The following is a 115,343-nucleotide window of genomic DNA, read 5'->3' on the forward strand; positions in this document are numbered from 1 at the left end:
GCATAACCAAGGAACTTTTTTAATCGGAACTCTGGACCAAATGCAGGATTATTGGATAAGATGGAATTACTGGATATTAAATTTGTGATTATTTCACTTATCGCTATTATCCATAACATTCAGTAATTTTATTTGAATAATTGAAAGCTTATGGAAAGAAAGGAGTGCTTTCAATTAACCTTTTAAAATTAGAAGTATTTGTGTCATAATAAGACTCTAAAAATATGTACAGTATTGTTATGATATGTAGTGGTCTTGTCTAAATGCATTCCGTTGGTTAGGGCTACCTTTTGAGATGGAATATTATCTACTTGAATTATAGAAATCAAGGAATCGGCTAATTGTGAGTGCTTAGCGTACTTTTTACATGCTAGAGCAGCTTCACTAGCATAACCCTGTCGCCAATATTTTGGTAGGATGGAATAGCCTATTTCCAATTCTTCAATACTGTCTACGGTTTGTTTAAGTAGGCCGCATAAACCAATAAATTCTCCAGTTGATTTTGAAATTAAGGCATTCATGCCGCCTAAATTGTTTTCATACCGCTCAAATATGCGATCAAATTGTTGCTGGCAGGCTATTTTTGGGTCCTTGGGTAATCCTTCCCAAAATTGGTTGGACCGCTTATCTTCATGAAAAGGTAGCCATAAGTCAAAATCAGATGGAATTACTTTTCGGAATAGCAGTCGCTGGGTTTCTTTTCCTTCTAAAAGCAAATCCATTTGAGATTATAATTTGGTGAACGCGACACTATCACCCGGTTGTAAACCAAAGTTTTGAACGAGCCCGGCATTTAGCTCCAAAACATATTGCACCGGACCGGCAGAAGGTAAGCTAGACTCATTTAAAGGTTGTGCATTCTCATGAAAATTGGCAATTGTCATATCTTCCTTAATGAAAATAAGGTCTAAAGGAAATTCAGTATTCTTCATATAAAAAGAATGTGCAGCCACATCAGGAAAAATGAATAGCATGCCGCGGTTGGTCTTCATACTTTTACGGTACATAAGTCCAGTTTGGGTTTCGTACTCGCTATCGGCAATTTCAATATCAAAAGAAGTGATTAAACTATCAGTTTTCTGTTTGAAAATAGAAAGTTCCCCCTCTTTTTTAAAGACTACAGGTTCCGCTTTAATTACTTTTTTAGGCTCATCTTTGCATGCAATGAACAAGAGTGCAGCAAGGCTCAGATATAAATATGTTTTGAAGTATTTCATTTTAATATCGCTTATGCTTAAAAGCCGATGATAAATGAGGTGCTTTGCTCATAGACAAAACACTGATTTTAGTTTCTAGTCTTAAAAGAAATCAATGTAAATTATGATTTAGTAGCTTTTGGCCTGAACATAAAATAAAGACCAATTAGAATGAACGGAATACTCAACCACTGTCCGGTTGAAAGTAAACCTAAACTTTCTTCAAAGCCACCTTGACTTTTCTTAACGAACTCCACAAAGAAACGAATTGTCCAAAGTAGGACCAGAAACAACCCAAAAAGGTATCCCGTACTATTCTTTTTGTCCGTGTTCCAGTAGAGGTAATACAGAAGTATAAAAACAAAGATATAGGCTATTCCTTCATACAACTGCGCTGGATGACGAAACGGAATCTGTGCCAATTGGTCAGCAAATTGTGGGTTGTTCTCTATGGCACTATAGGCCGCATTCACAGTTTTTTCCTGCGTTATGGCCAATGCTTTTGATGGATGAAGATCATCTGAATCCCTAAGGAACTTAGTAGCAAAAATAAACGATTCGTCGGTTACCTTTCCATTGATTTCCGAATTGAAAAAATTACCTAATCGTACGCAAAAGGCACCTATGGCAAATGGTATGACCATACGGTCTAACAACCAAAGGGTTTTCATATCTGGGTATTTCTTTTGATATAGGTAGGTGCCAATAAGAACACCTATAATTGCACCGTGACTGGCAAGCCCCGTAAAACCGGTAAACTCGTAGCCGTTGATAAAACCAAAGAGTTGGCCGGAATCACTCTCCCGTATTGGAAGTAATATTTCTAATAGGTGGTTTTTGTAATAGGGCCAGTCGTAAAAGAACACGTGCCCCAGACGCGCGCCCAACATAGTGGCAAGAACGGTGTGGATAAAAAGAGAGTCTAATTGCTCAACCGTTTTATTTTCGTTAGTGAAAATACGCTTCATAATGTACCAACCAAGGGCAAAAGCGGTAATCCAAAGTAAGTTGTAATATTTAATCTGTAACGGGCCGAGTGTGAAAAGTGTTTCGTTCGGATTCCAGATGATACCTAAAAAGTACATGTTAAGGTGTTTTAAGGGCACTAAGATAATAAAATAGATAGCCGTTGGGCTTTACTGAATCTTAAATCGACGTTATAAATTTTAAGGTACCGGGTCGTAGCCTTTTCCTCCCCAAGGATTGCAACTAAAAATTCGTTTTACGGACAACCAGCCTCCTTTAAAAAGACCGTGTTTTTTTAGGGCTTCCAAAGTGTATTGTGAGCAAGTAGGGGAGTAGCGACACGTTGCCGGTGTATACGGTGAGATGGCAAGTTGATAGAACCTGACCAAAAATACAAAAGGGGCTATCATTATTTTTTTTAGGGATAGGGCCAAGACATTGTGTTTAGAGCAGTAAAAGTACGATAAATTGATTAATCCTTTTAGAAAGTATCAGTATGTCCCAAATAAAAAAATCCGCATTTTAATATGCGGATTTTTAGCTATGATTACAGATTTTAATCGGTTTTATGCATGGTGTACCGGTTCCAAATCAAGTGTTTCTTCTTCGGTAAACAACCTTGATTTTATAACAAACCGAACTCCTAATGGAATTTCCAAGGAAAAGCTGGCCCCTCTTCCTTGAGTAACATCAATAGTTAATTGGGTATGTTTCCAATATTCAAACTGATCTTTGGACATGTAAAAGTCACAGTCCGTAATATTGCCTAACCAAATATCTGTCTCGTTCAGCATGAGTTCCCCTTCGTTAAAACACATAGGTGAGGAGCCATCGCAGCATCCACCGCTCTGGTGGAACATGAGCTTACCATGTGTTTCTTTCAAATGTTGGATAATCTCCTTTGCTTCATCTGAAACTAAAACTCTTTGCGTTTTCATCTTAAAAGAAGCCCATGGCCTTTTTATCGTATGAAATCAACATGTTTTTGGTCTGTCTGTAGTGCGCCAACATCATTTTATGATTTTCACGGCCTATTCCAGACTTTTTATAGCCGCCAAACGGAGCGTGGGCAGGGTATAGGTGATAGCAGTTTACCCAAACTCTACCCGCTTGTACTGCTCTTGATATTTGATAGGCCTGATGCGTATCTCTAGTCCAAACCCCGGCGCCTAGTCCATATAAAGTGTCATTGGCAATTTCAATAGCCTCGGCTTCATCTTTAAAGGTGGTAACACAGACTACAGGTCCAAAAATTTCTTCTTGAAAAACTCTCATTTTATTGTTGCCTTTAAGTATGGTAGGCTGAATGTAGTAGCCGCCTTCAAGGCCTTCGTTGTATGCGGCTTCACCTCCCGTTAAAACTTCACAACCTTCATCTTTTCCAATGTTGATATAGTTTAAAATTTTCTCGTATTGGTCGTTGGAGGCCTGTGCACCCATCATGGTAGTAGGATCTAGCGGATGACCTAGTTTAATTGCCTTTGTACGTTCAATTACCCTTTCCATGAAACGGTCATAGATACTTTCTTGTACTAACATTCTAGAAGGGCAAGTACAGACTTCTCCTTGGTTAAGGGCGAACATAACGGCACCTTCCAGACACTTGTCAAAAAAGTCGTCATCGGCATCAATAATACTTTCAAAGAAAATGTTGGGAGATTTTCCGCCCAATTCTAAAGTTACCGGGGTAATGTTTTTAGAAGCATATTGCATGATAAGCTGACCTGTAGTGGTTTCTCCGGTAAAGGCAACTTTGTTTATTCTAGGGCTTGAAGCTAGTGGTTTTCCCGCTTCTGCACCAAAACCGTTTACAACGTTCAGTACACCATCTGGCAGTATACCTTCAATAAGTTCCATAAGTACCATGATACCAACGGGTGTTTGTTCAGCAGGTTTTAGCACAACACAGTTACCTGCCGCCAACGCTGGCGCCAATTTCCAAGTGGCCATTAGTATGGGGAAGTTCCAAGGAATGATTTGCCCTACAACGCCCAAAGGTTCCGTTACGTTCAAGGCTACGGTATTGGAGTCCAGTTCACTTACGGAGCCTTCTTCCGCTCTTATAACGCCCGCAAAATATCTGAAATGGTCTATAGCCAATGGAATATCCGCAGCCATAGTTTCACGAATGGCTTTGCCATTATCCCAAGTTTCGGCCCTTGCCAATGTTTCTAAGTTGCGTTCCATAACATCTGCAATTTTTAAGAGCATATTACTTCTTGTAGTGGCAGAAGAGGAATTCCATTCCGGAGCGGCTTTCCAAGCGGCATCAATGGCCAATTCAATATCTTCCGATGTGGAGCGCGCTATTTTTGTAAAAGCATTCCCGTCTACGGGTGATAAATTTTCAAAATATTCTCCTTTTTTAGGAGCGGTCCATTTTCCTCCAATATAATTTTCATACTGGCTCTTAAACTTAGGTTTTTGTAGAACGTCTTTTTCAACTGTTTGTGTGCTCATAACTAAGGGTGTTAAATTAATAGAATGTTCTTGATTATATATCTGTATATCAGTTATATATAAATGGTTTTCTAAATGTAGTGGAGTTAGAATCAAATTATCTGACCATTTCTACCATTAGTATGACCAATACTATCATTCTTTGTTAAATTGGTATTTTACTGATGCTTATTTTGTATATTTCTTAGTAATTATTGAGTTGAATTGATACTTGTTCTGTTATGATTGGATTATCGGATAAATTTCTTTCGAACCGAAAGTTGGAAACATTAGTTGAGAATCAAACCTCCTATACCTTAAATAATGCGGCGTTGCATGTTTTTGAAACGCACCAACAGGCGGAAAGGGTATTGCTAAAGTTTGACCAGCCAGTTTTGGCGAGTATGATAGAGGGAAAGAAAATTATGCACCTTAGGGATTACGAGTCCTTTGATTTTTTGCCGGGAGAGTCTTTAGTGCTGCCTTCTAATGAAACTATGTGCATAGATTTTCCGGAGGCCATGAAAAAGAACCCTACCCGATGTTTGGCACTGGCTATTTCCGAGGATAAAATTGATCGGGTGCTACAACTCATGAACGAAAATATGCCAAAGCACGACAATAGGGAATGGGGCTTAATGGATTACAATTTTCATTTTGTAAACGATGCGGGTATTTTTCAAATTTTACAACGACTCTTGTTTTTATTCAGTGAAAATCACCCTTCCAAAGATTTTTTTGTGGACAATATGCTACGGGAACTGATTATTCGCATTTTACAGACCAATGAACGTAAAATTTATTCAAATTCAACATTACAATTAGATGCTAGCAGTAGGCTGGCTACAGTAATACGATATATTCGGGAACATTTACATGAGCCTTTAAACGTTGAGGAGCTAAGTAACAAAGCTTGTATGAGTCCTTCACATTTTCATAGGGTCTTTAAGACCGAACTGGGAATTTCTCCAATTGAGTTCATTAATAATGAAAGAATCAAGCTTGCTGTGGGTTTACTTCAAGACCCCAAACGAAGTATAAAAGATGTGTACCTGCAATGTGGTTTTGAAAGCCGCTCGTATTTTAACCGGGTGTTTAAGGCGCACCAGCAACTTTCACCAAGTGATTATCAAGCAAAAACATTGAATTTTAGAAATCAGATGTAAATTTAGATGCTAAAAGTGGTGCCTTCCTTACCGTCTTTTAGTTGAATACCAAGTTCTGCCAACTGGTCGCGAATCTTATCGGAGGTCGCAAAATCCTTGTTTTCACGAGCTTCCTTTCTGAGTTTTATTAATAGTTCTATAACTCCTGAAAGTTTTCCTGCATCCTCAGAAGTACCTCCCTTTTGTTCCAAGCCCAAAATATCAAATATAAAAGCATTTAAGGTATGGGTGAGTGTATCCTTATCGGCTGCAGTAATCTTTTCTTTGCCTTCTTTAATAAGATTTATATGCTTGACTCCTTCAAAAAGATGCGCAATTAAAATAGGTGTATTGAAATCGTCGTTCATGGCATCATAGCATTGCTGCTTCCATGCCTCAACATCAAAATTACTATTGGAGCCAGTTTCTAATCCATCTAAAATGGAAAGGGAATCCATTAGGCGGCTAAACCCTTTTTCAGAAGCTAGAAGTGCATCGTTGCTCAAATCTAGGATACTTGTATAATGCGCTTGCATCATAAAAAACCGAACCACTGAAGGTGAAAAGGCTTTACTCAGAATATCATTCTCTCCGGTAAAAATTTCGCCGGGAAGTATATTATTTCCTGTAGATTTGGCCATCTTCTTGCCATTCATGGTCAGCATATTGGCATGCATCCAGTATCTTACGGGAGAATGCCCGTAGCACGCTTCGGCTTGGGCTATTTCGCATTCGTGGTGCGGGAATTTAAGGTCCATACCGCCACCATGAATATCAAAAGTTTCGCCCAGATATTTGGTACTCATTGCCGTACATTCCAAGTGCCAACCGGGAAAACCATCGCCCCAGGGCGAAGGCCAGCGCATAATGTGTTGTGGCTCCGCTTTTTTCCAAAGAGCAAAATCCTGCGGACTATTTTTCTCGTCCTGAGCGGCCAATTCTCGGGTATTGGCAATCATGTCCTCTAATTTTCTTCCACTTAACTTACCGTACTCATGGCTGTCGTTAAATTTTGAAACATCAAAGTATACCGATCCGTTTACTTCGTAGGCAAAACCTTTGTTAAGAATTTCCTTTATGATTTCAATCTGCTCAATAATATGGCCCGTAGCGGTTGGCTCAATACTTGGGGGCAGAAAATTGAACTGCTCTAGAATGTTGTGAAAATCTATAGTGTAACGCTGTACCACTTCCATAGGTTCTAGCTGTTCCAACCTTGCTTTTTTTGCAATTTTGTCTTCGCCGTCCTCCGCATCATCTACCAAGTGTCCGGCATCCGTAATGTTACGCACATAACGCACTTTGTAACCTAAATGCTTAAGGTACCTAAAAATCATGTCAAAGGACATAAAAGTACGGCAGTTGCCCAAATGGACGTTGCTGTAAACCGTAGGTCCGCAGACGTACATGCCTATATGGCCTTCGTTTAAAGGTTCAAATATTTCTTTTTTACCGGAAAGGGAATTGTAAATCTTTAACTTCTGGTTCAGGTACAATTGCATGTTATGCTAGAGCTATTAAAAAGTAGTATCTAAATTAATGTAATCTAAAAATTCGCGGCGCACGGCTTCTTCTTTGAACTTACCTCCGTATTCTGCTGTAACAGTGCTGCTTTCTATGTCGCGTATACCTCTTGAATTTACGCAAAGGTGCTTAGCGTCAATAACACAGGCAACATCATCTGTGCCCAAAACTTTCTGAAGTTCGCGTACAATCTGGATGTTCAAGCGCTCTTGTACTTGAGGTCTTCTAGCAAAATAATCTACTACACGGTTCATTTTGGAAAGACCAACAACCGTTCCGTTAGAGATGTAGGCAATGTGGGCACGGCCTACGATGGGTAGAAGATGGTGCTCACAAGTAGAATAAAGCGTAATGTTCTTTTCAACTAACATTTCGCCATATTTATATTTATTGCTAAACGTAGAGGCTTTTGGTTTTCTGTCCGGGTGAAGCCCTCCAAAAATCTCTTTTACGAACATTTTAGCAACTCTATTGGGTGTGCCTTTTAGGCTGTCATCATCAAGATCAAGACCTAAAGTGAGCAATACCTCCCTTATGTTACCCTGTATTCTTTCAATCTTTTCATCATCGCTCAACACGAATGCATCTTTACGTAAAGGGGTGTCCTCTGATGTGGAAACGTGATCGTCTCCTAAATCTTCAAATTGCTTTTCCAAAGTACTATCAATTTTCATCTGCTTATATCTATTGGCATTTCTAATGCCCAATTCGTCTTAAAAAGTTTCAATACATTACACTTCGTGCCGAGTAAAACGAACTGCAAAGATATACATAATATGGCACTTTATGTCCTATATGTCCTGATACACAACATAAATTGCTGTTAAGAAAAGGAACAAATTACTTTTATGGTATACCAAGGTGCAATTTGTTAAATGAATCGTTTTACGATCTTATGGGCCATGTTGCTCTTTCTGGGAATAGGTGCTGTGCAAGCACAGGTTTCCCCAGATTGTAGCAATGCTATACCCATTTGTAACAATACCCCGGTTAACGGAGGTACAACAGGTTTTGGTATAGATGATTTTAACGGTGCGTCTGTTAGTGGTTGTTTAGAACAAACCTTGACCGGTGCTATTGAGTCTAATTCTGCTTGGTACCGATTTAGAACAGGGGCTTCGGGGCAATTGGGTTTTAATATTGGAATAGATACTCTGGAAGATTGGGATTTTGCACTTTACCGATCTAATGACTGCAGTAATTTAGGGGAGCCTGTACGATGCAACTTTTTTGATAATCAGGATGAGAATACATTTATTGGAGTGGGAGAGGACCCTACCGGAAATGCGGAGAATGTTCAATATGAAGCTTGGTTGGATGTAGAACCTGGAGAAGACTATTATTTACTCATTAACAATTTCAGTAATAACAACTCTGGATTTTCCATACAGTTCTCAGGTCATATTTTTGTGACCAATCCTTTTGATGCTTTGGATTGCTCCATAATCAATAACCTTCTTGGGCCACCAATAGCTGCCTGTGAAAATGAGACGGTTGTTTTGGACGGTACTACCTCGGGAGCATCCTTATATAGGTGGTTTGCAGATACTGGTAGTGGATTTGCGGAAATAGTTGGCGAAAATGGCCCTACTTATGAAGTAAGTACTTCGGCAAATTATAGGCTAGAAGTTATTCGTCCTTCGGAAACTATTATTAGTGATGTTCAGGTGTTTTTTACGGATATGCCAGTGGCTCAGACCGTCACGGACGATGCTTCGTGTGGAGGTTTGGCCATGTATGACCTTTCTCAGAAAGATTCGGAAGTTTTGGGAGTTCAAAGCCCTAATGAATTTTTAGTAACCTACCATGCTACTATGGCCGATGCGGTTGGTGGAGCAAATGCTTTGCCTAAACAGTATCAAACTCAATCTGGTTCTCAAACCATTTTTGTACGGGTTACTTCCATAGGTAATTCAAGATGTTATGATGCTTCACAGCAATTTCAAATGACCAATATAGAAGCACCTGTTTTGGATTTTCCATCGGAAGTGTTTTTATGTGAAGCGGATGCCGGGGTACGTATCGGTTTGGGAAATACCAACCCTAACTATAGTTATCAATGGAGTTCTGGTGAAACGAGCCCCAATATATTGGTGTCCGCAGAAGGTAATTATGAACTAACGGTTACCCACTCACAGTCTGGTTTGAGTTGTAGTGATTCCAGAACGGTAACGGTTTTAACATCCAGACCGCCTGAGATCATAGATATTGAAATTGAAGATTTACAGAATAATAATACGGTAACCGTGTTAACGGATGCTTCTGTGGAATATGAATACCGCTTGGACAACGGAGCATATCAAACCGGAAATAAATTTTATCAAGTTGAACCGGGAATGCATACGGTTACGGTAAAAAATCCGCAGGGATGCGGAGATGTGTCCGAACAAATTGTGGTGATAGGCTTTCCTAAATTTTTTACTCCTAACGGAGATGGTTCCAATGAGTTCTGGAGCATTACCGGAGCGGATTTATTGGATTCTCCTATACTTACCATTTATAACCGTTTTGGAAAACTATTGGCTCAATTGGATCCTAGCAATTCGCAATGGGACGGTTCTTTTGACGGGAAACCGTTACCGGAAACGGATTATTGGTTCAAGCTTACCTATACGGCTGCCGATGGCCAGACCGTGACGGCCAAATACATCAATAATCATTTTTCTTTGAAGCGATAGGTCTCTGGAATCTACTTTTAGATTGGGTATTTTATCGATAAACCGTCTATTATTTCTGCTTAAGCATACTAAAATTACTGTCTTTGAGTTATTTAATAGTATTGTTTTAGCCCCATACCTATGCGCTTTTTACTATCTGTTACTTGTGCGGTTTTTTTTCTTTGTATAGAAATTCAAGCCCAAAACTCAGCTGATTGTCGGACGGCCATTCCCGTATGTGCCGATGCTCCCATTATGGGATATGCAGACGGTACGGGCGTGATAGATGATTTTGATCCGGAAGTAATTACGGAAACCGGTTGTCTTGAGAAGGGTAGCGTTAGTAATGCTAATATTGAGAACAATACATCTTGGTTTGTTTTTAGGGCGGGCACCGAAGGCCAAGTTGGGTTTGATTTGGAAGCATTGCCCGTGAGTGGTTCTGGTACGCCAACGGCGGAATGGGATTTTGCCGTTTACGGTCCTGATGTAGATTGCACGGCTATAGGTACCGGAGCAGTGCAGCCCATACGGTGTAATTACGAAGTGAACAATACTAGGTTTACTGGCTTAGGGGTGAATCCTGAAAATGGTCAAGCGGGATCACCTTCCGTTACTCAGAATTTGAACACCTATGATGAGTATTTAGATGTATTGCCAGGAGAGGTGTATTACATTTTAATCAATAATTTTAATACGAATTTTGATGACGAGCGAGAGCCATTTATGCTCACCTTTACAGGAAGTTCTGTAGCGGCCGATCAGAATACGGCCTTGGACTGTACCCTAAGAGATGAATTTTTAGGCTTGGATATAGCAGCTTGCGAAGGCGACCCGGATATTACATTGAGTGCTTTGAATTCACCGGCGGGACCGGATATTTCCAATATAGCATGGTCTGTTGATTATGATGATGATGGTACCATAGATGCGCCGTTAGGGTCGGGTCCATCTGCCACCCAAATCTCTGTTTCCAGTCCGGATACGGGAAGGTATTTTGTGGATATAACTACGGATGCCGGTGGACATATTTTAGACGATATTCTTATCACTTATTATGGAATACCCGTTCTTGATCGTGTTGAGACCCTAAATTCTAACTTGTCCTTAGACCCGAATTTGAACAATATTGAAATTTTTGTTGATGGCGATGGTGATTATGAATACGCTATTAACGAAGGAGAATTTCAGGATGAGGCCGTTTTTAACGATGTTCCTCCCGGTATAAACACTTTGGTAATCAATGATAAAAATGGGTGCGGAACAACAGAACCTATTGAATTTTTAGTAGTAGGCTATCCTAAATTTTTCACCCCTAATAATGATGGAGCCAATGATACATGGAACATTAAAGGAATAGAGACGTTAACTGATCCTATAGTCTTTGTTTTTGATCGTTATGGAAAATTACTGGCACAACTAGGGGTAAATTCAAGTTGGGACGGAACTCTAAACGGTAACCCTTTGCCTTCCTCTACCTATTGGTTTAAATTGGAGTACGGGGAGCAAGAAAATAACGTTCAAGTAGCAAAAACTACAAAGGCACACTTTGCCCTAAAAAGATAAAAGTCCGGCGGTTGCCAGACTTTTAAGAACATATATAGTTTTATTCTTCTAGAAATTTAAAGTGTAGCCAATAGTAACATTGGTATTAACTCTGTTTAAAAGAGCGGGAGTATTTATTCCTGTATCAAAGAAGTATTGGAGTACGTCTTGCTCGGTACGGTTTACCCCTAAATCCAATCGGCTTCTACCAAAATTATACCCAAGTCCACCGGAAACCCCATTTAGGTCTCCAATAATATTTCCACTTTCATAAGGGCTCTGCTCATAACGGTATCCAGCTCTTAAGCTAACTCGTTGTATACGATATTCGCCTCCAATCCGGATAGATGATACCGCCCCTAGGCTTTCGGAGATAAATTCATTTTCATCTGCAAAACCTGAATCGCTTGTAGGTCTTAACTCTGCGTTAGACATGTCTTGATAGCCGTAATCAACACTTAAAAGTCCGCTTTTACCAAAAATAGCAGAAATACTTCCTGTTACTTTTCCGGGTGTTTTAATTTGATAATCGAAAATGTTAATATAGTTCAGGTCAAAAAAATTGAAATTACTTTCTTTATTAGGGTAGTTAGAGTCTATTCCTTGGGAAAAATTATCGGTCAAACGATACCAAGTTGGTGACTGGTAGCTAGCGCCCAATCTAATAACGTCATTTACTTTTGCAATTGCACCAAGGCTGAGCGAAAAGCCTGTACCTTCCGTAACCAACAAATTGTCAAAAGCTACGGTCCTTATTTCTTGGGTGTCGGTATCCGTAAGAGATTCGTCATATCTGTCCAAACGATCATATTGAATAGTGTGAAAGTTAAGGGAGGCTCCAAAATAGAAATTCTCACCATACTGCGTGGCTGCATTAACCGTAAACTTGCTGTTATATCCTGATATCGTTTGTCTAAAATCTTGGTTAACGTTCTGATAATTTGCGTTGGAAAAGTAACTTGTATTATCGTCGTCATCAACAGTTGGTTCAATAATACCCGCTTGAAACCCTAAAAAGGCTTGTTGTCCAAAAAAACCAAGACCATTGGTTGCGCCTATATCCAGGTAAGCTTCACCAATAGTTTCGTTCTGCTGTAATTTTAAGGGTTGAAGGCGTATGCCATCCGCATAGTCAAGAAAGTAATTGTCTATAGCTTCGTTACTACTGCCCAAAGTTGTAATTCGGTCGTCAAAATTTTGGACAACGTCATAATTCACCGCAAGGGATAATTTCCTCCATTTGCTATCTGGATCGGTAGATTTAAATACAAATGCACCACCCACTTGGTTAATGTCAAAATTGTTGTTTCGGGTGCTGTTTAAAGTTCCGTTATAATCGGAATCCGTATTTCTGGAATAGTTAGTTCCGGATATAGAAAATAGTCCGTTGTTAAAAACTGCACTACCGGCAGGGTTAATGTTCAGGGCCGATAAATCTCCGCCTAGAGAACCAAAAGCTCCTCCCATAGCTTGAAAACGTGCCGAACCTTGAAGGTTTTCGGTACTGTAGCGCAAAACATCATTTATAGTCTGGGCACTTGTAATGGCACATGCAAATAGCCCTATGAATGTTATATATTTTCTCATTCCTAGCAATTTTAAAGTAAGTTACTTCTTGATTTTGGACTTAGTTTCTTCTACTTGATGATGACCTTGATCCAGAAGATCTAGAGCTTGACCCCGATGAAGATCTGCTTGAACTTCCTGAGCTTCTGTAGGAGCCCGAGCTACTTGAAGAGCGGCCAGAACTTCTATAGGTGCTTCCGCTGGAACTGCTTCTGCTTGTTCCCGAAGATCTGTAGGAGCTGCTTCTAGGAGAAGTGCTTCTATATGTACTGTTACCGCTAGTTCTAGTTCCTGAACTTCTGTATGTAGAGGTTCTTCGCGGTGTAGTTGCGCTGCTTCTAGAAGTGCTGGTTCTTGATGAACTGTTGTATTTGGGAGTAGCTCTTGTGCTTCTGCTTGTTCTATAAGAGTTATTCCTGTCAACGCCTACAGTTCTTCTAGATGCGGACGAGCGGTTGCTGCTGTAGCTTCTTGAAGTTCCAGAAGCGGAACTTCTGTTGGTACTGGTCCTTCTTGAGTTAGTAGCAGAGTATCTTGGTGTTGACCTACTGCTGCGATTTACGTTGGAACTACGTGAAACATATCTTGAGTTGCCTCCAACAATAGCATTGGTGTTATGTTGGTAACCCCTTCTGCTGCGATTGTAGGCGTAGTTTCGGTTTCGGTAGGAGTAGTTGTTGAAACCATTGTAATAGCCATATGGAGGGCACCAAGTTCCGTAACCGCCCCAGCCATAATATCCGCCATAGAAACCACCGTATCCGTAGCCTCCCCATCCCCAAGGGCTGTATCTGTATCTCCAAGGATTATAGAAACCACCATATCCGTAACCTCCCCAACCATAGCCGTTATATAGCCAAGGTGAAGCCCAGCCAAAACCGCCAAAATTGTTCCATCCGTTATCGTAAATATTGATGTTTACACCAGTTGCATTATCACCCCATCCTGCATATCCGGCGTAATCATTGTTGTTATTATAATAATCTGTAAGTTGCCCGTCTGAAATGCTGTCTTGGGCAGTGTCACTGGAGTATGAATCTATATCCGTAAATATTTCACCTTCCAGCATTTGGTCATATTGACCCGCTTGTTGTCCAAAATAATCGGAATAGGGTTCTTCGTTATCCAGCTTTTTTGTCTGCTGAGGTCTAGTCTGGCGCTCTACGCTAACTTGGTTGTCGCTAGAATAAATTCCATCATTATCATAATATGAGGCAGACTGGTACGAGCCGCAAGACACTGCAACAATGCCGGTTAAGGTACAAAGTGCAAGAAGCCGAATTTTACTGCTGGGTGGTAAATGTGTCATGGGTGCAATTTTTATTGTTGAACATAGTAAAAATAAGTAGTTTTACCCAATTATTTTGCTAACATAAGCACAAGTTTTGTGCCAAACTAAATATAATGGGTAAGAATTTGACAAAGCGCAGCGAGGACTATTCCAAATGGTATAATGAACTCGTGGTAAAAGCCGATTTAGCCGAAAATTCAGCTGTAAGAGGTTGTATGGTGATCAAACCATACGGTTTTGCTATCTGGGAGAAAATGCAAGCAGAGCTAGATAAGAGGTTTAAGGAAACAGGACATGAAAATGCGTATTTCCCACTTTTTGTACCTAAAAGTTTGTTTGAGGCGGAAGAAAAAAATGCAGAAGGTTTTGCCAAGGAATGTGCCGTAGTTACTCATTATAGGCTCCAAAATGACCCTGATGCACCTGGAAAATTGAGAGTTGACCCTAATGCAAAATTAGAAGAAGAGTTAGTGGTGCGCCCCACAAGTGAGGCTATCATATGGAATACCTATAAAGGATGGATCCAGTCATATAGAGATTTACCTTTGTTGATCAACCAATGGGCCAATGTAGTTCGTTGGGAAATGCGTACACGCCTATTTCTTAGAACCGCGGAGTTTCTTTGGCAAGAGGGGCATACGGCCCATGCTACTGAAGCGGAAGCTATACAAGAGGCGGAAACAATGAACGGAGTGTATGCGGCATTTGCTGAAGAACACATGGCAATGCCCGTTATACAGGGACTAAAGACAGAAAGTGAGCGTTTTGCCGGTGCGGTAGAAACGTATTGTATTGAAGCGCTTATGCAAGATGGTAAGGCTTTACAGGCAGGAACATCACACTTTTTAGGTCAGAACTTTGCTAAAGCTTTTGACGTGAAGTTTGCTACAAAAGAAGGTAAGCAAGAATACGTTTGGGCTACTTCATGGGGAGTGTCTACACGCCTTATGGGAGCTTTGATTATGACTCATAGTGATGATAATGGATTGGTTTTGCCACCAAAATTAGCGCCAATACAAGTGGTAATCGTGCCAATTTATAAAGGAACCGATCAGTTGGATGCTATCTCAGATAGGGTTGCACCTTTGGTAAAAGAATTAAGGGCCAAAGGTATTTCTGTTAAGTTTGATAATAGAGATACCCATAAACCAGGTTTCAAGTTTAACGAATATGAGTTAAAGGGTGTTCCCGTTCGTTTGGCAATTGGTCAGAGAGATTTAGAAAATGGTACGTATGAAGTTGCTCGAAGGGATACTTTGGAAAAAGATACCGTGCCAGCGGAAGATGTAGTTGCTAAAATTGAATTTCTTTTGGACGATATTCAAAAAAATATTTATCAAAAAGCGCATTCATTTAGAGAAGAGCATATTACCGAAGTTGCTACGTACGAGGAATTTAAGAAAGTTTTGGAAGAAAAAGGAGGGTTTATATCTGCCCATTGGGACGGAACTAATGAAACCGAAGAAAAAATAAAGGAAGAGACCAAAGCAACTATTAGATGTATCCCGTTAGATGCCGAAAACACTGATGGTAAGTGCATGGTAACAGGAGAACCTTCCGCAAAAAGAGTACTTTTTGCAAAAGCTTATTAAAAAAATTAAGTTAACTATTGCGTTAGTAAAAAATAATTGTATTTTTGCATCCGCAATTGCGCAAAGTATGGTCCGTTCGTCTAGGGGTTAGGACGCCAGGTTTTCATCCTGGTAACAGGGGTTCGATTCCCCTACGGACTACAAAAGTAAATTGGGTGTTATCCCTAAATTAGATTAATGGTCCGTTCGTCTAGGGGTTAGGACGCCAGGTTTTCATCCTGGTAACAGGGGTTCGATTCCCCTACGGACTACAAAAGGTTCTAGAAGGAATTTTTAAAAAAATTATAACAAGTTAGAAGAAGATGGCAAATCACAAGTCAGCATTAAAAAGAATCAGAAGAAACGAAGCGGTACGTCTTCGTAACAGATATCAGCATAAAACTACGCGTAATGCTATCAAAAAGTTGCGTGGTGAAGAGAACAAGAAAGATGCTGAAGCTTTGTTGCCTAGCATTGTTAGTATGATCGATAAATTGGCTAAGCGTAATATTATCCATAATAACAAAGCGGCTAACTTAAAAAGTAAATTAGCAAAGCACGTTGCTGCATTGTAAGATTTATATGATTTATTCAAAAAAGCCCTGATGCAATGCATCGGGGCTTTTTTTTTGTGCTCTATTTGTTTGGTTTTAGCTGCGCAGTCTTCGTTTCATTCTTATGAAGCCTATAACAAAACAGAGGTAGCTTACGATAATTAGCGTTAGATGAATTCTTTTTACTATCGGTGGAGTTGGTGTTTCTTGAATTGAATGAATGTATCTAATGACTTTGATTGGCAGGTAGCCTGCATAAAAAATAATTAAGCCGGTACTTAACCAGAACAAAAGGTTTTCTTTGGTTGGGAAAAATTTGTCTATTGCAAAGAATTTTTTTAAGTACAATGTACAGGTGTAAATAAGAACTATGCCGCCAGCTAGATAGGAATATACCTGAGGGAGTCTACTAAAGTCATCAATAAAGGCGTTTATTAAACAGATGAACAAGAAGAAAATGGCCCCATATAGTATATTCTGCTTTTGTTTTGAATCGTCAATATAAAATCTAAAAATATAATAGAAGTAGAGATAAAATATCAGCATATAGATATTGTAAATCACCATGTTGTTGTTACGATAAGTGTTTGCAGAAATTAAACTGAATTCTTCATAGTTGTTTATAAGGTAGCCAAGGAACTCATTTAACAAGGTGTAAAAGAATATTATAGGCAGGTATTTAAGTTTTGAATCAAAATACTTTGGGTACCTAAATAAAGCCAATCCCAATGTAATTGCATACATTGGGATTAGCGAATTTTTCAAAAAGTAATCTAGATCTATCAAAAGATAAATATTAATTTAAAATACTGGCTATTAATCGCTTGAGTGCCCTTCGTTCTTTGTAGTGCTTTTAGGGGCAAAGTATGGCTTGGGAGCAGAGAACAGGTTAGGTAAAAATGAAGCTTCATTTTTGCTGTTCGGAGTCATTTGGTCTCCTTTGCCGTGCATGTCATTGAAGTTGTCCTTTAAGAGAACAATTCTGTCTCTTCCTTTTTTAGAATCGTCAATATAAAATATATGGTTGCCACCATCTCTTTTTACTGTAGGAGACATCATAACCGTATTTTGTCTTGGATGCTTTACCGGTTTGCCATCTTCAAATTTCTTTTCGTTGGCATAATTGGCAAAGTAAAAGCGTAAGGTGGTTAATTTTTCTCCAGAGAGTTCGGCTTCCTTTTCAATATAGGCCATGTATTTTTTAAGGTCTTCATATTCATAGGAGACATAGCGCGCTACTTTAAATTTTCCCGGGTTAGCGGTGTCATCATTGCCACTTTCGGTACTTTGTGATTTTTTGTCGTACTGCTGTTTAGGATCTTTGTTATTGCGGTCTATGGCATCTTCATAATCTTGAATAAGGTCTACGCGTCTATCTTTATAGTTCACGTATAGTTTGTGGGCCTTTTCAGGCATGATAATACCGTTGCTGTAAGCAGTGTCCACGGCAGTTTCACCGGGGCATTCCGGACAAGGTTTGCTATTTTTTTCAACACAACCGGTAACCATTAAAAAAAGAAATAATGTTGCGCAAGCCAGCGCTGGTTTTAACGAATTTTTCATGACATAAGTTTTTAAAGTTCTACTTGTTATACATGCAAAATTCGGGGGAAGAAAAATTTTTGCTCCATAAAGATATCCGAAAAAACGGATATTTCGGGTTTAGGCTACAGAATTCCGTAATTTTTGGGTGATTATATAGATGGAAAAATGTAGGGTTTTGGTTCTTCTTTGAAGATAGGTGTTAAGAATTTTGTCCATAAAAAAATCCTGAATTCCCATTTTTTAATTGGGAACCCAGGATTCTATTGTTTGATATTTCAGTAAATGAATCTGTGTTTATTGATTCATTGTAAGCAAAAATTCTTCGTTGTTTTTGGTCTGTTTAATACGTTGTTCAATAAATTCCATAGCTTCTACAGGATTCATATCTGCCAAGTATTTTCTTAAGATCCACATGCGCTGTATTGTACTTTCGTCCAACAGCAAATCATCACGTCTGGTACTTGAAGAAGTAAGGTCTATCGCGGGGAAAATTCTTCTGTTAGAAATCTTACGGTCTAACTGAAGTTCCATGTTACCTGTTCCTTTGAATTCTTCAAAAATAACCTCGTCCATTTTTGAACCGGTCTCTGTTAGTGCGGTTGCTATGATAGAAAGTGATCCACCGCCTTCTATATTTCTTGCAGCACCAAAGAATCTTTTAGGCTTATGAAGTGCATTGGCATCTACACCACCACTCAATACCTTACCGGATGCCGGTTGTACCGTGTTATAGGCTCTGGCCAAACGGGTTATGGAATCTAAAAGGATAACAACATCATGGCCACATTCTACCAAACGTTTTGCTTTTTCCAAAACAATATTGGCTACACGTACATGTTCCGTAGCTTCTTTATCAAAAGTAGAGGCTACAACTTCGCCACGTACGTTACGTTGCATGTCCGTTACCTCTTCAGGACGTTCGTCAATAAGTAAAATTATTTGGTAAACCTCAGGGTGATTAGCAGCAATTGCATTGGCAACAGCTTTTAATAACATGGTTTTACCCGTTTTTGGTTGGGATACGATCATACCTCTTTGTCCTTTTCCTATAGGAGAGAACAAATCAATAATTCTAGTAGAGATATTACTTTGCCTGTCGGCCAAGTTAAATTTTTCTTGTGGGAAAAGAGGGGTCAAATGCTCAAAGGACACACGGTCTCTAACGATTTGAGGGTCTATCCCGTTTATTTTGTTCACCTTGATCAGCGGAAAATACTTTTCGCCTTCCTTTGGAGGTCTTACGTTACCTAAAACGGTATCTCCTGTTTTAAGACCAAAAAGTCTAATCTGTGATTGTGATACATAAATATCATCTGGAGACGAAAGATAATTGTAATCAGAAGAGCGTAAGAAGCCATAACCATCTTGCATGATGTCCAAAACACCTTCACTTTCTATGATACTGTCAAACTCAAATTCTGGTTCTTTGTATCGGTTTTTCAAGTCCTTATCAAAGTTACTCTTGTCATAAGTAGACTTTTGGTGACGTTGATTTTTATTGTTGGAATTGTTGTTGCCGTTGGAAGTGTTCTGGTTTTTGTGTTGAGGGTTGTTCTTAGGTTCCCTTTTAACAGGTCTTGGGCGAGGTTTTTTTACTTCTGCTTGTGCTGGTGTAGATTCTTTGGTTTCCGGATTTTCCTTTGGAGCGGGAGTAGCGGTTTTAGTTTCGGGTTTCTTGGTTTCAGGAGCTATCCTAGGCTTACGTGCTCTTGGTTTTGGCTTAGGTTTAGGTTTTTCCTCAGTTTTAGGGGCGGTTACCTCTGCTACAACTTTGGGGTTGGCTGCTTGTACATCCAAGATTTGATAAACAAGGTCCAGCTTTTTTAAGGTTTTGAACTTTGGCACATTTAAGCCTTTGGCAATTTCCTGCAATTCAGGCAGTTTTTTTGCTTTTAAATCTGAAATTTCAAACATTAAGTATGATATAAATTATACGTCTCTAGTATTGATAAGAAGTGAATTGTTATCCGAGTATTACGAGGGAAAGATTTCCCAATAGGTAAGTGTAATAACTAATAATCTCACAATATTACGAATTATTTTGCTTGTGACACCGTTTTTTTTCAAAAAGACGTGTATTTTTGTGGGGCAAAATTGCGTTTAGAGAATGATTCAAAGAATACAGACGGTTTTTTTATTAGTAGTAGTTCTTATTGCAGGGGTATTGCCGTTCTGGGTAAATTTGTGGTCAGATGCGGAGGGAAATGAAATTTTTGCAAAAAATGACGTTTTTATATCGGGAGCGTTTTATGTTTCCGCTTTACTGGCGCTTATTGCCATTGTGCTGTTTAAAAATAGAAAAAATCAATTTGTGATGAACAGATTGAATATGATATTGAATCTTTTTTTACTAGGATTTTTCGTTTATAGGTCGCTAAATTTATCCGGAGAGATTTCGGTCTCGGAGAAGGGTATTGGGATGCTCATTCCTATTATTTCTATCGTTTTCTTGGTTCTTGCCAATAGAGCCATTAAGAAGGATGAGGATCTTGTAAAATCTGTTGATCGTTTGCGATAAACCTTACATCTTAGTAGTATTAGTGCGTAAAACCCGGAGTAGTTACCGGGTTTTTTTTATGCTTTCCATTTAGTTGAAAAACCGTTCCGGTTTGTAAAGTATCACAAAAGTATCGCAGAATGCGAATTTAATGTGATAGACTTTTCATCTTTTCTTGAATTCTTCGTGATACCACCTTTCTATGTTTGTCCCAAGAAACAACGGAGCTATCGATAGTCGGTATCGAAACTGTTTCAAAAAACAATTAAACAATTTTAAAATTTTACGATTATGAAAAACAGAAAATTTTCTTTCGCACTAGTAGCTTTTGCCATGACAGCTTTTGTAGTTAGTTGTTCGGATGACGATGTAGAAACAGTAACAGTAACAGAAACGGTTACCGAAACAGAAACCGTTGAAGTAGATTCATCTATGCCAATTGGTGATTTAACAGTAACTAGAAGCGGAAACTTAACAGCAGAGAGTGGTACGCCTACCCAAGGTCTTGTAGAATTGGGAGCAGATACGGAAAGCACCAATTTTGTGCATTTTGATGATGACTTTATGACAGAATTGGGAACAGGTACAGTAGGTATCTTTTTCTCTACTTCAGAAACTTTTACTGCTGATCCTGCCAATGGAAACCCAGATTTAATGTTGATCGGCAACGTACAGGGTAATGGTGAAATGTACATTAAGTTAGATGCAGCTCCTGAGGATAAATATACTCACATTATTTTATGGTGTGCTACTGCAAACATTCCTTTTGGAAATGTACAATTGCAGTAATTAGAATTTTATGGCCTTTGGGAATAGAGACACATGATTCTGTTTTTCTATGTCTCCCAAAGGCTTTTTCTTTTTTGGGTGAAGCGAACAAATAGGTTAGCTCGCCCAAACAAATAAAACAGAGTTATGAAAAATAATAAATATATAGTTCTCTTGGTATTCTCCTTTTGTGCAGCTTATGTACAGGCGCAGAGTGGGTGGACAAGAGAAGCAAAGGGATTTTATGTTCAGGCTACTGCATCATATTTTTCCTCTAATGATTACTATACTACAGAAGGTAGACTGGCCGATCAGGGCAGTACGTTCAACAGTGGCGGACTTTTGATTTACGGTGAGTACGGTATTTCCGATAGGTTTACCGCTATATTGGATGTGCCATTGGTAAGATTGAATAGTTTTAGTACCACCGAAACCGTTGCTGGGGTAGGTAACATTCAATTGGCAATAAAATATAGACTGTTAAAGAGCTTTCCGTTATCGCTTCAAGTTGGGTTGGATATACCTAGTAATGATGGTGAGAATTTTGCGCGATCCAACACTGCGGATGACTTTGGCCAGTTTAACGAAATTAACCTTCCGCTTTCGGACGGGGAATTTAATGTATGGACCACCTTAGCGGCATCTCATGGTTTTGCTAACGGAAAAACGTATGCTTCCGCCTTTACAAGCATCAATTTCAGAACGGAGTCTTTTAGCAATCAACTTCAGGTTGGAGCAGAGGTAGGGCACTTGTTTTTTGATAAGCTGTATCTAATAGGGAAGTTAAAAATTCAAGAACGGTTATCGTCCGAGAACAATGTTCAAAGCGGTTCTTTTCTATATGGTGAAGGAACTACGTTTACCAATTTTGGTTTAACGTCTATGTACAAGTTAACGAACCATTTGAATTTGGTAGCCAACTATTCCGATTATTCCGGTTTTTTGGTAGAGCGAAAGAATATATATGACGGGGGCACTTTTTCATTGGGCCTTTCTTTGGAATATTAGCTAGGGTAAAAAATTGGGGCGCCCAATGGTTTTGGTGCCCTATATTTTTACCTTTTTCCAATTTCTATTACTTCTAGATCCTTTATGTCATTTCCATCAATTACAAAACGAAGCATTGTTCTCATTTGGTGAAAACCGTGCTTTCCGCAGGCACCGGGATTCATATGTAGCACACCCAATTTTTTGTCCATCATTACTTTTAGGATATGTGAATGTCCGCAAATGAACAGTTTAGGTGGGTTTGCTTTAATAACATCGCGGGTTCTAATATTGTATTTGGGTGGGTATCCGCCAATGTGCGTCATATAAACTTCTACACCTTCACAGAAAAAACGACTATCTAATGGAAATTCTTTTTGAATAACATGGTCGTCTATGTTTCCGTAAACCGCTCTTAGGGGTTTAATTTTTTTTAAGGTATCGGTTACTTCCAAAGTGCCTATATCGCCTGCATGCCATATTTCATCCGCTTGACGGGCAAATTTTAAAATAGTATCATCCATATGCGAATGGGTGTCGGATAGCAATAGAATCTTGGTCATAAACGGATTTGAAATTAAATGATGGGTTGTGGCTCGGCTACTATTTTATAGTGCCTTGTTTCGTTTGTTCAAAGAAAAGTATCTTTGCTGCTCACAAAATTAAAGGTTTCGGTTGAGATATTTCGTTGAATTTTCATACTTGGGCAAGGATTACCATGGTTGGCAAAACCAGCCCAACGCAATTTCTGTACAGGAAGTTCTGGAAAAGGCATTTTCTACTTTGTTACGGACTCCTCTGGCTTTGACCGGTGCGGGAAGGACAGATGCGGGTGTGCATGCCAAACAAATGTTCGCTCATTTTGAGGTTGACGAGATTCAAAACTTGGAGCAATTGGTTTATAGGTTGAATTCGCTTTTGCCCGAAGCTATTGCCGTTCATGATATTTTTGCTGTTCATGAAGATGCCCACGCCCGTTTTGATGCCCAAGAGCGTACCTATGAATATTGGGTGCTACAAAATAAAAATCCGTTTTATATTGATTTTGCCCATTACGTAAAACACCCCTTGGATATAGGAGCTATGAACGATGCTGCTCAATTCCTTTTACAATTCAGTGATTTTGAATGTTTTTCCAAGACACACACAGACGTAAAGACCTATTTGTGCGATGTTAAAAAGGCAGTTTGGGAAATAAAAGACGATAAATTGGTGTTTACTATAACAGCAGATCGCTTTTTAAGAAATATGGTACGCGCCGTGGTTGGTACGTTACTGGATGTAGGCACGGGAAAAATAAAACCGGCCCATGTTAAATCAATCATAAATAGCAAGAACAGGGGTAATGCCGGCCCATCGGTACCGGCAAAAGGGCTATATTTGACCTCTGTTTTATACCCCAAAAAGATTACTGAAAAAAATGGATAAAGATTCGGGAAAAGCATTTGACATGAGGCTGTTCAAACGGCTGTTAGCGCATACACGTCCGTATCGAGTTACTTTTTACGGGGTAGCCCTTGCGGCTATTCTGTTATCCGGATTTGCCGTGATGACCCCAATAATTGTTCAGAGAATTATTGATGATGCCATTAAATTGGGAGACGAAGACAAGCTGTTGTTTCTTACTATGGCCATGGCAGGTGTTCTTTTGGGGCAGGTTATTTGTCAGCTTTTGTTTAATTACTACGCCAACTGGTTAGGGGAATCTGTTATAAAGGATATCCGTATCAACCTATTTAAGCATATGCTGGGTTTCAGAATGAAATATTTTGATAATTCCTCATTGGGCGTGCTGGTAACACGGGCCGTTGCAGATATGCAGCGGATCGGTGAAATTTTTAGCCAAGGCTTTTTTGTGATTGTTGCGGATTTATTGAAAATGTTCGTGGCGGCCGTGGTAATGTTGATAATGAACTGGCGGCTGGCCCTCATCGTTTTTGCCATTTTACCATTAATTCTTTATGCAACACGTTTGTTTCAAAAGGCAATGAAAGTGGCGTTTGCCGAAGTTAGGGCCCAGGTGTCCAATCTCAATTCTTTTGTGCAGGAAAGAATAACGGGCATGAAAATCGTGCAGTTGTTCACGCGTGAAAAAATTGAAAGCGAGAAATTTAGGGTCATTAATGAAAAACACCAAAACGCTTGGTTAAAAACGGTTTGGTACAATTCCATCTTTTTCCCGATTGCAGAAATCGTTTCGTCAATTGCTGTGGGTTTAATTGTTTGGTACGGCGGACTCCAAAATGTATCCGACCTTTCTAAGGAAGAGCTGGGTACGTTATTTGCATTTATACTGTTGATCGATATGCTTTTTAGGCCCTTGCGCCAAATTGCGGATAAGTTCAATACGTTGCAAATGGGTATGGTAGCGGCTAACCGGGTCTTTAAAATTTTAGATACCCAAAGTAATATACAGGATGTGGGTACTGTGGTCAAAGAGAATGTAAAAGGAGATATAACCTTTAAGAACGTACGTTTTGGATATTTGGAAGATGAGGAAGTCTTGCATGGTATTTCATTTGAGGTAAAAGCAGGGGAGACGGTAGCAATTGTAGGAGCTACCGGTGCCGGAAAATCCACAATAATTAATTTATTGAATCGCTTCTATGAAATTAATTCAGGCTCTATTTTAGTTGATGGAGTGGATATTAAAGATTTCAGTTTGGCATCGCTTAGGTCTCAAATAGCAGTTGTTCTTCAAGATGTGTTCCTTTTTGCGGATACTATAGAGAACAATATATCCTTAAAGGACTCAAATGTTACTTTAGAGCTTATTGAAGAAGCGGCCAAACAGATTGGGGTAGATGAATTTATTACCAGTCTTCCGGATGGCTATAAGTATAATGTAAAGGAAAGGGGAACAATGCTTTCCAGTGGGCAACGCCAACTTATTGCATTTTTACGGGCCTATGTAAGTAACCCCAGTATTTTGGTTTTGGATGAGGCAACGTCTTCCGTAGACACCTATTCTGAACAACTTATACAGAGGGCTACGGAGAAAATAACAGAAGGCAGAACCTCTATAATAATTGCGCATCGTTTAGCTACGATTAAAAAAGCCGATACTATTATTGTAATGGATGCCGGTAAAATTGTTGAAACTGGAACCCACAAGCAGCTGTTGAAAAAAGGAGGGTATTACAGTAACCTTTACGAGGCACAGTTTCTTTCGGAAGAAGTAGCTTAGTCTATTAAGTCTTCTTTTATTATTGCGGTCAGCTCGTCCATGCTGCCAAAATCAATAAATCTTCCGTTTTTTATATAAGATATATTTCCGGTCTCTTCACTTACAACAAGTGCCAAGGCATCTGTTTTTTCAGTAACCCCAACGGCGGCCCTATGCCTAAGTCCGTAGCGCAATGGAATATTACGTTCATTGGAAACCGGTAAAATTGCACGTGTAGCTACAATGTGGTTGTTTTCTATTATTGCGGCACCATCATGTAGCGTGCTGTTCTTGTAAAAGATACTCTCAAGAATTGGTTTGTTCACTTCAATGAACATTTTATCGCCTGAAGATTTAATGAAATCCAAAGAGTTGTTTCGCTCCAGTACGATCAAAGCACCGGTTTTGGTAGAGCTCATTTTTTTGCAGGCAGCAACAATGGCGTCTACATCCATACTCACGGTTACGCCATCTTGCCTTAAAAATTTAAAATGCTTTATAAAGTTTCGTTTATTGGCAAAATTGGTAGAACCGATCATTAACAGGAACTTCCTTATCTCTTGCTGAAAAACGATGATTAGGGCAATAAGTCCCACTTGCATAAAGGCACCAACCAGACTGCTGATCATTTCCATGCCCAAGAGTTCGGTCAATTTCCAGAATCCCCAGACAATTACAATTCCAATAAAGATATTAATGGCAACAGAACCCCGTACCAACTTGTAAACATAGTACAAGAGTATGGCTACTAGAATAATGTCTAGTATATCGGTAATCTTAAATTCTAGAAAATTCAGAAAGTCCAATCCGGAGGTGTTTTTGTAAAATTAGTGAAATCCATACACTTTTAACAAGGCATTAATTCTTCTGCAAGTTTAACACATTCATACGCTTCTTTAACGTCATGAACCCTTAAAATATTGGCGCCGTTCATAATTGCGGCCATATTAAGGGCAGTGGTTCCGTTTAAAGCATTTTTTGCATCGGTTTTAAGCACTTTGTAAATCATGGATTTTCGGCTTAGGCCTATAAGCAATGGATGCTCAAGATTTTTGAAAAGCCCAAGTTTTTGTAAAACTTCATAATTCTGCTCCAAGGTTTTTGCAAACCCAAACCCAGGGTCTATAACAATGTCTACAATTCCCAAGGCCTTGGCGGCATTAATCCGTTCGGAGAAATAGGAAATTATATCAACTAGAAGGTCATTGTACGTTGTTTGCTGTTGCATGGTTTGGGGTGTGCCTTTCATGTGCATCATTATGTAGGGCACACGATGTTTGGCCACGGTCAGTAGCATTTGGTCGTCCAGCTTTCCGGCGGAAATATCATTTATCATGGCAGCTCCGGCATCAAGACAGGCAGCGGCCACTTTGCTTCTAAAGGTGTCAATGGACAGAATAATATCCGGGAAGTGCTTCAGTAATAGTTCGGTTAGGGGAAGCATGCGTTTTAACTCCTCTTCTTCCGTAACATGTTCGGCACCCGGTCTGGAACTGTAACCACCCACATCTATAAAGGTGGCGCCATCGTTCAGCATTTTCTCGGTCTGCTTTAAAATGGAGTCGTTGTCCCTGTATTTTCCGCCATCGTAAAATGAGTCTGGAGTACAGTTTAATATGCCCATCACTTTTGGGGTGGATAATTGGATGAGGCGACCTTTGCAATTTAGTGTCATATATGATAAAGTTGAAGCGGTATTCCCTTGATTAACCAAGTTTAAAACACGAACTTTGAAAAATTCAGAATTTTGAGTGAAATTTACGCAAATTAGAAAGGATAGCCATGCAGAAGACTTCCGAACAATATGATGAGGTGATCAAAACCTGTAGAGACCTCTTTGAAAAGAAAATGAAGGATTACGGTAGTGCTTGGCGTATACTAAGACTTCCTTCGTTAACCGACCAGATTTTTATTAAGGCCCAGCGCATTAGGGGTCTTCAGGAAAATGAAGTTCATAAGGTGGATGAGGGCGAGCGTTCTGAATTTATTGGGATTATCAACTATTCCATAATGGCACTTGTTCAGCTGGAGAAAGGCGTGGCCGATCAACCGGACCTATCCGTAGAAGAGGCAGTGGCACTTTTTGATAAGCATGCTTTGGTTACTAAAACCCTAATGGAAAATAAGAACCATGACTACGGAGAGGCATGGCGAGACATGAGGGTAAGTTCCTTAACAGATCTTATTTTGCAGAAACTTTTACGTGTAAAACAGATTGAGGATAATAAGGGTAAGACCTTAGTGAGCGAAGGTATAGATGCCAATTATCAGGATATGGTTAACTACGCAATTTTTGCAATGATTCATCTTGGTGTAAACTCTAAATCATAATATGAAATATCTTGTTGGCATTAGCCGAGTAATCGTAGGTATACTTTTTATTATCAGTGGTTTTATAAAATTGAACGATCCGGTTGGTTTTTCGTTCAAGCTAGAAGAATATTTTAGCCCGGGAGTTCTTGATCTTACATTTTTTGAACCTCATGCACTTGCCATTTCTATTTTTGTCGTGATTTTTGAAGTGCTTTTGGGTGTGATGCTCTTAGTGGGTTTTAGGGTAAAATTTACCGTTTGGAGTCTGCTGCTCATGATTATAGGTTTTACATTTCTAACCTTTTACTCTGCTTATTTCAATAAGGTTACGGATTGCGGTTGTTTTGGAGATGCAATTAAACTAACGCCTTGGGAATCGTTTACGAAAGACATTATTCTTCTTGTGTTCATCATAATCCTTTTTAAGGGTAAGCAATATATAACACCAATAATTGGTGCCAATGCTAAAAGAATTGCTACACTTGCCTCTTTGGTTTTGTGTATTGGATATTGTGTCTATGTGTTAAACCATCTACCGGTTATAGACTTTAGACCCTATAAGATTGGGGCGAATATTAACGAAGGAATGATTGTTCCGGATGATGCTCCAAAGCCTATTTATGATTATGCTTGGCGGTTTAAGGTGAATGGAGAGGATAAAATTATAGTAACCCAAGGAGATTATCCGCAGGTAGATGGAGAATTCATTGATGTTGAAACTACAGAAGTGCAAAAGGGATACGAGCCTCCTATTCATGATTTTACCATAGAGCAGGAAGGTGTGAACCTTGCGGATACCTTGCTGCAAGAACCCAAGTTGGTCATGATTATAGCTTATGACCTTAGAAAAACCAATAAGGATGTATATTCCGAGGTGAAAAAAGTTACGGACAAGGCTATAAAGAAAGGGTATAAGGTCATTGGTATGTCCGCCTCAAATAATGAGTTGACAGGCGCATTAAGAAAAGAATATAAATTGAATTTTGAATTCTATTTCACAGATGAAACCGCATTAAAAACAATAGTACGTTCCAACCCAGGGGCTTTGGTCTTGGAGAAAGGAACAATCAAACAAAAAGTACATTATAACGATTTGGATGAGTTGGTTTTTGAATAATTTCAGAAGTCGATGAAAATGAATCAACCCCATACAATAACACTAAACACTTAAAAAATGAGAAGCAAAATTGTTGCAGGAAACTGGAAAATGAATAAAAACTTGGCTGAAACTGAAGCATTGTTGACCGAATTGGCGGCTAAGTTACCGGATACGCAGGCCGAGGTTATGGTTGCGCCAACTTATGTAAACTTGGCATCTGCCGTAAGAACTTTAGAATCTTCGGCCATAGAGGTTATTGCCCAGAATATGCACTTTGCGGAAAGTGGTGCGTATACCGGAGAAATATCTGCAGACATGTTGTTGAGTATTGGTATTGATACCGCGATAATTGGACATTCGGAAAGAAGGGCTTACTTTGGAGAGACCGATGAAATATTGGCAAAAAAAGTAAAGGCTGCCTTGGCTAAGAACATTCGTGTAATGTTCTGTTTTGGAGAGGAGCTTGAAGATAGAAAATCGGATAACCACTTTAAAGTTGTTGAAAGCCAGTTGAAAAATGCGCTTTTCTCTTTGGACGCATCGGATTGGAGTAAAATAGTTTTGGCCTATGAGCCGGTTTGGGCTATTGGAACAGGTGAAACGGCTTCACCGGAACAAGCACAGGAAATGCATGCCTTTATCCGCAAGGCCATTACGGAAGCTTATGATGCTTCAATAGCCAATAATGTTTCTATCCTTTACGGAGGTAGTGTAAAACCGGCTAATGCAGAAGAGATTTTTGGCAAGCCAGATGTAGACGGTGGTCTTATTGGTGGTGCGTCATTGGTGGCAGATGATTTTGTAGCCATTATAAAAGCAATCTAAATTTAGATTGGAACGTTACTTTAATAGCCCTTTCCCAGTTTGTGGAAAGGGTTGTTTATTTAACAAAGAAATGACCATATACTAAATAGCAAAGCCAAGGGAGTTTTGTAAGTTAACGAACGAAAAACCGACCAAACGTCGGTTAAAAAACACTAGGATGTCCAACACTATATATATTGAGTATAATTTCTCCGTAACCCCAATGCAGCCTGGTTCGGATATTTTAATTGCCGAGTTAGGCGAGGTTGGTTTTGAGAGTTTTGTGGAAAATGAAGATGGAGTGTTGGCCTATATTCAGAAAGACGACTGGAACGAGAGTATTCTTGAAACGGTTGAAATTCTGGATAATGAGCTGTTTACCGTAAACTTTGCTGTAAAAGAGATTGAACAGGAAAACTGGAATGCCACTTGGGAAGAGAATTTTGAGGCAATTCAAGTAGCGGACCAATGTGTTGTTCGTGCTCCGTTTCATGAAAAGCCCAATGTGCAGTATGATATTGTTATTGAACCTAAAATGAGCTTTGGTACCGGACATCATGAAACCACTCATATGATGCTTCAGTTTATTTTGGAAAATTATTTTGAAGGAAAGGACGTTTTGGATATGGGTAGTGGTACCGGAGTTTTGGCCATACTGGCGGCAATGAAAAATGCCGGTCATGTAGATGCTATCGATATTGATAATTGGTGCTATTTGAACGCCAAGGAAAACGTAGAACGTAATAATTGTGGACATATTTCCGTTTTTGAAGGTGATTCTTCGCTTTTAGGTAAACAGAAATATGATATCATTCTAGCGAATATCAATAGAAATATTTTGCTGGCGGATATACCGGTGTACGCTGAAAACTTAAGGGAAAACGGAATCCTATTCTTAAGCGGTTTCTATGAAGAAGATATTCCCTTAATTTCGGAACAGTGCCTGAAGTCAGGGTTAAAGTTTGAAAAAAATCTGAAAAAAAATAATTGGGTTGCAGTAAAATACGTATTTTAGAAGGGTATACTATTTTAAATTGATTGTATGAGTTTCAAAGAAAAAGTATCGGAAGAGCTACTATTAGAGGAAGAAGTAGTAAAACAAAATGAAATTGTTGTTTTTAATGATGATGTAAATACTTTTGACCATGTTATAGAAACTTTGGTTGATGTATGTGATCATACACCTGTGCAAGCGGAGCAATGCTCCCTTATTGTACATTACAATGGTAAGTGTACCGTAAAGACAGGTGAGTACAAAGATTTAGAACCTAGATGTAGCAAATTGCTACAGGCGGGTCTAAGTGCGGAAATCGTCTAGGATTTCTATAGGTTTTAGTGTGGAAGTTTGTTTCTAAGCACGCCATAGGCAAATGTGCCAAGCGTGGCGGCCGCTATAACAATGAGCATACTAAAGAACCCAGCTCCTAAGAGTATATACATAGGGCCCGGGCATGCACCCGCTAGCGCCCATCCTAATCCAAATATGGTACCGCCCAATATATAACGGATAAAACTTTTATCTTTAGGGGGAAGATTTATTTCTTTCCCCTCTATACTTTTTACACGGAATTTTTTAATTGCCCACACGGAAATAGCTCCTAGTACCACGGCCGAGCCGATGATTCCATACATATGAAATGATTGAAACTTGAACATTTCAAATATTCGGTACCAAGAAACAGCTTCTGATTTAACCAATACAATGCCAAAAAATATACCAACAAGTAAGAATTTTAGAAACTTCATGCCTTAAAAAATTAGGGGTAATAGAAAGTGTGTCATAATAAGTCCTCCTGCAAAAAAGCCGATAACGGCAATTAAAGAAGGTAGTTGAAGGTTGCTTAAGCCGGTAATGGCGTGCCCAGAAGTACAGCCACCGGCATAACGGGTCCCAAAACCAACTAGAAAGCCACCTACTATTAAAACAGCCAGGCCTTTTAAAGTCAATACGTGGTTCCAATCATAGATTTCGGCCGGTAGCAAGGAAGTGCCGGCATTTTCAAAACCCAGTTCTTTTAGGTCCAATACGGTTTGTGGGTTAAGTTCTATAGCAGAACCATCCGATAGAAAGTTAACGGCAATAAAACCACCTATAATAGCACCAAGTACTACAGTAAGGTTCCATCGTTGCGCTTTCCAATCAAACTTGAAAAAATCGGAATATTTTCCAGCCCCTCCAATACTACAAAAAGTTCTTAGGTTAGAAGACATGCCAAAAGTCTTTCCAAAATAGATGAGAAAAACCATCACCAAGGTGATTAATGGACCAGAAATGTACCATGGCCAGGGTTGAAGTATGCTATCCATATTAAAAATTTGTACAAATGTAAAGCTAAAGCGTTTAGGGTAGTGTAATAGATGTTACATTGACAAGTTGTTTGTACTTTTACTTGGCTAAATCGGATTTTCTAATTTTCTTTTGTAGCCCATATTTACTGCATATATCTTTTATTAAATCTATATACCAATCTGCGGATAGAGGACTTATGACTATTTCTGATATTAAATCATTTAGATTTACGATTAAATTTTTTCCATATTTAAATTTTTCTGTGTTCCAGTCATAGGAAAATCCATGTCCGTATTTGACAACATGAATTAGTCTAATTTCATTTTCGTATTTATAAGCTTCATGTTTATGTGTTATAGGGTGCATTCTATTGCCATGAGGCATACTGTCTGTATCATAATTTATATAGTTAACTTCACTCAAGCTTAAATTTTCTGGGGTGTGTTCAAAGGCATTTTCGATTTTGTGTATATTCGATTTAATCATTATACCTTTATTGAAATCTGAATAAATTTTCCATAATGCTGAGGATTCAGAATCATATTTATTCCAACAACAAACACAACTTACAGATTTAAATTTTCTATCAGCGTCAATGCTTATTTTTACTTTTTCATCTAGTTCTTCTTCTGATAACTTAGGTAAATTAGCACTCAATGAACGCTGTTTCTTAAAATTTCGCTTTCTACGTTCTATATTAAATTTTGACGTAGTTCCTTCAAAATGGTCTTCTAGTTTATCCAGACGACAAAAAAATAAAGAGTTTAAAGAAAGTAGAGATATGAATTTGGTAAGGTCTAAGTATTTAGCAATGGTATAATTGGTTTTTGGGTAATATACCAGGCTGGAATCTACTACGGATTTGATTATAGGCATTGCGGTGAATTATTTAAGGGTTAGTAGACTATAGTCTTTGTCTAAAAGTTTTATTGTTTACTTAATAACTGGTCCAGTTTAGATTCTATTCTATCCAGTTGATCTGGAATATCCAATATTCTCTTTATTTTAGAGATATCAGTATCAGTCTGAATAGGAATATTTAATTTATTCGCCTGAGATATGATACTGTTGTCATCAAGTAATACAGGAAGTTCGCCTTCTATTAGATAATCATTGTTAATATTTGGGAATGTGTTTACTATTTTCCTAACCATATTGGTGTTAAGTTTTGATTTTCTCCTTGGGTCTAGCACGTGATATACGGAAGAATGGCTTTTGTACCCAAGTTTTTGGCTAAAAGCATTGGCGGTTAAATTGAGTGCATTTAAAACTGTTTGAAGTTTTTCTGAGTCAGATTTTTTGTTCATAATACAGGTTTTTAAATAATTGTTTACACAAGTAAAATTATAATATTATTGTGTAAACACAATAAAAATACAATATTATTTGTGTTAATGATGTTTTGGTGTGATTTATAGTAAAGTCGGGAAGGTTTCGGACAAATGGACGGTTTTAAAAGTAAAAAACCCCTAGAAACGGGTGTTTCAAGGGGTTTTGAAGTGATCCTGACAAGATTCGAACTTGTAACCTTCTGATTCGTAGTCAGATGCGCTATCCAGTTGCGCCACAGGACCAATAAAAAGTATTCAGTTAGATTTTCCAAAAGGGAAATAAAAAGGAACTTATTACAGCCAGCTTTTTATCTAACGGGGTGCAAATATATTTCTTTTTACATTTACGGCAAAATATAAGTTACATATTAAATGGATTTAAAAACCTTTATTAGAGATATAGACAATTTTCCGAAGGAAGGAGTCGTCTTTAAAGATATAACACCGCTGTTGGCAAATGCCCAGGCCATGCAATATACATTAGATAAACTTCTTGAAATGGTGGGTGATGTTCCTATAGATAAAGTAGTAGGAATGGAAAGCCGCGGATTTTTTTTCGCACCTCTTTTGGCGCAAAAACTAAATGCCGGATTTGTTCCTGTACGTAAGCCAAACAAATTACCTGCAGCAAAAACCAGTCAGACTTATGATTTGGAATATGGTACCGATACCTTAGAGATTCATAGCGATGCAATTCTCGCCGGCGAAAAGGTACTGGTTCATGATGATGTGCTGGCTACAGGTGGCACAGCAAAAGCTACATGCGATTTAATAAAGCGTCTGGGCGGTGAAATAGTTCAATGTAACTTTTTAATTGAACTCGACTTTTTAAACGGAAGGCATAAATTAGGTGATATTCCTATGAGGGCTCTTTTGAATTATTAGTCCAATGCCCGGGTGGTAACAAAATAGCGCCAGCCAATTAAAGCCATCTGAAGTTTTGAAGCTTTAGAAAGGTCTAGACCTTTTTTAGAAAAGGAGGGGAGTAGTAATTGGTTTACTTTGGCAAGAAATTTAAAAAATGCTTTTTTCATCTGCTAGTTTATCTCATCTACTAACTTATTGAAAATAAAGTAAAAGACCGTCATATGACGGTCTTTTTATTATATAGGCCTATATGATTTAACTTACGCTACTATCGTGATCAGCGATACTAGAATTAATAATAGAAGTTTAGCAAGTGTAATCATAATTAGGGGTTTTTAGGGTTAATAGATAGCTGGTAATAATCGATTATCCAATCAAGATAATTAAAAGAAATGTGCATTTCCTAATGAATTGATACGAATTATTCAATTTGAATGCGGTTTTATAAGCGTATAAATGAATTAAGTTTATAATTTGAAAATTTACTCTTCAGTAAAGTTTTAAATTGAAATTTAAATGAGCTTAAAGTGTTCTAGAGTGTAATGTGTGAAGGGGTGTTTTTAGAGCTGTTTTATTTTTTAAGCATAGTTTTGGTTAAGAATTGATGTTTTTTGGGTAAAACCATTTTGGGCAGTAAGTTGTTTTACAGTAAATGATGCTTGGCTGGCCTGGAAAGAAAGCTATCAATAAGTTAAAATGTTATATATCTTTGTTCCATAATACCCTGAAACCAGTACATGCAAAATCTTCTTTTTATTGTTCTAGGCCTAGCACTTTTAATTTCCGGCGGTAACTGGCTTTTAAAATCGGCTGTGGCACTTTCATTACGATTGAATATTCCAAAAATTGTTATAGGTATGACGGTGGTGTCCTTTGCTACCTCCGCTCCTGAGCTTATTGTTAGTATTAAAGCTGCTCTTGATGGTTTCCCGGATTTGGCATTGGGCAATGTAGTAGGGTCCAATATAGCCAATTTAGGACTGGTATTGGCGGTAACCGTACTTATGGGAAGTATAGATGTGCGTAAGACATTTTACACAACAGATTGGCCTGTTATGATGGTTGCGTCATTGCTTTTTTTCGGGTTTATATTTTTTGATGGAGAATTACAGCAGTATGAGGGAATAATTATGGTTGTAGGTTTATTTCTGTTCTTGGTGTATTTACTCCGTTTTCAAAAGCAGGCCGTTGAGGATGAAGCGCCCGAAGATGATGAACCTTTGCCTTTATATAAATTGGTATTGTTTTTAGGACTTGGGGGTACAGCGCTTTGGGGCGGCTCGGAACTGCTTATTAACGGGGCTGTAGGTTTGGCTACACTATACGGTGTTAGTGAGCGTGTAATTGCAGTAACGGTTGTTTCTGTTGGTACAAGTATACCGGAATTGGCCGCATCTGTAATCGCAGTTATTAAAAAAGAAAAAGCAATCTCCTTAGGTAACCTTCTTGGGTCCAATATTTTTAATCTTCTAGCGGTATTGGGAATCACTTCTATAATCACCCCTATTAAAGTGGTAGATGAAGGGTTGTTGAGTAATGATATTTTTTGGATGCTAGGTATTTCTTTTCTTATTCTTCCTTTGGTGTTCATTCCTAAAGGTTTGCGTTTGGGATGGCGAGACGGGTTGGTTTTGTTAGCTTGCTATATCACCTTTGTTTATATTACGGTTTCATAAGTCTCTTTTCTGCTTATTTACAATTTCCTAAAGATTTCTATATCTAATCGTATAGATATGGTAACTTAAATTAACCCTTGGCTAATATGTGTTTTGTTGTTTTAGTGTCAAATTAAAAACCACTAAAATGAAAAAAATGAAATTGTTGTCAATGGCCGGATTATGCTTTTTATCCTTATTTACTTCTTGCGATAAGTTAGATGATTTTATCGGAGGAGGAGCTCAGGACAAGGAGCGTAAAGAGCCATTGGTAATAGCGCACAGGGGCGCACAGTCTATTTACCCTGAACATACCTTAAAGGCTTACGCAAAAGCTATTGAAATGGGGGCGGACTATATAGAGCCAGACTTGGTTATGACCAAGGATAGTGTTTTAGTTGCAAGACACGAACCGTTTATCTCGGGTACCACCAATGTTGCGGATTTACCGGAGTTTGCTGATTTAAAAACTACCAAAAACTTAGACGGAAAGGAAATAACGGATTGGTTTGTGTCCGATTTTACTTTGGAGCAAATCAAAAAATTAAAGGCTAAGCAGGCCCGTTCCGATCGTTCTAATAGTTTTGATGGTATGTTCCAGATTCCAACTTTGGACGAAATCATCGCCTTGGCAAAATCAAGAAAAACTACAAAAGGAGAAAAAGTAGGGATATATCCAGAAATGAAGCATCCGTACTTTCACAATCAATTGGGGCTTGCTATTGAAGATGCTTTGTTAGAGAAGTTGTCCGAAGCAAAATTAAATTCTTACCATTCGCCTGTATTTGTACAGTGTTTTGAGGTGGCTCCTTTGCAGTACATCAACTCAAAGTCAGATGTAAAGTTGGTTCAACTTATATCAACCTATAATGTAAATGCAGATGGTACGTTAGATTTTAATGTTCCTGAGGGCGATTTTATTTCGTATGCCGCTCCTTTTGATTTTTATGCCAATGGGGATGCTAGAACTTATGAGTATTTCTCTACGGAAGAAGGTATGCGCTTTGCTTCTGAATATGCAGATGGTATAGGACCATGGAAACCTTTTGTAATTTCCTTTTCGAGGGATGAGAGTGGGGCGATTACTGTTCTGCCAAAAACCGATTTTATTGATTTGGCCCATAAGTATGATTTAGATGTACACCCTTATACCTTTAGAAACGAAGATGAGAAGTGGAGCAAGGGTAATGCTCAAGCTGAATATCACTTGTTCTTTGATGCCGGTGTAGATGGTGTTTTTACGGATTATACGGATGAGGCCGTAAATGCAGTGCGTACTTGGGAAGGATTTAAGGAGGATTAAATTCTCCTATTAAAATAACTAGATGTAAAAAAAACGTCCGAACCCATGGGTTCGGACGTTTTACATTATGTCAACAACAAAAAAATTATATGCAATTATACATCTGCAGACTTAACTGTCTTGATGATTCTACCTGCAATTTTGTATGGATCACCGTTAGAAGCTGGTCTACGATCTTCTAACCAACCTTTCCAGCCTTGTTCAACTGTAATGATTGGAATACGTATAGAAGCACCTCTATCTGAAATACCATAACTAAAGTCGGTAATAGAAGCAGTTTCGTGAAGACCGGTCAAACGTTGGTCGTTAAATTCACCGTAAACGGCAATGTGCTCTTTTACTACTGGACGGAAAGCCTCACAAATTTTCTCGTAAGTTTCTTTATCGCCACAAGTTCTTAATGTGTTGTTAGAGAAGTTGGCGTGCATACCAGAACCGTTCCAATCCATGTCTTTTCCTAATGGTTTTGGGTGGTACTCAATATAGTAACCATGTTGCTCTGTTAATCTATCTAAAAGGTATCTAGCAACCCAGATTTCATCTCCGGCTTTTTTAGCGCCTTTAGCAAATAATTGAAACTCCCATTGTCCAGAAGCAACCTCTTGGTTAATTCCTTCAAAGTTCAATCCTGCATCAATACAAAGATCAGCGTGCTCTTCTACGATATCTCTACCGTGAGTGTTTTTACCACCTACGGAACAGTAGTACATTCCCTGTGGAGCAGGGTAACCACCAATAGGGAAACCTAAAGGAAGTTGAGTGGCCGTATCCATAATAAAGTATTCTTGCTCAAACCCGAACCAGAAATCGTTATCATCATCATCAATAGTTGCTCTACCGTTAGATACATGTGGTGTCCCATCGGCATTTAAAACCTCGGTCATTACCAAGTATGCATCTCTACGTGCAGGATCTGGGTAAATGGCAACTGGCTTTAATAAACAATCTGAAGATCCACCTTCTGCTTGTCTTGTTGAACTTCCATCAAAAGACCACATTTCACAATCTTCTAATTTTCCTCCAAAATCGTTTACGACTTTGGTCTTGCTACGCATGTTCTGTGTAGGGAAATATCCATCCAACCAGATGTACTCTAATTTAGTTTTGCTCATAATTACGGTAATTAATTTTAAATTTAAAGACAAACAAAAATATGTTTTTTGTTGAATTATACTAATTTTTAGGGGGGTAAATATCAAAAAATTGAGTATAATTTAGGATAGCCCTATTTTTGACAGGGTATTTTGTGGTAAGTTGATTATTTTAAGTTTTTATTATTAAATCGTTAATCCTTATTTTAGCCGTTCAAAATTTTGTAAAAGTATGTCTAGACAGCGATTTGATGCTATTGCCGAGAGCAGAAAGAGAGAGCGTATAAATGTTGATGAAAAGGGCCGTAGATCGGAGCTTTTTGCCAGCAACGTCTTCAATAGTGAACGAATGTTGCAATATCTTACCAAAGATGCATTGGCAAGTGTGCAGGGTGCTATTTTTTCAGGTTCAAAAATTGATAGAAAAATAGCGGACCAAGTAGCCGAGGCTATGAAATGTTGGGCTATTGAAATGGGGGCAACCCATTATACACATTGGTTTCAACCGCTTACCGGAGCTACAGCGGAGAAGCATGATGCTTTTTTTGATTTGATGCCTGATGGCAGGGCTTTGGAAAAGTTTGGCGGCGGACAATTGGTGCAGCAGGAACCAGATGCTTCCAGTTTTCCCAGTGGAGGAATAAGAAATACTTTTGAGGCAAGGGGGTATACGGCATGGGATCCAACTAGTCCCGCGTTTGTGTATGATACTACCCTATGTATACCTACAATTTTCGTTTCCTATACGGGAGAGGCTTTAGATAATAAGGCGCCTTTGTTACGTGCGCTAAGTGCGGTTGATGAAGCGGCAACGGCAGTTGCCCGATACTTTGATAAAACCGTGGTTAAGGTAAACGCAACATTGGGATGGGAACAGGAATATTTCCTAATAGACAAAGAACTTGCTTTTTCTCGCGTAGATATAAATTTAACCGGTCGTACTTTGGTGGGGCATTCTGCGGCTAAAGGTCAGCAGTTAGATGATCATTATTTTGGCGTAATACCGCTACGGGCCATTAATTTTATGAAAGAGTTGGAGGTGGAGTGTATGCGCCTTGGTATTCCGGTTAAAACAAGACATAACGAGGTGGCTCCCAATCAGTTTGAGTTGGCCCCGGTTTTTGAGGAAGCCAATTTAGCGGTGGATCACAACCTTCTTTTAATGGATGTGATGGATCGTATAGCCGATAAACATCATCTAAAGGTACTTTTTCACGAAAAGCCGTTTGCCGAGATTAATGGGTCCGGTAAACATAATAATTGGTCATTGGCCACAGATACGGGAGTAAACCTTTTAAGTCCGGGTTCTACGCCCATGAAAAACCTTCAATTTTTGACCTTTTTTATAAACACGATAAAGGCGGTTGATACGTATGAGGAGTTGTTGAGGTCTTCCATTGCATCGGCTAGTAACGATCATAGGTTGGGGGCAAATGAAGCACCACCGGCAATTCTATCCATATTCGTAGGTAAGCAGTTAGGTAGTGTTCTAGATGAGTTGGAGGGAGTCTCCAAAGGCAAATTATCACCGGAGGAAAAAACAGAACTTAAACTCAACGTAGTTGGGAAAATACCGGAAATATTACTGGATAATACGGATCGTAACCGTACATCGCCCTTTGCGTTCACCGGAAATAAATTTGAGATGCGAGGCGTTGGTTCAAAGACCAATTGCGCCAAGCCTATGACTATTCTGAACACCATAGTCGCTAAGCAACTACAGGACTTTAAAAAGGAGGTAGATGCATTGGTAGACAAAAAGAGCCTGAAGAAAGATGAGGCTGTTTTTAATGTACTCCGTGAGTATATTAAAACCTCTAAGCGCATTCGTTTTGATGGCGATGGCTATAGCGATGAATGGGAAAAGGAAGCAAAACGAAGAAAATTAAGTAACAATAAAAATACGCCGCAAGCCTTACAGATTCTGACCTCAAAGGAAAGTCTGGACCTTTTTGAGTCTATGGGCGTTATGAGTGAAAAAGAGGTTGCTGCTAGACAGGAAGTAGAGCTAGAGGCCTATATATTACATATTCAGATAGAAGGTAGGGTTTTTAATGAATTGGTGTACAATCATATAATTCCATCGGTTGTTGAGTATCAGAATATGTTGATTAAGAATGTTTTGGGCCTAAAGGAAATCTATGGTGCGGCACACCGTAAGTTAACAGACGGACAGTCCGGAATTATTGAGCAAATAGCGGAACATATTGCCGAGCTAAAAAAACAAACGGATGCTATGACCGATGCTCGAAGAAAAGCCAATAAATATACGGACACCCATAAAAAAGCTTTTGCATACAGTGATAATGTAAAACCTTATTTTGATGAGATAAGGATGCACTGTGATAAGCTGGAAAGGTTGGTAGATAATCGCTTTTGGCCATTAACCAAGTACAGGGAGTTATTGTCTATTAAATAAAGGCATGGTATAGGTATTCAGTGAAAATTCTTCTGTATTTAAGAACTTTTGGAAAGTTTTTTTTGTCAAGCAAGGATTATTCGGTGAATACCTTATTTTTGCCAAAAAGCCGTAATAATGAGTTCGTCTACTAGTGAAAGATATAGCCAAAGAGGGGTTTCGGCCTCAAAAGAAGATGTGCACAATGCCATAAAAAACATTGATAAGGGACTCTTTCCAAAGGCGTTCTGTAAAATTGTTCCGGATTATTTAACCAATGATGAAGACTATTGTTTGGTAATGCACGCAGATGGGGCAGGAACAAAATCTTCGTTGGCCTATATGTACTGGAAAGAGACCGGAGACTTATCCGTTTGGAAAGGTATAGCACAAGATGCCCTTATCATGAACATAGATGATCTTATCTGTGTGGGAGCTACGGATAACATTATGCTTTCCTCTACTATTGGGCGTAATAAAAACTTGATTCCGGGAGAAGTTATATCCGAAATCATAAACGGCACCGAAGAACTCATAAAAGATTTGGCATCCCATGGGTTGACCATTCGTTCTACGGGGGGAGAAACTGCAGATGTAGGTGATTTGGTTCGGACTATTATTGTAGATTCTACGGTTACGGCGCGTCTAAAGAAAGCAGATGTCATAGATAATGCCAATATAAAGGCAGGAGATGTTATTGTTGGTTTGGCCTCCTTTGGTCAAGCAACCTATGAAAAGGAGTACAACGGGGGTATGGGCAGTAACGGGTTGACTTCTGCGAGGCACGATGTTTTCTCTAAATATCTTGCTGAGAAATATCCAGAGAGTTTTGATGCTTCCGTACCAGATGATTTGGTGTATTCAGGGAGCACAAAATTAACGGATAAAGTTGATGAAAATGTACCATTGGATGCGGGTAAATTAGTATTGTCACCTACCCGAACGTATGCACCTATCGTAAAGAAAATTTTAAACAAATATTCTTCCCAGGATATTCATGGTATGGTACACTGTAGTGGTGGTGCGCAAACTAAAATTCTACACTTTGTAGATGAGCTTCATATTATAAAGGACAATCTTTTTCCTGTGCCACCTCTGTTTAAATTAATTCAAGAACAATCCGGTACGGACTGGAAAGAAATGTACCAGGTGTTCAACTGTGGTCATCGTCTTGAGATTTATACCAGTGAAGCCGTAGCCAAAGATCTTATTGCAATTTCCGAAAGCTTTGGTGTAGATGCTCAAATTGTAGGTAGGGTAGAGGCAAGTCCTTCTAAAAAACTGACCATAGAGAGTACTTATGGCAAGTTTGTCTATTAAAGCATACGAATCGTTTCAATACTTCGTTTTCTATAGTAAACAGTAGTACTATGGAGAGAAAACAGTTCTTAAAAACCCTAGGGGCCAGTGCAGCTTTTGCCTTGGCTTTTCCATGTTTACATGGCTGCTCTAGTGACAGTGGCGATGATGGGGAAGCAGAGGGAAACACCCCAATACCTACTGGAATAGATTTCACTCTTGATTTGGACGCTCCGGAAAATGCGAAACTAGCCAGTAATGGCGGTTTTGTTTTGAAAAATTTAGTGGTGGTGGCTAAAAATTTGGAAGGAGAATTTGTTGCAGCCAGTCAAGTTTGTAGTCATCAGGGATATGAAGAAGTGCGTTTTGCCAATTTGCATGGAGGTATTTTTTATTGTGATGTGCATGGTTCGCAATTTGAGCAAGATGGTACTCCAAAGAACAAGGTAGACAGTGCTACACCCAAGGCATTGAAAATTTTTAAAACCGAATTAACGGATAATATGCTACGCGTATTTGAATAAATGGCATTGAATTTGTTTTAACCCAGATATGAAAAAGGTCGTATTCTTACTATGCATGAGTTTTGTTAGTTCTCTTTTTGCCCAAAATTGGCAAGAGAACTATACAGAAGCCCAAGCTCTGGCAAAAGAAACCAACAAAAACCTATTATTGGTTTTTGCTGGGTCAGATTGGTGTGCGCCTTGCATAAAACTGGAAAAGACTATTTGGGAATCTGCAAATTTTAAACAGTTTGCAAAGACGGATTTGGTGCTCTATAAGGCGGATTTTCCGAGAAAGAAAGCCAATAAGCTTAGTAAGGATTTAGTTATTCAAAATGCAGATTTGGCAGAACAATATAACCCACAAGGGCATTTTCCTTTGGTTGTTCTTTTAAATGAAGAAGGTAAGGTTTTAGGGAATACAGGGTATCTTAAACTTACTCCGGAAGCGTATGTAAATCACTTAAAGACTTTTTTAAAGTGAGGAAATTACTATGCATAATATCTTTTTTTTGTCTTTTGAGCAATTTTGCTCAGGAGAAAAAACTGGTTACCGTACATAAGGCCATGGAGCTTATGGGTACCCGGTTTGATATAACCGTTGTTTCCGCCAATGAGGATTTAGGTTATATAAATATAGAAGAGGCTACTGCGGAAATTAAGCGTATTGAGAATATGATCTCTGCATGGAACCCGGAATCAGAGACTTCATTGATCAATTCAAATGCCGGAATAAAACCGGTAAAAGTAAGTCTGGAATTATTTATGTTGATAGAGCGGGCCAAACAGATTTCTGAAATAACGGATGGTGCTTTTGATATTTCTTTCGCTTCTATGGATGTCGTTTGGAAGTTTGATGGGTCAATGGCAAAAATTCCTACTCCGGAAGAAGTTAGCGCTTCCGTGAAGAATGTAGGCTATGAAAAAATAATATTGAATCCTGTAGATCATACCGTATATCTAAGTCAAAAAGGTATGAAAATATCTTTTGGGGCTATTGGTAAAGGGTATGCGGCGGATAAGGCCAAGGAGCTTTTAGTGTCCAAACAAGTGTTGGGAGGTATCATCAATGCCGCTGGAGACCTTACTACATGGGGTACAAAAGCAACTGGAGAAAAATGGCTGATAGGTATAGCCAATCCATTGAGTGATGAAAAAATATTTTCTTGGCTGCCCATTGTTGAGTCCTCAGTAGCCACATCGGGGAATTCTGAAAAATATGTTCTTTTTGATGAGGTTAAATACTCGCATATTATAGACCCTAGAACCGGTTATCCTACAACAGGGGTCAACAGTGTTTCTATTTTCGCCAAAAGCGCAGAATTATGCGATGCACTGGCAACTGCTGTGTATATTATGGGTAAAGAAGATGGTCTTGCGCTAATAAATCAATTGGGCGGTACCGAGGTTATTCTGGTAGATGCCAGTAATGAAATCTATAAAAGTAGTGGTATTTTGTTGAATGATTAGAAACCATAATTCTGGGGTGTAAATATGTTATGGAATATATCCCATAGTCTTTGAATCGGTTTCTGAATGTATTTGCCTGCTGCGTCCTTCTTTTAATAAGTATACGGAATCACTCATTTCTATGATTTCTCTGTAAAAATGGTCGGTCAAAATTATGACCTTGTTTTTCGATTTTACTTTGATTAGTTGTTTTATCCTTTCTACATATACAGGAGCTATAAATGAAAAAGGCTCATCTAATAAGATTATTTTTTTATTTGAATCAATTGTTAAATAAGTTTCTATGACTCGTCGCTCGCCTGAACTCAACTTGTTTACAATTGTTTTTTCATACTTCTTAAACGATGGAAAAAGGGTAGTGAACGAATTCCAGTCCGAGTCAAAGAGGGAAAATGCCTTGTTTAGTTTTAAGTTTGATGGGAGTAACCGGTGTTGGGGTAAATACGCAGCTATTCCTGTTTTGTATAGTTCTTTTTTTAAATGATTGCCATCAATTCTGATATTGGAATATTTTGCAGTCAAGGTTCCAAACAAAATTTGAATCAAAGATGTTTTTCCGCTCCCGTTTCTTCCTAGTATTCCTGTAATCTTTCCTGTTTCGGCCTTAAGGTAGACACCGTACAGAATTCGTCTGTGTTTGAAACTTAGCTCTATATTGTCTATTTCAACTATCAAAATAGAAAATTAAGGATTGTAATGGTGATTATTGTATGAAGGATATCCATGCAAAAACAGAGAAAGAACAATTGACCGGGGGAGATTCCAAAGTTTTTATAAAAAACGAGTTTTTGCGATAATGAGCGTGAAAAAGTAAAAAGAAAGTACAGAAAGAATAAGATAAATTTTGCAATCAGAATTTTTATTGATGCCTCAGGAAGGCTGGTGGGTTCAAGGGAGAAGTACTGGATTAAGGTGATTATTATGGAAAAAACCATCAACGACCGGTAAAAGATAAAAGCCAATCGGTAAGTACGTAGATGGAAAATGCTTTTCATCAAAATAAAGGGATATCAATAAATGTACAAATTTGTCGTAAATTCGCAGCACAAGTGATGTAAGATAATGATAGATAAACTCAATATTGTTAAACAGCGTTTTGATGAGGTTTCTGACCTAATTATTCAACCGGATATTATTTCCGATCAGAAGCGCTATGTAGAATTGACTAAAGAATATTCAGACCTGAAGGAACTGGTCGGTAAGCGGGAGCAGTACGTAGAGCTTATGGACAATATTCAGGAGGCTGAGGAAATAATAGCGGACGGTAGTGATGCGGAAATGGTGGAAATGGCCAAAATGCAGCTAGAAGAAGCAAAAGGAAACCTGCCCCAGCTAGAGGAGGAAATAAAATTGATGCTTATACCTAAGGATCCAGAGGATGCCAAAGATGTGGTAGTGGAGATAAGGGCAGGAACCGGTGGCGATGAAGCCAGTATCTTTGCTGGAGATTTGTTCCGTATGTACACCAAATATTGTGAGAACAGGGGTTGGAAGACCAATGTTATTGATTTAAGTGAAGGTACAAGCGGCGGTTATAAGGAAATTCAGTTTGAGGTAACCGGGAAAGATGTTTACGGGACACTTAAGTTTGAGGCGGGCGTTCACCGTGTACAGCGTGTGCCCCAGACCGAGACCCAGGGTAGGGTGCATACCAGTGCCGCAACGGTAATGGTTTTACCAGAGGCGGAAGATTTTGATGTACAAATAGATCCTAAGGATGTACGGATAGATTTTTTCTGTTCTTCAGGGCCTGGTGGGCAGTCTGTAAACACCACATATTCGGCGGTGCGTTTAACACACATTCCTACCGGATTGGTGGCGCAATGTCAAGATCAGAAATCGCAGCATAAAAACAAGGATAAAGCTTTTAGAGTACTGCGTTCACGTCTTTATGACCTTGAACTGGCCAAAAAGCAAGAAGAAGATGCGGCAAAACGTAATTCCCAGGTAAGTAGTGGAGACCGTTCGGCAAAGATTAGAACGTATAACTATCCGCAAGGACGGGTTACTGATCACCGTATTGGTTTAACTCTCTATGATCTGCAAAATATAATTGATGGTGATATCCAGAAAATCATTGATGAACTTAGTTTTGTAGAAAATACCGAAAAACTAAAAGAAGCTTCCGAAATTTTCTAAGCCTCTTTATTCTTGAAAACTCTAATATAATAGCGTAGCGTTTCTATGACTACAGAACAACTTGTTGCCCAGATTAGAAAAAAAAAGTCGTTTTTATGTATTGGTCTTGATACCGATCTAGAGAAAATTCCGCCTCATTTACTTGAAGAAGAAGACCCGATATTTGCTTTTAACAAGGCGATTATAGATGCTACGCATGATATTTGTGTCTCCTATAAACCCAACATTGCTTTTTACGAAGCCTATGGTATAAAGGGGTGGCAGGCGTTAGAGAAAACAATAACTTATATCAATGCCAATTATCCGGAAATATTTACCATAGCAGATGCTAAAAGAGGAGATATAGGAAACACATCAACACGTTATGCCAAGGCATTTTTTGAGGACTTGGAGTTTGATTCGGTTACTATAGCTCCGTATATGGGAAAGGATTCCGTTGAGCCATTTTTGGCTTTTAAGGATAAGCATACCATACTATTGGCGTTGACCTCTAATGTGGGCGCTTTTGATTTTCAAACGAAGCTGGTAGAGGGTAAGGAATTGTATAAAACCGTACTTGAAACCTCAAAAACGTACAGCAATGCTGAAAATTTGATGTACGTAGTAGGGGCTACCAAAGCCGAATACTTGAAAGATATCCGAAAAATTATTCCTGAAAGCTTTTTGTTGGTGCCAGGTGTTGGCGCACAAGGGGGCAGTCTAAAGGAGGTCTGTGAAAATGGAATGAGTGAAAATGTAGGTCTTCTAATAAATTCTTCAAGAGGTATAATATATGCCTCAACGGGTTCGGATTTTGCGGACGCAGCAAGGCAGAAAGCTTTGGAACTACAACGCCAAATGGCCGAACTTTTATAATTTACGAAGAAATTACTTCATCATATTTTCTAGAACCCTTTGGATTTTTTCAGCTTTTTGCTCAAAAAATTCTACCAATTTGGCATCGGTATACTTCATGTCGCTAGCCTTGTTCAAAAAGGTCTGATACTGGTACTCTAAAAGTGAAATCGCGTTTCTGTTTGAAGCGATTGGAGTAACTGTTCCTACTTTGCAATATTGATTTTCCATAGTCTTAAATTCCTTTATTACAAATATACGCACGTAAATCATCTTTGGATCTCGATAATCGCTGTAGATAGCAAAAATTAAGTTGAATTGATGATTTATTAACAGTTACCAAATACAATGGTTGCGAATCTGTTTTAAGTCTTGTTAATAACTCATTTTTCCTTGCGGATATGTGATTTATTTTTTTGTTAAAACGATAAGATATTAACAATGGGCATCAGGGTTTGCAGTCGACTGTAAACCAGATTCTTAAGTTTTTTACGTTTTTCTTGAATTTTTCGTTTTTTCATGTCTTTGTGAATTATATTTTTTACTCAATTCTAAAATGGATCAAAAGATTTAATACATTACAAGATTCCCTAATGGGAGAAAACGAGAGAACACTTTGTTGAATTATGTAACATATCTAAACCAAGAATCGGATTCTTGGGTAACCTTTGTACATGGAGCTGGGGGCAGTTCTTCTATTTGGTACAAACAGCTAAGGGAGTTTAAAAAGCACTTTAATGTATTGCTTTTGGACCTTAGGGGGCATGGTGATTCCCAACCTGGTCTTAAGGACGCCTTTAACGATAAGTATACTTTTGATTACATTACGGAAGATATATTGGAGGTGCTTGATTTTCTTGAAATCCAAAAATCGCATTTCATTGGTATTTCATTAGGTACGGTACTGATAAGGAACTTGGCGGAAAAATATCCGGGACGTGTAGAGAGTATGGTGTTGGGCGGTGCAATTATTCGGTTAGATATGCGCTTTAGACTTCTAATGGGCTTTGGAGGCTTATTTAAATCACTGGTACCTTATATATGGTTGTACAAGCTTTTTACTTTTGCGATTATGCCAGATGGCAATCATAAAGAGTCTAGGTTGCTTTTTGTAAGGGAGGCCAAACGAATGTACCAAAAGGAATTTGTAAGATGGTACAAAATGGGTTCGCAAATCAATAGACTCTTACGTTTTTTTAGAGCTGGAGATATCAATATCCCCACATTATATGTTATGGGAGGTGAAGATTACCTTTTTCTTCCTTCCGTTAAGAAAATGGTTCAAAAACAATCTCAATCCAGTTTGTTGACTATTGAGCACTGTGGTCATGTGGTAAACGTGGAGCAACCACAACTTTTCAATCGTTTTGTAATAGACTTTGTTGCAGACGTAAATAGAGGTTAGTTTAGCAAATTGTAGTTCAATACTGTCATTAGGAACTATAAGAATTTGCTGATAGTATTTTGATTAATAGAATAAAAAAAACCGGTGCTCCCACCGGTTTTAAACTAACTAACTCAAAAAATTACTAACTCAAAAAATTCAGTATTTTAATATATAATTTTTACAATCAACAAGGTTGGTAAAGTTGTAATTTGTAAAGACTACTTATGAATTTAACGGGTTAATTTTCAAGTTATTGTAGGGTTTATGTAAAATATTATGCTTTAATCTTGGAGGCTAAAAACACGCCTTAAAAGGTCCGTTGTTCTAGAGGTGGCATTGTTCCTTATTTCCTTTTCTTCTACAGCTATCATGGTATAAACACCATTAAGTGCTTCTTGGGTAACATAATCCGTTAGGTCAGGATTTACTTTCTTTGTTAACGGTATGTTGTTGTATTTGGTAATAAGGTTGCTCCAAATTTTATCGGCCCCTACTTTGCTAAAGGAATTCTTGATAACGGGATTAAATTTAGCGTAAAGTTGTGTTTGCGTAGCTGAGGTTAAATATTGTGTGGCTGCATTGTCGCTTCCCAATAAAATGTTTTTTGCATCGCTAAAAGTTATGCCTTTTACGGCATCAACAAAAATAGGGGTGGCTTCACCAACCGCATCTTCTGCGGCTCTGTTCAACACCTTTAACCCTTCATCTGCCAGACTTCCTAGTCCAATATCACGTAACGTCTTATCTACTTTTTGAAGTTCTTCGGGTAACAGAATTTTTACAGCTTCATTTTTTAAAAAACCATCTTCTTGGGTTAGTTTGCTTACTTGACTTTGAATGCCTTTGTCTAAAGCTTGTCTAAGGCCAGCGGCAATTTGGTCGTTACCTAATGCCGTTTCACCCTGAGGTAGTTGGTTTACCACCTGTTGTAGTTCGTGACATGAGGTTAGGCTCAGAGCAAAAAATAGTATAATTAGTTTTTTCATAGCTTTAATTTTTGATTTTTGCTGCAGTAAAGAGATAGAGGAAACACAACCCTTTATAGTAATGGCTGTTATAGATTTGTTATAAGATGTTCTTTAAATATATACTACGAAAAAATCACGGTCTTATTGTTGTAGACCATAGTCTTTCTAAGAATATGTAGTTTAACAGCTCTAGAAAGCACAATTTTTTCTAAATCACGCCCTTTGGCAATGAAATCTTTAATGCTGTGCGCATGGGTTACCGTAGTAACGTCTTGTTCTATTATTGGGCCGGCATCCAGTTCTTCCGTAACATAATGGCTTGTGGCTCCAATAATCTTTACACCCCGTTTAAAAGCGGCATGATACGGTTTGGCACCGGCAAACGCAGGTAGGAACGAATGGTGAATGTTAATGATGCGGTTGGGGAAATTGCTTATGATTTTAGGACTTACAATCTGCATGTACCTAGCTAGAACTATAAAATCTACTTGATGCTCTTTCAGCAGTTCCAGTTGCTTTGTTTCTGCCTGTTCCTTGGTTTCCTTGGTTACCGGTATGTGGTAATAGGGAATGTTAAACTGGTCAGCAATAGGTTTAAGGTCTGGATGGTTGCTAATAATGAAGGGAATTTCAACTTCAAGCTCACTAGAGTTAAATCTACTTAAAAGGTCATAAAGACAATGGTTGTATTTGGAAACAAAAATGGCCATCCTCGGTTTTACCCCACCTTCATGCATGCTCCATTGCATTTGGTACCTATCTGCAAGTTCTTTCTGAAACTCTTGTTTAAAGGTTTCGGTAGCAAATGAGGGGTCTTCAAAATCACTGTCCAAGCGCATGAAAAATACGTTGGCCTCCTTATCAACATGTTGGTCAAGATAAACGATGTTCCCTTTATGTTGGTGGATAAAGTTGGTGGTGGTACTTATAATCCCTGCTTGGTCAGGACAATGAATAAGAATAGTTGTTTTCAAAATCGATAATTTAAAATCCAAAATTAGAACTTTAAACTTACAATTTTAGTATGTTATAAAATTTAAAACAAAAATGAGGGGGAAGGTTTTCAATTAAAATAATTGGCACCTCCGTCCGGAAAAGAACTGCGCCATTTTTTAAATGACCGTCTAAAGCTCTTTATTTCGGTTCTTAAGAGGTTCAGGTACTCTTTTTCTTTTACGCCATCTTTTTCCAGGCCATTGCAATATGAGTTAATGTTGCGTATCATTATATTAATGAAACTGGCACTTTTCATACGCTCTATATGACAACCGCTAATTTCTGCGGAAGCAATTTTTTTTGGAATAAGAATAGCATCCGTTAATAGGGAATCTGCAATGCTATCTCTATGGCTATTAGATTGGTAGAGGTTAAGAAGGTCTTTGTTCAAAGAAACGTACGAAGCAATTTCCCTGCTCATATGGCAGAGTTCCAAGGCTTTTTTATAGACCGGTAAGGCGCGAAGGTTCTTGTAAGACATTTTTTCTTTAACTACCAATTTGGATTAATAAAGTTACGGCCAGATTTCAAGTTTTGTCTTTAGAATCAAAAGCTATTTTGTAATTTAGCTTTGGATAACAATCTATTTTTAAATTTTAGTTTCGATAATGAATATAGATGATTTAAACTGGAAAATACTCAAAAGACTTCAGGCAAACGCTCGCGAAACCTTTGCGGATATTGGTAGGCATGTAGGGCTTACGGCTCCCGCTGTGGCGGAGCGTATAAAAAAAATGGAGGATCTTGGAATTATTGAAGGCTATAACACCAAAGTCTCGCATGCAAAGACAGGTCATCATCTAAAAGCTATTATAACCTTGAGGGCTTTTATGGGGAAACTAAAACCTTTTTTGGAAACGGTAAAAACTTACAAAGAGGTGGTAAACTGTTATCGCATAACCGGAAACGAGAATATAGTTATGGAGGTGGTTTTAAAGGACCAATTTCATTTAGAGCGGTTCATAGATAAACTTATTCAATATGGAGAAACACGTACCCATATTATTTTGTCCAACGTGGTGTCAAGTGCTCCCATAGGCAAGAATACATTTTAATATAGTTTAAGCAATTAACTATTACCTAACAGCTATATTAAAAATAAGTGCCTAGAACTAGTAAAGAGTTTCTTATATTTAGCATTCCGGTTTTTTCGGAATTACGCTATAGAAAATGAAAACATTAGGATTTTTGCTAGTGCTACTATCGTCTTATGGGCTAATGGGCCAGATTAAGGTAGATGATACCGGTTATTCGGTAGAAGAATTGGTGAAAAACGTACTGATTAACAGTAATTGTGCGGAAACGGGTAATTACACGTCAAAGACAGGTCTAGCCGAGGGTCTAAATGGTATAGGATATTTTGAGGCAAATGGTTCCGATTTTCCGTATGAAGAGGGTATTGTATTAAGTACGGGGAAGGCCAAGTTTGCCGAGGGTCCTAATGACAACATTCATGATGCAGGTAGCGAGCAGTGGCCTGGTGATGCCGATTTGAAATCCATAACAGGCTCCGATATACTTTTCAATGCTTCTTACCTACAGTTCGATTTTGTTCCGCATACCAATCATATCAGCTTTAATTTTTTATTCGCCTCGGAAGAATATCAAGAAAACTATCAATGTACTTTTGGAGATGTTTTTGCTTTTATCCTAACGGATTCAAAAGGGGTGTCTACAAATTTGGCGGTATTGCCCAATAATAAACTACCGGTAAGTGTAACTTCTATACGTCCTGGTGTTGATGGGGAGTGCGGAGGAAAAAACATCGCCCACTTTGATAAAATAAATGGCGAAGATTCAGCTATTTCCTTTCATGGCCAAACTACAAGTTTAACCGCAGAATCTCCCGTAGTTCCCGGAAGTTCATATACTATTAAGTTGGTAATTGCTGATAATAGGGATTCTAAGGTAGATTCGGCCGTTTTTTTGGAGGCAGGAAGTTTTTCTTTGGGGTATGATTTAGGCGGGGACAGGACCGTAGAAAGTGGTAATCCTGCATGTATAGATGAAGTTATTGAATTAGACGCCACTGTAGAAGGGGTTACGGATTACAAATGGTATAAAGATGATGTTGAAATTGTGGATTGGTCAGGAACTGCTACTGTTAATGTAACCGAGAGTGGAGATTACCGCGTAGAACTGGTTTTTTCTGAATCTTGCGTGGCTTCTGGAACCTTAAAAGCAGAGTTTATTCCGGCTCCCGTTATTACGGAAGCACCAGCGGATTTAGTTTTTTGCGATATTGATGATGCTTCTGGAGAGGTGATAGATCTTACAGTTAATAGTCAACCTATGGTAGGTGGGCAAGATACCAACATTTATCAGGTTACGTATTATTCAACTCTAAAGGATGCAGAGGAGTTTAAAAATGCTATTGAAGCCCCAGAAACTTATGAGTTGGTAGATGAGTCCCAGACTATTTTTGCAAGAATATCTTCCGGGAGCAGTTGTTATAAAATTGCCTCTTTTGAGATTAATTTGCTCGGACTTAATTTTCAATCGGAACTTGAGGAAGAGTATGTTCTTTGTTTGGATGCCGAAGGTGAAACATTAGACCCGTTACCTGTTTTAAATACGGGACTTTCCGCTTCGGCCTATAGGTTTGCCTGGTATAAAGACACTATTTCTGCCGATAATTTAATAACCGGGGCAACGGATGCTTTTTACACAGCAAATGAGGAAGGAAATTATGTGGTGCAGCTTCAAAATATTGAATTGGGTTGTGAGTTTTCTATAGCTACTCAAGTAGTTAGCTCCCAACAACCCGAAGTTTTTGAAGTGGTCTTTGTTTCAGATCCTTTTACAGATAATAATACGGTAGACCTCATGGCGGAAGGAAACGGAAGTTACCTTTACAGTGTTGATGGTTTTGATTTTGTGTCGGATAATAGGTTTGAAAACCTAAGTCCAGGAGAGCATACGGCCTATGTGACGGACATTCATAATTGCAGTACGTTGTCCGAAGAATTCACTGTAGTAGATTTTCCTAGATTTTTCACCCCCAATGGAGACGGTGTTAATGATGTTTGGACCATTACAGGTTTTTCTCAAATAGAGAATCCGGATGTTAGTATTTTCAACCAGTATGGTAGGTTGTTGTATCAGTTAAACGGAAACATGGGCTGGGATGGGACTTTTAATGGGCAGGCGGTTCCGTCTAGCGATTATTGGTTTAAAGTGGAATACACAAAAGATGGGGTTCGGAAAGAATTTAAGAGTCACTTTTCTTTAAAAAGGTAATAGGGTGACCCTTTGTTAGGTGTGAAGACTCCCCTTTAGATACCATTTTTAAATTTTTTCAGTATCCAGTGTGTAAAAAACACAAACTTTCTATAGAAGAACGCTCTCTAATTGTTAATTTTAATTCATGGATTTGGATAAATTGAATGAGTACGCTCAAATTGCAATAGATAAAGCGGTTTTTTATATACCTCGCATTTTCTTAGCAGGGCTGATTTTATGGATTGGTTTTAAGATAGCCAAGAAAGTAGTAGAGCTCGTAAGGAAAGCCCTGGAAAAAACTGGGTTTTCGGAAACCCTCCGTCCATTTTTGTCTTCAATTGTAGGGGTGCTGCTAAAAGGTACGGTTCTGTTTATTATAGCAACCGTTCTGGGAGCGGACCTTACAGGTCTTTTTGCTATATTGGCGGCAGCAGCTTTTGCGGTAGGGATGGCATTGCAGGGGAGCTTAGGTAACTTTGCTTCCGGTATTTTAATTTTAACGCTTAAGCCTTTTAAGGTATCGGATTGGATTCAAGTAGACGATAAGTTTGGCCGGGTAGTGGAAATAGGCATTTTTAGTACGGATGTGCTCACTCCTGGTAATAAAATATTGATTATTCCCAACTCTATGATTACTGAATCCGTAGTGACCAATTATTCGGAAAAAGGAATGATCAGGTTGGAGTTAGAGGTTACCATGCCCTATGAAGAGAGCTTTCCTAAAGTAAAAAAGGTTTTGGAGAATGCCCTACAAGAAGTTTCAAAAATTCTACCTGAACCTGCACCGGAAATAGGAATCTTGGATTTTGATTCGCATAATGTGCAATTGATCGTAAGGCCGTTTGTGTTGCCAGATGATTTTTGGGAAGTAACGTTTAATGCCAATAAAGCCATTAAAAAGGCCTTTAGCGAACATGATGTTAAAGTGGCTTACTCGGAAGGTGTGGAAATAGGAAAAATAGGGGAGTAGCCTTGAATTAATTTTTTACTGCCCGCTCACGTTAAGCAAAAATCTATGAATGTCTGTCTTTTGGCTAGATTTTTGATGATTCAATTTTTATGAAAAGAATACTATTGTTACTGGCCTTTAGTGCTATGTTTATTGGTTCTGCCCAAAATATCACCTTAAAAAAAGGCGTGGTAATAGATTCCCTGGCAGTTAATGATACAATTCCGGAAACCTTCTCTTTGTACCTGCCAAAAAAGTTTGACGTTTCAAAAACATGGCCAGTGGTGTTTGTTTTTGATATGAACGGCAGGGGTAGACAGGCTTTGGCCATGTTCAGTGCTGCTGCGGAAGAACAAGGTTATGTTCTTGCGGCGTCTAATAATGTTAGTGATACCTTATCTATTTCAAAGAACATTTTGGTTACCAGTAGAATGTTAAATACGGTAGCCACTATGTTGCCCATTAGAAAGAACGGTATATATACTGGAGGTTTCTCCGCGGGTGGCCGTTTTTCTACTTTGGTCCCCACGTTCATAAAAGGTGTTGAGGGGGTAATTGCTTGTGGAGCTGCAGTAGCTAACGTTGAGGTGCTTACCAGTAGAAATCCGTTTCATTTTATAGGTATAGTGGGGGATGAGGATTTCAGTTATTCTGAAATGCTATCCGTAGAAAAAATCTTGAGTAAGATGAAGTTTCCTAATCAGGTATTGGTTTTTGAGGGAGGTCACCAATGGCCAAGTACAAAAGAACTTGGTTCTGCTCTCAAAATTCTGACCTTGGCGGCTATGGCAAAAGGTAGGACTCCTAAAGATGAAGCTTATATAGATGAGAGTTATAATGCGGATTTACTAAAGGTAAATAAATTATATACTACTAATAAACCTTTGTTAGCAGATGGTTGGTTAGAGGAAATGACGGAAATGTACCAACCTTTTGTCTCTTTAGATTCTATAAAGAACAGTAGAAAGACGCTTAGAAAAAGCAGGCTGTTCAGAAATCAAAATAGGGCGCAGAATTCAATTTTTTTAAAGGAAAGTTTTCTTAAGGACGAGTTTAACTATTACCTTGAAGAAGATATCCTAACCTATAACTACAACAATTTGGGGTGGTGGAAGTATCAGATGGAAGAACTTCAGAAATTTCAGAAAAATCCAAATATACTGCAGCAAAAAATGGGGAAACGATTGGAAGGCTATGTAAAAGCGTTGGTTTCCGATAATGTAGATATATTAAGTGCGGAGAGTCCTATTGATGGCGAAGCACTTAACTTTTTATGGATGTTAAAGACCGTAATTGAGCCGGATAATTTTGAGAGCTACTTGAAAATTATATCCTATACAGCTAAAACCGATGATTATGGAACGGCGCTTTTCTATTTGGAAGAACTTTTAAAAAGAGGGTATACCAACCGTGGTGAGCTCTACGCTCTGGAAAATACGGCCTTATTACGTATAACGCCAGAGTTTAATGAGTTGGTAGAGAAGTATTTAAAAGAAGCTAGGTATTCTATTTTTGAAGAGTAACCTTATGGGGTTATTTTAAGATGAGGAACCTCGTTTAAATCCCAATTTATGACCAAGCCTTGAGCTAAAGCATCCGTAACCTCTTTTCCGTATAAATACTCGCATAAATAAAGTGCGGCTTCAAAGCTTTTTGCGCCTCCTGCAGAAGTAATGTACTTTCCATCATGAACAAATAGAACACTGTCCGCAACTTTAAGAGAGGGAAACATTTCTTTGTAAGCTTCAATATCACTGGGAAAGGTGGTTGAGGTTTTTCCTTTCAGTATACCGGCTTTGGCTAAAACAAAAGCGCCATCGCAATGGCTGGTCATGAATAAAGCAGAGCTGTCTATTTTTCGTACAAAATTCAACATTACGGTATCTCTTAGGTCCGTATCTAAATGGTGTTCTGCGCTCGGTACTACCAAAATATCTATTGGGGGCAATTGATCCGTGGTATAGTCAAAATCCGGTAGTAGGCGTATACCTTCAAAAGTGGTAACGGGTTCTAAGGTGTTGGCTACGGTAAAAGTGTTCATAGCTTTTATATTTTTTCTGAATTTGGTATGCTGAAAAATATCGAACGGAGCGGTTAATTCAGTGTTGAAAGTGCCGTTCATGATTAGAAAAGCTACGTTATAGCAATCGGGTAATATTTCGGGTATAACTCTTTCCGTTTCGACTTTTATTTTGACTTCTTTTTTGGGTGAGTTGCACGAGAAAAACAAGGTTAGGGCGAGTAGGATGGTGTAAAGTGCTTTCATTTTATTCATTTGGGTTGCAATGTACAACCGGTTCGATTAGGTTAATTACTTAATGTTGTATTTTTGTTGCAAAAATTAAGTTTATGAGAATTCTTGTTTTATTTTTTTTCTTTATGATTATAGGTTGCAAGACCGATAAAAAGTATCATGATGCACCTGAGAAAAAAGAGGTGGTTCTTGAAACCGATGCCTTGCAGGCTATTTTGGATCATCAGAAAAAATTGAATGAGGAATTTAAGGATCCGGAAACATCGCCCTTACCAGACCGTTACCGAAAAGACTTTGAAGCATTGGATTTCTTTGCTCCCGACACCAATTATGTAGTAACCGCCAAGTTTGTACGTACACCTGAGGCGTTGCCATTTTTAATGCCCAGCACTACTGGTGAGGCATCTGAAGAAACCGTTTACGGTATTGCCCATTTTACATTAAATGGAAAGAACCGACAGCTAGAGGTGTATCAAAACAAAGAACTAATGCAGCAGGAAAAGTATAGGGATTATCTCTTTTTGCCTTTTACGGATAATACTAATGGAGAGCAGACGTACACAGGCGGGAGATATATAGATCTTTCAATACCTGATGGTGATACTATAGTTATTGATTTCAATAAGTCCTATAATCCGTATTGTGCCTATAATAAAAAGTTTTCCTGCCCTATTGTGCCCAGTGTGAATAATTTGGATACCGAGATTCGTGCCGGGGTAAAAGCTTTCGAACCTAATAAAAAATAAAGACCCCAACGTTAAACGTCAGGGCCTTTACTTGAATTAGCTTTAAATTATAAACACTTAACCGTTATAATTCTTTTTTAGAAAGAGTAGACCGCAGCCAACACGAAAGAAGAAAGACCTCCAATTGGGTTTCCATCATTGTCAATGAATACTTCTTCTGAAGCACTGTCTAATCTTAATTCTGGCTTGATGATCAAGTCACCAATAGTTGCGCTACCGGTAAGGGTTACAGCAAATACACTTGCATCGCCATCAGCATCTGATCCACCAACTGCTCCAAAGGAATCGGTTTCAGCAAAATATTCACCTCTTAAGCCTATTGAGAAGGTATCGGAAGTTGCTAACTGTGGGTAAACTGCAACACCTGCAAAGCTACCAATACCGTCATCTTCGTCACCATCAAAATAAGCAGCGTTCAGTCCTAGGAAGAAAGTGTCAGAAAGGTCAAAACCACCTGTGAAATCTACTTCATAAGAACCGTTATCAATTAAAAGGTTCAAATATTGACCGCTGTAGCCTAATTGAGCTCCCCAAGCGTACTGTCCTGTTGGGTTGAACTCTGTAAGGTCAGTTGGGTTCATTACCGCTAACATTAAGCTGAAATCATCAGATAAAGCAAAATCTGCTTTAAGACCGGTATGTGAAAACGGACCGTAAGAGAACAAGTAAGATGTGCTGTAGTTAAAGTTGGCAACCGGAGAGATAACCTCGTAACCTAAGAAGGTGTTAAAGTTACCAAAGGTTAATGTTACGGCATCACTTACATTCCAGTAAGCATACAATTGGTTAACAATGTTTCCTGTAGAAGAATACATTGGCGATGCAAAAATGGCATCCGTTCCTCTAGGACCAAAAACCAAATCGGCAACAAAACCTACTTTTTCACCTTCGTAAGCACCAATAACATTGGCCATACCTAAGGCAAATCCTGGTAGGTTAGCGAATGAGCTTCCTGGAGCTGGAGCATCTTCTCCGTTAGGTGCATTTAAATTTGCTCTATAATACGCATCAACAGAACCACTGAAAGAAAATTTTGGCTTTGATTCTTCTTCCTCTTGTGCAACAACCGCTGTTGCAGAGAAAAGTAGTATTGCTAGGAAAAATAGATTTTTTACGTATTTTGTATTTGTAATCGCTTTCATCTGAATTTTGTTTAGTTATCCCTGTGTGGAATGATTATTTTAATCTGTAAAGATTTTGAAAGGGTTATATAACGGAGCGTTCTGCAAAACGCTCCGTTTCTAATTAATATGATTATTAGTCGTTTATGAAATCTGGGTAAGCATCCATACCGTGCTCGTGAATGTCAAGACCTTCGATCTCTTCTTCTTTGCTCACTCTAAGTCCCATTACTGCTTTTAGTGTTCCAAGGATAGCGAACGTGCAAACTACACAGAAGGCACCTACGATCAATACTCCGTACAATTGGGTCATGAATTGCTCACCACCTGCTTTTGCTCCAAAGATTCCTACTGCTAATGTTCCCCAGATACCACATATCAAGTGAACTGCAACGGCACCAACAGGATCATCTAGTTTTAATTTATCTACTAGAGCAACACCTAAGACAATGATAAGACCGGCCAAGAATCCAATCAAGATTGCTTCGTTAGGAGACATAAGGTCCGCGCCAGCGGTAATACCTACAAGGCCACCAAGAATACCGTTAAGGAACATGGTTAAATCTAAGTTCTTATATAGTATGGTAGATAGGATAACGGCTCCAAAACCACCTGCAGCTGCTGCTAAACTTGTAGTTACCAATACAAGTGAAGTTAATTCTGGGTCGGCTGAAAGTACAGATCCACCGTTAAACCCGAACCATCCTAACCAAAGGATAAGTACACCTGCGGTTGCTAAAGGTATGTTATGGCCTGGTATGGCCTTAGGCTTACCGTTTTCGTCAAATTTACCAATTCGTGATCCTAGTAAGAAGATAGCAACCAATGCTGCCCAACCTCCTACAGAGTGAACCAAAGTAGAACCTGCAAAGTCATAGAAACCCCATGAATCCAAGAAACCACCACCCCATTTCCAAGCACCTACTATTGGGTAAACAAGACCTACGTAGATTACGGTAAAGATCATAAAGGCACCAATTTTCATACGTTCTGCAACGGCACCGGATACGATAGTTGCTGCTGTAGCTGCAAACATACCTTGAAACAAGAAGTCTGTCCACCAAGTGTAACCGCCATCTGCGTATTCAGGAGTCATTCCGTTTTCTGGAGCTGCAATACCAAAGCCTGCAAATCCGAATATACCTGAAGAACCTTCTTCAAAGCCTGGGTACATCATATTAAAGCCCCATGCGTAGTAAAGTAAAAGTCCACCTGTAATAATAAAGATGTTCTTAAATAATATGTTTATTGTATTTTTTTGTCTGGTAAGGCCTATTTCTAAAAAGGCGAATCCGGTGTGCATGAAGAATACCAAAGCGGTAGCCAACATCATCCAAACGTTATTTGCTGTAAATAATCCTGCGTCCATTTTCTTTAAAGTTTAGTTATTGGTTTTTTTTAGTTGATTCCAGCTTGCCCGCTTTCTTTGGTTCGTATTCTGTAAGCCTCAAGAACCTCGGAAACAAATATTTTTCCATCTCCAACATTACCGGTATAAGCTGCTTCAAGAATGGTATCAACCGTACGCTCAACAAATTCATCGGATACTACTATAGAAAGGTATCTTCTCTGAATGTCGCTCGTACTATAAGAGATTCCTCTATAGACATGACCCTGTTTTTCGTTTCCTACCCCCGTTACATCCCAGTAACTGAAGAAGTTCACCTCTATTTGATGAAGCGCTTTTTTTACGTCATCAAACTTCGATTTTCTAATGATTGCCTCGATTTGTTTCATAATAATTATATTAATTAGAGAAACAAATGTATGTTAAAATAATTAACACCCCATAAATTTTGGGGTGTTATGCTTTATTTTTATGTTTATGTGAAATTATACCCCTATTTTTTTGGGGTATCTTAATAAAATTTGTTCAAAATGTATTTTTGATGATATAAAATCAGAGAATCTAATGGAATATTGAAAAAAATGGATAAAAAATGTCATAAGGTTAGATAATCATAAGTTGATTGCCTAAAACTTTGAACTTTTGATAGGATAGAAAAAGGGTGAATAAAGGCCTTTAGACCAATTTTGACAACCAAAGGCCTAGTGCAACGGCCAAAATGCCAACAATAACACTAGAAATAAGATAGGTAAAGAAACCTATAAATTCCCCTGACGTTAAAAGTGAGTGCTTTTCAAAGGCAAAAGTGGAAAATGTAGTAAAGCCTCCGCAGAAACCGGTAGCGAACAAAAGTGTCTGGTTAGAGGTTAAATAATTTGTCTTAACAGAAAGACCTAAAATAAGACCTATTAGTAAACAGCCTAGAACGTTTACAATAAAAGTGCCTAGAAAGAAATGTTGAAAGTGATTGTTGAGTGATTTGGAAACCAGATAGCGAAGTATGCTACCTATGCCACCTCCAAAGAATACAAGTAACAATTGTTTCATCTGCGCAAATTACGTAAATAATTTGTCAGCTTGGTAATGCTTTTTGTGGATAGTTTTAAACGGCTTTCTTAAACTTGGAAGAAAGATTGTTAAGCGTGTAAACTTTAGATGATGCAGATTTGGATGCATTCTCTTCCGTCTTTTTTGCTCCATTAGATATTCCACTTAAGCTAAATACCATAAACAAAGCATTTGCCCCGATTAAAACTAAAAGTATTGTGAAGAAAGTCATCATTTTTTTACCCCTTTGGAATACATAACGCAAAATTACGCTATTTGTTATGTTATACGAGAAGAAATTACTTTTAGTCGTGAAAAGCGGTGTTTTTATCGAGACTATAAATATTGTCCTAATTTTTAAGGAAATGCTTAATAAAAAGTAGGATTACTACGAAGGATATGAATAAAAGTCCCACCCATTTAACCCCTTTGTAGTTTTTTGCGTGTAGTTTTTTGTCTTTTTTGTAGGACAAAAAGATAATTACGATAAAACAGATGGCAAAAAGCGCGGCAAAAACGATTTGTCCGGTGGTGAACATATTCTTTATTTTTATGCAAAATTACGCTATTATTGGCAGAAACTATTTTTAAATCAATACAACTATATATGAAAAACAAAATTAGTGCGGTAGCGCTTTTCCACAACTCGTTTGGGTTGGGGGTCTCAGAAACCATGCGTGCAGATTTAGGGGAAGCCAAGAACCTGCTTAGGTTTAATTTGATGGATGAGGAGAATCAAGAATATCTGGAGGCGGCAAGAAATAATGACCTGGTAGAAGTTGCAGATGCCCTTGGTGATATGCTCTACATCTTGTGCGGGACTATTCTTGAGCACGGTATGCAACATAAAATAGAAGAAGTGTTCAATGAAATACAACGTAGTAATATGAGTAAATTGGGGCAAGATGGTAAGCCTATCTACCGCGAAGATGGTAAGGTGTTAAAAGGCCCCAACTATTTTAAACCTAATATTGCGGAAATTTTGGAGAAATAATTCTACGTTTATGAGAATGAAAAACGGGTGCTAAATTTAGCACCCGTTTTTTTATCCTTTATAATAAGATGTTCACTTTATGTAAACGGTCTTATTTTAAAGCCCTACTCTCCAACCAAATGGGTCTTCGGCACGGTTGTATTGTATATCCGTAATGTCTTTCTTTATTTGAGAAGCAAAACTGTTTTCCAATTCCGGTAAATCATAATCTACACCTCTGTAGCCAAATGCGGAAATTGGTGAAACTACGGCAGCAGTTCCCGCTCCGAACATTTCTTTAAGTCTTCCGTTCTTGGCGGCTTCAACAACTTCGGCAACTGTAATCTTTCTTACTTCGGTCTTAATGCCTTTTTGTTCTGCCAGCTGCAAAATACTTTTTCGTGTAATACCGTCTAATATACGGTCACTTGTTGGGCCTGTAATTAAAGTATCGTCAATACGAACAAAAATGTTCATGGCACCGGCTTCCTCAATATATTCATGATTGTGGTCATCGGTCCAAATAACTTGATTGTATCCTTTTTCAACCGCTAATTGGGTTGGGTAGAACTGTCCGGCATAATTACCACCAGTTTTAGCATAACCTACGCCCCCGTTCGCGGAACGCGAATATTTTTCTTCAATAAGTACTTTAACTTTTCCGGAAAAATAGGACCCAGATGGTGCAAGGCATATTATAAATTTATAAGCATTTGCAGGAGAAGCGTGAAAACCGTTCCCGGAAGCAAACATAAAAGGTCTTATGTACATAGAGCTCCCTTCGGTCTGCGGAATCCATTTTTCTTCCAATTCCAATAGCGCCTTTAAGCCTTCCATGAAAAACTCTTCGGGTAATTCCGGAATGGCCATACGTTTTGCGGAGATGTTCAATCTTTTAAAGTTCTCCAACGGTCTAAAAAGCCACGTCTTGTTATTATCATCTTTGTAGGCTTTCATTCCTTCAAAAATAGACTGCCCGTAATGGAAAATTTTTGCAGACGGGTCAAGGCTAATGGGCTGGTAGGGAGTTATTTTTGGAGTTTCCCAAGCGCCATTTTTATAATCGCAGACCAGCATGTGATCAGTAAATACACTCCCAAAAGCGAGATTGTTAAAATCTACTTGTTCGATCTTTGATTCTTTTACCTTTTCAATGCTGATTTTTTGCATGGTCGAGTTCATAACTTTTTAAATTAAAGGATTAAAATTAACGATTTATCCTTACCTGTTCTTCTTTTTTCGTTGAAAAATGCCCAGTTTTGCGGTACTTATCTAATTTTTATAGGAAATGCGTGTATTTAACAATTTACTTGCGGTTTTTATGGTGGTTTTGGCCTGTAGTGGGCAAGAAACCAAAGAGATAACTTACAATGGCGTCAACTATAAAATGATTGGCGCGAATTTGGAAGCCTCCAATGCATTGACCAGTGCCGAAATGGCCCGGAAATTTAGCGGTATGTCCGTGCAGGATACATTGCGTACAAAATTTAAAGCTACGGTAACAGATGTTTGTAAGGTTAAGGGCTGTTGGATGAAGTTGCAATTGAACGACGGACGGGAAACTATGGTTCGCTTTAAGGATTATGGCTTTTTTATGCCAAGTGATATTACGGGTAAGGAAGTAATCGTTAACGGTTATGCGTATGTAGAGTCTATGAGTGTGGAGGACCAAAAACATTACGCAAAAGATGGTGGGAAGTCTGAGTCTGAAATCGCAAAAATCAAGGAGCCAAAGAAAACTCTAGGTTTTGAGGCAGATGGTGTTTTGATAGAAAATAAATAGTTTGGAAAGAAAAATTATTACAACGGGCGATGGGTCAAAGACCATTCAGATTTCTGATTGGGACGAACAGTACCACTCAAAACACGGGGCGGTCCAAGAAGCGTATCACGTTTTTATAAAACATGGTCTATCTCTTTTTTTTGGAAAAAACATACATATTCTTGAAATAGGTTTCGGTACGGGACTCAATGCGCTTATTACCCGAATGGAATCAAAGAAAAATCCCACTGAAATTACTTATAGGGGGGTAGAGGCATATCCGGTCTCACCAGAAGAATTGGAACAACTCAATTATATATCCGAGTTAAAAGCCGAAGAATTCAGGTCGGATTTTGAGAAAATGCATACCGCTCCATGGGAAAATGATGTTCGGATTTCGGAAAATTTTCTCTTGAAAAAGGAACAGAAGTTTTTTGCGGATATTGATGATGAAAATGTTTTTGACCTGGTTTATTTTGATGCCTTTGGCGCAAGGGTGCAACCTGAACTTTGGACAGAGGATATTTTTTCCAAGATGTACCGTGCTATGAAAAAAGACGGAGTGTTAGTTACATATGCCGCCAAAGGCAGTGTTAGAAGGGCAATGTTAGCAGTTGGTTTTGAGGTAGAACGCCTGCCTGGTCCTCCAGGAAAAAGAGAAATGTTAAGGGCTAAAAAGTAACTGTTTGTACTAATAAAAGGTTAATTATAAACGGGTTATCGGCATTTCTTAACATATTGGCACGTATTAGTGTTAAATCCGAATTAAATGATAGTCAGCTAGTTTGCAAAAGCTATACCTTTGAATCATGAGAATACTGATTACAGGGGCAACAGGTCTAGTGGGCAGTGCGATTGTGGAGCAATGTCAAAGGAAGGGTATTGCCGTAAATTACCTTACTACAAGTAAAAGTAAAATTTCTTCAAAGCCAGAATACAAGGGGTATTATTGGAACCCTGATAAAGGCGAAATTGATTTGGATTGTCTAACTGGGGTTTCTGCTATTATAAATTTGGCGGGGTCTTCCATTTCTAAAAGATGGACATCTAGCAATAAAAAAAAGATAATATCCAGCAGGGTCAATTCCTTAAGGACTTTATATACGGCATTAGAAAAGGTAGATACCAGTAAAATATCATCTTTTGTATCGGCATCTGCAATTGGTAGATACCCAGATTCTTTAAGTAAATTTTATACCGAAGAAGATACAGAGGTTGATGATAGTTTTTTAGGTGAGGTTGTAGCGTTGTGGGAAAATGAAATAGATCGCTTCAATACCTTTGGTTTTAATGTGGCCAAGGTAAGAATAGGTTTGGTAATGTCATGTAAGGGAGGAGCGCTTCCGGAAATGGCAAAACCAATTAAGAATTATGTGGGAGCTGCATTTGGTAGTGGAGAGCAGTGGCAGTCCTGGGTTCATATTTCGGATTTGGCAAGAATGTTTTTGTTTGTTGTACAATATGGTCTGGATGGCGTGTTTAATGGGGTAGGGCCAAACCCTGTTACCAATAGCAAATTGGTAAAAGAGATAGCTAAGGTCCTTGAAAAACCAGTTATACTTCCTAATATTCCAAGAATGGCTATGAGAATTATTTTGGGTAAAATGTCTTATCTACTCTTTGCTAGCCAGCGCGTAAGTTGCAAGAAAATAGAGGAAGAGGGGTTCAATTTTATCTATCCCAATGTTTGTGTTGCCTTGGAAGCTATATATAATAGTAAGGAATGCACTAAAACATCTAATATTAAAGCTTTATCAAAAGAATATATTCCCTAGTAAATTATTTGGGTTATAATAAAGTATAGGATACCTGCGTAGGCAGGTATTTTTTTGCTTTAATATTTAACGGTGTGGTTTGTTGGGGTTGTAGAAACTTTGGAGATATTTTTTTGATTTCTTTTTTTAGTGACATTTTGACATTTTTAAAGAAATGGCAGTACTTTTGCCAACCTAAAAGCGAGAATTCAAATTGTATCACAATGAGCGATAAACAAAATACAGAAGACCTTGATCAGGTATTGGACAAAGACCAAGCAGAAACAACGTCTGAAAATAATATAGAGCAAGAAGAACTAAGTGTGGAAGAACAATTAAGAGAGGACCTTGCTAAGGAAAAAGATAAATTTCTACGGTTGTTTGCTGAGTTTGAAAACTTCAAAAAACGAACTTCAAAAGAGCGAATGGATTTATTTAAGACCGCTGGTCAGGAAATTATGGTTTCCATGTTGCCGGTTTTAGATGATTTTGAACGCGCTTTAAAAGAGATGGCCAAATCTGAGGATAAAGAGATGTTTAAAGGTGTAGAACTTATTAGAGTAAAGTTCCGTGAGACTTTAAAATCTAAAGGACTAGAAGAGGTAAGTGCCGAAATAGGCGATGCTTTTGATGCAGATGTGCATGAGGCTATTACACAAATACCTGCCCCTAACAAAAAACTTAAAGGAAAGATTGTTGATGTGGTTGAGAAAGGGTTTAAGCTTGGTGATAGAATCATTCGTCACCCAAAAGTGGTAGTAGGAAACTAAAAAGCAAGGATGAAGGAAGATTATTATGACGTACTTGGCATAAGTAAAAGTGCCAGCGCAGCAGAGATAAAGAAAGCCTATAGAAAAAAGGCGTTGCAGCATCATCCGGATAAAAATCCGGGAGATACCAAGGCGGAGGAAATGTTCAAAAAGTCTGCGGAAGCATATGAAGTGTTGAGCGACCCTGACAAAAGAGCACGTTACGATCAGTTTGGGCATGGTGCTTTTGACGGTTCTGGCGGCTTTGGCGGCGGCGGAATGAATATGGATGATATCTTCAGTCAATTTGGAGACATTTTCGGTAGCGCTTTTGGCGGTGGCGGAGGTGGCTTTGGCGGCTTTGGCGGCGGCTTTGGTGGCGGTGGTCAACGTAGGGTTAAAGGAAGTAACCTTCGCATCCGTGTAAAGTTGACGCTTGAGGAAGTTGCCAACGGCGTAGAGAAAAAAATAAAGGTTAAAAGAAAAATCCAGGCAAGTGGTGTAACCTATAAAACATGTGCAACATGTGGTGGTAGGGGACAGGTTACCAAAATCACCAATACAATTCTTGGACGTATGCAGACTGCAGCTACTTGTAGCACATGTGGTGGTAGCGGTCAGGTTTTGGATAAAAAACCTAGTGATGCAGATGCACAAGGGCTTAAGGTGGCAGAGGAAACCGTATCAATTAATATTCCTGCAGGGGTTGAGGACGGTATGCAGTTAAAGGTGCCCAATAAAGGTAACGATGCTCCGGGCAATGGCGTTCCGGGAGATTTGTTGGTAGCTATTGAAACCGTAGATCATGAGACTTTAAAGCGCGAGGGAGACAACCTTCACTATGACCTGTATATTAGCTTTTCAGAAGCCGTTTTAGGTACATCCAAAGAAATTGATGCCGTTGGTGGAAAGGTGCGTATAAAATTAGAGTCAGGTATCCAGTCCGGTAAAATATTACGTTTAAGAGGTAAGGGTATCTCTAGTATTAATGGTTACGGTAGTGGTGATTTATTGGTTCATGTTAACGTTTGGACTCCAAAAGAGTTGAACAAAGAGCAAAAAGAGTTCTTTGAACGAATGCAGAACAATGAAAACTTTTTGCCAAAACCTGAGAAATCTGACAAATCTTTCTTTGAAAAAGTAAAAGATATGTTCTCATAATTCATATAAATTGCGTTTTAAATAAAAAACGTATATTTGATTTAATATTGGTATTCCAATATTAATTTTCTTTTTCATAGCAATTTTTTTCCCATCCTTATTTGCTTAAGGGTGGGTTTTGTTTTTAGGAATATATTGGCAATGTCTTGTGAGGACAAAAAACTATCTTTGACAAAATTGCTTACATGGATAATATTTTGGTCACTAAAGAGGTCACCAAACAATTTGGGGAATATACCGCTCTAAATAATGTATCGTTAGAGATTCCCAAAAATAGTATTTACGGACTTCTAGGTCCAAACGGTGCAGGGAAGACTACCCTTATTCGTATTATAAATCAGATTACGTATCCGGACAGTGGAGAGGTTTTGTTTGATGGGAAACCCTTAAAGGCGGAACACGTAGCACAAATAGGATACCTGCCAGAAGAGCGCGGTCTTTACAAGAGCATGAAAGTGGGCGAGCAAGCACTCTACTTGGCACAATTAAAAGGCTTATCTAAAGCTGAAGCCAAAAAAAGGCTTAAATTTTGGTTTGAGCGTTTAGAAATTGGGGATTGGTGGAACAAAAAAATCCAGGAACTTTCTAAAGGGATGGCTCAAAAGATACAGTTTATTGTAACCGTATTACATGAACCCAAATTATTGATTTTTGACGAGCCCTTTAGCGGGTTTGATCCTATTAATGCCAATATTATAAAGGATGAAATTCTTAAGTTGAAGGAGAAGGGTACATCAATTATTTTTTCTACGCATAGGATGGAATCTGTAGAGGAACTTTGCGAGTACATTGCACTGATCCATCGTTCGGAAAAAATATTGGACGGTAAGCTATCGGATATTAAAAAAGCATATAAAAACAATGTTTTTAAAGTGGGCTTACAGACCCAGAATGCAGATATGCTCTTAAAAGAACTAACGGATAAATTTACCATTAACACCTCCCAATTTGATGCCGAAGAAAATCAGTTGGATCTTACACTGCAATTACCCACTAATGATTCTCGTGAGGTGCTCACCTATTTATCGTCCAAGGCAAACATCAATCACTTTGTAGAGACCATTCCGTCTACAAGCGAAATTTTTATACAAACCGTACAAAGCAAAAGTAAAGGTCTAAATGAATAAGCTATCACTTATTATAAAAAGGGAGTATTTGGCAAAGGTGCGGAATAAGTCCTTTGTAATAATGACATTTTTAAGTCCCATTCTTATGGTTGCCATGGTGGTGCTTGTTGCATATCTGGCCAAAGTGAACGATAATGAATCTAGGGTTATCGGTATATTGAACCAAAGCGATTATTTTTTAAATGATTTTGTTCCTAGTGAGACTACTTCATTTGTGGAGTTTAGTGATGTAACCTTAGAGGAAGCAAAAGATTCCGTTGCAAGTTTAGGCTTTGATGGGCTGCTATACCTTCCTAAGGACTCTAGTTTAAGAGAGGTAACTGAAAATTCGTTTTTTTATACCAAAGACGCTCCACCTACACAGGTGGTGGAACGTTTGGAGAATACCATCCAAGAACGATTGCGGCAAGAACGGTTACACGAAATGGGTATCTCGGCAGCAGATTTTGCCAAGATGGATGCAAGTTTTGAGATGAACACCGCAACCTTTACGGGGGAAACCAATCTTAAGGGAATTAATGAAATAAAAGCTTTTATTGGTGGAGGTTTTGGTTATCTCATCATGATGTTTATAATCATTTATGGTGGTTTTGTAATGCGTAGTGTAATAGAGGAAAAGACCAGCCGTATTATTGAGGTAATTATCTCTTCAGTTAAGCCTTTTCAACTTATGCTGGGTAAAATTATAGGTACTTCCTTGGCGGGAATCACTCAGTTTGCCATATGGATCATCTCCGCAGGTATTCTTTTATTAATATCATTTGCAGTTTTTGATATTGATCCTGTGGCTCTAAATACTGGGGCTACTATGGCTTCGAGTATGGGGGGCGGGTTACCTTCCGTGGATCATACCATGCAACTTTACGCTCAGGAACTGTTCAAGATTCCATGGGTAATGCTCATTACCTTCTTTCTTATCTATTTTGTTCTGGGATACTTGATCTACAGTTCAATTTATGCAGCTATTGGCGCTGCGGTAGACAATGAAACGGATACTCAGCAATTTATATTTCCTATAATTCTTCCTCTAATGTTGGCCATTTACGTGGGTTTCTTTTCGGTTTTTAGTAATCCTCATGGTCCCATAGCGGTTGGTTTTTCGTTATTTCCATTAACATCTCCAATTGTTATGCTCATGCGCTTACCTGGAGGAATTGGAGAAGGAGGTGTGCCTGTTTGGGAGTTGATTACATCTATTACCCTTTTAATCGTTACATTTATAGGTATCGTTTGGTTGGCGGCAAAAATATATAGGGTAGGTATTCTTATGTACGGTAAAAAGCCAACCTACAAAGAATTGTTCAAGTGGTTAAGATATTGATCATGATTCAGGACACACAAAGTAAAGTAGAGGAAATAATAGAAGAAGATATTTGGGGAGCCATTAAAGACTTTCTTAATCTAGGCCTCAAATATGGCGAAGGCGAGAACACCATTAACATAACCATTGGTCTTCTACTTTTGCTAGTTGCTGCATTTTTGATTACCGGAGTGGTTTTAAAATGGTTGCGTACCCTTTTAACCAGGCGTATGTCCGGAGACGATAAGCTTAAGTTTATTAGCGTTTTTAAGTTTATTAGGTACGTTGTCTATATGGTGGTTATACTTTTGACCATGAGTGCGGCAGGAATAGATATAACTCTGCTTCTTACGGCTTCGGCAGCACTTTTTGTAGGTTTGGGGTTGGCCTTACAGGAGCTTTTTCAAGATGTAATAGGTGGTATTTTTATAATAATTGACAAGTCTCTCCATGTTGGGGATATTATAGAGGTAGACAGTAAAGTGGGCAAGGTGTTTGAAATAAAATTGAGAACCACCCGTGCCATTACAAGAGATGATAAGGTAATTATTATTCCCAACCACAAGTTCATTAGTGATATAATTTACAATTACACCCAAAACCATAAAACCACTAGGGAGCAGATTAGAATAGGAATTGCCTATGGAAGTGATGTTAATTTGGCCACCAGTATTTTAGAAGGAATTGCTGCAAAGCAAAAAGGGCTGTTAAAAAGCCCCAAACCATTTGTGATTTTTGAAGATTTTGGCGATTCGGCCTTAATGTTTTCCCTTAATTTCTATACGAACGATAGTTTTAGTGTCCCCAAAATAAAAAGTGAAATGCGTTATAAGTTAGACGCGGAATTTAGAAGTAACAATATTTCTATACCTTTTCCGCAAAGAGATATACATATTATTCAGCAAAAGCCGTTTCAATATAGTAATACAAGTAATATTGAACCAAAGCAGGGTGAATAGTAGCAAGTTTAGTGCCCGTATAATCTTTTTTCTTTTATGGTCATTTGTCGGGTTCGGACAAACCCCGGACGTAGTAAGATTAGAGTACATGATGATGCCAAGGAACAATTCCGATGCGGAGTTGTCACGAATGAAGCTTTTGGTAAACGTGCCAATAAAAGTTAAGGATTCCAACAACCTAGTTATTGGAGCGGAGTATAACCGTCTTGCCTATAATCTCGCGCGGGAGCTTCCGTTCAGTAATGCAGGGTTAAAGCAGTTTCATGTAGTGGATTTTAATATGGCCTATGTTTGGAAATTCAATCCAAATTGGCGCTTTATTGGAGTAGTCACGCCCCGTTTGTCATCTACCTTAACAAACCCAATTGAGAATGGGGATTTTTCGGTGAACTCAACAATCGGTTTTTTAAAAGAGAAGAAAAATATAGACAAACCAAGTATAATGGTGTTAGGTCTTGCCTATAATTCTACGGTAGCACTTCGTGTCCCCATTCCTATTTTTTATTACGAACAGCGTTTTCATAAAAACTGGAGTTTTGTAGTTGGGATACCCAAAACGGGAATGAAATACCATTTAAAAGAAAGACACCAATTTCAAACGGAGTTTATATTTGATGGGTATTATGTGAATTTGCAGAATAATATAGTACTGCCAAATACGATAAGCGCTTCTTCCGTATCCTCGTCTGCGGCCTTGGTAACGGTAGGTTACCAGTTTAAGTTGGCGGCGAGTACGTTTGTCTACGCCTACGCCGGTCATACGGTATTTCAAGACGGTGTTTTGAGAGATGAAGAAAGAAATGATATTTTTACGTTAAACGATAACCCTAGTTTTTATTTTAGAACAGGATTTAGAATAGGACTTTAAAATTAAGATACTATGCCCAAAATATTAGTAATTGAAGACGAAGCCGCAATTAGACGTGTATTGGTCAAGATTCTCTCAGAAGAGAGCGATAGCTATCAATTAGAAGAGGCGGAAGATGGAGTTAAAGGTCTAGAGGCAGTTAAGAACAATGATTATGATCTTGTGCTTTGTGATATAAAAATGCCTAAAATGGATGGGGTAGAAGTGTTGGAAGCAGCTCGTAAGATAAAACCGGAAACACCATTTATCATGATTTCCGGGCACGGAGATTTGGATACTGCGGTCAATACAATGAGGTTAGGGGCATTTGATTACATTTCAAAACCACCGGACCTTAATAGGCTTCTGACTACCGTTCGTAATGCGGTGGACAGAAAAGTATTGGTAGTAGAGAATAAGAAGTTAAAGAAAAAGGTAAGTAAGAATTACGAGATGATCGGTGAGAGTAAAGAAATCACCGTCATTAAAGATATGATTGAAAAAGTTGCGCCTACGGATGCCCGTGTACTTATTACAGGTTCAAATGGTACCGGTAAGGAGTTGGTTGCGCATTGGGTGCATGAAAAGAGTGAACGTAGCTCAGCTCCTTTTGTTGAGGTGAACTGTGCGGCCATACCTTCGGAATTAATAGAGAGCGAACTCTTTGGCCATGTAAAAGGCGCCTTTACATCTGCCGTTCGCGATCGTGCCGGTAAATTTGAGGCGGCCAACAAAGGAACCATTTTTCTAGATGAAATTGGTGATATGAGTCTATCTGCTCAGGCTAAGGTACTGAGAGCGCTTCAGGAAAGTAAAATATCTCGTGTAGGAACGGATAAGGATATAAAAGTAGATGTACGCGTTATAGCGGCAACCAACAAAAATCTAAAAAAGGAAATAGAAGAAGGTAATTTCCGTGAAGACTTATACCATAGATTGGCGGTTATATTAATTCAGGTTCCAGCTTTGAACGATAGGCGTGATGATATTCCTTTGCTTATTGAACATTTTGCGAAAAAAATAGCTTCGGAACAGGGCAGTGCCTCCAAAACGTTTTCGGCGAAAGCCATAAAACTTTTAAAAAGTTATGATTGGACCGGGAATATAAGAGAACTTAGAAACGTAGTTGAACGTTTAATTATCTTGGGAGGAAAAGAAGTTACGGAAGAGGATGTAAAACTCTTCGCAAGCAAGTAGCAAGCGTGTGTATGGAAATAAGCAAAGGTTAAGAAGAATTCTATCTTCCACATTTACCTAAACGCTCCAAGGCTTGTGCGGTTATCTCTTTTGTCTTTAGATTGTAGTATTTCTTACTTTCGGACAGGTGCGGCTTAAGAAGTTCTTGCTCACAGTTTTCATAGATGTTTTGTGCAAATGCTCTGGCTTCGGCACAATCTACTGTATTTATAACCTTGTCCAATGAAGCTTTGTACTTCAATAAAGAAGTATCTATCTTTTGTTGTATTTTGGTATTATCAAGGAAGGACATGGTAACTTCTTCTTCAGGATTTTCAACATTCATGACCAGATTATTGGAACCATATATGCTGCCATGCTCATCATGGTTGGCAATGGCTTCTAAACTTTCTTTACTGAATTCAAGCGCTTTGTTAAGTAATATACGGGTACCGGCAAGAGAGGTGGCTCTGGTGGCATTTTTTAGATATTCAATATTCTCTATGACACTGTCCGAAGCATATTCACAACCGCAATCCGCTATTTGATTTTTAGATTTTTCAAGTGCATTCAGGGCCTTAAATGTATAGAATCTGGCCATTTGCAAATCTTTCATAGAAAGTGCTTTTTTGGTCTGGTTTTTTACGTAGCCCAAGTTAGAATTGGCATAATCGCAATCTTGGGTGGCTCCAAAAGAGTGCGAAAATGAAAACATGAAAAGAAATAATATAAAGTAGTATAACTTCATAGGCTAGGCTTTTTCTGCTGTAAAATTTGGGGTTATTTACGGTGTAAAGTTAAGCACGCCAGCTTGTTAACCTGTAGTTTTTTCGATGGACAACCTACTGTGCATGGTATTTTGGATAAACCGGGCAGTTCTGTTGTTAAACGGTCATTTTTTTTAACATTTGATACCGTTCAACGGTAAAATAGTTTTATATTCAACCTATGTACAAGTCAAAAATTACTTCATTTAGAGTGGACGGGAGGGTTAAACTTCTAGAGCGGCCCACGAGAGAGGATTTCGGTAAGACCGATAAAGAATTAAAAAAGGATTTAGAAAACATCCGTGAAGAGCTAGGTGATTTTCAAGACACACTATATGCTCATGGGAAGTATAGTGTTCTTATCTGTCTACAAGGTATGGATACCGCTGGTAAGGACAGTTTGATCCGGGAGGTATTCAAGGACTTTAATGCACGCGGTGTTGTGGTACACAGTTTTAAAGTGCCTACGGAGTTGGAGCTGGGCCATGATTATTTGTGGAGGCATTACATAGCTTTGCCTGCCAAAGGTAAATTTGGGGTTTTTAATAGAACACATTATGAGAATGTTCTGGTAACCCGTGTACATCCTGAATATATTATGGGAGAGCACATTCCTGGGATTCATTCGGTAGCAGATATAGATCAAAAATTTTGGGATAAACGTTTTGAACAAATCAATAATTTTGAGCGCCACATTGCCGAAAATGGTACGATTATCTTTAAATTTTACCTTCACCTATCTAAAGAGGAACAGCGCTTAAGATTACTTAGAAGGCTAGCTTTAAAACGTAAAAATTGGAAATTTTCCCCGGGAGATCTTAAAGAACGCAAACTTTGGGATACGTACCGGAACTGTTACGAAGAAGCTATTAATGAAACATCCAAAGCCCATGCGCCTTGGTACATTGTACCTGCGGACAATAAAAAAGCGGCACGGGTTATTGTAGCATCCGTTTTACTGGAAGAACTTAAAAAGTATAAGGATATTAAGGAACCGGAGCTAGACGATAAGATAAAGGCCAATTTGGCACTCTATAAACAACAATTGGAAAAAGAAGCAGAATGAAGAAAGTTATAGTTCTCTTGTTGGGCTTAATCTTAAGTACCTATGGATACGCTCAGAACGATGATGAGAAACAAATAAAAAAAATATATGATCAAGCGCTTACCAAAGGGAAGGCTTATGATTGGCTCAATTACCTTTCCAATCAGATAGGAGGTAGGTTATCCGGCAGTGTGCAGGCGCAATTGGCGGTAGATTATACTAAGGCACAGTTAGATTCCTTGGGTCTTGATAGAGTATGGCTTCAGCCGGTAAAAGTGCCAAAATGGGTACGGGGTACTCCTGAATTCGCATATTTTGAAACCAGTCCGGGTTTATCTACAAACGTGTCAATTTGTGCCTTGGGAGGGTCTGTGGCCACTCCATTGGGCGGATTAAAAGCCGGGGTGGTAGAAGTACAAGGAATAGAAGACTTGGAAAAGTTGGGCAAATCAAAAATAGAGGGCAAAATTGTTTTTTATAACCGTCCTATGGATCCAACGCTGATCAGCACGTTTGCGGCATATACGGGTTGCGTAGATCAACGTTATTCCGGAGCGGAGGAAGCCGCTAAGTATGGAGCGGTTGGTGTAATCGTAAGATCAATGAATTTGAGGTTGGATGATTACCCTCATACGGGATCTATGGGGTATGGAGACACACCTGTGTCAAAAAGGATTCCGGCTGCGGCCATTAGCACAAAGGGAGCAGAGCTGTTGAGTACAACCTTAAAGTTGAGTGAGGATACTCAATTTTATTTTAAACAGAACTGCAAACAGTTTGATGATGTGGAGTCGTTTAATGTAATTGGAGAGATTAAAGGAAGCGAGTTTCCAAATGAAATTATGGTCGTAGGAGGACATTTAGATTCTTGGGATCTTGGAGACGGTTCTCATGATGACGGAGCGGGATGTGTACAGAGTATGGATGTATTACGCTTGTTGAAAACTACGGGTTATAAGCCTAAAAGAACTATAAGGGTGGTTTTGTTCATGAACGAGGAAAACGGATTGAGAGGTGGTAATAAGTATGCCGAGGTAGCCAGCAATAAAAAAGAAAAACATGTTTTTGCTTTAGAGAGTGATGCAGGTGGTTTTACCCCTCGCGGATTTTCTTTTGATTGTTCCGATGAAAACCTAAAACAGGTTCAAAGTTGGAAAACTTTGTTTGAACCGTATTATATTCACCTTTTTGAGAAAGGCTATAGCGGTGCGGATATTCGCCCGTTAAAAGATGACCAAATGGTATTGGCCGGCTTAAGACCGGATTCACAACGCTATTTTGTGCACCACCATGCAGAGAACGATACTTTTGAGCATGTTAATAAACGTGAGCTGGAACTAGGTGCCGCCAGTATGGCCAGTTTAGTGTATTTGTTTGATAAATATGGTATTGTAAAGTAATTTTTTAACTGATTTGGGAGCGTAACGGAATAGTTGTAAGGGGACTTTTCCCTCCAATTTTTCCGAACAAATTTGCTTATCTTTGCCGCTCATTAAAAAAATGAAAAATGCAAGACGGAATCTACGCAAAATTCAATACGGACAAAGGTGAAGTAGTAGTAAAACTCACCCATGATAAAACTCCGGGTACGGTAGGTAACTTTGTTGCCCTTGCCGAAGGAAAACAAGAAAATACTGCAAAAGCAGCAGGTGAACCTTATTATGATGGATTAAAATTCCATAGGGTAATTCCTGATTTTATGATACAAGGCGGATGCCCTCAAGGAACGGGTACAGGTGATGCCGGTTATAAATTTGATGACGAATTTCATCCGGACTTAAACCATTCTGCACCAGGAGTACTTTCTATGGCTAACGCCGGTCCTGGAACCAACGGTAGCCAGTTTTTCATTACGCATGTGCCAACACCGTGGTTAGATAATAAACATACTGTGTTTGGTCATGTAGAAAGTGGTCAAGACGTGGTTGATGCTATTGCTCAAGGCGATAAAATAAATAGTTTAGAGATTGTTCGTGTAGGTGATGAAGCCCAAAATTGGGATGCACTGGCTAGTTTTGAAAAATTTAAAAGTTCCAAGGAAGAGCGCCTAGCGGAAGAGAAAGCAAAGCAAGCTGCAGAATTAGATAAAATAGCAGCAGGTTTTGATGAAACTGCAAGTGGGTTACGTTACAAAATGATTCAAAAAGGGAGTGGTGCACAAGCTGAAAAAGGTAAAACCGTATCAGTACACTATGAAGGTTCTTTGGTGAACGGCCAAGTTTTTGATTCTTCGTACAAGCGTAATCAACCTATTGATTTTCAATTAGGGGTTGGCCAAGTAATCCCAGGATGGGATGAAGGTATTCAACTTCTGCAAGTAGGAGACAAAGCAAGATTGGTTATTCCGTCTAGTTTAGGATATGGTAGTGCTGGTGCAGGTGGGGTTATTCCTCCTAATGCCACATTATTATTTGATGTAGAATTGATGGATGTGAAATAAAGAAAAGTAATTTATTCTTTGTTACAGTATACAAAGCCTTGGCAGAAATGTCAGGGCTTTTTTATGTTATAGGTGGAAGCTGTACTTAGAATAAAGAGTTTATTCTAAGCTTTGTCAGCCTATGTAAAAGCAGGTGGAGTTATATAAACGCTGAAATTTATGCTGGAAAAAAACAAAAGAAGGAAGGGCAGCGCAATTTTTAGGTCGCTCTGCTAAAGAATCAATGCCCCGCCAATAATGATTATCGGGAGTTCTTGGCTCTATTTGTGCTTAATATGAGTAAAACAATATTTACTACAAGCAATACGAAAATAATACCAAAAAAAGTAAGCATATTCTATTGTTTGGTTAAGTGGGGAAAACCTAGTTTCTAACTAGACGCACAATAAGTAAAAGGGTTGCGTTAAAAACTTAAAAACAAATGTACGAAAATTACGACAAAAATAGAATTTCTTGTATGTGGGAAAGAAAAAAGCCCCGTTACCATTGGTAACAGGGCTTTTGTATAAAAAAAGTTTTTGCGTCTTTCTTAGTCAACTACTTTCACATTTACCGCGTTCAGTCCTTTTTTACCTTGTTGTAGCTCAAATTCTACAACGTCACCTTCACGAATTTCATCGATTAAACCAGAAATGTGTACAAAGTGATCTTCGCTTGAACCATCTTCAGTGATAAATCCGTAACCTTTGGAATCATTGAAGAATTTTACTGTTCCTTTACTCATAATACAAAAAAATTAAATTAAATTATGCCGCAAAGATAACTATAAAAAATTAATTCAATGATTTTTACCAAGTTATCTTTACTTTAACTGAGGGTTAGGGTTAAACTTTCTGTTTTTGCCAAAACCTACCTAATAGCTTTTCTTTGAGTTTCTTACATCCTATCGTTAAGTATCCAGTAAAGTTTTTTAGTTTGGACCTAGTAAGTTAAGCTACTTTTTTATGTAAGAATTTTAGAAATGATAAAGCCATCTATTTTAATTAAAAAGTAGATGGCTCTGTAAAAATATTAAAGGACCTTTTTATGCAGTTGGGTCCGGTGTCATACGTAAATAAGGTTTTACTTCATTAACGCCTTTACTAAAAATTGTTTTGGCATCTTCTGTAGAAATTGCTGGGCTAACAACAACGTCTTCACCATTTTTCCAGTTAGCGGGTGTTGCTACCTTATGATTTGCAGTAAGTTGTAATGAGTCAATAACCCGTAACAATTCATAAAAATTACGACCCGTAGAAGCAGGGTAGGTCAACATAAGTTTAACCGTTCTGTCCGGAGCAATAATAAATACGGAACGTACAGTTAGTGTACTATCCGCTTTTGGGTGAATCATGTCATATAAATCGGAAACCTTTCGGTCTTCATCTGCTATAATCGGAAATTCTACATTAGTATTCTGAACTTCATTAATGTCTTTGATCCACTCTACATGAGATGCGGCACCATCTACACTCAGTGCAATCATTTTAACGTTACGTTTATCAAATTCGCCTTTAAATTGTGCAGCGGTACCTAATTCCGTAGTACAAACCGGTGTAAAGTCTGCAGGGTGGGAAAATAGAATTCCCCAGCTATCACCTAGATAATCGTATAGGTTAATTTCGCCTATGGAACTGTCTGCCGTAAAGTTAGGGGCTTTATCGCCCAATCGTATTGTTGCCATTATAATATGTTTTTAGGGTTGAAATTTAATCCTATAAATTTAGTAGATTAATGAAGCGCAACCTTAATTTTATGGTTAAAAATGTATTAAAGTTTCTTACTTTTAAGGCATGGAAAAGAACGAGTTGGAACAGTTAAAATACCCAATAGGAAAATTTGAGGCGCCTGCACAAATAACCCATGAACACATAAAGGAATGGATTCATGTTTTGGAGATGATTCCTCAAGAATTGGAGAATTTGGTCAAGAATTTAAACGAAGAACAGTTAGAGACACCCTACCGTCCCGAGGGGTGGACGGTAAGACAAACGGTGCATCATATTGCAGACAGTCACCACAACAGCTATATTCGTTTTAAATGGGCACTAACAGAGGATAATCCCGTCATAAAAGCTTACGATGAAAAAGCTTGGGCCGAACTTTTTGATACTAGAACGGCACCTATTCAACTATCACTTGATCATTTAAAGGCGGTGCACGGTAAACTGGTTCACTTGTTAAAGGGACTCTCAAATGTACAACTCCAAAGAACATTTACCCATCCCAGCGGAAATGTTCAAGTACCTCTAGACCTTAATATTGGTCATTATGCATGGCATGGAAGACATCATTTTGCCCAAATTTTTAATTTAATAGAGAGAAAGGGCTGGTAGCCCATAATCCAAAAGTTGGGGACTATTTTTTCCATTTTATATTACATCCGATACTTGGTTTTTGGTGTGCGTTTACCGGCGTATTATCTATTAAGGCATCAAGGGCATTTTTTAGGTCATTCCCGGTTACGTGTATTCCATTTCCAGGTCTAGAATCATCAAACTGCCCACGGTATACCAACTTTAAATCGGCATCAAATACATAAAAATCAGGAGTACAGGCGGCATCGTAAGCTTGAGCTACAGCTTGTGTTTCATCATACAAATAAGGAAAAGTATACCCTTCTTCCTGGGCTGTTTTTTTCATGAGATGGGGTGCATCTTGTGGGTAGTTTATAACATCGTTACTTGAGATGGCAATGAAACCTATTCCTTTGGTCTGATAGATTTTGGCCATTTTAGCCAGTTCAGGGTTTACATGTTTAACAAAAGGGCAATGGTTGCATATAAAAGCAATAACCGTTCCTTTGCTACCTTTTAGTTCGGTTAGGCCGGCTTGGGAATCGGTTATGGTATTCAACAAGTTAAAATCCGGTGCTATAGTGCCAAGCGGAAGCATGTTACTGGGTGTATTTGCCATTTTTGTTATGTTTAAAGCTTAAAGTTATAAAAAGAATTTTGAGTGTCTTTGCCAAACCGTAATCTATTTTTACCTTCATCTTCTAGAAGTGAATTAATTTTTTTGTTACATGGAGAAAACGATAAATTGGGAAGATTTTGCAAAAATAGATATGCGTGTGGGAACGGTGGTAAGAGCTGAAGATTTCCCTGAAGCCAGAAATCCGGCATATCAATTACATATAGATTTTGGTGAAGAAATTGGAGTAAAAAAGACATCTGCCCAGGTCACTACACTTTACTCCAAAGAACAACTTTTAGGTTCACAGGTAGTTGCGGTAGTTAACTTTCCTAAAAAACAAATTGCAAATTTTATGAGCGAATGTCTTATATTGGGTGCTGTCAATGGCAAAGATGTAGAGCTTTTAGAACCAAAAGCAGTTGTTGCCAACGGATTGAAAATATCATAACTGATTGACCGAAAACCTTCTAGATAACGTACCACTTAATTTTGATGCCCAAGCACAATGGGTACTGAATATTTCCCTTGCTTTGGTAATGTTTGGCATTGCACTAGAAATTTCTGTTTCCGATTTTAAGGGCCTTTTCCAAAATCCCAAGCCCATTTTTGCGGGACTGATCAGTCAATTTATTTTACTTCCTCTATTAACCTTTGTCTTGGTATGGTTAATTGAGCCTATACCCAGTATTGCTTTGGGTATGATTATGGTGGCGGCTTGCCCTGGTGGTAATATTTCTAATTTTATATCGCATTTGGCTGGAGGAAACACGGCATTGTCCGTTAGTCTTACCGCTGCGGCAACCTTGTTGGCTGTTATTTTTACGCCTTTAAATCTCCAGTTTTGGGGAAGTCTGTATGAACCAACCCATCAAATCCTAAAGGAAGTAGCTCTGTCTCCTTGGCAAATGATTCAACTGGTTTCATTGCTGTTGGGACTGCCATTGGTTTTAGGTATTTGGGTAAACCACCTAAGACCTAAATTAGCAAGGACTTTGGGTAAAGTTCTTAAAGTGGTTTCATTGGTGTTTTTTATACTATTGGTATTTTTGGCACTGTATAACAATAGGGCTGTATTTTATGATTATGTAATGTATGTTTTCTGGATTGTAGTTTTGCATAATATATTGGCCTTTGTAACGGGATTTTCGTTTGCGAAAGTTATGGGACTATCCAAAAGAAATATACGCTCAATAACTATAGAAACGGGTATTCAAAATTCTGGCCTGGGCTTACTTTTAATTTTTTCCTTTTTTGACGGCCTGGGCGGAATGGCCTTATTGGCCGCATTTTGGGGAATTTGGCACTTGATTTCAGGTCTTGTGCTTGCTGCAGTTTGGAGCTATAAACCAATTAAAACAGAAACACTGACTTGAAAAATATAGGCTATCAACTATTGAAAACCTGGATTAAGACCGGATTGTATCTCTACTACGGTAAAATACAGGTCTCAGGACTGGAAAATGTGCCAAAAAATAAACCAGTACTCTTTTTGCCAAACCACCAAAGCGCATTATTAGATGTACTCTTAATTGCGGTAGATTGCAATAGGAAACCTTTCTTTCTAACGCGATCAGATGTGTTTACAAAACCTACGCTGAAGAAATTTTTTGCCTATTTGCGAATGATTCCCATTTATAGGATTAGGGATGGGAGGGAAGCCTTAAAGAACAACCAAGCGGTTTTTGATCAATGTGCGGAAATTTTCGGGAACGGGCATGCTATTGTAATGTTTCCCGAAGCCAATCATAATATTAAGCGTCGCGTACGCCCCTTGAGTAAAGGTTTTACACGTATTCTTTTTAATGCCGTAGAGAGATTGCCGGATACGGAAATACATATTGTACCCGTAGGACTTAATTATAAGAGCAATTCGGGCTTTCCAGATCAAGTGGCCATATACTTTGATAAAAGTATTTTAGTGAATACTATGTATGATGCTGATGACGTGCAAGGTTCTGTAAATAATGTAAAAGGGCTAGTATCCGATAGGTTGAAGCAACTTACAACACATATTGAAGATGAAAAGGCCTATGAAAACATTTCTGGGCAACTGAATGCTTTGGATATAGATTTTTTGAATCCTTTTGAGACCAATAAGGTTGTAGGAACCTTAGATAGCTCTATATCTGTGGAGCCTGTAAAAAAGAAAAAAGGAATTCTAGGAATCTTGGTTAATACTCTTTTTACATTTCTAAATTTCCCCATACTTTTTATATGGCGAAAATGGGCCAAGCCTAAAGTTTGGGAGCCTGAGTTTATGGGAACGTTACGTTTTGGATTTGCGCTATTGGCCTATCCGGTATACTATGCACTTTTGTTTACCGTAATTGCTTTACTGTGCAGTGGTCTTGTAGGACTAATGGTAATATTGTTCCTATTTATTTACAACTGGGCGTATGTTCGTAACAACTGATTTTTAATGACGGAACAAGACTTTGTAAAATAAAAAACGACCCTTTAAGGGTCGTTTTTATATTGATTTTATGAGCTTTAGATGTCGTCAAAACTAACATCTGTAAAGCTTCCTGTTTCGGTAGATTTCAACTCTCCGTTAGTTGGGATTTCTTCTTCTTTCTTGAAATCTTTTTGGTGACGTTCAGAGATAACTTCAGAACCTTTTTCCTCAATAATAAAGTTCATCATTTCCTCTACGTTTTCCCTAAAAGCCTCAAAATCTTCTTTGTAGAGGTAAATTTTATGTTTTTTGTAATGAAAAGAGCCGTCATCATGTGTAAATTTTTTGCTCTCGGTAATAGTCAAATAATAATCGCCTGCCTTTGTACTTCGTACATCAAAGAAATAGGTTCGTCTTCCTGCCCGTAATACTTTGGAATGAATTTCCTCCTGGTCCATTGAATCTTTTTCGTTCATCGCGTTTAGTGTCTAGTTAATAGTTGTTAATCTTTCAAAAATGTAAAAAAAAAGCCAATACGACAACAATTTTTTAGTTTTCTTTCTCTGACAGTTGCGTGTAGTACAACTCTTTGTAATACCCTTCAACACCGTTTAAATCAGTGTGGTTGCCTTCTTGAAGAAGTTCTCCATTGGAGAGAACCAGTACCTTGTCTGCATTTTTAGCCGATGATACCCTGTGGCTAACGATGAGTGTGGTGCGGTTTTTGGAGGCGTTTTTAAGATTGTTGAGGATTTCTTCTTCTGTTTCGGTATCTACCGCAGATAGGCAATCGTCAAATAAATAAACCTCTGGTTTTTTAAGTAGGGCCCTTGCAATGGAAACCCGCTGTTTTTGCCCTCCACTTAAGGTAATTCCCCTCTCTCCCAAAACAGTTTCATATCCTTTTTGAAAACCGCTTATGTTTTGGTGTACTACAGCATTTTTGGCTGCTTCCACAACTTCTTCTTCAGTAGCATTTTCCTTACCAAACTTTATGTTGTTCTTGATGGAGTCCGAGAACAAGAAAGCATCTTGAGGAACGGCACCTATAGATTTTCGGAGGCTGTCAATGTTCAATTGCTTTATAGGGGTGTCATCAATTAAGATTTCTCCGGAAGTTACATCGTACAATCTTGCAATAAGGTCTAGGATTGTAGATTTTCCGGAACCGGTTTTGCCTAGAATAGCTACAGTTTCCCCTTCATTAATAGTAAAGGAAATGTTCTTAAGGGCGGTTATTTCTGTATCCTCATAGGTAAAGGTTACATTTTTGAACTCTATTTTTCCCTTGATCGGTGTTTCTTCAAGAACGGTGTTCCTAATATCCGGTGTTTCGTTCAAGAATTCGTTTATACGTTTTTGAGAAGCTTCGGCACGCTGTACAATGGAGGTTAACCAACCAATTATAGCTACCGGCCACGTTAGCATATTTACGTAAAGAACAAATTCGGCAATGACACCGGCGGAAGCTATTTCGCCATTTATATATTGTTTTCCGCCTATATAAATAACGAATATATTGCTAATGCCTATCAATAAGATCATAAGAGGAAAGAACCATGCATTTACTTTGGCTAGGTCCATACTTTTGTCTTTTCCTTCAATTGCCAAGGCACTTAGGTCGTTATTTGTTTGCGGTTCCAAAGCGTATGCCTTTATTACGGAAACACCGGAAAATATTTCTTGGGTAAAGGTTGATAAATTGGAGAGGTATTGCTGAACAATGGTACTGCGTTCATGAATAACTTTACTTATGTAATAAATAAGTACGGATAAAATAGGCAATGGAATTAGTGTATATGCGGCCAATGTGGGGGCCGTCATAAACATAATAGGAATAATGCAGGCAAACAGTGTAATAGTATTTATACCGTACATTAATGCCGGACCTGTGTACATCCGAACCTGATTTACGTCTTCGCTAATACGGTTCATTAAATCACCGGTCCTATTTTTTTTGTAAAAATTGAGGCTTAAAAACTGGTAGTGATCAAATATTTCATTCTTAAGGTCGTATTCAATATACCTAGATACGTTAATTATGGTCTGGCGCATCAAGAAGGTGAAAAATCCGGAAAGCAGTGCGGCACCAACAATTATAAGAATGTACTCTAACAGTAGTGTTTTTGCTGCTGATTCACCAACCTGCCCGTCCATAAAGTTTTCAATGACTTGGATAGACTCTTTTACGTATCTGGGCATTACCAATTGTAGCACGCGAGCAACAATGGTTATGACTACCCCGATCAATAATTTAGACCAATATTTTTTAAAGTATTTGTTTAGGTGTGCAAGTTCCTTCATGAAAGGTTTAGGCTAGAGCTATTTTTAATGGATCAAAGATAAGGGTTTGGTGATAAACCATATGTTATAAATACCATAAGATGTTAGGAGACTTAATTAGTCCTAAATTCGATTCAACGATTTCCGAAAGTTAAATTTACGGTAACATTTTATATTTTATCAAGCCTCAAAAGGCTTAAAAACAAGGCTTTGGCGTGTTGGTGGGTGGGGATTGGAAAAAGTAGCCGTTGTTTCATCGTTTTGTATAGTAGTCTTTTGGGCTTTATTCTTATTTTTGCCACGTGAAAGTCAAACCAATACTATTCCAAAAAAGTTCTTTAAAATGCTAACACGAAGACATATACGGGTAAAAGTAATGCAATGTATTTATGCAATTACCCAATCTAAAGACGAATCTTTAGAGAAACAAGAAAAATTTCTGCGGTTTAGCATAGACAATATGTATACGCTCTACCTCTTAATGCTGAGCTTGATCATAGAAATTCAGCAACGAGGATCGGACCAATTACGAATTTCCTCTAAAAAATATTTGGCTAACGCATCGGATGATTTTCCGGATAAGGCAAAATTTGTAAACAACAAACTATTGCTTCAGTTGGTGCACAATGAGCCTTTAAAAGCTGAGCTTAAGAAGCGAAAGTTGGATAATTGGTATTTGAACGAAGAGTATGTAAAAATCATTTACAACAACATTGTTGCAAGTGATGCTTACCAAAAATATATGTCCACTGAGGGCAGCACATATTCGGCGGACAAAGAGTTTATAATTACGTTGTTCAAAGAGGTCATTGCTCCAGACGAAAAAATCTACGATTATTTTGAAGATAATAACCTTACTTGGGTAGATGATATTCCTATCGTAAATACCTATATCTTAAAAATGTTCAAGAAGGTAAAGAACGATCAATCTACATCTTTCTTTCTGCCTCGTTTATTAAAGGATAAAGAAGATATGGAGTTTGCTCAAAAACTTCTTAGGAAAACATTGTTAAAAGATGGGGAGCTTACCAAAGAAATAGAGGGTAAAACACCTAATTGGGACAAGGATCGGATTGCCGATATGGATGCAATTCTTTTAAAGATGGCCATTTGCGAACTGTTGAACTTTCCGTCAATACCCGAAAAAGTTACCATTAATGAGTTTTTGGAAATAGCCAAGGAGTATTCTACTCCAAAGAGTAGCATTTTCATTAACGGTATTTTGGATAACCTTGTAAAAGAATACAAAAAGGAAGGAAAGCTTAACAAAATAGGTAGGGGGCTGATTTAAAATAATTGATTAATTTTACCTCAAATTAAAGTTAGAGATATGAGAAAAACATTTTTTGCCCTGAGTTTATGTTCGCTTATCGCGTTCGCTTCCTGTAAAGAAAATGCGTCGAGCAAAGTAAAAACGGATAATGTTGTAGAAGCTGCACAACGTGATGAGGCTGGTAAGCAAATTCCGGTAATGGAATTTGAAAAAGCAGAACATGACTTTGGTACTATTGAGCAAGGTACGCCCCAAGAAACTGTTTTTACTTTTAAAAACACGGGTAACGCACCTTTGATAATTACAAACGCAACTAGTTCTTGTGGTTGTACGGTTCCTAATCCTCCAAAAGATCCTATCGCACCAGGAGAAACAGGTGAGTTGGTAGTTAAGTTTAACGGGTCAGGACAGAACCAAGTAACTAAAACCATTACTGTAAACGCAAATACCGAGAAAGGTACAGAGCAATTACGTATTAAAGCGTTTGTAAATCCTAAAGGAGCTGCTCCGGTAGGACCAACAAAATAATAATTGATCAGATAATAAAATTATGGGTGATATAGGACAGTTTCTTCCAATGATCTTGATTTTTGTGGTTGCGTATTTCTTTATGATACGCCCACAAATGAAACGTCAAAAGGATGAAAAGAAATTCGCAGCTGAATTAAAAAGAGGCGATAGGGTAATTACTAAAAGTGGTTTACACGGTAAAATCATGGATTTGAATGACAATGACTTTTCTTGCATTCTTGAAACTATGGCCGGTAAATTAAAATTTGACCGTTCTGCTATTTCTATGGAAATGAGCAAAAAACTGAACGCACCCGAAAAGAAATAAGCGTACACTTTAATGTATGTTAAGAAACACCGCTATTAGTAGCGGTGTTTTTTTTGGACTTGTGCTAAGGTAAATTAGTATATTCATGTTCTGAACAAACAAACCGGAATGATGTACCATAATAGACGAAACTTTATCAAAAAAAGTACTTTGGCCTTAGCAGGCTCTAGTGCCGCATTTTTATTTCCAATGGAGCTTTTGGCTAATTTAAGAAAAAAGGTAGGGCCCAATGACCAAATCAATGTTGGGCTTATTGGTTGTAAGGGTATGGGGTTTAGTGACCTAACCTCTATGCTGAAAATTAGCGAAATTAATGTGATTGCACTTTGCGATGTAGATCAAGCCGTTCTAAAGGCTAGAACTGCTGACCTTGAAAAAGCGGGAATTAAGAAGCCGCTATGGTATCGTGACTATCGGAAGCTTTTAGAAAACAAAGATATTGATGTGGTCATTATTGGTACTCCCGATCATTGGCATTGTCTTCAGTTAACAGATGCCCTTATGGCAGGCAAGGACGTATATTGTGAAAAACCAATAGCAAATTCAATACAGGAATCCAATATCATGCTTAATTATGTAGGTGCGAGTGATCGCATGGTACAGATTGGCCAATGGCAACGTAGTCAGCCGCACTTTGTAGATGCTATTAATTTTGTGCATTCGGGTAAATTAGGAAATATACGTCTGGCAAAAGCATGGGCTTATCAAGGTTGGATGAAACCTGTTCCCGTTGTTTCGGATTCTGCTGTTCCGGAAGGTGTAGATTATAAAATGTGGCTAGGTCCCGCTCCGGAACGTGCTTTTAATGCAAACCGATTCCATTTTAACTTTAGGTGGTTTTGGGATTATGCCGGCGGATTAATGACGGATTGGGGAGTACATTTGTTGGATTATGCCTTGTACGGAATGAAAGCGGGAACTCCAAAATCGGTTATGGCATTAGGAGGGAAGTTTGCTTACCCGGAAGATGCTTCCGAAACACCGGATACGTTACAGACCGTTTTTGAATATGATGGTTTTTCTATTCTTTGGGAACATGCTACAGGTATTGATGGCGGCAATTATGGACGTAACCACGGCATAGCCTTTATAGGTAATAACGGTACACTGGTCGTAGATCGGAACGGGTGGGAAGTAATACCAGAGGAAGAGTTTGCCGGATGGGGTAAAAAAGGAACCCCTAAAATGGAAGCTGTTTCGTATGATAAAGGAAATGCAAGCGGATTGGACCTACACACCAAGAATTTTATTGAAGCGGTAAAAACCAGGGATAATTCTAAACTAAATGCACCCATTAAAGTCGGGTATGATGCCGCTTTGGTTTCTCACATGGGCAATGTGGCCTTTAAAACGGGCAACCGTATCTATTGGGACGGTACTTCCGGAAAATTTAAAGAAGAAGAGGCGAATAAACTTATTACCGCCAATTATCAAAACGGCTGGAAATTACCAATGTTGTAGAGAAAAATGCTCCCAAACCTAACATCTATTTAGGTTTGGGAGCATTATTTATCGGTATAAATCGTTAAGGCCTTTGCCTTCGATTATCATAGGTAAAATCTTTTCCATTCTACTTGCTTTCGTTTGTTCCCGCTTGGCGTTTGCAATGTATTCCGCATATTCTTTCTGTTTATATGGCGATAGTTTTTTAAAACATCCCTTTACTTTGGGCTGAGCTTTGAATACATTTTCCAGTTCAGGAGGAACGGTTACGCGGGTAATTTTGCTTTTAGGACTTCTGGCGAGTTCAATACCTTTCTTTTGGTTTTCAATAGCTTCGTTAATATATGCCGAAACTTTAATGGGGTCAATATCTTTTTCTGAGAAAAATTTCCAGTGGCGCATGGCTTGGGTCTTTCCTTCTTGGGCATTTTCAAGAATGTTTCCGGGGTCGCTTAAAAAGACACCGTTAAAGAACCAAATACCAAAATGATTCTTGAATTTACAAATAGCCAATACATTTTTCTTAGTGATAGTATAGGTTGGAAAATTCCACTTATAGGTCTCAACAACATCGGTTTTTAAAACCAGATCTCGCAATTGGCCAATGGCTTTTTTAAAGTGATGTTCTTCGGCAAAATAGGCCTCAATTTTTTCGGATGTATCCATGTGTTTATGGACTTTTAAGATTCTCTCTTAAAGGTAAGCATTTGTCTTTACACCGCTTTTTTGGCTAAAAGCTCACATATTTTAATAATGACTTCAGTAGCTTTTATCATACTTTCCACGGGAACGTATTCATATTTACCATGAAAATTATGTCCTCCGGCAAAGATATTAGGACATGGTAGCCCCATATAGCTTAATTGCGAACCATCTGTTCCGCCACGTATGGGTTTTATGATTGGGGTAACACGCATGGCTTCCATAGCTTCTTTTGCCAGTTCCACAATATGAAAAACAGGTTCTACCTTTTCGCGCATGTTAAAATACTGGTCTTTAATTTCCAAGCTAATACAATTGCCGTGAATGTGGTTCAGTTTTTCGGTGATATCACGAAGCAGTTGCTTCCTGTTTTCAAAGTGCGTTTTATCATGGTCCCTTACAATCAATTCAAATTCGGCATGTTCTATTTCGCCCTTTATATGGTGTACATGAAAGAACCCTTCTCTACCCGAGGTATTCTGGGGTGTTTCTTCCGGGGGCAGGATTTCTAAAAATTCGCTGGCAATGCTTATGGCATTTACCATTTTGTTCTTGGCATATCCCGGGTGAACACTTTTTCCTTTGATGATTACTTTGGCGCTAGCTGCATTAAAATTTTCATACTCCAACTCACCAACTTGGCTTCCGTCCATAGTGTAGGCCCAATCTGCGCCAAATTTTTCAACATCAAAATGATGTGCCCCTCTACCTATTTCCTCGTCAGGAGTAAAACCTATTCTAATCTTACCGTGTTTTATTTCGGGATGATTAATAAGATATTCCATCGCGGTGATTATTTCCGTAATTCCGGCCTTGTCATCTGCACCAAGTAGGGTAGTGCCATCTGTAGTAATCAACGTCTGGCCCTTATATTGTAGTAAATCTTCAAAATAATCAGGAGAAAGAACAATGTTTTCCATATGGTTTAGAACAATGTCCTTTCCATCATAATTCTCAATAATTTGAGGGTTCACATTGGCTCCGGAAAAGTCTGGAGATGTGTCAAAATGAGAAATAAAACCAATAGTGGGTACCTCTATATTAAGGTTGCTGGGCAAGGTAGCTGTAATGTAGGCCTTATTGTCAATAGAGACTTCCTCCATTCCAATTTCCAATAACTCCTCAACGAGCAAATCTGCTAAATACCATTGTTTTTCGGTGCTTGGGGTGGTGCTGGAACTGGGGTCGCTTTGGGTATCTATTTTTACATACTTTAGAAAGCGATCAATGATATTTTGCATTGGTATATTTTTAAACCAAAAGTACAAAATTGGGGGTACTAGAAACAATAGAAACTTTTTTTAAGATTATGTTTTTAGTGTTTTTCTTACGTTAAAAATAAAAAATACTTAACTTTTCAATGAATTAACTCAAATAACTAATTATGAAAAAGCAGTATTTAATGTGCTATGTGCTCTTTATGAGTGTCATAGGAATTGCTAGTGCCCAGATAACGGGTACGGTGTTAGACGAAGATGGTGAACCTCTGCCCGGAGCTTCGGTAGTTGTGAAGGGTACAACTACAGGATCTACTACGGATTTTGATGGTTTATTTTCTATTGATGCAGAAGTGGGGGACAAGCTGGTCATTTCCTACATTGGTTATGAAACCAAAGAAGTAACCGCTGCGGCCGGTGGCATGAGTGTGCAATTATCTTCAGGAGTAGCGTTGTCCGAAGTTGTGATTATTGGTTCCCGTAATCCTAACAGGACGGCTACAGAGAGTATGGTTCCGGTAGATGTAATCAGTATGAAGGAACTGAATAGCGTTGCGCCTCAGGTAAACCTGAACCAAATTTTAAATTATGTAGCTCCCTCGTTTACTTCAAATACCCAGACCATTTCAGATGGTACGGATCACATTGACCCAGCTTCTTTAAGAGGTTTAGGGCCTGATCAGGTTTTGGTATTGATCAATGGTAAAAGAAGGCACACTTCTTCCCTTATAAATGTTAACGGTACTTTTGGACGGGGTAGTGTTGGTACGGATTTAAATGCTATACCAGCGGCAGCAATTCAACGTATAGAAGTTTTAAGAGACGGTGCAGCTGCCCAGTATGGCTCTGATGCCATAGCAGGTGTTATTAATATAGTCTTGAACAAGAGTGTAAACGAATTAAATACAACAGTTACAACAGGAGCTAATTTCTCTAAAAATGCCAACGATCAAACGGGTGGTGTTGATGGTGCAACAACTAACGTTTCTGCAAGTTATGGGGTTCCATTGGGGCAAAATGGAGGCTTTTTAAATCTTTCCGGTGATTTTGATGTTCGTCAGGATTACAGTAGAATGAGAGAGTGGGAAGGTGATGTTTTTAATCAATACAACGTGGTTGAAAGGTTTGCGAGGAACGATGGTTATGATTTGACTAATTTATTGGATGATGATGTGGCGGATGTAATTCAATATGCAAATCAAGCAGGGATAAATTTGAACGGTGCATCTACAAAAGCGGAACTTCAGCCCATTTTATCTGCGGATGCAACGGACGCGGAACTTGCTGCAAGGGGACAGGAAAGAAGTGACTATAACATGAGAGTGGGTCAGTCTGCATTACGTGGTGGTCGAATTTTCGCCAACTTTTCTATGCCTTTAGATGATAATGGAACGGAAGTGTATTCTTTTGCGGGTATTAGTTCTAGAACTGGTAATTCTGCAGGTTTTTACAGATTACCCAACCAAAGCAGGACATTTACACCTGCATATAATAACGGATTTTTACCTGAAATTAATTCCACGATAAAAGACAGGTCTTTATCTGTAGGGATTAAAGGAAAAATTAATGAGTGGGATGTTGATTTAAGCAATACCTATGGAAAAAACTCTTTTCTATATACTATAGGAAATACTTTTAATGCTTCCATGCAAAATGCCTCGCCAACAATTTTTGATGCAGGTGGATTCTCATTTGCTCAGAATACGGCCAATTTGGACGTTTCCCGTTTTTTTGAAGATGCATTATCTGGTTTAAATGTTGCCTTTGGAGGGGAATATAGAGTTGAGAATTATGATATTGAAGCAGGAGAAGAAGCTTCTTATTCTCAATATACGGCAGATGGTCAACGTATCACTTTAGCATCGCAACAGCCATCACAAGATTTCTTTGGAAATGGAAGACCAGGAGGTTCTCAAGTATTCCCTGGGTTTAGTCCTAATAATGAATTATCTAGAGGTAGGAGCAGTGTTGCAGGTTATATAGATATAGAGGCAGATTTCTCTGAAAAATTCTTGGCCAGTTTTGCCACGCGTTTTGAGAATTATAGCGATTTTGGTTCTACTATCAATTTTAAATTGGCCACGCGTTACAAAATCAATGACAACTTAAATATTAGGGCAGCAGCCAATACAGGTTTTAGAGCGCCCTCTTTACATCAGATAAACTTTAATTCCACCTCTACAATTTTTGACCAGAACGGAGATCCGCAGGAAGTGGGAACTTTTGCAAATGATAGTAGAGCAGCAAAGCTTTTGGGAATTCCGGAATTGAAGGAAGAAACTTCAAGTAGTGTTAGTGTTGGATTCACAGCGAAAATTCCAGATGCAAATCTTACATTAACGGTAGATGGTTATTATGTAGAAATTAATGACAGAGTAGTGTATACTGGACAGTTTAGCGGCCCAGGTACAGGAACTGAATTGGACAATTTGCTCCGCCAGGCCAATGCTACCGCAGCCTCCTTCTTTGCGAACGCTATTAATACGGAGTCTCGTGGGTTGGATGTAGTGCTTACTCATCAAGCTAACTTAAGCGATAATTGGAGGTTAAAATCAGATTTAGCCGGTACTTTTTCTAAAACCAATCAAATAGGTGATATTAACGCATCGCAGGTTTTAGAGGATGCTGGTTTAGTTGATACGTATTTTCCAGAGGATAGCAGGGTGTATTTGGAAGAGGCCGTGCCACGTACAAAAATCAACCTATCTAATAGTTTAACTTCCGATAAGTGGATAATGTTCTTAAGAAACGTATACTTTGGAGAAGTAACGGAAGCCACTACGGTTGTGGGAAATCAGCAGGTTTTTGGCACCAAGTTGGTGACGGATCTTTCCATTGGTTACAAAGCCACGGATGCTTTAACACTTACGGTAGGAGCCAACAATTTATTTGATATCTATCCGGATAGAGCGGAAGAGCAGTTTAATAACCGTAGTTCAGGTCGTTTTGATTGGTCCCGTAGAGCGCAACAATTTGGTATTGGAGGTCGCTTCTTATTTGCTAGGGTAAACTTTACATTAAAGTAAGACTTTAAAGAGAAAAATTAGTTTAGAAAGGCTGCCCCACTGGGGCAGCTTTTTTTATGTAAATGAATCATACACAGGAGAAATATAATTTTTTGGTTAAATAGTTGTTTATATAAACGAAGTTGAATTTTAATCAAGATTATATGTATCGTAAAATATATGGTTTTATAGCATTCATGATGTTTTTTTCTGTGGGATATGCACAAAGTTGTACATTGGATATAGGTGGAAAAAACAGTGAAACCATTAAAACGATTTTTCAACTGAACGAGGAGCAGATAGTTCTCATGGAGGCGCTTCAGGGAGAATTGGCAGTGACTACAAAAAGTGTTGAGGAGCAAATTGAAAAGCTACTCGCGCAACATCCGCAAAGTACGCAGGAAGATCTTATAAAACTGGCCGAAAAATATAAAGGGCTGCAACAGCAATTGGTACAGGCAGCTTATGATAGTGATAAAAAATTGCTATCTGCTTTCAACACTAAACAATATGAACGTTATCTTCAGCTCTGTAACGAAGCTATAAGGCTTCCTATAAAAGTGGTGCCAAAGAGTTACGAAATACCTGTAGAGGAGGAGTAAAGAGTTGCCGGTTTGGCCGTGATGACCTATTTCAATTCAGTACTTAGGATTTTAAAATTGTAATAAGTTGTGTCTATACTAGGCTAAGTTTGTATTTTTGCGCAAACACTACACACCTTCATGTATAAGACCTTTCTTCAGCCGTTACTTTTCTCGCTAGATGCAGAAAAAGCCCATCACGTTACCTTTTCATTAGTTCGTTTTCTTTGTAAAATCGGTTTTTCCGGTTTGTTCAGGGCTATTTATAAGATTGAGGACCCGCGCTTGGAAAAGGAAGTTTTTGGGATTAGGTTTAAAAACCCAGTGGGACTTGCCGCTGGTTTTGATAAAGACGCCAAACTTTACAATGAATTGTCCAACTTTGGTTTTGGTTTTGTTGAAATAGGTACATTAACTCCAAAACCACAGGAAGGAAACCCTAAAACAAGATTATTCAGGTTAAAGCCGGACCAAGCCATAGTAAACCGAATGGGGTTCAATAATATGGGGGTCGTAGATGCTGTAGAACGATTAAAAAAAGAACATAAAGTTCTTATTGGGGGCAACATAGGTAAGAATAAAATAACTCCTAATGAGGACGCCGTTTCAGATTATCTTATTTGTTTTAATGCGCTTTTTGACCATGTAGATTATTTTGTGGTTAATGTAAGTTCTCCCAATACGCCAGGCTTGCGTGAGCTTCAGGATAAAGAACCTTTAACAGCTCTTTTACTGGAACTTAAAAAAGAAAACTCAAAATTAGCTTCGCAGAAGCAGCAAAAAGAAAAACCTATTCTTTTAAAAATAGCACCAGACCTAACGGACGACCAATTGCTGGATATTATTGCTATTGTGGCCGATACAAAGATTGATGGTGTTATAGCTACTAATACGACTATAGAAAGGAAAAATTTAAAATCCGAAGAATCGCTCACGAAGGAAATGGGCGGACTAAGCGGAAAACCACTAACGCAACGAAGTACAGAGGTAATCCGTTTCTTGACGGAAAAAAGCAATAAAGCTTTCCCTATAATTGGTGTAGGCGGAATTCACTCCGAAAAAGATGCTTTGGAAAAATTGGAAGCCGGTGCAGATTTGGTTCAGCTGTACACGGGTTTTATATACGAAGGCCCAGCATTGATAAAGCGCATTAATAAGGCTGTACTAAAGCAGTCCTAAAAACCTAAGGATATAGTTTTAGTTAGATTGTCCTCGGTTTTACTTTGTCCAATAATCAACCACTAAAACACCATCTAGATATGGGCCTAGAGCATCTGCAAAAGCTTTGTGGTCTGGGTGTGGTAAATAAGTGGCACGGTCTTCTTCGCTATTAAAAGTTAAGAAAAAACAATGGGTAAAACCGTCGTTCAGACCTTCGGGGCTATTGTTCAACCCCCATTCGTAGCCTACAATTTGTGGAATTTTTGAGGGTAAGGCGGTAAAGGCGTCCTCCACTTTTTTAATATTTTCCTTAGAAGTTTCGGGTTTGAATTTAAACAATACTACGTGGCGTAATAAACTATCTTTTTGCATAACGGTTTGGGCTGCGGGTTTTGCTTCGTTCCTGATTTCAAACGCCACTAAAAGCAACGCTACTAGAACTAAACTTAGGATAAAGGTAACCTGACTTTGTTTCATGGCTTTAGTTTTAAGATGCAATAACGGTTATGGTCTAGCATAAGGGGAATTGCGACCAACTAAAAAAAATACAATCCAAGCACATTTTTTTTGAACTTCAGATTTCACACAAGATATAAAAAAGAGTAGTTACTTTAGCGTAAATAACAAGGTTTCCAGTCTAAAACTGGGATGGCTAAGATTTGTATTAAATTTAAGCAGGAATTAGATTACCATGAATTACGAAACTCTTTATGCGTTTATGTTGGCTACGGCAGCCTTGTCCGTTTCGCCGGGGCCCGATAATATTTATGTGTTGATGCAGAGTTTGGTAAACGGCAAAAAGTATGGATTGGCAACTACGGCCGGGCTTATTTCCGGTTGTTTGATTCATACAAGTTTGTTAGCCTTTGGAGTATCTGTTCTAATAAAAGAAAGTGAAACGCTGTTTTTTGGTATAAAATTACTGGGGGCCATATACCTATTTTACTTGGCCTATAAAGTATTTAAAAGCAGCAGTACCTTGGAGCTGACGGAAGGTTCCGTACCTAAAAAAGGACTTTGGCAATTGTTTAAGCAAGGGTTTATAATGAATGTGTTAAACCCTAAGGTTACTATTTTCTTTTTGGCTTTTTTTCCTGGTTTTCTCTTTAGTGAAGAAATAAGTACTACGGTACAGTTTTATGTGCTGGGTCTTATTTTTATGTTTATATCTTCTATCGTTTTTAGTTTAATAGCGGTGCTTTCCGGTAGTATATCATCTTATTTTACAGAAAATTCTAAAGTGGGGCTGTACCTAAAATGGCTTCAAATCATTGTGTTCATTGGTATTGCCGTCTATATTTTAGTATCGGATAATTAATGCTAATTTTGAGTAGGTTTAAGGGTTGGCATGGCTGGCCCATTAGAAAGGAATACGCATGATGGAAAAGGTGAAAGTTATTGAATGTCCCAGAGATGCCATGCAAGGCATCAAACCTTTTATTCCAACCAAGGAAAAGGTAAGGTACATTCAGGCTTTATTGGGTTGTGGTTTTGATACCATAGATTTTGGAAGTTTTGTTTCTCCCAAGGCTATTCCGCAGATGGTGGATACTGCCGAAGTGCTTTCACAACTAGACCTGTCAAAAACAACAAGTAAACTTTTGAGTATCGTAGCCAATGTTAGAGGGGCTGAAGATGCTTCTCGCCATCCTGAAATTCAGTATCTGGGATATCCTTTTTCTATTTCCGAAAATTTTCAGATGCGTAATACACATAAGACCATAGACCAATCCGTAGGAATACTTCAAGAAATACTGAATATTGCGGATGCTTCGGGCAAGGAAGTGGTAACTTATATTTCTATGGGTTTTGGAAACCCGTACGGTGACCCCTGGGATGTGGATATTGTAGGTGAATGGACAGAGAAATTGAGTGCAATGGGAGCTAAAATTTTATCTCTATCGGATACGGTAGGGTCTTCAACACCAGAAGTTATTCAATATCTCTTCTCGCAATTAATACCAAGGTACCCAGAAATAGAGTTTGGAGCGCATTTGCATACAACACCTACCAAATGGCACGAAAAGGTAGATGCTGCATACAAATCCGGTTGCCGTAGGTTTGACGGGGCCGTTCAAGGTTTCGGGGGTTGTCCTATGGCAAAGGACGAGTTGACCGGTAATATGCCTACGGAAAAAATGCTCTCTTATTTTACTGCGGAAAAGGCAGATTCAGGAGTTAATTGGATGGTGTTCGAGGCTGCCTATAACAAAGCTACCGAACTGTTTACTGCCTATCATTAATCCTAGTGCCCACCACACATTTTGTCCAGATAGTTGTTCAAGTTTAATTGAAACAAGGTGCCATCTACCAAATCATGTACGGCATCCAATTCTTTTTTGTTCATGGCAAGGGTTATTTGCGGAGCCGGAGTGTCTAAGAGTAAAGATCTGCAGGTTTCGTGTTGGCCACACTCGCTGCACATGGCATTACTGTTCTTTGTGCATTCAATATTCTTTTTAAACTGTTCCAGTTCGTTTTGGGACAATAACAACCCGGTATCCCTAAAAACAATCTGTATTTTTCTAATATCTTTTGTTGAGTTTCTTTTCCATTGGAAAGCTACGCCAAAAGGGTTGTGGTAAATAGGGTTAATGTCTTCCATAATATGTGCTAATTCATTTGGGGTTAAACAATTCTATGATAAAGTATTCAAGACTTTAGTGCCTTAAGTCTCATTTCAAAAGTAGTATTTTTATTTAGATTAATTATAAATAGTAACAAAATATATTTTGGTATAGCTAATGCACGCACTATAACTAGGAAGAGCAAATACTAAATTCAATATTATTTAGATTTAATAAGAATAATGTTGCGAGGCACATTTTCATGTATTAAATTTGGCGCTTTATTTAAATCAAGTCTAAATAAATTTCGCACATAAAAATGAAAAAGATTCTTTACACATTGGCTATTAGCTCTGCAGTTCTTCTTACATCTTGTAGCTCGGATGATAATGCTTCGGATATGAACGAAGATATCATGATTGACAACCCAACTAGTTATTCTTTTGAAAGAGATGGAGCAACTACGGTTAGCTTTGGAGGTCAGACTACACGTATCTTAATGGCTCAGGAGCTTTTAGGAGGTTTTACCACCAATACCAATACTGCAGAAACTTTGCAGGCTATGTATGCACATGAAGAGGGTGCGGAGGATTTTGAAGATGCAGATTTGAATGCTTCGGATAAGAGTCTTCGTAGTAAGACTGCGGCTTCTGCCGATTATTTTTCAACCAACGCAACAGATCAAGCCCTTATTCGTGCAGATTTTGAATCATGGATAGACGGTCAGGTAAATGAAGTTTTTGCCAACTGGAATGTTGCTGCCGAAGCTGGAGTTGCAGGTCAATTAGCGGATGGGGAGAGAACCCGTTACGTAAATGCAAAAGGTCTTGAATACAATCAATTGTTCGCCAAAGGGTTGATTGGAGCTTTGATGACCGATCAAGCATTGAACAACTATTTGAGCACAGCGGTTTTAGATGAAGGTTCTAGCCGTGCTGATAACGACGCGGAAACTGTATTGGAAGGCAAGTCCTATACCAATATGGAGCATAAGTGGGATGAAGCTTATGGATACGTTTACGGACTTAATGCCGATGCTTCCAACCCTAATGCAGATCTTGGTGCGGATAGCTTTTTGAACGAGTACATCGGGAAATTAGAGGAGGATTCTGATTTTGCTGGAATTGCTGATGAGATTTTTCAGGCTTTTAAATTAGGTCGTGCTGCTATTGTAGCTGGAGATTACGAAGTTCGTGATGCTCAGGCAGATATAATTAGAGAAAAAATATCAGAAGTAATTGCTGTTAGAGGTGTTTTTTACATGCAACGTGCGAAAGAAACATTGGCCGAGGAGACTCCAAATTATGGAAGTGCTTTTCATGCTCTCTCTGAAGCATACGGCTTTATCTATAGCTTACGCTTTACCCGCAAACCGGGTACGGATGCTCCTTACTTTACCAAAGCTGAATCTGAGGCACTTTTGGAAGATTTAATGGGAGATGGTGCTAATGGATTATGGGATGTTAAGGCTGAAACTATTGATATGATTTCAGAGGATATTGCATCAAGATTCGATTTTACTGTTGCCCAAGCAGCCGAGTAACAAAGGGTTGTAATTACTAAAATTTAAGTGTTGTAAAAAAAAAGCAGCTTCTGTTAAGGTTTAACAGGCTGCTTTTTATATTTTTGCTTACTTAGAATAAATAAAAATAAGGTATGAGGAGGTTTTTTGCCATTGTAGCTGTAGCGGCAATGATTTGGGCTTGTAGCTCTGATGGAGGAAGTGATCCCACAGATGATGTTGTAGTAGATCCAAACCCGGATCCGGTAAGTTTTGAGCGTGGCCCCATGCTGGTGAATTGGGCAGATAATATAATTATACCTTCTTACGAGGCATTTTCAACCGAAATTACGGACTTGCAAACCGCGTTTGATGCGTTTAAAACTGATTCAAACGAGGCTAATTTTATTGCTTTTAGAGCATCATGGTTGTCCGCCTATAAAATGTGGCAAAGGGTTTCTATGTTCGAAATTGGACCGGCAGAAACAGTAGGTTTTCGTTTGAATATGAATATTTACCCTGCGGATAATGATAAAATGGACGGTTTTATAAGTTCAGGAGGGTATGATTTGGCTTTGGCCTCTAACAGGGACGCAAAAGGTTTTCCTGCTTTGGACTACTTGATTAATGGTCTGGGTGATACGGACCAAGCTATTTTGGATCGATTCAATGGAACCGAAAAAGAGAATTTGGTTTCGTATACAGGTGATATTATTGCAGACATGGTAAGTCTTACTCAAGGTGTTCTTGCGGAATGGAACTCGGGATATAGAGCAACCTTTGTGGCCAATAACGGAGCGTCCTCAACCGCATCTGTAGATCGTTTTATTAACGACTATGTTTTTTACTACGAGAAATTTTTGAGAGCGGGAAAAATGGGTATTCCTGTAGGTGCTTTTTCTGAAAATGTACTTCCTCAAAACGTAGAGGCTTATTATAAGGCAGATATTTCTAATGAACTATTCTTAGAAGGGCTTGAAGCTGTTCAGGATTTTTTCAATGGTGTTCATTATGGTAAAACCACTTCCGGAGAAAGTTTGGCGTCTTATTTAGATGCATTGAACACAGTTAAGGATGGAGATGACTTAAAGAAATTGATAAACGATCAGTTTAATTTAGCAAGAACCAAGGTTCAGGAATTGGAGCCTTTTCGAAAAGAAATAGAAGACAATGTGCCACCTACCAATATGCTTTTGGCCTATGATGAGGTGCAACGTATTGTTCCATTGCTAAAGGTAGACATGGTATCTGCCATGAGCGTAAGTATTGATTTTGTTGATGCAGATGGCGATTAGAAAATGAACCGTTTCATTAGCAAACATATATCAGCCCCAATAGAGGCCGCCCCTTTGGCGGTCTTTCGCATTTTATTTGGTGTAATGATGTTGCTTAGTATTGTAAGATTTTGGAGTTATGGATGGATAGAAAAATTATACATTCAGCCTAAATTTTTCTTCTCGTATTATGGTTTTGAATGGGTCAAGCCCTTGGGTGACTATACCTATTTCATATTTGTCATCTGTGCATTATCTGCCATCTTTGTGACCTTGGGCTATAAATACAAAGTGGCCATTGTTACCTTCTTTTTAAGCTTTACGTACATAGAACTAATGGATAAGACTACCTATCTTAACCATTACTACTTTATAAGTCTGCTTAGCTTTTTAATGATTTTTTTGCCGGCCAATGCCTATTTTTCTTTGGATGCCAAACAAAGGTCGCATATAGCATTTCAGAAAATTCCGGCGTGGACGGTCAACAGTATAAAGCTCATGTTGGGCATTGTCTATTTTTATGCAGGACTTGCCAAACTAAATTCCGATTGGCTCCTTAAGGCCATGCCTCTGAAAATTTGGTTGCCCTCCAAGTTTGATACGCCTTTTTTTGGGCATTTTTTGCATGAAGAGTGGGTGCAATACGCTTTCAGCTGGTTTGGAGCTGGATATGATCTAGCAATTCCATTTTTGCTTTTGTACAAGAAAACACGCCCTTTTGCTTTTATTATGGTGGTTATTTTTCATGTGATGACACGGGTGTTGTTCCCTATAGGAATGTTTCCGTATATCATGATCATATCAACCTTAATATTTTTTGATTCGTCTCTTCACCATAGGTTTCTAAACTACTTGGCAAGCTTTTTTCGCATAATAAACAAAAACCGATTTGATAATGGAAAGGTTTTGGCTTTGTCAGTTAGGGAAAAAGCCAACCCAAAACTGATTTTAATAGCACTGTTTTTTGTGGTGCAGTTGGTAATGCCCTGGCGTTATTTGGCATATCCGGGAGAGTTGTTCTGGACGGAAGAAGGTTACCGGTTTTCTTGGCGGGTAATGTTAATGGAAAAATCGGGTTATGCACAATTCAAAGTAGTCAGTAAAGATTCGGGTAAATGGTTTTATGTGGATAATTCCGATTTTTTAACGCCATTTCAGGAAAAGCAAATGTCTTTTCAGCCAGACTTTATTTTAGAATATGCCCAGTACCTGAAAAAGCATTTTGAAAATGACGGGCACAAAAACGTACAAATATTTGTAGATAGTCGGGTGGCGCTAAATGGTAGATTGAGCACTACCTATATAGACCCCAAAGTAGACCTTGGCCAAGAGCGGGAGTCGTTTGAACATAAAAAATGGATAATACCTTTTACTGATGAAATTAAGGGAATTTAGTATTGTACTTATAGCATTTCTAACCGCATTAAGTGCTGTTGGCCAAATTAATATTACTGGTAAAGTGGTAGATAACAAAGGTAACGCTGTACAAGATGCAGAGGTCTACCTAAAGGAACTTCGGCTTTTAGAAACTTCACAGGCAGATGGCAATTTTGTTTTTTCCAACATTCCGGGGGGTAAATACACTATTGTGGTGTTTGCTTTTGAGTATGAAGTCTATGAAAAGGAACTGACTTTTGATACGGCCTTCAATCTCAATATTCAGCTAGAAAGAATAAAGTCGCAAGCGCTTTCGGAAGTAGTTCTAACTGAAAGACGAGAGAAAGTATTCGCTTTAAAACAACTTAAAAAAGTAGAGGGTACCGCTATATATGCAGGAAAGAAGACAGAGGTAGTTCTTTTGGAGGGTCTTACGGGAAACCTTGCGGCCAATAACGCGCGGCAAATATATAGTCAGGTTGTGGGACTTAATATTTATGATAATGGTGATGCCGGCCTGCAGCTGAATATTGGGGGTAGAGGATTGGACCCTAACCGTACCGCCAATTTTAACACGCGTCAGAACGGATATGATATTAGTGCAGATGTACTGGGTTATCCAGAAAGTTATTACACCCCACCTGCCGAATCCCTCGAGGAAATTCAGGTGGTGCGTGGTGCCGCTTCTTTGCAGTACGGCACCCAATTTGGTGGCTTGATCAATTTTAAGTTCAAAAAACCGAATCCAAACAAGGAAATAGAACTCATTTCTCGCCAGACCGTTGGTTCGTACGATTTGTTTACGAGCTTTAATAGTTTAAGTGGTACAGTGGGTAAGTTCAGTTATTACACTTATCTAAATTATAAGGGTGGTAACGGGTTTAGACCTAATTCTAATTTTAACAGTAAGAATTATTTTACCCATTTGGGTTATGAAATATCGGATAGGACAAAGGTGAGCTTGGAAACCACATTTATGCATTATTTGGCTAAGCAGCCTGGCGGACTGACCGATGCCCAGTTTTATGCAGACCCCACTTTTAGCAATCGAGACCGAAACTGGTTTGAAGTAGACTGGCGTTTGTATTCATTGCGATTAGACCATGCGTTTTCTGCCAAAACAGATTTTAGCCTAAACATATTTGGTCTAAATGCCTCGCGTAGAGCTTTGGGTTTCCGAACTAACAGGGTTTCTGAAGTTGATAATATTGACACCCCTAGAGAATTATTGATAGATGACTTTAGTAACTGGGGCGCAGAGGCAAGAGTATTGACCCGCTATAATTTAGGAGGCACTGAATCTGCCCTTTTGTTAGGTTCCAAAATTTATAAAACGGATAATGACCAAAGGCAAGGCCCTGGTACCGCTGCCGCCGATGCTGATTTTACATTTGCTGATGTTGATTTCCCGAATTATGAGAGACAATCCCAGTTTAATTTTCCCAATTTTAATGTCGCTTTTTTTGGTGAAAATATTTTCAATCTTTCGGATAGGTTGGCCTTGACACCCGGTTTTAGATTGGAACATATTAAGACTGAGAGTATAGGGAGCTATCGAGAAATTACGTTAGACTTGGCGGATAACCCGCTGTTGAACAGAGAGGTAGATGATAATAGGGATTTTGAGCGAACATTTTTACTCTTAGGCTTGGGAGCTACCTATAAAGTGTCGCCTAGCGTAGAACTCTACGGTAACTTTTCGCAGAATTATCGTTCTGTAACTTTTAGTGATATACGTGTAGTGAATCCTTCTTTTCAAGTTGACCCGAATATTTCTGATGAAGATGGTTTTACGGCAGATTTTGGTGCCAGAGGAAGGTTTAAAGATGTGCTCTCCTATGATGTAAGTGTGTATGGCCTGTATTATGACAATAGACTGGGAGAAATTCTAAAAGAAGAAACGCGGGTTAATGCAGCTGGCGAAGAAGTTTCTACAGGAAGATTGCTAAGGGCAAGAGGTAATATAGGAACCGCCTTTATTTATGGGCTGGAGAGTTTTGCCAATTGGAGTCTAAAAGAAACTTTCTTTCCACAGTCGGAAAAGGTGAAGCTTAATTATTTTGCTAATTTGGCTTTGACACAATCTGAGTATCTTTCTTCCGAAAGGAACAATGTGGAAGGGAAAGAAGTAGAATTTATTCCAAAGGTAAACCTAAAAACAGGTTTGAACTTTGGGTATGGAAACCTGTTGGGAAGCCTACAGTATACGTATTTTGACAAACAATTTACAGATGCAACCAACGCCCTTCAGGACGTAGAGGACAACCAGAGAGGTATAGAAGGGGAAATTCCTGCGTATGATATTTTAGATTTTTCGCTTTCTTACACCTATAAAAAATGGAAGTTGGAAGCGGGTGTGAACAACCTTTTGGATAATTCCTATTTTACCCGGAGGGCTACGGGTTATCCCGGGCCGGGCATTATTCCATCTGAACCAAGAACGTTTTATACCACCCTTCAGCTTAAATTATAAACGATTTCCAAAGATATAATCAGTTGATACTCGCGTAGTTGTATTTTTCTTTTTTATATCGATTTAAAACAAAATATTTAGAAGTAGTTTTTTGATGTGAATTAGAGATATTCGCCGGAAGAATGTGGGTGATTTCTGTAGGTTTTGGTTTACTCGTAATCCAACATTGATAATAAGGTGATAACCAATTAATTTTACTACATTTGCACGCAATTAAATCTTTAATTGCTATGGAAGCCCACCTGAATAAAATTGTTGGAGAAGGTCTCACTTATGATGACGTACTCTTAGTCCCTGCCTTTTCTGAAGTACTCCCAAGAGAAGTAAATATTCAAACCAAATTCACTCGTAACATTACAATAAACGTACCGGTCGTTTCGGCTGCTATGGATACGGTTACGGAATCGCGAATGGCTATTGCCATTGCGCAAGAAGGTGGTATTGGTGTTCTTCATAAAAACATGACTATAGCGCAACAGGCCATTAAGGTGCGTAAAGTAAAACGTGCGGAAAGTGGTATGATCATAGACCCGGTTACGCTACCCCTAGATTCTTTTGTACGTGATGCAAAGGCCAATATGAAAGAATACAGTATTGGAGGAATACCTATTGTAGATGATGAAGGAAAGCTAATAGGTATTGTTACCAACAGGGATCTTCGTTTTGAGAAAAATAATGACCGACCTATTTCTGAGGTAATGACCTCTAAAAATTTGGTTACGGTTAGTGAAGGAACATCATTGGCCCAGGCCGAAGATATTCTTCAAGAAAATAAAATTGAAAAATTACCGGTTGTTGATAAGGATTATAAACTGGTTGGGCTAATTACTTTTAGGGATATTACAAAACTTACCCAAAAGCCTATAGCCAATAAAGATACTTACGGAAGGTTACGTGTTGCTGCGGCCATAGGAGTTACTCCTGATGCCGTAGACAGGGCTGAAGCTTTGGTAAATGCGGGAGTTGATGCCGTAGTGATAGATACCGCACACGGACATACGAAAGGTGTGGTTTCCGTTTTAAAGGAGGTGAAAAAGAAATTCCCGGATTTGGATGTTATTGTTGGTAACATTGCTACGGGCGAAGCTGCAAAATATTTGGTAGAAGCGGGAGCAGATGCCGTTAAAGTAGGTATTGGACCTGGTTCTATTTGTACTACCCGTGTGGTTGCAGGTGTTGGTTTTCCTCAATTTTCGGCCGTGCTAGAAGTGGCTGCCGCTATTAAAGGTTCTGGAGTACCTGTTATTGCCGATGGAGGAATCCGCTATACAGGTGATATTCCAAAAGCGATTGCTGCAGGGGCGGATACGGTAATGTTAGGTTCTCTTTTGGCAGGAACAAAAGAGTCTCCTGGTGAGACCATCATTTATGAGGGAAGAAAATTTAAGTCTTACCGTGGTATGGGTTCTGTTGAAGCCATGAAAGAGGGTAGTAAAGACCGTTATTTCCAAGATGTAGAGGATGATATAAAGAAACTGGTGCCAGAAGGTATTGTTGGCCGTGTTCCTTACAAAGGAGAGTTATACGAGAGTATTCACCAATTTGTTGGCGGTCTTCGTGCCGGTATGGGATATTGTGGGGCAAAAGATATTGATACGCTAAAGGAAAATGGGCGTTTTGTAAAAATTACGTCTAGCGGTATTAATGAAAGTCACCCGCATGATGTAACCATAACAAAGGAATCACCTAACTATAGTAGATAGTTCATCAATTAAAAACAAAGGCCAAAATTAATTATTTTGGCCTTTGTTTTTTAAGGTATGTACCCGATAAAGGTCATCCGCAGCTTGCATTAATTTGTTTTTGAGTGTTGGTTTTAAATCGGGATTTTCAGTTAGGAAATTCTCCAATATGGTATATGCTTCAGCGGATGTATGTTTCCTGATGGTATTGTTCAGCCATCCTTTTGGAAAGAATATATCTCCGGTTTTTTGAATTTCATCCAGTATATCAAGACTTGCTCTCAGGTTTTTTAGGCTTTGTTTTTCGCGAAGCGGATGATTTAGATGGCTTAAGGCATCTAAGACCCACGATTCTTTCTGTCGGTTTTTTTCGTTTAGAAGAGCGTTGAAGAATTCATTTCTAACCGTTTCATCATTAGATAAAGAAGGGAGGAGAAAGTTAAATTCCGCCAATTTATCAGGGTTGTCTATAGCTTTCTTGGCTTCCAATACTATATTTTCCGAATCTGGGTGATGAAAAAGAACTAGGCTTTCTGCCATAGTGGTATAATCATCCGTATTCAATTTTAAATTTGGCAGCGTAATATCCTTATGCCAAACTTGATACAATTGTGTACGTGATTCCTCCAAGTAGGCAATGGAACGAAAAGTTGAAAACAAGGTTTTCTTTAGATTGGAAGGTAGGTCCGATTGCAATTGGGACCAAAGTTGCTCGGCTAGTATAGGTTGATGCTCTGTTCTTTCATCAGCGGATAAAAATGTCCAGAAAATATGGGTTATATAGCCCGAAAGTAAATTGGCTACAAGTTCATTATTTTCATGGACCAAGTGCTTGCGATAGAATTGGAGTGCCTCCTTTGGTGTAATATTCCCTCTTAGGAAATTTTCATAGATGTTGATGAACAGATATCCTCGTGCCACATCATCCGTAATTTTGGGCAGGTTTTCCGTTTCTGATTCGTGCAGCGGAAAAACGCCATAGCCCATACCATTGGAATTGTACAGGATGGATAAAGGTTTGGGTTTGCCAATCGCTTCAGGAAGGGTAATGCTGCTCCCTGTCATTTGAACGGGAATGTTTACTAAGCTATCTTGGTATACCAAGGTTAAATCAAAAGTCTGGGGCCATATGTGGTAACTGTCGTCTTCTGCGGTCTGGCTTATTTCAAAAGAGGCTATGTTTTGGTTAGAATCATATACTATTTGGTCGTGAAATAAAGGACGCCCGGCAGCATTTACCCAAGTTTCACTCCATTTTTCAACATCTACTTCAGTGTTTTTTGCCAGTATCTGTATAAGGTCGTTCCAGGTGGCATTGCCGTTACTGTAGGTTTTTATGTATTCTTGAATACCCTTTTGAAAGGTTTCTTTTCCTAAAATGGTTTCTAACTGGCGCATCATTATCGGAGCTTTGCTGTAAATGATACTTCCGTAAAGCGAGCCTGCATTGTTGAGGTTGTTTAATTCTTGGCGAATAGGGTTGGAGCCCTTGGTTCTATCCTCACCATACGCTCTTGGGTAGTGCGTGGTCATAAAAGAAAGGTCGTGGTTTATATCTGGAAAAGCCGGGTTGGCAATTTTATCCGCTATGAAATTGGCAAAGACTTCCTTCATCCAAACATCATTGAACCAATCCATGGTTACCAAATCTCCAAACCACATATGGCTGGTTTCATGGGCTATAAGTTTTAACCTTCTTAATTTTTGGTTCTCAGTAGAAGTTTCATCTAAAAAGAGGGCACTTTCTTTATATTGTATTGCACCCACGTGCTCCATGCCGCCATACTGGAACCCCGGAATGGTAGCAAAATCCAGCTTCTGAAAAGGGAATTTGTATTGGGTGTAATCCTCGAAAAAAGCTATGGATTGTTGGTGAAAGTTAAAAATGGTATCAGTGCTATAGGCAACCTTCTTTTTATCCGTTTCCCGGTACAACATAGTCATGTCAAAACCATTTGGATTTTGATGCGTAAGATTGAATTTACCGGCTACAAAAGAGAATAGATAAGTGCTCATTAGGTCCGTTTGGCCAAAATGACGAGTGGTAACCCCGTTATTATCCTCTTTACTTATTTCTGGAGCTCCGCATAGTACAGTCCAATCTTTTGGCGCCGTAATTTCCAGAGAATAGGTAGCCTTTAAGTTAGGCTGGTCAAAACATGGAAAGAGCGTTCGGGCACGGTCCGGAACTAAAAGGGTGTAGAGATAATCATCATTTCGGTTTAAAGAAGATTCCCCTGCAATGAAATCTATCTCTATTATGTTCTTCCCGGTTTTTAGGTACTTGGAGTCTATTTTAATGTGTTCATGTTCGTGAACAATGACTGTGGTTTTAGAGTTAACGTCAATAGATTTTAAATGGGAAGTTTGTTCTTTAAAATCAAGATACAGTGGGGTATCTACGTCAGAAATTTGAAAAGTTAAAACCAGTTGGGCCGGAATAGGCTGGGTTTTCGCTTCCGGAATTTTAAAATTAAGTTGATAATTGACGTTGGAAACTTGGTTTTTCCTGTAAGTTGCCAACTCTAAAGAAACCCCATCTTCTAACTGAAGAGCTGTGTTGGTACGGTCTTTACAGGATGAGAAAATTAAGGCTGTAACTAATGTAATATAGAGTGCTTTCATGAACTTTTGAACGGGGAGTATTTACTTTGATGAAATGAAAGTACTTAAAAGTAAAAACGAATACAAGAGGTTTAACTAATCTAACTTTTAGAGAATAAAAAACCCTGATATTATTTTACAATATCAGGGTTTTAAAATGTTATATGTAGCTCTTTTGTTTATTTGCTTTCACCGGCATAAGTCTTCCAGTCTTGGTCCTTGTAAATATTATCGCCAAAGTATCTGGCAATATTCAAGAAAGGCTCTGGTTTTTGATAGCCCGGTACAGGAGAAAGCATGTTCATTTCTTCGTCTAGAAAGATAGTGGTTGGGTAACTTAACCTGCCTTGCATAAGGGCTGCGGCAAATTCATGATATCCTTTTCTTCCGGAGGGGATAAACTTATAGGTTTTTCCTTTAAATTCAATGGGTTCCTTACCTTCACCATCTAACTTCACCATATAGAAATTATCGGCCATGTAGGCGGCAACCTCAGAATTTTGAAAGGTATCCTTGTCCATCTTTTTACACCATCCACACCAATCTGTATAGACATCTATAAAAATTTTCTTAGGATTTTTTTCCGTTGCAACTAATTCTGCCGCTTCGTTCCAGCTCAACCATTTTACATCTTGGGCGTTCATGGTTGTGATAGTTAGCCCTATAAAGGCAAACAGGACAAATTTTAAGGCGTATGTGGTGCGTATTTTCATTCTGATTTTTGCGGTATTAGTCCAACTAATGTACCAAAACTAACGAAAATCCAACAAGTTTATTTTGCTAAGGCCTTTTCCTTCTTGGTGGCAAAGAGATTTTTAACATCTATTTGATGTTTGATCAGGTCATCAAAAGTTTCTCGCTCCCTAATTAAAATAGCTTTGCCTTCATGCCAAAGTACTTCTGCAGGTCTAAACCTAGAGTTGTAATTACTGGCCATGGTAAAGCAATATGCCCCTGCATTTTTAAAGCAAAGAATATCACCTTCACTTATTTCGTTTATTCGCTTGTTACTGGCAAAAGTATCGGTCTCACAAATATAGCCTACCACAGAATAGTAACGTTCCCTACCTTCTGGGTTGGATATATTAAGGATGCGATGTGTAGCCCCATAAAGCATGGGTCTAATTAAATGGTTAAAACCAGAATCAATACTAGCAAATACCGTTGAAGTAGTTTGTTTTACTACATTTACTTTAGCAAGGAAGTTACCGGCTTCACTAACCAAGAATTTCCCAGGTTCAAAAGCCAATGTAAGTTGTTTGCCGTATTCTTTGCAGAACTCGTTAAAGCGGGAACCTAGTTTTTTGCCAAGCTCTTCAACGTTGGTTTCAATATCACCATCTTTATAAGGTACTTTAAAACCACTACCAAAATCTATAAAATCAAGGTTTTTAAAGTTTTTAGCGGTTTCAAAAAGTATTTCTGATGCATAAAGGAAAACATCAATATCCAAAATATCACTTCCGGTATGCATGTGTATACCGTTAATGTTCATGTTGGTAACATTAACAATGCGTAACAAATGTGGAATTTGATGAATGCTGATACCAAATTTGGAATCAATATGACCTACGGATATATTCGCATTTCCACCAGCCATAACATGTGGGTTGATGCGAATACAAACGGGAACATCTGGGTGCTTGCTGCCAAATTGCTCTAAAATAGAAAGGTTGTCTATATTAATGCGAACCCCCAATTTTGATGCTTCCTCTATTTCTTCCAAAGAAACACCGTTAGGTGTGAAAATGATAGATTCTGGTTTGAATCCTGCCAGAAGGCCTAATTGAACCTCTTGTATGGAAACCGTATCCAGGCCACTTCCCAAACTGTTCATTAGTTTTAAGATAGCTATATTGGATAAAGCTTTGGCGGCGTAATTAAGTTTCAACTTCTTTACACTGCTAAAGGCATTTGTAAGTCTTTCAAACTGAGAAATTATTTTTTCCGAATCGTAAACGTAAACGGGGTCTCCATATGTTTTTGCTATATTTAGCAAATCGGCATTATTCATATCTTCGGTATTTAAAGCAAATTTAACCCGTTAATCTTATATGGGCAAAAAAACCGTTACAAATATAAAAAATACAACAAATTGTTATTTTTGAAACATGGGTCTGTGTAATTTAAATTTGCGGTTCGTAATTTCGGTCGTATTTTTAGAGCAAATATTACACTATGAAATTGGCGTTATTACCACTGCAATCTATATTTTTTCCGGGCGAAACCGTACCGCTACATATTTTTGAGGACCGCTACAAGCAATTGATCAAAGATTGTAGAAATGAGGCGGTTACCTTTGGTATTCCTGTTTACATTAATGATAGTATGACTTATGGAACAGAAGTTCAATTGGTAGAAATTGTAAATACTTACGAAGACGGAGCTATGGATGTAACCTGCGTAGCACGCCAAGTTTTTCGTATCCTAAGTTTCAAAAACCAAATGGATGGCAAGCTTTATGCAGGCGGAACCATAAAATTTATTGATAGCGTAAGAGATGCGGATAAATCCTTAAAAAAGGAGGTACTAGATAAGATTCACGAACTGTACGAGCTTATGGCCGTGCCCTATACCCCGTTGCCGTTAGAGAAGTTTAATAGTTATGTATTGGTACATAAAATGGGGCTTTCGTTTGATCAAGAGTACCAATTATTGCAAATGCCAAGTGAGCGTGATCGTTTGTTATTTATGAAGTCGCATTTAATTTCAACCATATCAATGTTGAGCGAAGTGAATCGTACCAAAAAGACAATAGAAATGAACGGCAACTTTAAAAACTTTGACCCCTTAGACTTTAAGGATTTTAATTTGTAATTCTGTTCTCCTAGACCATTGTAAAACTTATGAAGTAAAAAAAGGAACGTGATTTAGGTGAATGAACCAGTTATGGGTAAGAGTTTTTAAGGCTTAGGATATATCTGCGCAACTAACTCTATATTTCATTAGTCTAAATCCTCTACGTTTCCTATTTTTGCTTTCGAATCTAAATATACCTTAATATATGAATCTTCACGAGTACCAAGGAAAAGAGATTTTGGCCAGTTTCGGTGTGCGCATTCAGCGCGGTATCGTGGCCCATAATTCAAAGGAAGCCGTAGAGGCTGCAAAACAATTAACTGCCGAGACCGGAACAGGTTGGCACGTTATAAAAGCCCAGGTACATGCAGGTGGCCGTGGTAAAGGTGGAGGTGTAAAATTGGCCAAAAACCTTAAAGAAGTAGAAGAAATTGCAGGAAACATTATAGGAATGAACCTGATTACCCCACAGACTTCTGCGGCGGGTAAAAAAGTTCACCAGGTTTTAGTTGCCGAAGATGTATACTACCCAGGCGATAGTGAAACTAGTGAATTCTATATGTCAGTTCTTTTGAACAGAGGTACAGGAAGAAATATGATCATGTATTCTACCGAAGGTGGAATGGACATTGAGGAGGTTGCCGAAAGCACTCCACATCTTATTTTTACTGAAGAAATTGATCCTGCTACAGGTCTTTTACCGTTTCAAGCTAGAAAAATTGCTTTTAACCTAGGGTTGTCAGGAACTGCTTTTAAAGAAATGACCAAATTTGTTGCTTCTTTGTACAAGGCTTACGTAGAGAGTGATTCCAGTATGTTTGAAATCAACCCAGTGTTGAAAACATCGGATGACAAGATAATGGCGGTAGATGCTAAGGTATCTATTGATGATAATGCGCTTTACCGTAGAAAGCAATATGCAGAAATGCGTGATTTACGTGAAGAGAACGCAATTGAAGTTGAAGCTGGTGCATTGGGTCTAAATTATGTTGATTTAGATGGAAATGTGGGCTGTATGGTAAACGGAGCCGGATTGGCAATGGCCACGATGGATTTGATTAAAATGGCCGGTGGTGAACCAGCTAACTTTTTAGATGTTGGTGGTACAGCAGATGCTAAAAGGGTAGAAGAAGCTTTCCGTATTATCTTAAAAGACGAAGGTGTTAAAGCTATTTTGGTGAATATCTTTGGCGGTATCGTACGTTGTGACCGTGTTGCAAACGGTATTGTAGAGGCTTACAAGAATATGGGAGATGCTATTAAGGTTCCAATTATTGTTAGATTACAAGGTACCAATGCAGAAATTGCTAAGGAAATTATAGATAATTCCGGTTTGGCGGTACATTCTGCTGTACAGTTCCAAGAAGCTGCTGATAAAGTAAAAGAAGTTTTAAGCTAAAACTATCTTTTTATAAATTTTGAAAGGGATGAACCACATGGTTCATCCCTTTTTTTATACGCATAATTAAACATTTTACAATTTGTGTTTTACTCAGGTCGAGTAAAAAGCTGAGGTATCGTTAGATTTTTTACTCGTTTTATGACATTACTGTTTTCTAGTGTTAAATTTTAGTAAATAGTCAGTATACGGGCTCTATTTTGTAATATCTTTAATGTGAATTAGTTATCTGAATTAGCAAAACAAAACAACAAACGCCATGAAAAAATCAATTTATGCATTAATGGTGATGATGGTATTTAACATAGGTTATGTTCTGGCCAACACACCCGAAGTTGAAGTACACGAACCAAAAGCATTAAAAGTTCTTACTTCACAAATTTATGAGATGTTAGGAACAAACGTTATTCCTAATGATATTAGAGGCTCTAAAGCAGAAGTTAGAGTAGCTGTTGATGAAGGGAATTACCTAAGAATCCTTTCTATAGAAACGGAGAATGAAGCCTTAAAAGATTTTTTGAAAAGTGCTATTGACTTTGAGAAATTATCAAAAGGAACTTTTGAAAAGGGTATTGTTTATCGCATTCCAATTGAAGTAGCTAAGCGATAAAAGTCAATCATTTTATAATTGAAAAAAGGTCTCCATTGGAGACCTTTTTTTATGATTATTGGTAGGTTAAAATGCTTGCATTATTTCGTCATACACAATTTCACCATTAATGATATTCAGTCCTTTTCTTAACGAGGCATCGGTATCTGTTGCATTTGCCCAGCCTAAATTGGCGAGCTTCAGCACATAGGGCAAAGTAACGTTTGTTAAGGCTACAGTAGAAGTGTAAGGCACAGCTCCCGGCATATTCGCCACGGAATAATGTACCACATCATCTATAATATAGATTGGGTCTTCGTGAGTGGTGGGTCTTGTAGTTTCCACACAACCGCCTTGATCCACGGCAACATCAACAATAACGGTTCCCGGACGCATTTCTTTAAGCATATCCCTAGTTATAAGATTGGGTGCTTTTGCACCTTTCAAAAGAACCCCGCCAACAATTAGGTCGTGGGTCTTTATGTGTTTACGGATATTGAATTCATTGGAAAACTCAGTAATAACATGTGGGGGCATCACATCATTTATGTGTCTAAGCCGTTTCATGTTAATGTCCAAGATGGTTACTTGAGCTCCAAGCCCGGCAGCCATCTTAGCTGCTTGTACACCAACAACACCAGCTCCTAAAACTAAAACTTTTCCTGGGGCAACACCGGGAACACCCCCTAGAAGAACCCCTCTGCCTTTTGCGGGTTTTTCTAAATATTTAGCTCCCTGTTGTATGGCCATTCTTCCTGCAACCTCAGACATGGGCGTTAACAATGGCAGGGTGCCATCTTCGTCCTCAACCGTTTCGTAAGCAATGCATATAGCTTTGCTTTCTATCATTGCTTTGGTTAGAGATTCGCTGGAAGCGAAATGAAAATAGGTGAAAATAATCTGATCAGGTTGTACCAAATCGTATTCCTCGGGCATGGGTTCTTTGACTTTTACGATCATTTCACTAATGCCATAAACTTGTCCAATAGTATCTAAAATAAGGGCTCCGGCTTTTTTATAATCGTAATCAAAAAAACCGCTGCCCTCGCCAGCGGTAGATTGTACATAAACAATATGCCCATGTTTGGTGAGTTCGTAGACTCCTGCAGGAGTCATCCCTACACGATTTTCATTGTTTTTAACTTCTTTGGGAATACCGATTGTCATGCTCTTTTCTTTATATAAATTAAAATATTGGGTTCTTTTAATCTAGTTTTTTTCCGAGGTCTGTGAGTGGGTGTCTATACCCGCGTAGGTGTTAAACTGACCTGATAGTTCCGATGCTTTGCTTTTTTTTATTTTTTCAATTACATATGGAATGAAAGATACAACAATCATCCCAAAACCTAATAAAAGTAAAACCGCCGGGTTGATAAAAAAATCGCTAAAAGAGAATATACCAATACATAAAATGGTAGAAAAAGGTAGGGATAACGCCAAGATGTTTACGGCAAAATTAATATCAAAGGTTGGCTTTGTTTGTTTGTTCTCTTCTTCCATAGAACTAATAGCGCTCATATGGGCAAACGGCCAGAAGCTACATGAGCTTTGCGGGAATACTACCAATAAAAGAATTAACGGGGTAGATAGCGCCGGAAACAGCAAAATGAATATAGCGGATAAACAGAACGTAATGCCTGCTCTGCGTGTTAAAAGCGAAAGGATAAGTCCAAATTCTCCGGATTTAATACGTACGGCCATACCTATGAACAAAAGTATAAGCGGTGTCATTATTACCTTAATGCTTAAAGCGGTGTCTTTTATAAAAGTGGGCAATGAGTCTAAATTAAAACCAAATGACAATAACAAAAGGCCGGCAATTATGACCATATTTATAGGCTCTTTAATTAGAGCCAGTCCTAAACCTTTAAGCTTACTGGAAGTGGACGGTTTTAAGTCTTGTAATGCTCTTTTGTGATACCAATGAGTAGCCAACATGTATAGTAGTATAAGAACAAATATTTTGTTTCCTACATCGGCCAAAGCGGCAAGAGCTAAAGAATCATCGCCTAAATAGATAGCAATAAAAGGAAAACAGGATAGACCTGGTGCCAAAGAAGGCATCAGCATCATTATGGTTCGTTTTTTTGAGTTTTCTTCTTTTGATATGGTTGAGTTCAGGAAATATTTGGTTGCCAATAGCATAACAAGGTTAAATGCCAAAGCAAGTAAGGGGAAAATTAGTAAGGAACTATCTAGTTTTATTTTGAGTAGAGCTACAAATATTACAGCTGGCAAGGCAACACTAAGAATGATAACCTTAACACCTTTTAGGTCTTGCTTAGCTACTTTTTTTTGTAATAGTAGCCCTAAACCAATAATGAGCAATAGTTCTAACGTGTTTTGAAGGGCGAAATTCATAGGGTGTAGTTTA

Annotated in this window: 114 protein-coding genes and 3 tRNA genes; 68 read left to right on the forward strand and 49 right to left on the reverse strand. The window is 38.5% G+C overall.

Annotated elements, in window-relative coordinates; translation table 11 throughout:
- Positions 1–203 precede the first annotated feature (203 nt).
- The 6 genes from KO513_RS05265 to KO513_RS05290 form a co-directional block, all read right to left on the reverse strand.
- The gene (locus KO513_RS05265; protein ID WP_215912579.1) at positions 204–722 is read right to left on the reverse strand and encodes a GNAT family N-acetyltransferase; all 519 of its coding nucleotides are present in this window, start codon (positions 720–722) and stop codon (positions 204–206) included.
- Between the two features lie 6 nt (positions 723–728).
- Positions 729–1,217, reverse strand: a complete 489-nt coding sequence (locus KO513_RS05270) for a DUF192 domain-containing protein (protein WP_215912580.1) — start codon at positions 1,215–1,217, stop codon at positions 729–731.
- 101 nt (positions 1,218–1,318) lie between these two features.
- A complete protein-coding gene (gene lgt / locus KO513_RS05275; protein ID WP_215912581.1) occupies positions 1,319–2,281 on the reverse strand; it encodes a prolipoprotein diacylglyceryl transferase in 963 nt (320 codons plus the stop codon).
- Between the two features lie 81 nt (positions 2,282–2,362).
- Complete coding sequence (gene yidD, locus KO513_RS05280) at positions 2,363–2,572, reverse strand: membrane protein insertion efficiency factor YidD (protein ID WP_215912582.1); 210 nt, start codon at positions 2,570–2,572, stop codon at positions 2,363–2,365.
- 156 nt (positions 2,573–2,728) lie between these two features.
- Positions 2,729–3,100 carry a DUF779 domain-containing protein gene (locus tag KO513_RS05285; protein ID WP_215912583.1) on the reverse strand — a complete coding sequence of 124 codons (372 nt, stop codon included), beginning with the start codon at positions 3,098–3,100 and terminating at the stop codon, positions 2,729–2,731.
- A 1-nt stretch (position 3,101) separates the two neighbouring features.
- Positions 3,102–4,622: an aldehyde dehydrogenase family protein gene (locus KO513_RS05290; protein WP_215441356.1), complete on the reverse strand. Its 1,521-nt coding sequence runs from the start codon at positions 4,620–4,622 to the stop codon at positions 3,102–3,104.
- A 260-nt stretch (positions 4,623–4,882) separates the two neighbouring features.
- On the opposite strand from KO513_RS05290, the gene KO513_RS05295 reads away from it, so the two are divergent.
- Complete coding sequence (locus KO513_RS05295; RefSeq protein WP_252735690.1) at positions 4,883–5,767, forward strand: AraC family transcriptional regulator; 885 nt, start codon at positions 4,883–4,885, stop codon at positions 5,765–5,767.
- Between the two features lie 2 nt (positions 5,768–5,769).
- On the opposite strand, the gene cysS is transcribed toward KO513_RS05295, so the two are convergent.
- Positions 5,770–7,248 carry a cysteine--tRNA ligase gene (gene cysS / locus KO513_RS05300; protein WP_215912585.1) on the reverse strand — a complete coding sequence of 493 codons (1,479 nt, stop codon included), beginning with the start codon at positions 7,246–7,248 and terminating at the stop codon, positions 5,770–5,772.
- A gap of 15 nt (positions 7,249–7,263) precedes the next feature.
- On the reverse strand, positions 7,264–7,944 hold the full coding sequence (gene folE, locus KO513_RS05305) for a GTP cyclohydrolase I FolE (RefSeq protein ID WP_215912586.1): 681 nt from the start codon (positions 7,942–7,944) through the stop codon (positions 7,264–7,266).
- A gap of 201 nt (positions 7,945–8,145) precedes the next feature.
- Here folE and KO513_RS05310 point away from each other — a divergent pair, with 201 nt between their 5' ends.
- Together KO513_RS05310 and KO513_RS05315 are read left to right on the forward strand one after the other, a co-directional pair.
- On the forward strand, positions 8,146–9,948 hold the full coding sequence (locus tag KO513_RS05310; protein WP_215912587.1) for a T9SS type B sorting domain-containing protein: 1,803 nt from the start codon (positions 8,146–8,148) through the stop codon (positions 9,946–9,948).
- A gap of 120 nt (positions 9,949–10,068) precedes the next feature.
- On the forward strand, positions 10,069–11,493 hold the full coding sequence (locus tag KO513_RS05315) for a T9SS type B sorting domain-containing protein (RefSeq protein ID WP_215912588.1): 1,425 nt from the start codon (positions 10,069–10,071) through the stop codon (positions 11,491–11,493).
- Positions 11,494–11,541: 48 nt separating this feature from the next.
- Here the strand turns inward: KO513_RS05315 and KO513_RS05320 are convergent, their stop codons facing one another.
- A complete protein-coding gene (locus tag KO513_RS05320; protein ID WP_215912589.1) occupies positions 11,542–13,059 on the reverse strand; it encodes an OmpP1/FadL family transporter in 1,518 nt (505 codons plus the stop codon).
- A gap of 40 nt (positions 13,060–13,099) precedes the next feature.
- Positions 13,100–14,347, reverse strand: coding sequence for a hypothetical protein (locus tag KO513_RS05325; protein ID WP_215912590.1), 1,248 nt, complete (start codon positions 14,345–14,347; stop codon positions 13,100–13,102).
- Positions 14,348–14,442: 95 nt separating this feature from the next.
- Here KO513_RS05325 and proS point away from each other — a divergent pair, with 95 nt between their 5' ends.
- From proS to rpsT, 4 genes are all read left to right on the forward strand, one after another.
- Positions 14,443–15,921: a proline--tRNA ligase gene (gene proS, locus KO513_RS05330; RefSeq protein WP_215441366.1), complete on the forward strand. Its 1,479-nt coding sequence runs from the start codon at positions 14,443–14,445 to the stop codon at positions 15,919–15,921.
- A 69-nt stretch (positions 15,922–15,990) separates the two neighbouring features.
- Positions 15,991–16,062 (forward strand) — tRNA-Glu (locus KO513_RS05335).
- Positions 16,063–16,100: 38 nt separating this feature from the next.
- A tRNA-Glu gene (locus KO513_RS05340) sits at positions 16,101–16,172 on the forward strand.
- 51 nt (positions 16,173–16,223) lie between these two features.
- Positions 16,224–16,475: a 30S ribosomal protein S20 gene (gene rpsT, locus KO513_RS05345; RefSeq protein WP_215441368.1), complete on the forward strand. Its 252-nt coding sequence runs from the start codon at positions 16,224–16,226 to the stop codon at positions 16,473–16,475.
- A 795-nt stretch (positions 16,476–17,270) separates the two neighbouring features.
- Here rpsT and KO513_RS05350 read toward each other — a convergent pair.
- On the reverse strand, positions 17,271–18,017 hold the full coding sequence (locus KO513_RS05350; protein WP_215912591.1) for a hypothetical protein: 747 nt from the start codon (positions 18,015–18,017) through the stop codon (positions 17,271–17,273).
- 276 nt (positions 18,018–18,293) lie between these two features.
- The gene (gene rho, locus KO513_RS05355; RefSeq protein ID WP_215912592.1) at positions 18,294–19,913 is read right to left on the reverse strand and encodes a transcription termination factor Rho; all 1,620 of its coding nucleotides are present in this window, start codon (positions 19,911–19,913) and stop codon (positions 18,294–18,296) included.
- Between the two features lie 193 nt (positions 19,914–20,106).
- On the opposite strand from rho, the gene KO513_RS05360 reads away from it, so the two are divergent.
- The 3 genes from KO513_RS05360 (at position 20,107) to KO513_RS05370 (ending at position 22,272) form a co-directional block, all read left to right on the forward strand.
- Positions 20,107–20,517, forward strand: coding sequence for a DUF4293 domain-containing protein (locus tag KO513_RS05360; RefSeq protein ID WP_215912593.1), 411 nt, complete (start codon positions 20,107–20,109; stop codon positions 20,515–20,517).
- Between the two features lie 270 nt (positions 20,518–20,787).
- Positions 20,788–21,285, forward strand: coding sequence for a DM13 domain-containing protein (locus KO513_RS05365; RefSeq protein WP_215441372.1), 498 nt, complete (start codon positions 20,788–20,790; stop codon positions 21,283–21,285).
- Between the two features lie 126 nt (positions 21,286–21,411).
- Entirely contained in the window at positions 21,412–22,272 is an 861-nt protein-coding gene (locus KO513_RS05370; protein WP_215912594.1) for a hypothetical protein, read from the forward strand.
- 47 nt (positions 22,273–22,319) lie between these two features.
- On the opposite strand, the gene KO513_RS05375 is transcribed toward KO513_RS05370, so the two are convergent.
- A complete protein-coding gene (locus tag KO513_RS05375; RefSeq protein WP_215912595.1) occupies positions 22,320–22,814 on the reverse strand; it encodes a metallophosphoesterase family protein in 495 nt (164 codons plus the stop codon).
- A gap of 112 nt (positions 22,815–22,926) precedes the next feature.
- On the opposite strand from KO513_RS05375, the gene truA reads away from it, so the two are divergent.
- The gene (gene truA, locus KO513_RS05380) at positions 22,927–23,679 is read left to right on the forward strand and encodes a tRNA pseudouridine(38-40) synthase TruA (protein ID WP_215912596.1); all 753 of its coding nucleotides are present in this window, start codon (positions 22,927–22,929) and stop codon (positions 23,677–23,679) included.
- Positions 23,672–25,438 (forward strand): ABC transporter ATP-binding protein, encoded by a 1,767-nt coding sequence (locus KO513_RS05385; protein WP_215441377.1) that lies wholly within the window; start codon positions 23,672–23,674, stop codon positions 25,436–25,438. The genes truA and KO513_RS05385 overlap by 8 nt, the downstream gene beginning before the upstream one ends.
- On the opposite strand, the gene KO513_RS05390 is transcribed toward KO513_RS05385, so the two are convergent.
- Together KO513_RS05390 and folP are read right to left on the reverse strand one after the other, a co-directional pair.
- Positions 25,435–26,223: a diadenylate cyclase gene (locus KO513_RS05390; protein ID WP_215912597.1), complete on the reverse strand. Its 789-nt coding sequence runs from the start codon at positions 26,221–26,223 to the stop codon at positions 25,435–25,437. The genes KO513_RS05385 and KO513_RS05390 overlap by 4 nt on opposite strands.
- A gap of 41 nt (positions 26,224–26,264) precedes the next feature.
- On the reverse strand, positions 26,265–27,092 hold the full coding sequence (gene folP / locus KO513_RS05395; RefSeq protein WP_215912598.1) for a dihydropteroate synthase: 828 nt from the start codon (positions 27,090–27,092) through the stop codon (positions 26,265–26,267).
- A gap of 107 nt (positions 27,093–27,199) precedes the next feature.
- Here folP and KO513_RS05400 point away from each other — a divergent pair, with 107 nt between their 5' ends.
- The 5 genes from KO513_RS05400 to KO513_RS05420 all read left to right on the forward strand — a co-directional run bounded on the left by KO513_RS05400 (position 27,200) and on the right by KO513_RS05420 (position 30,951).
- Complete coding sequence (locus tag KO513_RS05400; RefSeq protein WP_215912599.1) at positions 27,200–27,748, forward strand: DUF1599 domain-containing protein; 549 nt, start codon at positions 27,200–27,202, stop codon at positions 27,746–27,748.
- A 1-nt stretch (position 27,749) separates the two neighbouring features.
- Positions 27,750–28,847 carry a BT_3928 family protein gene (locus KO513_RS05405; protein WP_215912600.1) on the forward strand — a complete coding sequence of 366 codons (1,098 nt, stop codon included), beginning with the start codon at positions 27,750–27,752 and terminating at the stop codon, positions 28,845–28,847.
- A gap of 57 nt (positions 28,848–28,904) precedes the next feature.
- Positions 28,905–29,654, forward strand: a complete 750-nt coding sequence (tpiA, locus tag KO513_RS05410; RefSeq protein WP_215912601.1) for a triose-phosphate isomerase — start codon at positions 28,905–28,907, stop codon at positions 29,652–29,654.
- 157 nt (positions 29,655–29,811) lie between these two features.
- Positions 29,812–30,648: a 50S ribosomal protein L11 methyltransferase gene (gene prmA / locus KO513_RS05415; RefSeq protein ID WP_215912602.1), complete on the forward strand. Its 837-nt coding sequence runs from the start codon at positions 29,812–29,814 to the stop codon at positions 30,646–30,648.
- Positions 30,649–30,675: 27 nt separating this feature from the next.
- Positions 30,676–30,951: an ATP-dependent Clp protease adaptor ClpS gene (locus tag KO513_RS05420; RefSeq protein ID WP_215441384.1), complete on the forward strand. Its 276-nt coding sequence runs from the start codon at positions 30,676–30,678 to the stop codon at positions 30,949–30,951.
- 14 nt (positions 30,952–30,965) lie between these two features.
- Here the strand turns inward: KO513_RS05420 and KO513_RS05425 are convergent, their stop codons facing one another.
- The 5 genes from KO513_RS05425 to KO513_RS05445 all read right to left on the reverse strand — a co-directional run bounded on the left by KO513_RS05425 (position 30,966) and on the right by KO513_RS05445 (position 33,497).
- Complete coding sequence (locus KO513_RS05425; RefSeq protein WP_215912603.1) at positions 30,966–31,379, reverse strand: DUF6691 family protein; 414 nt, start codon at positions 31,377–31,379, stop codon at positions 30,966–30,968.
- Positions 31,380–31,382: 3 nt separating this feature from the next.
- Entirely contained in the window at positions 31,383–31,940 is a 558-nt protein-coding gene (locus tag KO513_RS05430; protein ID WP_215912604.1) for a YeeE/YedE family protein, read from the reverse strand.
- Between the two features lie 79 nt (positions 31,941–32,019).
- Positions 32,020–32,799, reverse strand: a complete 780-nt coding sequence (locus KO513_RS05435) for a hypothetical protein (protein ID WP_215912605.1) — start codon at positions 32,797–32,799, stop codon at positions 32,020–32,022.
- A gap of 50 nt (positions 32,800–32,849) precedes the next feature.
- Entirely contained in the window at positions 32,850–33,230 is a 381-nt protein-coding gene (locus KO513_RS05440) for a hypothetical protein (RefSeq protein WP_215912606.1), read from the reverse strand.
- A gap of 193 nt (positions 33,231–33,423) precedes the next feature.
- A tRNA-Arg gene (locus tag KO513_RS05445) sits at positions 33,424–33,497 on the reverse strand.
- A gap of 129 nt (positions 33,498–33,626) precedes the next feature.
- Here KO513_RS05445 and KO513_RS05450 point away from each other — a divergent pair.
- Positions 33,627–34,139 (forward strand): adenine phosphoribosyltransferase, encoded by a 513-nt coding sequence (locus KO513_RS05450; RefSeq protein WP_038238646.1) that lies wholly within the window; start codon positions 33,627–33,629, stop codon positions 34,137–34,139.
- Here the strand turns inward: KO513_RS05450 and KO513_RS05455 are convergent.
- Positions 34,136–34,288, reverse strand: a complete 153-nt coding sequence (locus tag KO513_RS05455) for an SsrA-binding protein (protein WP_215912607.1) — start codon at positions 34,286–34,288, stop codon at positions 34,136–34,138. The genes KO513_RS05450 and KO513_RS05455 overlap by 4 nt on opposite strands.
- A gap of 570 nt (positions 34,289–34,858) precedes the next feature.
- Between KO513_RS05455 and KO513_RS05460 the strand changes: the two genes are divergently transcribed.
- Together KO513_RS05460 and KO513_RS05465 are read left to right on the forward strand one after the other, a co-directional pair.
- Positions 34,859–35,797 (forward strand): calcium/sodium antiporter, encoded by a 939-nt coding sequence (locus tag KO513_RS05460; protein ID WP_215912608.1) that lies wholly within the window; start codon positions 34,859–34,861, stop codon positions 35,795–35,797.
- 127 nt (positions 35,798–35,924) lie between these two features.
- Complete coding sequence (locus KO513_RS05465) at positions 35,925–37,079, forward strand: glycerophosphodiester phosphodiesterase (protein WP_215912609.1); 1,155 nt, start codon at positions 35,925–35,927, stop codon at positions 37,077–37,079.
- Between the two features lie 95 nt (positions 37,080–37,174).
- Here the strand turns inward: KO513_RS05465 and KO513_RS05470 are convergent, their stop codons facing one another.
- The gene (locus KO513_RS05470) at positions 37,175–38,191 is read right to left on the reverse strand and encodes a glutamine synthetase beta-grasp domain-containing protein (RefSeq protein ID WP_215912610.1); all 1,017 of its coding nucleotides are present in this window, start codon (positions 38,189–38,191) and stop codon (positions 37,175–37,177) included.
- 211 nt (positions 38,192–38,402) lie between these two features.
- Between KO513_RS05470 and KO513_RS05475 the strand changes: the two genes are divergently transcribed.
- From KO513_RS05475 to KO513_RS05495, 5 genes are all read left to right on the forward strand, one after another.
- On the forward strand, positions 38,403–40,589 hold the full coding sequence (locus KO513_RS05475; RefSeq protein ID WP_215912611.1) for a glutamine synthetase III family protein: 2,187 nt from the start codon (positions 38,403–38,405) through the stop codon (positions 40,587–40,589).
- A gap of 117 nt (positions 40,590–40,706) precedes the next feature.
- Positions 40,707–41,888: an AIR synthase related protein gene (locus KO513_RS05480; RefSeq protein ID WP_215441397.1), complete on the forward strand. Its 1,182-nt coding sequence runs from the start codon at positions 40,707–40,709 to the stop codon at positions 41,886–41,888.
- Positions 41,889–41,938: 50 nt separating this feature from the next.
- Entirely contained in the window at positions 41,939–42,391 is a 453-nt protein-coding gene (locus KO513_RS05485) for a ubiquinol-cytochrome c reductase iron-sulfur subunit (RefSeq protein ID WP_215441398.1), read from the forward strand.
- 28 nt (positions 42,392–42,419) lie between these two features.
- Positions 42,420–42,854, forward strand: a complete 435-nt coding sequence (locus tag KO513_RS05490; RefSeq protein ID WP_215912612.1) for a thioredoxin family protein — start codon at positions 42,420–42,422, stop codon at positions 42,852–42,854.
- Positions 42,855–42,889: 35 nt separating this feature from the next.
- The gene (locus KO513_RS05495) at positions 42,890–43,840 is read left to right on the forward strand and encodes an FAD:protein FMN transferase (RefSeq protein WP_252735691.1); all 951 of its coding nucleotides are present in this window, start codon (positions 42,890–42,892) and stop codon (positions 43,838–43,840) included.
- Positions 43,841–43,867: 27 nt separating this feature from the next.
- On the opposite strand, the gene KO513_RS05500 is transcribed toward KO513_RS05495, so the two are convergent.
- Positions 43,868–44,515 carry an ATP-binding cassette domain-containing protein gene (locus tag KO513_RS05500; protein WP_215912613.1) on the reverse strand — a complete coding sequence of 216 codons (648 nt, stop codon included), beginning with the start codon at positions 44,513–44,515 and terminating at the stop codon, positions 43,868–43,870.
- Between the two features lie 387 nt (positions 44,516–44,902).
- Here KO513_RS05500 and prfA point away from each other — a divergent pair, with 387 nt between their 5' ends.
- The gene (gene prfA, locus KO513_RS05505) at positions 44,903–45,979 is read left to right on the forward strand and encodes a peptide chain release factor 1 (RefSeq protein ID WP_215441404.1); all 1,077 of its coding nucleotides are present in this window, start codon (positions 44,903–44,905) and stop codon (positions 45,977–45,979) included.
- Between the two features lie 45 nt (positions 45,980–46,024).
- Positions 46,025–46,834 carry an orotidine-5'-phosphate decarboxylase gene (gene pyrF, locus KO513_RS05510; RefSeq protein WP_215912614.1) on the forward strand — a complete coding sequence of 270 codons (810 nt, stop codon included), beginning with the start codon at positions 46,025–46,027 and terminating at the stop codon, positions 46,832–46,834.
- Positions 46,835–46,846: 12 nt separating this feature from the next.
- On the opposite strand, the gene KO513_RS05515 is transcribed toward pyrF, so the two are convergent.
- A complete protein-coding gene (locus KO513_RS05515; protein WP_289041435.1) occupies positions 46,847–47,077 on the reverse strand; it encodes a hypothetical protein in 231 nt (76 codons plus the stop codon).
- Between the two features lie 352 nt (positions 47,078–47,429).
- On the opposite strand from KO513_RS05515, the gene KO513_RS05520 reads away from it, so the two are divergent.
- Complete coding sequence (locus KO513_RS05520) at positions 47,430–48,218, forward strand: alpha/beta fold hydrolase (protein ID WP_215912615.1); 789 nt, start codon at positions 47,430–47,432, stop codon at positions 48,216–48,218.
- Between the two features lie 263 nt (positions 48,219–48,481).
- Here the strand turns inward: KO513_RS05520 and KO513_RS05525 are convergent, their stop codons facing one another.
- From KO513_RS05525 to KO513_RS05535, 3 genes are all read right to left on the reverse strand, one after another.
- Entirely contained in the window at positions 48,482–49,186 is a 705-nt protein-coding gene (locus tag KO513_RS05525; RefSeq protein WP_215441410.1) for a DUF4197 domain-containing protein, read from the reverse strand.
- A gap of 104 nt (positions 49,187–49,290) precedes the next feature.
- Positions 49,291–50,142: a formyltetrahydrofolate deformylase gene (gene purU, locus KO513_RS05530; RefSeq protein ID WP_215441412.1), complete on the reverse strand. Its 852-nt coding sequence runs from the start codon at positions 50,140–50,142 to the stop codon at positions 49,291–49,293.
- 89 nt (positions 50,143–50,231) lie between these two features.
- Entirely contained in the window at positions 50,232–50,645 is a 414-nt protein-coding gene (locus tag KO513_RS05535) for a hypothetical protein (RefSeq protein ID WP_215441414.1), read from the reverse strand.
- A 127-nt stretch (positions 50,646–50,772) separates the two neighbouring features.
- On the opposite strand from KO513_RS05535, the gene KO513_RS05540 reads away from it, so the two are divergent.
- From KO513_RS05540 to KO513_RS05555, 4 genes are all read left to right on the forward strand, one after another.
- Entirely contained in the window at positions 50,773–51,219 is a 447-nt protein-coding gene (locus tag KO513_RS05540; RefSeq protein WP_215441416.1) for an Lrp/AsnC family transcriptional regulator, read from the forward strand.
- 115 nt (positions 51,220–51,334) lie between these two features.
- Positions 51,335–53,404 carry a T9SS type B sorting domain-containing protein gene (locus tag KO513_RS05545; RefSeq protein WP_215912616.1) on the forward strand — a complete coding sequence of 690 codons (2,070 nt, stop codon included), beginning with the start codon at positions 51,335–51,337 and terminating at the stop codon, positions 53,402–53,404.
- A 127-nt stretch (positions 53,405–53,531) separates the two neighbouring features.
- Positions 53,532–54,356, forward strand: a complete 825-nt coding sequence (locus KO513_RS05550; protein ID WP_215912617.1) for a mechanosensitive ion channel family protein — start codon at positions 53,532–53,534, stop codon at positions 54,354–54,356.
- A gap of 89 nt (positions 54,357–54,445) precedes the next feature.
- On the forward strand, positions 54,446–55,858 hold the full coding sequence (locus KO513_RS05555) for an alpha/beta hydrolase (protein WP_215912618.1): 1,413 nt from the start codon (positions 54,446–54,448) through the stop codon (positions 55,856–55,858).
- 2 nt (positions 55,859–55,860) lie between these two features.
- Here KO513_RS05555 and KO513_RS05560 read toward each other — a convergent pair whose 3' ends face one another.
- Complete coding sequence (locus KO513_RS05560; protein WP_215912619.1) at positions 55,861–56,601, reverse strand: DJ-1/PfpI family protein; 741 nt, start codon at positions 56,599–56,601, stop codon at positions 55,861–55,863.
- A gap of 83 nt (positions 56,602–56,684) precedes the next feature.
- Between KO513_RS05560 and KO513_RS05565 the strand changes: the two genes are divergently transcribed.
- Positions 56,685–57,335 carry a DUF1684 domain-containing protein gene (locus KO513_RS05565; protein WP_215912620.1) on the forward strand — a complete coding sequence of 217 codons (651 nt, stop codon included), beginning with the start codon at positions 56,685–56,687 and terminating at the stop codon, positions 57,333–57,335.
- Between the two features lie 77 nt (positions 57,336–57,412).
- Here KO513_RS05565 and KO513_RS05570 read toward each other — a convergent pair whose 3' ends face one another.
- From KO513_RS05570 to KO513_RS05590, 5 genes are all read right to left on the reverse strand, one after another.
- Positions 57,413–58,477 carry a porin gene (locus KO513_RS05570; RefSeq protein ID WP_215912621.1) on the reverse strand — a complete coding sequence of 355 codons (1,065 nt, stop codon included), beginning with the start codon at positions 58,475–58,477 and terminating at the stop codon, positions 57,413–57,415.
- Positions 58,478–58,592: 115 nt separating this feature from the next.
- Positions 58,593–59,825: an ammonium transporter gene (locus KO513_RS05575; RefSeq protein WP_215912622.1), complete on the reverse strand. Its 1,233-nt coding sequence runs from the start codon at positions 59,823–59,825 to the stop codon at positions 58,593–58,595.
- Positions 59,826–59,854: 29 nt separating this feature from the next.
- Complete coding sequence (locus KO513_RS05580) at positions 59,855–60,193, reverse strand: P-II family nitrogen regulator (RefSeq protein WP_215441431.1); 339 nt, start codon at positions 60,191–60,193, stop codon at positions 59,855–59,857.
- Positions 60,194–60,479: 286 nt separating this feature from the next.
- Positions 60,480–60,851: a fluoride efflux transporter CrcB gene (crcB, locus tag KO513_RS05585; RefSeq protein WP_215912623.1), complete on the reverse strand. Its 372-nt coding sequence runs from the start codon at positions 60,849–60,851 to the stop codon at positions 60,480–60,482.
- Between the two features lie 55 nt (positions 60,852–60,906).
- Positions 60,907–61,086 carry a hypothetical protein gene (locus KO513_RS05590; RefSeq protein ID WP_215441435.1) on the reverse strand — a complete coding sequence of 60 codons (180 nt, stop codon included), beginning with the start codon at positions 61,084–61,086 and terminating at the stop codon, positions 60,907–60,909.
- Positions 61,087–61,458: 372 nt separating this feature from the next.
- Between KO513_RS05590 and KO513_RS05595 the strand changes: the two genes are divergently transcribed.
- On the forward strand, positions 61,459–61,845 hold the full coding sequence (locus KO513_RS05595) for a nucleoside triphosphate pyrophosphohydrolase family protein (protein WP_215441437.1): 387 nt from the start codon (positions 61,459–61,461) through the stop codon (positions 61,843–61,845).
- Positions 61,846–61,941: 96 nt separating this feature from the next.
- Here KO513_RS05595 and KO513_RS05600 read toward each other — a convergent pair whose 3' ends face one another.
- The gene (locus KO513_RS05600; RefSeq protein WP_215912624.1) at positions 61,942–63,006 is read right to left on the reverse strand and encodes a branched-chain amino acid aminotransferase; all 1,065 of its coding nucleotides are present in this window, start codon (positions 63,004–63,006) and stop codon (positions 61,942–61,944) included.
- 106 nt (positions 63,007–63,112) lie between these two features.
- Here KO513_RS05600 and KO513_RS05605 point away from each other — a divergent pair, with 106 nt between their 5' ends.
- The 10 genes from KO513_RS05605 (at position 63,113) to KO513_RS05650 (ending at position 72,680) form a co-directional block, all read left to right on the forward strand.
- Positions 63,113–63,607, forward strand: coding sequence for a DUF4920 domain-containing protein (locus KO513_RS05605; RefSeq protein WP_215912625.1), 495 nt, complete (start codon positions 63,113–63,115; stop codon positions 63,605–63,607).
- A 1-nt stretch (position 63,608) separates the two neighbouring features.
- Positions 63,609–64,268, forward strand: a complete 660-nt coding sequence (mnmD, locus tag KO513_RS05610) for a tRNA (5-methylaminomethyl-2-thiouridine)(34)-methyltransferase MnmD (RefSeq protein ID WP_215912626.1) — start codon at positions 63,609–63,611, stop codon at positions 64,266–64,268.
- A gap of 127 nt (positions 64,269–64,395) precedes the next feature.
- Positions 64,396–65,361 carry a TIGR01777 family oxidoreductase gene (locus tag KO513_RS05615; RefSeq protein ID WP_215912627.1) on the forward strand — a complete coding sequence of 322 codons (966 nt, stop codon included), beginning with the start codon at positions 64,396–64,398 and terminating at the stop codon, positions 65,359–65,361.
- A gap of 203 nt (positions 65,362–65,564) precedes the next feature.
- The gene (locus tag KO513_RS05620) at positions 65,565–66,110 is read left to right on the forward strand and encodes a nucleotide exchange factor GrpE (protein WP_215441447.1); all 546 of its coding nucleotides are present in this window, start codon (positions 65,565–65,567) and stop codon (positions 66,108–66,110) included.
- A gap of 9 nt (positions 66,111–66,119) precedes the next feature.
- The gene (dnaJ, locus tag KO513_RS05625) at positions 66,120–67,250 is read left to right on the forward strand and encodes a molecular chaperone DnaJ (RefSeq protein ID WP_215912628.1); all 1,131 of its coding nucleotides are present in this window, start codon (positions 66,120–66,122) and stop codon (positions 67,248–67,250) included.
- A 185-nt stretch (positions 67,251–67,435) separates the two neighbouring features.
- Positions 67,436–68,377: an ABC transporter ATP-binding protein gene (locus tag KO513_RS05630; protein ID WP_215912629.1), complete on the forward strand. Its 942-nt coding sequence runs from the start codon at positions 67,436–67,438 to the stop codon at positions 68,375–68,377.
- Positions 68,370–69,698 (forward strand): ABC transporter permease, encoded by a 1,329-nt coding sequence (locus KO513_RS05635; RefSeq protein ID WP_215912630.1) that lies wholly within the window; start codon positions 68,370–68,372, stop codon positions 69,696–69,698. The genes KO513_RS05630 and KO513_RS05635 overlap by 8 nt, the downstream gene beginning before the upstream one ends.
- 2 nt (positions 69,699–69,700) lie before the next feature.
- Positions 69,701–70,636: a mechanosensitive ion channel family protein gene (locus KO513_RS05640; protein WP_215912631.1), complete on the forward strand. Its 936-nt coding sequence runs from the start codon at positions 69,701–69,703 to the stop codon at positions 70,634–70,636.
- Positions 70,629–71,504 (forward strand): DUF6268 family outer membrane beta-barrel protein, encoded by an 876-nt coding sequence (locus KO513_RS05645; protein WP_215441457.1) that lies wholly within the window; start codon positions 70,629–70,631, stop codon positions 71,502–71,504. Before KO513_RS05640 ends, KO513_RS05645 begins: the two co-directional genes overlap by 8 nt.
- Before the next feature lie 12 nt (positions 71,505–71,516).
- Positions 71,517–72,680 (forward strand): sigma-54-dependent transcriptional regulator, encoded by a 1,164-nt coding sequence (locus KO513_RS05650; protein WP_215912632.1) that lies wholly within the window; start codon positions 71,517–71,519, stop codon positions 72,678–72,680.
- Between the two features lie 40 nt (positions 72,681–72,720).
- On the opposite strand, the gene KO513_RS05655 is transcribed toward KO513_RS05650, so the two are convergent.
- A complete protein-coding gene (locus KO513_RS05655) occupies positions 72,721–73,407 on the reverse strand; it encodes a hypothetical protein (protein WP_215441460.1) in 687 nt (228 codons plus the stop codon).
- Positions 73,408–73,607: 200 nt separating this feature from the next.
- On the opposite strand from KO513_RS05655, the gene KO513_RS05660 reads away from it, so the two are divergent.
- From KO513_RS05660 to KO513_RS05670, 3 genes are all read left to right on the forward strand, one after another.
- A complete protein-coding gene (locus tag KO513_RS05660; RefSeq protein ID WP_215912633.1) occupies positions 73,608–74,492 on the forward strand; it encodes a PPK2 family polyphosphate kinase in 885 nt (294 codons plus the stop codon).
- A complete protein-coding gene (locus tag KO513_RS05665; RefSeq protein ID WP_215912634.1) occupies positions 74,489–75,871 on the forward strand; it encodes a M20/M25/M40 family metallo-hydrolase in 1,383 nt (460 codons plus the stop codon). Before KO513_RS05660 ends, KO513_RS05665 begins: the two co-directional genes overlap by 4 nt.
- A gap of 107 nt (positions 75,872–75,978) precedes the next feature.
- Positions 75,979–76,911 carry a peptidylprolyl isomerase gene (locus KO513_RS05670; RefSeq protein WP_215912635.1) on the forward strand — a complete coding sequence of 311 codons (933 nt, stop codon included), beginning with the start codon at positions 75,979–75,981 and terminating at the stop codon, positions 76,909–76,911.
- A gap of 529 nt (positions 76,912–77,440) precedes the next feature.
- Here KO513_RS05670 and KO513_RS05675 read toward each other — a convergent pair.
- Both KO513_RS05675 and KO513_RS05680 read right to left on the reverse strand, forming a co-directional pair.
- Positions 77,441–77,635, reverse strand: coding sequence for a cold-shock protein (locus tag KO513_RS05675; protein WP_013994176.1), 195 nt, complete (start codon positions 77,633–77,635; stop codon positions 77,441–77,443).
- Positions 77,636–77,935: 300 nt separating this feature from the next.
- A complete protein-coding gene (locus KO513_RS05680; RefSeq protein ID WP_215441468.1) occupies positions 77,936–78,574 on the reverse strand; it encodes a peroxiredoxin in 639 nt (212 codons plus the stop codon).
- 109 nt (positions 78,575–78,683) lie between these two features.
- On the opposite strand from KO513_RS05680, the gene KO513_RS05685 reads away from it, so the two are divergent.
- Positions 78,684–79,226, forward strand: coding sequence for a YfiT family bacillithiol transferase (locus KO513_RS05685; protein WP_215912636.1), 543 nt, complete (start codon positions 78,684–78,686; stop codon positions 79,224–79,226).
- Between the two features lie 22 nt (positions 79,227–79,248).
- Here KO513_RS05685 and KO513_RS05690 read toward each other — a convergent pair whose 3' ends face one another.
- Positions 79,249–79,806 (reverse strand): thioredoxin family protein, encoded by a 558-nt coding sequence (locus tag KO513_RS05690; RefSeq protein ID WP_215912637.1) that lies wholly within the window; start codon positions 79,804–79,806, stop codon positions 79,249–79,251.
- Between the two features lie 109 nt (positions 79,807–79,915).
- On the opposite strand from KO513_RS05690, the gene KO513_RS05695 reads away from it, so the two are divergent.
- Genes KO513_RS05695 through KO513_RS05705 form a run of 3 tightly spaced genes read left to right on the forward strand, consistent with a single transcriptional unit; the run spans position 79,916 to position 82,219 of the window.
- Positions 79,916–80,254, forward strand: a complete 339-nt coding sequence (locus KO513_RS05695; RefSeq protein WP_215912638.1) for a tRNA-binding protein — start codon at positions 79,916–79,918, stop codon at positions 80,252–80,254.
- A gap of 4 nt (positions 80,255–80,258) precedes the next feature.
- Positions 80,259–81,179, forward strand: a complete 921-nt coding sequence (locus KO513_RS05700; protein ID WP_215912639.1) for a bile acid:sodium symporter family protein — start codon at positions 80,259–80,261, stop codon at positions 81,177–81,179.
- A complete protein-coding gene (locus tag KO513_RS05705) occupies positions 81,176–82,219 on the forward strand; it encodes a 1-acyl-sn-glycerol-3-phosphate acyltransferase (protein WP_215912640.1) in 1,044 nt (347 codons plus the stop codon). The genes KO513_RS05700 and KO513_RS05705 overlap by 4 nt, the downstream gene beginning before the upstream one ends.
- A gap of 77 nt (positions 82,220–82,296) precedes the next feature.
- Here the strand turns inward: KO513_RS05705 and KO513_RS05710 are convergent, their stop codons facing one another.
- Both KO513_RS05710 and KO513_RS05715 read right to left on the reverse strand, forming a co-directional pair.
- Positions 82,297–82,677, reverse strand: coding sequence for a PUR family DNA/RNA-binding protein (locus tag KO513_RS05710; protein WP_215441480.1), 381 nt, complete (start codon positions 82,675–82,677; stop codon positions 82,297–82,299).
- Between the two features lie 73 nt (positions 82,678–82,750).
- Positions 82,751–84,505, reverse strand: coding sequence for an ABC transporter ATP-binding protein (locus KO513_RS05715; protein ID WP_215912641.1), 1,755 nt, complete (start codon positions 84,503–84,505; stop codon positions 82,751–82,753).
- A gap of 322 nt (positions 84,506–84,827) precedes the next feature.
- On the opposite strand from KO513_RS05715, the gene nusB reads away from it, so the two are divergent.
- From nusB to KO513_RS05735, 4 genes are all read left to right on the forward strand, one after another.
- Positions 84,828–85,775, forward strand: coding sequence for a transcription antitermination factor NusB (gene nusB / locus KO513_RS05720; protein ID WP_215441484.1), 948 nt, complete (start codon positions 84,828–84,830; stop codon positions 85,773–85,775).
- A gap of 39 nt (positions 85,776–85,814) precedes the next feature.
- Positions 85,815–86,285 carry a DUF1573 domain-containing protein gene (locus tag KO513_RS05725; RefSeq protein WP_215441486.1) on the forward strand — a complete coding sequence of 157 codons (471 nt, stop codon included), beginning with the start codon at positions 85,815–85,817 and terminating at the stop codon, positions 86,283–86,285.
- Between the two features lie 22 nt (positions 86,286–86,307).
- The gene (gene yajC, locus KO513_RS05730; protein WP_215441488.1) at positions 86,308–86,595 is read left to right on the forward strand and encodes a preprotein translocase subunit YajC; all 288 of its coding nucleotides are present in this window, start codon (positions 86,308–86,310) and stop codon (positions 86,593–86,595) included.
- A 111-nt stretch (positions 86,596–86,706) separates the two neighbouring features.
- Positions 86,707–88,056, forward strand: a complete 1,350-nt coding sequence (locus tag KO513_RS05735) for a Gfo/Idh/MocA family protein (protein ID WP_215912762.1) — start codon at positions 86,707–86,709, stop codon at positions 88,054–88,056.
- A 48-nt stretch (positions 88,057–88,104) separates the two neighbouring features.
- Here the strand turns inward: KO513_RS05735 and KO513_RS05740 are convergent, their stop codons facing one another.
- Both KO513_RS05740 and pepT read right to left on the reverse strand, forming a co-directional pair.
- Positions 88,105–88,704 carry a YdeI/OmpD-associated family protein gene (locus KO513_RS05740; protein ID WP_215912642.1) on the reverse strand — a complete coding sequence of 200 codons (600 nt, stop codon included), beginning with the start codon at positions 88,702–88,704 and terminating at the stop codon, positions 88,105–88,107.
- A 47-nt stretch (positions 88,705–88,751) separates the two neighbouring features.
- The gene (gene pepT / locus KO513_RS05745) at positions 88,752–89,981 is read right to left on the reverse strand and encodes a peptidase T (RefSeq protein ID WP_215912643.1); all 1,230 of its coding nucleotides are present in this window, start codon (positions 89,979–89,981) and stop codon (positions 88,752–88,754) included.
- A 143-nt stretch (positions 89,982–90,124) separates the two neighbouring features.
- Between pepT and KO513_RS05750 the strand changes: the two genes are divergently transcribed.
- From KO513_RS05750 to KO513_RS05760, 3 genes are all read left to right on the forward strand, one after another.
- The gene (locus KO513_RS05750) at positions 90,125–92,983 is read left to right on the forward strand and encodes a TonB-dependent receptor (RefSeq protein ID WP_215912644.1); all 2,859 of its coding nucleotides are present in this window, start codon (positions 90,125–90,127) and stop codon (positions 92,981–92,983) included.
- 143 nt (positions 92,984–93,126) lie between these two features.
- Positions 93,127–93,564, forward strand: a complete 438-nt coding sequence (locus KO513_RS05755) for a hypothetical protein (RefSeq protein WP_215441496.1) — start codon at positions 93,127–93,129, stop codon at positions 93,562–93,564.
- Between the two features lie 120 nt (positions 93,565–93,684).
- Positions 93,685–94,722 carry a quinone-dependent dihydroorotate dehydrogenase gene (locus KO513_RS05760; protein WP_215912645.1) on the forward strand — a complete coding sequence of 346 codons (1,038 nt, stop codon included), beginning with the start codon at positions 93,685–93,687 and terminating at the stop codon, positions 94,720–94,722.
- Positions 94,723–94,761: 39 nt separating this feature from the next.
- On the opposite strand, the gene KO513_RS05765 is transcribed toward KO513_RS05760, so the two are convergent.
- Positions 94,762–95,181 (reverse strand): Dabb family protein, encoded by a 420-nt coding sequence (locus KO513_RS05765; RefSeq protein WP_215912646.1) that lies wholly within the window; start codon positions 95,179–95,181, stop codon positions 94,762–94,764.
- Between the two features lie 214 nt (positions 95,182–95,395).
- Here KO513_RS05765 and KO513_RS05770 point away from each other — a divergent pair, with 214 nt between their 5' ends.
- Both KO513_RS05770 and KO513_RS05775 read left to right on the forward strand, forming a co-directional pair.
- Positions 95,396–96,022, forward strand: a complete 627-nt coding sequence (locus tag KO513_RS05770; RefSeq protein WP_215441502.1) for a LysE family translocator — start codon at positions 95,396–95,398, stop codon at positions 96,020–96,022.
- A gap of 58 nt (positions 96,023–96,080) precedes the next feature.
- Positions 96,081–96,947 (forward strand): hydroxymethylglutaryl-CoA lyase, encoded by an 867-nt coding sequence (locus KO513_RS05775; RefSeq protein ID WP_215912647.1) that lies wholly within the window; start codon positions 96,081–96,083, stop codon positions 96,945–96,947.
- Positions 96,948–96,949: 2 nt separating this feature from the next.
- On the opposite strand, the gene KO513_RS05780 is transcribed toward KO513_RS05775, so the two are convergent.
- Positions 96,950–97,309, reverse strand: a complete 360-nt coding sequence (locus KO513_RS05780; protein WP_215912648.1) for a hypothetical protein — start codon at positions 97,307–97,309, stop codon at positions 96,950–96,952.
- Positions 97,310–97,590: 281 nt separating this feature from the next.
- On the opposite strand from KO513_RS05780, the gene KO513_RS05785 reads away from it, so the two are divergent.
- From KO513_RS05785 to guaB, 5 genes are all read left to right on the forward strand, one after another.
- The gene (locus tag KO513_RS05785; protein WP_215912649.1) at positions 97,591–98,814 is read left to right on the forward strand and encodes a DUF4856 domain-containing protein; all 1,224 of its coding nucleotides are present in this window, start codon (positions 97,591–97,593) and stop codon (positions 98,812–98,814) included.
- 113 nt (positions 98,815–98,927) lie between these two features.
- Positions 98,928–100,067, forward strand: coding sequence for an imelysin family protein (locus tag KO513_RS05790; protein ID WP_215912650.1), 1,140 nt, complete (start codon positions 98,928–98,930; stop codon positions 100,065–100,067).
- 3 nt (positions 100,068–100,070) lie between these two features.
- On the forward strand, positions 100,071–101,441 hold the full coding sequence (locus tag KO513_RS05795) for an HTTM domain-containing protein (RefSeq protein ID WP_215912651.1): 1,371 nt from the start codon (positions 100,071–100,073) through the stop codon (positions 101,439–101,441).
- Positions 101,422–103,896, forward strand: coding sequence for a TonB-dependent receptor domain-containing protein (locus KO513_RS05800; protein WP_215912652.1), 2,475 nt, complete (start codon positions 101,422–101,424; stop codon positions 103,894–103,896). The genes KO513_RS05795 and KO513_RS05800 overlap by 20 nt, the downstream gene beginning before the upstream one ends.
- 230 nt (positions 103,897–104,126) lie before the next feature.
- Positions 104,127–105,599 carry an IMP dehydrogenase gene (gene guaB / locus KO513_RS05805; RefSeq protein WP_215441514.1) on the forward strand — a complete coding sequence of 491 codons (1,473 nt, stop codon included), beginning with the start codon at positions 104,127–104,129 and terminating at the stop codon, positions 105,597–105,599.
- A gap of 27 nt (positions 105,600–105,626) precedes the next feature.
- Here guaB and KO513_RS05810 read toward each other — a convergent pair whose 3' ends face one another.
- The 3 genes from KO513_RS05810 to lysA form a co-directional block, all read right to left on the reverse strand.
- A complete protein-coding gene (locus KO513_RS05810; RefSeq protein WP_215912653.1) occupies positions 105,627–108,203 on the reverse strand; it encodes a M1 family metallopeptidase in 2,577 nt (858 codons plus the stop codon).
- 158 nt (positions 108,204–108,361) lie between these two features.
- On the reverse strand, positions 108,362–108,895 hold the full coding sequence (locus KO513_RS05815) for a thioredoxin family protein (RefSeq protein ID WP_215912654.1): 534 nt from the start codon (positions 108,893–108,895) through the stop codon (positions 108,362–108,364).
- 59 nt (positions 108,896–108,954) lie between these two features.
- Positions 108,955–110,196, reverse strand: a complete 1,242-nt coding sequence (lysA, locus tag KO513_RS05820) for a diaminopimelate decarboxylase (protein WP_215441520.1) — start codon at positions 110,194–110,196, stop codon at positions 108,955–108,957.
- A gap of 164 nt (positions 110,197–110,360) precedes the next feature.
- Here lysA and KO513_RS05825 point away from each other — a divergent pair, with 164 nt between their 5' ends.
- From KO513_RS05825 to KO513_RS05835, 3 genes are all read left to right on the forward strand, one after another.
- A complete protein-coding gene (locus KO513_RS05825) occupies positions 110,361–110,999 on the forward strand; it encodes an LON peptidase substrate-binding domain-containing protein (protein WP_215441522.1) in 639 nt (212 codons plus the stop codon).
- 187 nt (positions 111,000–111,186) lie between these two features.
- Positions 111,187–112,380, forward strand: a complete 1,194-nt coding sequence (gene sucC, locus KO513_RS05830; RefSeq protein WP_215441524.1) for an ADP-forming succinate--CoA ligase subunit beta — start codon at positions 111,187–111,189, stop codon at positions 112,378–112,380.
- A 259-nt stretch (positions 112,381–112,639) separates the two neighbouring features.
- Positions 112,640–112,990, forward strand: a complete 351-nt coding sequence (locus KO513_RS05835) for a hypothetical protein (RefSeq protein ID WP_215441526.1) — start codon at positions 112,640–112,642, stop codon at positions 112,988–112,990.
- Positions 112,991–113,056: 66 nt separating this feature from the next.
- Here KO513_RS05835 and ald read toward each other — a convergent pair whose 3' ends face one another.
- On the reverse strand, positions 113,057–114,136 hold the full coding sequence (gene ald, locus KO513_RS05840; protein WP_215441528.1) for an alanine dehydrogenase: 1,080 nt from the start codon (positions 114,134–114,136) through the stop codon (positions 113,057–113,059).
- 42 nt (positions 114,137–114,178) lie between these two features.
- On the reverse strand, positions 114,179–115,330 hold the full coding sequence (locus KO513_RS05845; RefSeq protein WP_215912655.1) for a permease: 1,152 nt from the start codon (positions 115,328–115,330) through the stop codon (positions 114,179–114,181).
- Positions 115,331–115,343: the final 13 nt, after the last annotated feature.

It is taken from the genome of Zobellia sp. B3R18 (genome assembly GCF_018860715.1).
Classification (GTDB): Bacteria; Bacteroidota; Bacteroidia; order Flavobacteriales; family Flavobacteriaceae; genus Zobellia; species Zobellia russellii.

What these genes read in the sequence shown, in the direction of transcription:
- KO513_RS05620 (WP_215441447.1), top strand. Translation starts at nt 65,565, where the DNA reads ATGAGCGATAAACAAAATACAGAAGACCTTGATCAGGTATTGGACAAA.
- KO513_RS05800 (WP_215912652.1), top strand. Translation starts at nt 101,422, where the DNA reads ATGAAATTAAGGGAATTTAGTATTGTACTTATAGCATTTCTAACCGCA.
- rpsT (WP_215441368.1), top strand. Translation starts at nt 16,224, where the DNA reads ATGGCAAATCACAAGTCAGCATTAAAAAGAATCAGAAGAAACGAAGCG.
- KO513_RS05420 (WP_215441384.1), top strand. Translation starts at nt 30,676, where the DNA reads ATGAGTTTCAAAGAAAAAGTATCGGAAGAGCTACTATTAGAGGAAGAA.
- KO513_RS05685 (WP_215912636.1), top strand. Translation starts at nt 78,684, where the DNA reads ATGGAAAAGAACGAGTTGGAACAGTTAAAATACCCAATAGGAAAATTT.
- KO513_RS05740 (WP_215912642.1), bottom strand. Translation starts at nt 88,704, where the DNA reads ATGGATACATCCGAAAAAATTGAGGCCTATTTTGCCGAAGAACATCAC.
- KO513_RS05570 (WP_215912621.1), bottom strand. Translation starts at nt 58,477, where the DNA reads ATGAAAGCGATTACAAATACAAAATACGTAAAAAATCTATTTTTCCTA.
- KO513_RS05325 (WP_215912590.1), bottom strand. Translation starts at nt 14,347, where the DNA reads ATGACACATTTACCACCCAGCAGTAAAATTCGGCTTCTTGCACTTTGT.
- KO513_RS05615 (WP_215912627.1), top strand. Translation starts at nt 64,396, where the DNA reads ATGAGAATACTGATTACAGGGGCAACAGGTCTAGTGGGCAGTGCGATT.
- proS (WP_215441366.1), top strand. Translation starts at nt 14,443, where the DNA reads ATGGGTAAGAATTTGACAAAGCGCAGCGAGGACTATTCCAAATGGTAT.
- KO513_RS05400 (WP_215912599.1), top strand. Translation starts at nt 27,200, where the DNA reads ATGCAGAAGACTTCCGAACAATATGATGAGGTGATCAAAACCTGTAGA.
- lysA (WP_215441520.1), bottom strand. Translation starts at nt 110,196, where the DNA reads ATGAATAATGCCGATTTGCTAAATATAGCAAAAACATATGGAGACCCC.
- prmA (WP_215912602.1), top strand. Translation starts at nt 29,812, where the DNA reads ATGTCCAACACTATATATATTGAGTATAATTTCTCCGTAACCCCAATG.
- KO513_RS05465 (WP_215912609.1), top strand. Translation starts at nt 35,925, where the DNA reads ATGAAAAAAATGAAATTGTTGTCAATGGCCGGATTATGCTTTTTATCC.
- KO513_RS05655 (WP_215441460.1), bottom strand. Translation starts at nt 73,407, where the DNA reads ATGAAGTTATACTACTTTATATTATTTCTTTTCATGTTTTCATTTTCG.
- KO513_RS05785 (WP_215912649.1), top strand. Translation starts at nt 97,591, where the DNA reads ATGAAAAAGATTCTTTACACATTGGCTATTAGCTCTGCAGTTCTTCTT.
- KO513_RS05525 (WP_215441410.1), bottom strand. Translation starts at nt 49,186, where the DNA reads ATGAAAAAACTAATTATACTATTTTTTGCTCTGAGCCTAACCTCATGT.
- KO513_RS05405 (WP_215912600.1), top strand. Translation starts at nt 27,750, where the DNA reads ATGAAATATCTTGTTGGCATTAGCCGAGTAATCGTAGGTATACTTTTT.
- KO513_RS05560 (WP_215912619.1), bottom strand. Translation starts at nt 56,601, where the DNA reads ATGAAAGCACTTTACACCATCCTACTCGCCCTAACCTTGTTTTTCTCG.
- KO513_RS05535 (WP_215441414.1), bottom strand. Translation starts at nt 50,645, where the DNA reads ATGTCTTACAAGAACCTTCGCGCCTTACCGGTCTATAAAAAAGCCTTG.
- rho (WP_215912592.1), bottom strand. Translation starts at nt 19,913, where the DNA reads ATGTTTGAAATTTCAGATTTAAAAGCAAAAAAACTGCCTGAATTGCAG.
- KO513_RS05440 (WP_215912606.1), bottom strand. Translation starts at nt 33,230, where the DNA reads ATGAACAAAAAATCTGACTCAGAAAAACTTCAAACAGTTTTAAATGCA.
- KO513_RS05600 (WP_215912624.1), bottom strand. Translation starts at nt 63,006, where the DNA reads ATGAACTCGACCATGCAAAAAATCAGCATTGAAAAGGTAAAAGAATCA.
- KO513_RS05695 (WP_215912638.1), top strand. Translation starts at nt 79,916, where the DNA reads ATGGAGAAAACGATAAATTGGGAAGATTTTGCAAAAATAGATATGCGT.
- KO513_RS05310 (WP_215912587.1), top strand. Translation starts at nt 8,146, where the DNA reads ATGAATCGTTTTACGATCTTATGGGCCATGTTGCTCTTTCTGGGAATA.
- KO513_RS05555 (WP_215912618.1), top strand. Translation starts at nt 54,446, where the DNA reads ATGAAAAGAATACTATTGTTACTGGCCTTTAGTGCTATGTTTATTGGT.
- KO513_RS05450 (WP_038238646.1), top strand. Translation starts at nt 33,627, where the DNA reads ATGGATTTAAAAACCTTTATTAGAGATATAGACAATTTTCCGAAGGAA.
- KO513_RS05760 (WP_215912645.1), top strand. Translation starts at nt 93,685, where the DNA reads ATGTATAAGACCTTTCTTCAGCCGTTACTTTTCTCGCTAGATGCAGAA.
- KO513_RS05630 (WP_215912629.1), top strand. Translation starts at nt 67,436, where the DNA reads ATGGATAATATTTTGGTCACTAAAGAGGTCACCAAACAATTTGGGGAA.
- cysS (WP_215912585.1), bottom strand. Translation starts at nt 7,248, where the DNA reads ATGCAATTGTACCTGAACCAGAAGTTAAAGATTTACAATTCCCTTTCC.
- KO513_RS05470 (WP_215912610.1), bottom strand. Translation starts at nt 38,191, where the DNA reads ATGAGCAAAACTAAATTAGAGTACATCTGGTTGGATGGATATTTCCCT.
- KO513_RS05640 (WP_215912631.1), top strand. Translation starts at nt 69,701, where the DNA reads ATGATTCAGGACACACAAAGTAAAGTAGAGGAAATAATAGAAGAAGAT.
- KO513_RS05670 (WP_215912635.1), top strand. Translation starts at nt 75,979, where the DNA reads ATGCAAGACGGAATCTACGCAAAATTCAATACGGACAAAGGTGAAGTA.
- KO513_RS05650 (WP_215912632.1), top strand. Translation starts at nt 71,517, where the DNA reads ATGCCCAAAATATTAGTAATTGAAGACGAAGCCGCAATTAGACGTGTA.
- KO513_RS05270 (WP_215912580.1), bottom strand. Translation starts at nt 1,217, where the DNA reads ATGAAATACTTCAAAACATATTTATATCTGAGCCTTGCTGCACTCTTG.
- KO513_RS05810 (WP_215912653.1), bottom strand. Translation starts at nt 108,203, where the DNA reads ATGAAAGCACTCTATATTACATTAGTTACAGCCTTAATTTTCTCATCC.
- KO513_RS05350 (WP_215912591.1), bottom strand. Translation starts at nt 18,017, where the DNA reads ATGAAAAATTCGTTAAAACCAGCGCTGGCTTGCGCAACATTATTTCTT.
- sucC (WP_215441524.1), top strand. Translation starts at nt 111,187, where the DNA reads ATGAATCTTCACGAGTACCAAGGAAAAGAGATTTTGGCCAGTTTCGGT.
- KO513_RS05680 (WP_215441468.1), bottom strand. Translation starts at nt 78,574, where the DNA reads ATGGCAACAATACGATTGGGCGATAAAGCCCCTAACTTTACGGCAGAC.
- KO513_RS05595 (WP_215441437.1), top strand. Translation starts at nt 61,459, where the DNA reads ATGAAAAACAAAATTAGTGCGGTAGCGCTTTTCCACAACTCGTTTGGG.
- KO513_RS05455 (WP_215912607.1), bottom strand. Translation starts at nt 34,288, where the DNA reads ATGAAAAAAGCATTTTTTAAATTTCTTGCCAAAGTAAACCAATTACTA.
- KO513_RS05635 (WP_215912630.1), top strand. Translation starts at nt 68,370, where the DNA reads ATGAATAAGCTATCACTTATTATAAAAAGGGAGTATTTGGCAAAGGTG.
- crcB (WP_215912623.1), bottom strand. Translation starts at nt 60,851, where the DNA reads ATGAAACAATTGTTACTTGTATTCTTTGGAGGTGGCATAGGTAGCATA.
- KO513_RS05665 (WP_215912634.1), top strand. Translation starts at nt 74,489, where the DNA reads ATGAAGAAAGTTATAGTTCTCTTGTTGGGCTTAATCTTAAGTACCTAT.
- KO513_RS05475 (WP_215912611.1), top strand. Translation starts at nt 38,403, where the DNA reads ATGTCTAGACAGCGATTTGATGCTATTGCCGAGAGCAGAAAGAGAGAG.
- KO513_RS05545 (WP_215912616.1), top strand. Translation starts at nt 51,335, where the DNA reads ATGAAAACATTAGGATTTTTGCTAGTGCTACTATCGTCTTATGGGCTA.
- KO513_RS05385 (WP_215441377.1), top strand. Translation starts at nt 23,672, where the DNA reads ATGGATAAAGATTCGGGAAAAGCATTTGACATGAGGCTGTTCAAACGG.
- yajC (WP_215441488.1), top strand. Translation starts at nt 86,308, where the DNA reads ATGGGTGATATAGGACAGTTTCTTCCAATGATCTTGATTTTTGTGGTT.
- KO513_RS05825 (WP_215441522.1), top strand. Translation starts at nt 110,361, where the DNA reads ATGAAATTGGCGTTATTACCACTGCAATCTATATTTTTTCCGGGCGAA.
- KO513_RS05765 (WP_215912646.1), bottom strand. Translation starts at nt 95,181, where the DNA reads ATGAAACAAAGTCAGGTTACCTTTATCCTAAGTTTAGTTCTAGTAGCG.
- KO513_RS05490 (WP_215912612.1), top strand. Translation starts at nt 42,420, where the DNA reads ATGAAAAAGGTCGTATTCTTACTATGCATGAGTTTTGTTAGTTCTCTT.
- KO513_RS05815 (WP_215912654.1), bottom strand. Translation starts at nt 108,895, where the DNA reads ATGAAAATACGCACCACATACGCCTTAAAATTTGTCCTGTTTGCCTTT.
- KO513_RS05320 (WP_215912589.1), bottom strand. Translation starts at nt 13,059, where the DNA reads ATGAGAAAATATATAACATTCATAGGGCTATTTGCATGTGCCATTACA.
- KO513_RS05845 (WP_215912655.1), bottom strand. Translation starts at nt 115,330, where the DNA reads ATGAATTTCGCCCTTCAAAACACGTTAGAACTATTGCTCATTATTGGT.
- KO513_RS05605 (WP_215912625.1), top strand. Translation starts at nt 63,113, where the DNA reads ATGCGTGTATTTAACAATTTACTTGCGGTTTTTATGGTGGTTTTGGCC.
- KO513_RS05540 (WP_215441416.1), top strand. Translation starts at nt 50,773, where the DNA reads ATGAATATAGATGATTTAAACTGGAAAATACTCAAAAGACTTCAGGCA.
- dnaJ (WP_215912628.1), top strand. Translation starts at nt 66,120, where the DNA reads ATGAAGGAAGATTATTATGACGTACTTGGCATAAGTAAAAGTGCCAGC.
- guaB (WP_215441514.1), top strand. Translation starts at nt 104,127, where the DNA reads ATGGAAGCCCACCTGAATAAAATTGTTGGAGAAGGTCTCACTTATGAT.
- pyrF (WP_215912614.1), top strand. Translation starts at nt 46,025, where the DNA reads ATGACTACAGAACAACTTGTTGCCCAGATTAGAAAAAAAAAGTCGTTT.
- KO513_RS05795 (WP_215912651.1), top strand. Translation starts at nt 100,071, where the DNA reads ATGAACCGTTTCATTAGCAAACATATATCAGCCCCAATAGAGGCCGCC.
- ald (WP_215441528.1), bottom strand. Translation starts at nt 114,136, where the DNA reads ATGACAATCGGTATTCCCAAAGAAGTTAAAAACAATGAAAATCGTGTA.
- KO513_RS05735 (WP_215912762.1), top strand. Translation starts at nt 86,707, where the DNA reads ATGTACCATAATAGACGAAACTTTATCAAAAAAAGTACTTTGGCCTTA.
- KO513_RS05750 (WP_215912644.1), top strand. Translation starts at nt 90,125, where the DNA reads ATGAAAAAGCAGTATTTAATGTGCTATGTGCTCTTTATGAGTGTCATA.
- KO513_RS05430 (WP_215912604.1), bottom strand. Translation starts at nt 31,940, where the DNA reads ATGGATAGCATACTTCAACCCTGGCCATGGTACATTTCTGGTCCATTA.
- KO513_RS05285 (WP_215912583.1), bottom strand. Translation starts at nt 3,100, where the DNA reads ATGAAAACGCAAAGAGTTTTAGTTTCAGATGAAGCAAAGGAGATTATC.
- KO513_RS05590 (WP_215441435.1), bottom strand. Translation starts at nt 61,086, where the DNA reads ATGATGACTTTCTTCACAATACTTTTAGTTTTAATCGGGGCAAATGCT.
- KO513_RS05725 (WP_215441486.1), top strand. Translation starts at nt 85,815, where the DNA reads ATGAGAAAAACATTTTTTGCCCTGAGTTTATGTTCGCTTATCGCGTTC.
- KO513_RS05265 (WP_215912579.1), bottom strand. Translation starts at nt 722, where the DNA reads ATGGATTTGCTTTTAGAAGGAAAAGAAACCCAGCGACTGCTATTCCGA.
- lgt (WP_215912581.1), bottom strand. Translation starts at nt 2,281, where the DNA reads ATGTACTTTTTAGGTATCATCTGGAATCCGAACGAAACACTTTTCACA.
- KO513_RS05775 (WP_215912647.1), top strand. Translation starts at nt 96,081, where the DNA reads ATGATGGAAAAGGTGAAAGTTATTGAATGTCCCAGAGATGCCATGCAA.
- KO513_RS05425 (WP_215912603.1), bottom strand. Translation starts at nt 31,379, where the DNA reads ATGAAGTTTCTAAAATTCTTACTTGTTGGTATATTTTTTGGCATTGTA.
- prfA (WP_215441404.1), top strand. Translation starts at nt 44,903, where the DNA reads ATGATAGATAAACTCAATATTGTTAAACAGCGTTTTGATGAGGTTTCT.
- KO513_RS05480 (WP_215441397.1), top strand. Translation starts at nt 40,707, where the DNA reads ATGAGTTCGTCTACTAGTGAAAGATATAGCCAAAGAGGGGTTTCGGCC.
- KO513_RS05315 (WP_215912588.1), top strand. Translation starts at nt 10,069, where the DNA reads ATGCGCTTTTTACTATCTGTTACTTGTGCGGTTTTTTTTCTTTGTATA.
- KO513_RS05690 (WP_215912637.1), bottom strand. Translation starts at nt 79,806, where the DNA reads ATGGCAAATACACCCAGTAACATGCTTCCGCTTGGCACTATAGCACCG.
- KO513_RS05580 (WP_215441431.1), bottom strand. Translation starts at nt 60,193, where the DNA reads ATGAAACAAATCGAGGCAATCATTAGAAAATCGAAGTTTGATGACGTA.
- KO513_RS05485 (WP_215441398.1), top strand. Translation starts at nt 41,939, where the DNA reads ATGGAGAGAAAACAGTTCTTAAAAACCCTAGGGGCCAGTGCAGCTTTT.
- folE (WP_215912586.1), bottom strand. Translation starts at nt 7,944, where the DNA reads ATGAAAATTGATAGTACTTTGGAAAAGCAATTTGAAGATTTAGGAGAC.
- KO513_RS05375 (WP_215912595.1), bottom strand. Translation starts at nt 22,814, where the DNA reads ATGACCAAGATTCTATTGCTATCCGACACCCATTCGCATATGGATGAT.
- yidD (WP_215912582.1), bottom strand. Translation starts at nt 2,572, where the DNA reads ATGATAGCCCCTTTTGTATTTTTGGTCAGGTTCTATCAACTTGCCATC.
- KO513_RS05575 (WP_215912622.1), bottom strand. Translation starts at nt 59,825, where the DNA reads ATGGACGCAGGATTATTTACAGCAAATAACGTTTGGATGATGTTGGCT.
- KO513_RS05770 (WP_215441502.1), top strand. Translation starts at nt 95,396, where the DNA reads ATGAATTACGAAACTCTTTATGCGTTTATGTTGGCTACGGCAGCCTTG.
- KO513_RS05710 (WP_215441480.1), bottom strand. Translation starts at nt 82,677, where the DNA reads ATGAACGAAAAAGATTCAATGGACCAGGAGGAAATTCATTCCAAAGTA.
- KO513_RS05660 (WP_215912633.1), top strand. Translation starts at nt 73,608, where the DNA reads ATGTACAAGTCAAAAATTACTTCATTTAGAGTGGACGGGAGGGTTAAA.
- pepT (WP_215912643.1), bottom strand. Translation starts at nt 89,981, where the DNA reads ATGCAAAATATCATTGATCGCTTTCTAAAGTATGTAAAAATAGATACC.
- KO513_RS05675 (WP_013994176.1), bottom strand. Translation starts at nt 77,635, where the DNA reads ATGAGTAAAGGAACAGTAAAATTCTTCAATGATTCCAAAGGTTACGGA.
- KO513_RS05755 (WP_215441496.1), top strand. Translation starts at nt 93,127, where the DNA reads ATGTATCGTAAAATATATGGTTTTATAGCATTCATGATGTTTTTTTCT.
- nusB (WP_215441484.1), top strand. Translation starts at nt 84,828, where the DNA reads ATGCTAACACGAAGACATATACGGGTAAAAGTAATGCAATGTATTTAT.
- KO513_RS05835 (WP_215441526.1), top strand. Translation starts at nt 112,640, where the DNA reads ATGAAAAAATCAATTTATGCATTAATGGTGATGATGGTATTTAACATA.
- KO513_RS05780 (WP_215912648.1), bottom strand. Translation starts at nt 97,309, where the DNA reads ATGGAAGACATTAACCCTATTTACCACAACCCTTTTGGCGTAGCTTTC.
- KO513_RS05790 (WP_215912650.1), top strand. Translation starts at nt 98,928, where the DNA reads ATGAGGAGGTTTTTTGCCATTGTAGCTGTAGCGGCAATGATTTGGGCT.
- KO513_RS05370 (WP_215912594.1), top strand. Translation starts at nt 21,412, where the DNA reads ATGAAAAATAATAAATATATAGTTCTCTTGGTATTCTCCTTTTGTGCA.
- KO513_RS05565 (WP_215912620.1), top strand. Translation starts at nt 56,685, where the DNA reads ATGAGAATTCTTGTTTTATTTTTTTTCTTTATGATTATAGGTTGCAAG.
- KO513_RS05290 (WP_215441356.1), bottom strand. Translation starts at nt 4,622, where the DNA reads ATGAGCACACAAACAGTTGAAAAAGACGTTCTACAAAAACCTAAGTTT.
- tpiA (WP_215912601.1), top strand. Translation starts at nt 28,905, where the DNA reads ATGAGAAGCAAAATTGTTGCAGGAAACTGGAAAATGAATAAAAACTTG.
- KO513_RS05715 (WP_215912641.1), bottom strand. Translation starts at nt 84,505, where the DNA reads ATGAAGGAACTTGCACACCTAAACAAATACTTTAAAAAATATTGGTCT.
- KO513_RS05365 (WP_215441372.1), top strand. Translation starts at nt 20,788, where the DNA reads ATGAAAAACAGAAAATTTTCTTTCGCACTAGTAGCTTTTGCCATGACA.
- KO513_RS05550 (WP_215912617.1), top strand. Translation starts at nt 53,532, where the DNA reads ATGGATTTGGATAAATTGAATGAGTACGCTCAAATTGCAATAGATAAA.
- folP (WP_215912598.1), bottom strand. Translation starts at nt 27,092, where the DNA reads ATGACACTAAATTGCAAAGGTCGCCTCATCCAATTATCCACCCCAAAA.
- KO513_RS05460 (WP_215912608.1), top strand. Translation starts at nt 34,859, where the DNA reads ATGCAAAATCTTCTTTTTATTGTTCTAGGCCTAGCACTTTTAATTTCC.
- KO513_RS05435 (WP_215912605.1), bottom strand. Translation starts at nt 32,799, where the DNA reads ATGCCTATAATCAAATCCGTAGTAGATTCCAGCCTGGTATATTACCCA.
- KO513_RS05360 (WP_215912593.1), top strand. Translation starts at nt 20,107, where the DNA reads ATGATTCAAAGAATACAGACGGTTTTTTTATTAGTAGTAGTTCTTATT.